This is a genomic window from Streptococcus mitis subsp. hohhotensis, from assembly GCF_020089495.2.
Lineage (GTDB): Bacteria > Bacillota > Bacilli > Lactobacillales > Streptococcaceae > Streptococcus > Streptococcus hohhotensis.
This window is the reverse complement of record NZ_JAIRCA020000002.1, coordinates 1-115343: the sequence shown is the minus strand read 5'-3', so window position 1 is coordinate 115343 and position 115343 is coordinate 1. Positions and strand designations below refer to the sequence as shown.

The window sequence follows — 115343 nt, the reverse complement described above, 5'->3', positions numbered from 1 at the left end:
CTTCGTTTTCAACGATTTCCATGGCACGTCCACCCAAGACATAAGATGGGCGAACGAGGACTGGGAAACCAATCTTGCGAGCTGCAAGAACTGCTTCTTCTTCATTGGTAGCCGTTTGTCCTGGTGGCTGAGGAATATCTAAGTCTTTAAGAGCTTGCTCAAAGAGGTCACGGTCTTCCGCGCGGTCCAAGTCAGCAACCTGTGTACCAAGGATGGTCACACCTGCTTTTGCCAATGGCTCCGCAAGGTTAATGGCTGTCTGACCACCAAACTGAACGATAACACCTTTTGGTTGTTCCAAATCAATGACGTTCATAACATCTTCGAAAGTCAATGGTTCAAAGTAGAGCTTATCTGATACAGAAAAGTCTGTAGAAACTGTCTCTGGATTTGAGTTCATGATGATTGCTTCATAACCAGCAGCTTGAATCGCCTTAACAGAGTGAACAGTGGCGTAGTCAAACTCAACCCCTTGACCGATACGGATTGGACCAGAACCTAGGACCAGTACAGATTCTTTTTCAGATTTGATAGATTCATTTTCCCAACCATAAGTTGAATAGAAATATGGTGTTTCAGAGTCAAATTCTGCCGCACAAGTATCTACCATCTTATAAACTGGAACAATCTTGTTTTCCAAGCGAAGTTGGCGAACGTGATCAGCAGTCGTTTTCCATAGTTCAGCAATCTTACGGTCTGAGAAGCCATTAAGTTTAGCTATTTTCAAAACTTCAATATCTTGTGGATGGGCACCCAACTCCTGCTCAATTTCAAAGATATGTAGGAGTTTATCGAGATAAAAGATATCGATTTTTGTAAGCTCTGCAATTTCTTCTGGTGTGTAGCCACGGCGAATGGCTTCTGACACGTAGAAGAGACGGTCATCTTGGGCTTTGACAACTTTTTCAATCAAGGCATCATCAGAAACTGCTGCAAGTTCAGGCATTTCATTGTGGTGCACCCCAATTTCAAGGGAGCGGCAAGCCTTAAGAAGAGATTCCTCGATGTTACGACCGATGGCCATAACTTCTCCAGTTGCCTTCATCTGGGTACCAAGACGGCGTTCTCCCTTTTCAAACTTGTCAAATGGGAAACGCGGAATCTTGGCAACCACGTAGTCAAGGGCTGGTTCAAACATGGCATAGGTTGAACCTGTAACTGGGTTGATGACCTCATCCAAAGTCAAACCTACTGCAATCTTAGCAGCCAACTTAGCAATCGGATATCCTGTCGCCTTAGAAGCAAGGGCTGACGAACGCGATACACGAGGGTTTACTTCGATGACATAGTACTTGAAGCTGTGTGGATCAAGGGCCAGCTGAACGTTACATCCCCCTTCAATCTTAAGGGCACGAATGATGCTCAAGCTTGCGTCACGAAGCATTTGATTTTCATAGTCTGACATGGTTTGCGCAGGGGCAAATACAATGGAATCTCCTGTGTGAATTCCGACTGGATCAAAGTTTTCCATGTTACAAACAACCAAAGCATTGTCAGCTGAATCACGCATCACTTCGTACTCAATTTCCTTGAAACCTGCAATTGAACGCTCAATCAAACATTGGGTAACAGGTGACAATTTCAAACCATTTTCAGCGATTTCACGCAATTCTTCCTCGTTGGCACACATACCACCACCAGTACCACCAAGAGTAAAGGCTGGACGGACGATGACTGGGTAGCCAATTGTTGCTGCAAAGGCAACAGCTTCTTCGACTGTGTTGACAATTTCAGATTCTGGAATTGGTTGGTTGAGCTCTTCCATCAATTGTTTAAAGAGATCACGGTCCTCCGCTTGGTCAATGGCAGATAATTTAGTTCCCAGAAGCTCAACACCAAGCTCATCAAGGATACCATTTTTAGATAATTCCATGGCCATATTGAGCCCTGTCTGACCACCAAGGGTTGGAAGCAAGGCATCTGGGCGCTCCTTACGAAGAATACGTGTCACAAACTCAAGTGTAATCGGTTCAATGTAAACCTTGTCAGCAATTTCTTTGTCCGTCATGATGGTTGCAGGATTTGAGTTAACCAAGACAACCTCATACCCTTCCTCTTTCAACGACAAGCAAGCCTGGGTCCCAGCGTAGTCAAACTCAGCGGCCTGACCAATAATAATCGGACCAGAACCAATCACCATAATTTTTTGAATATCAGTACGTTTAGGCATAGTTTATGATACAAAGCCCGTAAAGAACACAGTGAAAATAGGAAACTCGGTGCAGACGCCTTCAGCGTCGAGACGATGTTTAGCTTTTTCACACAGTTCTTAGGGCGTGTTCACTTCCGCGAACAATGTATCTTCTCCTTTCTATTCGTCGCCTCTCAGGGCGACATTAAATAAATTCTCCAACGATTTTTTAGCGAAACGATACTTTTCGGTAAAAAATCTAGTGCAGGGAGTTTTTAGTTCGCCTGATAGCGACTAAAAGAAACGACCTGCCTTTCTATTCGTCGCCTCACAGAGCGACATTAAATAAGATACAAAGGACGAATAGAAAGCGATTGAATTTTAGGAAACTAAGGAAGGATTGACAATCCAAGTTGGTTTCTCTAAATTCCGAGCTTTCCGTCCGTGTTCAGTTAAATAAATTCTCCGACGAGCTTTTACTCGTTCTTAGTTTGATTGTTTAAAAGCTTCCATCATCTCGATAAACTCATCAAATAGGTAGCTTGCGTCGTGTGGACCAGGGGCTGCATCTGGATGGTATTGAACAGAGAAAGCAGGTTGGTATCTGTGACGAACTCCTTCAACTGACTTGTCATTGATTTCTTCGTGGGTGATAATCAAATGCTCTGGCAAATCCTCACGGCTGACTGCATAACCATGGTTTTGACTTGTAAAATCCACACGTCCTGTAGCAATTTCACGTACCGCGTGGTTAAATCCACGGTGACCAAACTTCATCTTGTAAGTCTTAGCCCCGTTTGCCATAGCAAAGAGTTGGTGTCCCATACAAATACCAAAGATTGGAATTTTTCCTTGTACACCGCGAATCATATCCAGTGCCTGTGGAACATCTTCGGGGTTACCTGGACCATTTGACAACATAACTCCGTCAGGATTGAGATGGAGAATTTCTTCTGCCGTTGTCGAATAAGGAACAACCGTCACGTTACAATTACGCTTAGAAAGTTCACGTAAGATTGAGTGCTTGAGACCAAAGTCCACTAGCACCACGCTCAAACCAACTCCTGGAGCTGGATAGGATGTTTTAGTAGAAACCTGCTTGATATTGTCTGTCGGCAAAACTGTTGCTTGGAGCTGGTCCGTCACATGATCCATGCTGTCCCCAACATGAGTCAAAGTTGCACGCATGGTACCATGCTTACGGATAATCTTGGTAAGTGCACGCGTATCAATCCCGGAAATACCCGGAATTTTCTTGGCTTTCAAAAATTCATCTAGCGTCATTTGGTTGCGCCAGTTGCTAGCTCTACGTGCTTCTTCAAAAACAACGACTCCCTTACAAGTTGGAATAATGGATTCGTAATCATCACGGTTAATTCCATAATTTCCCACCAAAGGATAAGTAAAGGTCAAGATTTGTCCATTATAAGACTGGTCTGTAATGGATTCTTGGTAGCCGGTCATCCCTGTATTAAAGACGATTTCGCCTGTTACATCAATATCTGCTCCGAAGGCCTTGCCTTCAAAAACTGTGCCATCTTCTAGTACTAGAAGTCTTTTTGTCATATTTTCACCTCTCGTGGACGCTCACTGGCGTCTTTTAACGTCTTGTGTTTTAGTTGGCGTTTCTACTCGCCAGTACGGATTCTAAGATTGCCATTCTAACAAAGACACCATTGGTCATTTGTTGGACAATCCGTGATTTTGGTGCTTCAACCAAGTGATCTGCGATTTCTACATCACGATTGACTGGGGCTGGGTGCATGAGGATTGCTGTTTCTTTCAAACGGTCATAACGTTCTTGAGTCAGGCCATGTTGGGCATGGTAGTCTTCTTTTGAAAAGACAGCTCCACTATCATGACGTTCATGTTGCACACGGAGAAACATCATGACATCCACCTGATCAATGATTTCATCAATGGTTACAAACTGTCCATAGTCTGCAAACTCTTGACTTCTCCATTCCTCAGGTCCAGCAAAGTAAAGTTCAGCTCCCAAGCGTTTCAAAATCTGCATATTGGATTTGGCAACGCGTGAGTGGTCCAAGTCACCTGCAATCGCAACCTTGAGACCCTCAAAGTGACCAAATTCCTCATAAATAGTCATCAAATCCAGCAAGCTTTGGCTAGGGTGTTGTCCCGAACCATCTCCACCATTGATTATGGAAGTCGTAATCGTCGAACTAGCAATTAACTCTCTGTAGTAGTCGACCTCAGGGTGGCGAATCACACAGACATCAACTCCTAAAGCAGACAGAGTCAAAATGGTATCATAAAGTGTCTCACCCTTATTAACCGAACTAGTTTTCACATCAAAGTCAAGTCGTTCCAATCCCAGTTTAATCTCTGCCACTTCAAAGGACTTATGCGTCCGTGTAGAATCCTCAAAGAAAAGATTGGAGACAATCGGATGGTCTTCATAAGGAAGTTGAGCACCGTTTTTAAACTCTATTCCTCGCTTGATCAATTTCATCACTTGATCGACAGTGAGGTCTTCCATGGATACCACATGGTTCAATGCTTGTTGATTTTCTGACATGGCTACTCCTTTAGCTTTCTAAGCTTCTTCAGTAATCAGAACTCTGTCTTGGCCATCAAGTTCTGCCATCTCTACAATGATTTCTTCAGAACGACTGGTTGGGATATTTTTTCCAACGTAATCTGGACGGATTGGCAATTCTCTATGTCCACGATCGACTAGAACTGCTAAACTCACGCGCGCAGGACGACCATGACCTACAATATTATCAATAGCAGCACGGATAGTGCGGCCTGTATAGAGCACATCGTCCACCAAAATAACTTCACGGTCTGTCACATCAACAGAAACCAAAGAAGTATCTTCTCCACTTTTAACATCATCACGGAAAGGTTTGGTATCCAATTCCACAACAGGAACTGAAAGATTTTCTAGCTGCTCCAAACGTTCTTGGATACGGTGGGCGATAAAGACGCCACGAGTTTTAATACCAGCCAAGACGATTTTATTCAAATCTTTGTTGCGTTCGATAATCTCATATGTAATACGCGTAATCGCTCGTTTGACGGTCAATTCGTCTACAACTTCTTTTGTCTTCATGACAAACCTCCAAAAAGAAAAGTCTCCTTAAACAAGGAGACTTGAAATGTATAGCTAAGCAAGCCCTACTGCAAACAGTATAGACTTCACCCTTCTACTTTATCGCGCTCCTTGCCTGCCTCACGGGACAGGTTTAAAGGAATATTTAATTATCAATTACTATAGCACAAAGCATGCTTAAAATCAAGCAAAAACTTTTGAAACCCCATCTTATAAATTGCTAAAATCATATAACTGTGGGTACTGGTCACACTCTGGATTTTTAGGATGACAAATGGCTCTTCCAAAATAAATCATAGCCTGATGGGCTGCTAACCACTGCTCCGGTGGCAAGATATCCATGACCCGCTTTTCCACCTCAAGTGGTGTCGCTGACTTTTTAACGATATCGTGGTGCTTACAAATACGCTCCACATGAGTATCCACTGCAAAAGCTGGAATCCCAAATCCCACACTCATGACAACATTGGCCGTCTTGCGACCAACACCTGCTAAACTTTCTAATTCTTCACGTGTCTGAGGGACTTGACCATCAAAATCGTCTAGTAGTTGTTGAGCACATTTTTTTAGAAATTTAGCCTTATTCCGATACAGTCCCAGGCGAGAAATGTGTGAAGCAATCTCACCCTCTGTCGCAACAGACATGGCTTGTGGCGTTGGAAAGGCAGCAAAGAGACCTGGTGTGGCCTTATTTACCGCTGCATCCGTCGTCTGGGCTGACAACATGACCGCAACCAAGAGTTCAAAATGATTGGTAAAATCAAGACTGGGCTTGGCATCTGGAAAAAGAGCAATGATTTCTTCTAGCACCTTTCGTGCTCGTTTTTTTGACAAGACCATTATTCGTCTCCATCAAATAGTCCTTGCAAGCCAGCAAAAGGACTGTTTTCTTCTTTCTTAACTGCTTGTTGAGCTTGGTATTCTTCTTCTGTCATGATTTGCCAGTCATTTCCTGAAACAAATCCTTGACCAGCCTCTTCTTCAGCCGTCAAGACCTTGATAGGAATGTTTAGTAGGATATTGTCTGACACGCTCTCAGCAAGGTCAAGTTCTCCATTTTCGATAGGCAAGACCAAATCATCGTCTAAAACTTCCTGATCTAGTTGGTTAGTTGCACCTTCCATGAAAACTTCCGTTACTGGATAAGATTCAACTAACTCAACTGGCTCCATACTACGACTTGAAGCAAGGACAATGGTGTAAGACAACTGATAATCTAAGAAATACATACGGTCTTCGTACTGTACTTTCCCAACTGCAAGGATATCTTTTACATCTAAAATTTCTTGATTACGTGCACGTAGGTCTGCGGCTAGGTCTAAGGTTTGTTCAAAATGCAAGCCTTCAGACTGCTTACGAATTTCTTGAATATTTAATTTCATACTTCCTCCATAAAGATTTACTCTCTTGATTATACCATGAAAAGGCTACAAATCAGCCCACCAAACTTTGTAATTAACATTCGATTTTTTAATATATTTATCACTATATTTTTTGGTGCTATACTATAGGCAAGAATACATGATAGCAAGGATGATGCCCCAAAGAACTCATTACAAATGCAACCCAACTCCTATCCGAGTTAAATAAAAGCTACCAAAACTGTAAACAAGGTACGGCAGATGATATTCGACTGCAAGAGCTGCTAAATACTACTCTGCAAGAGCTCAAAAAAGCGGAAAAGTTGAACAACAGTATCTTAATCGACCTTGAGAAATTTTACCAACGCACCAGTCTTCTGATTGGATTAGGTAGCCTAAAACTAAACGATCAAGCACGTACCGCTTGGCGCAACTATGACAAGTTCCATTACGAGCATGTCAAACACGTACTAACTCTCTATGGATTTTAGAGCATAGAATTTCCAGTTTTCTGTTGACAAAATTTCCTTAAAGGTATAGTATAAAGATACTAATACTCGGAGGTAATGGAGACATGAACAACTAAGTCTATCAAATAAAGAACCTTTATTTAGTAGATCTTGTTTTTGTCTCTTTTTGTGTGCTCTTTTATGCTCTTTCTTCTGGCATTTTATACTCAATGAAAATCAAAAAGCAAACTAGGAAGCTAGCCGCAGGTTGCTCAAAGCACTGCTTTGAGGTTGTAGATAAGACTGACGAAGTCAGTTACATATATCTACGGTAAGGCGACGCTGACGTGGTTTGAAGAGATTTTCGAAGAGTATTAATAGAGTTTTTTGACATAAACTTTGGCTCTACTAGGTAAAGTAGAGCTTTTTGTTATGCACTATGAACATTCTAGAAAGGGCAATCATATGATAAAAATCAATCACCTGACCATCACACAAAATAAAGATTTACGAGACCTTGTCTCAGACTTAAACATGACCATCCAAGACGGGGAAAAGCTAGCTATTATTGGCGAAGAAGGAAATGGCAAATCAACCTTGCTTAAAACTCTAATGGGGGAAGCTTTGCCTGATTTCACTATCAGGGGAGACATTCAATCTGATTATCAATCAATATCCTACATTCCTCAAAAAGTCCCTGAGGACCTGAAAAAGAAAACTTTACACGACTACTTCTTTTTAGATACTATTGATTTAGATTACAGTGTCCTCTATCGTTTGGCTGAGGAATTGCATTTTGATAGCAATCGATTTGCTAGCGACCAAAAGATTGGCAGTCTATCAGGGGGCGAAGCTTTGAAAATTCAGCTCATCCATGAGTTAGCTAAACCCTTTGAAATCCTATTTTTAGATGAACCTTCAAATGACCTAGACCTTGAGACGGTTGATTGGCTAAAAAATCAGATTCAAAATATTAGACAAACTGTTATTTTCATTTCCCATGATGAAGACTTTCTTTCTCAAACGGCAGACACTATTGTCCACTTGCGACTGGTCAAGCACCGTAAAGAAGCAGAAACGTTAGTAGAGCATTTAGACTATGATTGCTATAGTGAGCAGAGAAAGGCTAATTTTGTCAGACAAAGCCAGCAAGCTGCTAACGACCAGAGAGCCTATGACAAAACCATGAAAAAGCATCGCCGAGTCAAGCAAAATGTAGAAACTGCCCTTCGAGCTACCAAAGACAGTACTGCCGGTCGCTTATTAGCTAAAAAGATGAAAAATGTTCTCTCTCAAGAAAAACGTATTGAAAAGGCAGCTCAGTCTATGACCCAAAAACCACTTGAAGAGGAAGAAATCAGACTTTTCTTCTCAGATATACAGCCATTACCGGCTTCTAAAGTCTTAATCCAACTGGAAAAAGAAAATTTGTCCATCGGCGAGCGAATTTTGTCTCAGGGACTACAACTAACTGTCCGTGGCCAAGAAAAAATCGGTATCATCGGCCCAAATGGTATTGGGAAATCAACTCTGTTAGCCAAGTTACAGCAACTTCTTAATGATAAAAGAGAGATTTCGCTTGGTTTTATGCCACAAGATTACCACAAAAAACTGCAATTGGATTTATCACCAATAGCCTATCTCAGCAAAACTGGGGAAAAAGAGGAACTGCAGAAAATCCAATCCCACTTAGCTAGTCTCAATTTCAGTTATCCAGAAATGCAGCATCAAATTCGCTCCTTATCTGGCGGACAACAGGGAAAACTCCTGCTTTTGGATTTAGTGCTACGAAAACCAAACTTTCTCCTTCTGGATGAACCCACACGAAACTTTTCTCCCACTTCTCAACCCCAAATCAGAAAACTCTTTGCAACCTATCCAGGCGGTCTCATCACTGTTTCACATGACCGTCGTTTCTTAAAAGAGGTCTGTTCGATCATCTATAGCTTGACAGAACACTGTCTGGAGGTAGTTAATTTAGAAGATTCATACTCATGAGGATAATTCTTTGCTTTGGAGCGCTATTTAAACATTATAATCAGTGAATAAATCTTATATCCACATTCAAGTCAATAATTTCTTGTAATCAACTCTAAATAGACGGATAAAAACTACTTCTAACTATCAAAAAACGAGCACCTCCTCGGTTGGAAATGCTCGTTTTCTTATCTTACCATGGTTTATAATTACAATGAGAAATAGGAAACAGCCTTGAATTGGAAAATCTCCTAGATCTACGACCACAAACTTTTTTATCTACCAACTTTTTTATTATGCTGGTTTTTCTTGATTTCCAGCACTTGTTGTAGATTCTGCTGTTTCCTTTTCTGAAGTTGATTCAGCAGGTTTAGAATCTGTTGCGTTGCTCGGTTTGTTTTCGTCGCTAGCAGTTTCACTGTTAGATTCCGCAGTTGCTGATGTTTCAGTTTCGGGACTTGTCTTATCACCATTTGTTTCTGGACTTGCTTCTTCACTCGCTCTTGATTTTGACTTGATTTCTTGATTCAAGATCAGAATAGCTTTTGTCAATTCAAGTAAAGCAGCCTTATCTTTACTCTTAGCAGAAAGTTGATCTAGTAAAGCATCTACCTTATCAAAGTCCGCGTCAGAACCCTTATTGTTTTCTAAGTAAGCATGAAGTGACATGAGGATATCGTAAAGTTTTTGATAGAGTACAAGTGTCTGAGGATCTTGATCAGCATTTTCCTTCTCTTGTTGAAGGACACTAGCGATACGAGTCAAGACATCTTTTACCTGACTGTTTACTTCATCCAAGTCTGCATCAGCCTTGTTTGTAGCAGCTTTGAGATTTTCTACTTCTTCTCCCAAAGATTGTCTGATTCCTTCTTCTTGGATTTGCTCTAAGAGTTGAGTTGCCTTGCTCAAAAGACTTTCTACTTGTTCCTTGCTGACATGATTCATATGCTCTTCAGGCATAAAGTCTCCGTACAATTCTTTCAAGAAGCCATAAATAGCTGTCTTGGCACTTTGATTATCAACTTTTTCAGTATCTAGAACTGTCTGACTTGATTTCGCAGTAGTTGGCTGAGCTTTCAAAGCTTCTTCCACTTCTTGTTTTGCCTGATAGATACTTGGGAATAATTTGTTCAATTCTGCTGCCTTAAGGAAGGATTGAGATTGATACAAAGTCCAAGTCAACTGAGCTACTTTGTTTCGAAGTTCATCACTCAAACGACCGTCATTTACGTGTTCGTAGAAGTACTTGATGTATTCCACAGTTGTAACACCTGTTCGGTCATTAAAGTCTTGCAAGGCTTGAAGTTGTGATTCAACCGCTGCTAAACCAGCCTCATCTTTAGCCAATTTAGCTTCTTGGAGTCGAACGAGAAGATCTTTCTTTGGAAGTCCATAAGAGTCTGTATCCAGTGTATTGATTTTATCAATCAAGGCCTGATATTTCTTATCTAAATCACTTGTTTCAACAGGTTTGACACTTTCATCAATATGGATATATTGCTTATCAAAGAGATCCAGTGTCGCAAGATAACCTGCTGTAGAATTAGTTGCCAGTTTCTTTATGTTTTCAGTAAACTGACCTAAGGCTAACTCAATCTGACTTTGTTCGATAGGCTTGTCTTTGTAGATGCTTCTGCTATCAGTTAAAAGTTGATCTACTTTTTCCAAGACTGCCTTCTCATCAAAAGCTCCAGGTTGGTAGTTGGATTGTAGAGCTGGAATCTTGTTTTTCAAAGCTACTTCATAGCCCTTAGTTTGCACCTTGATGTAGTGATTGTGGTCGCCATGAGGAATCACAAAACTACCATTTTCTACCTGTAAGCTGTACGGAGACACACCATCTCTCAAAGCAGTGGTATAGAGTTCATTTAGGAAATCAAGTTCTGGATTGCCAGTTTGGAGTGGCAGTCGAACGTGTTCTTTACGAACAGCATAGGGATGGATATGAGTTGGATCGTAGGCTTGGTCTGGATTTCCAAAAACAAAGAATCCGTTTGAAATTCTAATAGCTTCAAGTGGAACGCCATAAGTTTTAGAGATATAAGCAATCTTTTCTTCATCACTAGCATCTCTTGAGAAAGACTCTACTGTTTTAGCAAGAGGTTTTACAGGTTCTACACCATGATGTGTTTTCAGATGATCCTGTGCGGCCTTAATTTGCTCTGCTGTCAAATCTTTCTTAAAGAAGAAATGATTGTGATCTCCGTGTGACATGACAAAGCCTTGTTCATCCTCACTGATGACACGATTGGCATCAAAACCATGATCATGGTCTTCACCATGATGGTGGTCATGCTCATCGCCATCGTGATCATCATTGGCTGGGCTTGGTGTTGCTGGAGTTACACCTTTCAAGTGTTCTTGCGCTGCCTTGATTTGATCAGCAGTCAAATCCTTCTTGAAGAAGTAATGGTTATGATCACCATGACTCATAATAAAGCCTTGCTCATCTTCCGCAATAATACGATTAGCATCAAAGCCGTGCCCATCTTCTTCATGTTCCTCATGTGAAGTTCCTGGATTGATTGGAAGAGAAGGCGAAGGTGTTGTTAGACCATTGTTTGGAAGAGTCGGCTGCCCAATTTGATTCGACTTAGGAATGTAATGGAAATGATCACCATGTCTGACAATATAAGCTGTAGCAGTTTCTTCGACAATATCTTTTGGATTAAAGATATAACCATCAGATGTTGAAGAGATAGCCTTATTTGTAAGCAAGGAAGGATGACTCAAAGTAGATGGACTGCTTGAAAGACTTCCTAGACTAGACGCTACTTCATTAGGTTTTTCATTTGTAGAAATCGTAGAACCAGTACCACCGATAGGCACCATTCTAGCAATCTTTTCTTCTAAAGGAGAGAGCTTACTGTAAGGAATAAAATGATAATGGTCGCCATGCGGAATCGCAACTCCATTTGGTGTACGACTGATAATCTTAGCAGGGTCAAAAACCAAACCATCTGATTCACTGTAACGTTTGTCGCTAGGTGAATCGTAGAGTTCTTTCAATAGACTTTGGAGATTTTCAACTTTGCTTTCTGGCTTGCTAGTTGATTCTTTCTCTATAGCTTGATTAGTATTATCACTAGCTGTTGAAGAATAGCTTAGCTGACTTGGTTGCGTATTTTTGCCAGTTAAATGAGCTTTAGCTGCTGCTAACTCACTAGCAGACAAATCACTTTTTGGAATATAGTGATAGTGACCTCCATGAGGAACGATATAAGCATCACCCGTATCTTCGATAATATCAGCTGGATTAAAGACATAACCATCATCTGTCGTATAGCGTCCCTGAGACCTTGCTACAGCAACATCAGAGCTGACCTTCTCATTATCTTTGACGTGTTCTTGTTTTTGACGGTTGATTTCATCCTTAGTTCGAACATTATCAGCATGAGCTACATCTTTCAAATAGACATAATATTTTCCATCGACCTTGATGATATAGCCACCCTTAACCTCGTTGACAATATCTCCATCCTTAAGTTGGTAGTTTGGATCCTTCATCAGAAGTTCTTCACTAAAGAGGGCGTCATAAGGAACTTTCCCGTTATAGTAATGATAGTGATCACCGTGTGACGTCACATAGCCCTGATCTGTAATTTTGATGACAATTTGCTCAGCCTGAATTCCTTCTTTCTGGCTAACCTGATCTGGTGTCAAGTTTTCACTTTTCTGACTTGACTGGCTGCCATCCACATAAGAAACACGATTATTGTCCTTATTTTCCTGCGTTCGATGCTGGTTCAATGCATAAGCACAAAGACTCAAGGATACGATAACAGCTGATCCAGCTGCTATATATTTTTTACTGAATTTCATAAATCCCTCATTTCAATAAATGATGAAGCTTTTTCTTAACTTCCTTTACTTGATTAAATAGTTTTCTAAATTGGTTATTTAACCAATTAATTAACCAGTAAATAGTTTACATTTTTTAAGCTTATCTGTCAAGATTTTTATATTATTTTAATCATGACCACCCCTAAAACGGGTGGTTTGCATGTCTCACACCTGACTTAGCGAGACGGACTGAAAATCACATAATCCAAAATATCGCCCCGTCTGGAGCGATATTTTTATTTTTTCTTTTTCGATGGTGTGTGGATGGCAATCTTCACTTCAAAGATTGTTCCCTTTGGTTTATTATCTTTGACAGTAATGGTTCCTTTTAGCGCATCTACAATTTGCTTGGCTAAGGATAATCCTAAACCAAAACCACCTTTTTGGCGGGTTCTAGCCTTGTCTACTCGATAAAAACGATCAAAAATTTTCTTCTTATCTTCTGCTGAAATACCGACTCCATTATCAGAAACCAGTAAATACAGATTGCGATCGGTCGCCGAGATAAGAAAATCAATTTCACCATCCTCCTCAGTATACTTGACAGCATTATCAAATAGGATAGTCATCAACTGTTTCAAAAGAAGCTGATCTGTGACAATCGTTCGATGGATGCGATTTTCAAAACGGAAGACACGGTCATTTTCAGAAGCAATCATCTCATAGTTTGTGAAAGTCGTGTTAAAAAAGCTGGTTGGAACTTCTGCAAGTTCTGGCTTAATTCCATCATCTCGTCGAGCTAAGTTCAACAAGTTTGTCGTCAAAAAACGCATATTTCGGACTTCTTCCAAACTCGATGCAATGCTTTCGCTCACATCCATAATGGTAGCTTCTGGCTTACGAAAAAGGGTCTCTAAACGATTTTGCAAAACTGCAAGTGGAGTTCGTAACTCATGGCTGGCATTTTCCACAAAGGATTGCTGCTTCTGCATGCTCTCAAGCAGAGGACGAACACTGACTCGAGCTAGATAGAGACTAGCAATCAAAGACAAAATCCAGAAACTAGCCATCACGACCACAATCAATTGCTCATGCTTTTGACTGGCCTGCTCCAACTGACTGGTATTAATCAAGACAGCTGCATACTTGATATTGGTTGAAACCGAACTGATATTGTTTTCCATCAAGATCATGCGATAGATTTCTTCCTGTCCATAGCTATTAAAAACCTGAATCTGATAGATATGACCTAGTTCTTTCTTCTCTAGCTTAATCTTATCCAAGCCCAAAAATCGATTTCCAGAAAGGAGCTGGGTAAAATTTTTATCAAAAAGAATGACTTCTGTGTTGGAACTGACATTGGGTTTTATCTCAGTCTTACTAGTATCTGTAGCGGCATTCTCTAAATCTTTAATCTCTTCTGTTGCCCTATTTACAGCAAGCTGAATAACTGCCTGAGGATTTTCACTCAGTCCGTGGAGCTTATCATCCACCGAAGTATAGAGACTCGAATGCATGACTTGCAAAATAATCAGAGTCATGGTGGAAAAAATCAGAGTGAAGACACCAAAGTTACGGATAAAATAACTAAAGTCATCCGCATACCATGTTTTTTTTAGTTTACTGAACATCTTTTAAAATATACCCAACACTGCGCAAGGTTTGTAAATTCTCTGCAAAAGTGGTTCCTTTTAATTTCTTACGGACTTTTGAAACGTAAACTTCGACAACTGAAATCGTTGTGTCACTATCAAATCCCCATAGACGATCAAAAATCTGAGTTTTCGGCAAAATAACATTTTGATTTTGAAGGAAATAAACTAATAAATCAAACTCTTTCCCCAGCAATTCGACAGGAGTATCTTCAACCTTAACGGTATTGGTTGACAAATTAACTACAATATTTCCATAAGTCAAGGTGTTTTCATTAAACTTACCCGAACGTTTGAGAAGGGCTTGAATCCGCATTTTGAGTTCTTCTAGGTAGAAAGGTTTAGTCAGATAATCATCCGCTCCCAGTTCAAATCCATGTCCCTTGTCATCCAAACTTTCCTTGGCAGTCATGATCAGAACTGGTGTCGTAATCCCCTTTTCACGCAATTCTTTCAATACTTGGAAGCCATTTTTTTCAGGCAACATCAAATCGAGCAAAATCAAGTCATAGACGCCACTCTCAGCTTCGTAGAGACCTTCTTCCCCATCAAATACCTGCATGACATCCGCAAAATCGTCTAAAAAGTCAAATACTGAATTTGACAGGCCTAGGTCATCCTCAACCAATAAGATTTTTATCATGAGAAACTCCTCCTTATTAAAACCATTATACCAAATTTGCCTTAAAAAAAACTCAACTCTCTTCATTTTATACTCAATGAAAATCAAAGAGCAAACTAGGAAGCTAGCCGCAGGTTGCTCAAAACACAGTTTTGAGGTTGCAGATAAGACTGACGAAGTCAGTAACCATATCTACGGTAAGGCGACGCTGACGTGGTTTGAATTTGATTTTCGAAGAGTATTACATGAGATAGCTGAGTTTTCTTTTTATTTTAGGCTTATTTATGCGTTTCCGTATTGAAGAACGACTGCTTCCACTGCAGCTTTTTCACGGTTAATCAAGTCAACACGCGCTGCAATTTCCTTGATTCCCATACCGATGTTACGGCTAAGAGCAAGATCAGAAAGTTGTGGCTCAAAGAACTCCTTGTACTCTGCCAAGCGTTGCTGAGTCTTAAATACGTGTGCAGGAAGGATAACAAAGCTATCAAAGCTCATATCTCCACCAAGAGCTGCCTTAATCCAAGCCCAGTTTTCACGCGCCCAAGACCAAGCTGTTTCCTGAGTTGCTTGATGAGCTAGGAATTGGTAATACCAAGCAGACAAGTCTTGTGGTTTGACCACAAATTTGTCCTTCCAAGAAGCAATCAAGGTTTGGATATTGTTCGCATCTTTACTATAGGCAAGAGCGGCTGCCAACTGACGTTTAAAGACAGCATCTGTTGCGTGAGTATAAGTATCAAGATAAAGTGCTAACAAGTCTTTAGTCTCATGATGTTTCATCTCATTGATCAGAACTTGTGAGCGAATAGCTGCTGGAAGTCCTGCAAGATTCTCCTTGTGAGCCGCGAAGATTTGGCTAGCGACTTGGCTAGCTTCTGCATCATTTGAGCGAATCATCACAGAAACAGCCAACTGACGAACCAATTCATCCTCATCTGATTCATCATCTTTAGCTTCAAAACCAAGACGGTCATAGTTGTGACGAGCCAATTTAGCAACCAAAGCTTTGAAGGCTCTTTCAGCTTCTGTTCCTTCATCGATAAAGCGCTCAAGGGCAGAAATTACTTGAGAAACAGCTGAAACGACAAGGTAAGATTCTTCCTTAGCAAGTTTATCAAGAACTGGGAGCAAGTCAGCATAAGAAATATGCCCTGCCTCAGCAAGCAAACGACGTTCTTGGACGATTTGCAATTTGCTTGTGTTATCAAGATCAACTAGGTCAGAAAGAACAGCATCTAACAAGTCTCCTTGATAGTCTGTAATGTAGTGGGCTGTATTTTCTGTGTTGAGACGAAGTGCTGTTTTGTTTTCTGCAAGAAGAGCTGCGTAGCCAGGGATTTCGATGCTTTCAGTTTCGAGTGTATCAGGTAAACCTTTCCAGTTGCTGTTTAGTGGCACAACCCAGAGACGGTTCTTATCTTCGTTCTCACCGATGAAGAATTGTTTTTGTGAGATCTTCAAGACATCATTTTCAACTTTGACAGTGAGAACTGGATAACCAGGTTGTTCCAACCAAGAATCCATGAAAGCTGCAACATCACGTCCTGACGCTTGACCAAGAGCATCCCAAAGATCACGACCAATTGTATTGCTGTATTGATGTTTTTCAAAGTAGGCATGCAAACCTTTGGCAAAATCAGCATCACCTAGCCAACGACGAAGCATGTGCATGAGGCGACTTCCTTTGGCATAGACTATAGCTCCGTCAAAGAGCGTATTGATTTCATCTGGATGTTTAACTTCGACGTGGACAGATTGAACACCATCAGTCGCATCGCGTTCAAGAGCGTGAGGCACTCCACCTGTTTGGAAATCTTCAAAGATATTCCAGCTTGGCTCAATGGCATCCACACAGACGTACTCCATCATGTTGGCAAAACTTTCATTGAGCCAAAGGTCATCCCACCATTTCATAGTAACGAGGTTCCCAAACCATTGGTGAGCCAATTCATGGGCCACAACAAGGGCAACTTGTTGACGGCTGGCAAAGGTAGAATTCTCATCCACAACCAAGTAAACTTCACGGTAGGTTACAAGACCCCAGTTTTCCATAGCACCAGCTGAGAAGTCAGGAAGAGCAATATGAAGAGATTGAGGGATTGGATACTTAACTCCGTAGTAATCTTCGTAAAACTCGATAGAGCGAACAGCGATATCTAGTGAGAAGTCAAGATTAGATAGTGGGTGGGCTTTGGTTGAATAAACACCTACGAGGGTACCGTTTTTAGTTTTAGCCGTCACACCTTGCAAATCACCAGCGACAAAAGCTAACAAGTAAGATGACATGCGAGGTGTTGTCTCAAACTTCCAGATACCTGTTTCCTTGCGGTTTTCAACTTCGATCTCTGGCATGTTAGACAAGGCCAATTCACCTTCTGCTTGGTCAAAACGAAGAGAGAGGTCAAATGTTGCTTTGGCTTCTGGCTCATCCACACATGGGAAGGCTTCGCGCGCAAAATGGCTCTCAAACTGAGTAGACAAGACTTCCTTCTTCACTCCATCAACTGTGTAATAAGAAGGGTAAATCCCTGTCATGTTGTCTGTGATTTTTCCTGAAAAGGCAAGAACCACTTCAACTTGACCAGCCTCAGCCAATTCAATATGAAGGGCTTCATTGTCATGGTCTACTGTAAATGGACGAGCTTGACCTGCAACTTCTACAGAAGCGATTTCCAAGTCTTTTTGGTGCAGGGAAATACGGTTACTCTGTGCTTGACCAGTGATGGTTACCTTCCCAGAAAACGTCTTGGTCTCACGACTCAAGTCTAAAAATAAATCATAATGTTCAGGAACAAATTGCTTAATAAAATGTTCAACTGCTTGCATAATTTTCTCCTATCTAAGTTTAAGAGCTAGAGCTCTTCTTCAAACAAACTTATTATATCATGTTTTGCCTAAGAAAAAAGGATTGGAAGGTAATTTCCAAAACTTTCTTCCTTCTGCAGTCTAAAGTGGGTAGACCTTGCGAAATTCTTCTAAAACGACCTTGCTGTCAGGCGTAAAAGTCAGCCCAGCCTCACTCATCCACTCGGTGAAACAGTCCTCATGAACCTGACGCCAATAGGCTAAAGATTTGTCTCCCTCACCTTCTTTGAAGGCATGGTCAGCAGAAACTTGATTGAAAGGCTGAACGGAAACCTTGGTAATTTCGACAATGCAGACAGCCTGATTTTGACTATCTAAAATGACATCGAAGGTCCCTTTTTGTGGAAGAGGTTCGGCTTCTAGTGCGTAGAGGTCGTAGGCAGAAGCAGTTGCTGTCTTTTCTCCTCTTAAAACCAAATCTGCCAAGAGATCAGCATCTACTCCAAAAACCCAAGCATCGATTTCATCTCCGATAGAAGGATTGATTTGCTTGTATTTATTCCACATTTCTTGCGGCGTCATAGGTTGCTCCTTTGTAATTTTTTACTTTCTTCTTTTATGTGTTTGAGATGGTCTGGATGGTCAATTTCTAAATCAAAAATCTCTGGAATAGAGCTGTAATGGATAATGCATTCGATACCCATCTGATTCATTTTTTGTATGAAAGAAGTATTCAGATAACCTGCCACAGCAAGGTCAATCTTTTTCGTCCTTGCTTTATCCTGCATCTGTCTCAGAATATCTAACATAATGGGACTTTCCATATCATGCCATTGACTATTTCTCACAGTCGCAAAAACAAAAGAAGTCAAATCATTCATTCCAACTACAATCTTTGAAATGCCTGTTTCCAATATTCTGTCTAAGTCGAAATACGCTGACGGTAATTCAATCATTGTACCGACTTTCCCAGTAAAACTATACTCACGCAATACTCTAATAGCTTGCTTTAACTGCTCGGCATCATTGACAAAAGGAAAGATAACGGATAGATTGGGATTGTTTTGATAAACTTCTGTAACGACATTTACCTCAGCCTGAAATTCATCCGGACATGCCAGTAAACGCCTAGTTCCTCTATATCCAAACAAGGGATGATTTTCATCAAAATACTCTTTAGTTCCCTCTAAACAATTGGCTTCTGTATTTGTTAATTCAGAAAAACGATACCATACCTCTTCATCTGAGTAGAAGGAGCAGATAGTATCTAGATAATCTTTTACAAATTGCTGACAACTTGGTAACAGGATGTTTTGATTGAGCTCTCTCAACAAGTATTCCCCACGAATCATACCGACGTGGTGAAATAACTTAGGATAAACTTTTTCAACAATTTGTTCTCCACTAAGGGCAAGTTGGTTTCTCATCATTCACCTTCCAATTCATGTAAGAAGTCTTGTCCAGTTCTGGAAATCCTAATAATTCAGACTTAACCTTCAAGACTAATGGCGATGCATTTTCTTCTGTGATTTTTTGAATATCCATCCAAACATATCCCAGTGAATCATTCGCACCGTCAGAGACAGTTTCAGAAATCGTAACTTGAGCTTCCTTCTCGTTTATATCAACATCATACAATGCCATGATATGGTGAACTATAAAATTTGTTAACTCTTCCCTGACGAAAACATCGTAGATTCGAGGATTGGAGTAGCTTCTAACGGTAAATCCCGTCTCTTCCATGACTTCCCTAATCAGCGTTTCCGTCAGTCCTTCACCAAGTTGCTGACTGCCACCGGGAAGGTCTAACCTATTTTTGTAGGGACCTGCTGTTTTTTGAATACAAAGAAGGTAACCATGTTTATAGCAAACACCATAAACTCCAAAGTGATTTTTGATTTCCATCCAACTACTCCTACTTCAAAGACCAGCCACCATCTATTATCAGGATTTGTCCTTGCATGGCACTTGCTTTTCCACTTGCTAAGAAAATGCTAATCTCTGATATTTCCTCTGGCTCAATCCAACGTTTGATTGGGGTTTCACTAGCCACCCAGTCTGCTAAACCACCTGGTTCAAAGTCAGCAGCGGTCATACCCGTCTTGACGGCTCCTGGAGCGATACCAAAGACCTGAATCCCAGCTTCTGCATAGTCTAGAGCCAACTGCTTGGTGAAGCCAGCCAAGGCGTGCTTCGAAGAAGTATAAGCGTGTCCACCGCCACCTGCTAGACTAGAAGCAATAGAGCACATATTGATGATGATTCCCTTTTTATTTTCCAGCATATGTGTCAAATAATACCGAGTCAACTCAACAGGAGTCATGTAGTTAATTTCAAAAATTTCTTGAATTTCCTGCGCTGTTTGTTCCAAAAGTGGTTTATAATCATCCAAAACTCCAGCAGTATTGCACAAAATATCTACCTGAGGACACCAGTCAAAAATAGGCTCTAAGTCCAAGGTCAAATCTCTCTGTAAAAAGTGGAAATCACCCTCTAAGAGTGGATTTTCACCTTGGTCAACTCCATAAACTTGATAGCCCTTCTCTAAAAAGAGGCGAGCTTGAGCCAGACCAATCCCTGAACTAACGCCTGTAATGAGTACACATTTAGTCATGCACTTCTACCCAATCTATCGCCAAAACATCACAAGGTGTCGGACTCCACATGGAAAAACCTTCTCCTTCTCCAGACACGTTGATTAGGAAATAAGGTGTCACTTCAAGTGCAACCCCGTTTTGTTCAATGGTGTCAAAAAGTTGGACATAGTTTTCAGCACCTCCCCAACCAGTACGTACATATTTTTTCTTAGCCTTTAACCCAGGCAGTATTTCTTCGAAAGTCATGTTATTCTCCTTTTATTCTACATTCTTCATTTAATTATAACAAAAAACCGTTGTGCAACGGCTTTTTGACTCATTTTAAATCAAAATCAATAAGCATTTTATAATTATAGTCATTTAGTTTAAAAAAAGCGCCCCAAACATTCAAAAATATTTGGAACTTCCCTTAATAAATCCGTCACTTTCTTTTTCAAGATAGCCCAAGCTTGCTCAATAGGATTCAAATCTGGTGAATAAGGCGGTAGGGGTAAGAAAAAGTGTTTATCTTGAAGGTAAAGTTCATCCAAGATATGCTTGGGATGAAAACTAGCATTGTCCATAACAATGATATGAGGTGTCTTCAAAGCAGGCAGGAGTTGCGTTTTAAATCACTCCACAAAGAAATCGATTGTCATACTTTCCTTGTAAATCATGGGAGCTATAAACTCTCCATCTACTTGTCCTGCAACAATCGAAGTCCACTCAAAACGCCGTTCGCTAATCTTTTCATAGACTTTCTCCCCTCTAGGAGCCCGTGCATAAGGACGATAGAGGTAGCGGTCGATTCCCGTTTCGTCAATATATAGGACTGGTAAATCTTTTAGATTATCCAAAATATCAAGAAACTCAGCGACTTTCTCTGGATTTTGTTCCTTAAAGCTAGTCGTCTTTTTTTAAAGTGACCTTAATCTGCTTTAAAGCTGCCCATACTGAAGGAACAGTACAACCAAAATGTGCCACAATTTTCCGTAAGAAAGCGTCTGGATGAGCCTCTACAAAGGCTTTTAATTCCTCTAAAGGGATCTTCTGCTTTTTGACGACTCGCTTTTTCCGCTATAAGTGTCCTTGTTCACGTCTTTCTTTTCCCACGTGAAGAGAGTTTTGACGCCAACATCAAAAACTTTAGCTGCCTCGACATGGCTGTGTCCCTCTTTAATGTAATCTAATACTCCTTGTTTATATACCATAGATTTATTATAAGATGCTTATTTTAAACTAAACAACTATATCGTGGCTTGAACTGACTATTTTATATATTGTCTTACTTCGTCCTCACAAAAATATATCAAAAATCAAAAGCACTTAGGAAAAAACTCTATTTCATGAGAGAATGCAATAAATCTTCCCACAATAAAACGCATAATATCAAGTTTTTTGGCTCCTGATATCATGCGTTTTCTGTTCTTAAAATATTTTTTCTCAGTCTCTTTTTGTTACAAGTTCATCTTCAAAGTTCTTGACCTTGGGTAAATCTAAAATCAAATTTTACCCAACTGACCCTTCCATTTCATAACTAATCAAGCGGTTCAGCTCAACAGCATACTCCATTGGAAGTTCTTTTGTGAAGGGCTCTACAAATCCCATAACAATCATTTCTGTCGCTTCTGATTCTGACAATCCACGGCTCATGAGATAATAGAGTTGTTCTTCAGAAATCTTAGATACCTTAGCTTCGTGTTCCAAAGCGACTTGTGAGTTGTGAATTTCATTAAACGGAATGGTATCTGATGCTGACAAGTCATCCATGATAATAGTATCACACTCAATGTGAGAGACAGATTTCTTAGAGTTTTTATTAAAGGTTACTTGTCCACGATAGTCAACCTTTCCTCCACCTTTAGCGATGGATTTAGACACGATAGACGAGCTTGTATGTGGAGCGTTGTGGATCATCTTAGCTCCAGTATCCTGGTGTTGCCCTGCATTAGCAAAGGCAATCGAAAGCATGGTTCCACGCGCCCCTTCTCCATCTAGGTAAACAGATGGGTATTTCATAGTTGTTTTGGCACCCAAGTTTCCATCAATCCACTCAACTGTCGCATCTTTCAAGGCTTTAGCACGTTTTGTTACCAAGTTATAGACGTTATCAGACCAGTTTTGGATAGTCGTATAACGCATATAAGCTCCATCCAAGGCAAAGATTTCTACAATGGCAGCATGCAAGCTGTTACTTGAATAAGTTGGCGCTGTACATCCTTCTACATAATGGACACTTGCTCCTTCGTCAACGATAATCAAGGTACGTTCAAACTGACCAGTATTTTCGTTGTTGATACGGAAGTAAGTTTGAAGTGGAATATCTACCTTAACACCTTTTGGTACGTAGATAAAGGTTCCACCAGACCATACTGCTGAGTTAAGAGCAGCCAATTTGTTATCTGTTGGCGGTACCAACTTCGCAAAGTATTGTTTAAACAAGTCTGGGTATTCCTTGAGGGCAGAATCTGTATCTGTAAAGATAATCCCCAATTTTTGGAACTCTTCCTTCATGTTGTGGTAAACCACTTCTGACTCGTACTGGGCAGAGGCACCTGCTAGATAGGCACGCTCAGCTTCAGGAATCCCGATACGTTCAAAGGTTTCTTTGATTTTTTCGGGAACTTCATCCCAAGAACGGGCTGGTTTATCAGATGGTTTTTGGTAGTAGATCAAGTCATCAAAATCAATCTCTGACAAGTCTGCTCCCCAAGTTTGCATAGGCATTTTTTTGAAGATTTCATAAGACTTCAAACGGAATTCTAACATCCACTCAGGTTCTCCCTTAGCAGCTGATAGTTCACGAATGACATCTTCGTTCAATCCTTTTCCTGTCGATAGGACAGGCTCTACATCATCATGGAAACCAAATTTATATTCACCAAGGTCAATTGGTTTTGGTTCTACTCTTTCTTCAGCCATAATATCCTTTCTTTCATTCTTCATTTCTACTGATTCATAAGACAAAAGAAACTTGCCTTACTTGTTTTCTTGATTTTCAATTGTTTTCTTAAGGGCATTCCAAGCTAGAGTTGCACACTTGATTCGTTGAGGGAATTTGGCAACGCCTGATAAGAAAGCTGCATCGCCTAGTTGGTCTTGACGCTCATCTTTTTGCCCTTGAACCATTTCAGAAAAAATAGTTGCAAGTTCTAAAATTTCTTGTTTGCTTTTTCCTAAAACTGCATCTGTCATCATGCTAGCAGAGGCAGTTGAGATGGTACAGCCTGAGTTTAGAAAGGCGATATCTTCCAAGCGGTCATCTGCATCAAACTTGACAGAGAGATTGATAACATCCCCACAAGTCGGATTGTTGAGACTGATTTGCTCAGCGTCTTCCAACTTCCCTTGGTGATGTGGATTTTTCGAATGGTCCGCTACCACTGCCATATAAAGGCTATCTAGTTTAGAAAGTGCCATTGAAAAACTCCTTTGTCTTTTGTAAGGCATCGACTAGCTTGTCGCAATCTGCCTTGGTATTGTAGATATAAAAACTTGCACGAGCTGTAGCTGGAACGTCCAAATACTGGAGCAAGGGTTGAGCGCAATGGTGACCCGCACGAACAGCCACTCCTTCATAATCCAAAGCAGTCGCAAGGTCGTGCGGATGAAGGTCACCTAGGTTAAAGGCAATGACACCCGAACGTTGAGCCAAGTCCTGCGAACCATAAATGGTCAATCCTTCAATCGCCTGCAGTTTTGGAAAGACGTATGCAATCAGTTCCTGTTCATGGGCTTCAATGGCATCCATACCAATCTTTTCAAGATAATCTACTGCCGCAGCAAGTCCAATTGCACCTGCCATATTAGGAGTTCCAGCCTCAAATTTCCAAGGTAATTCCTTCCAACTAGCAGATTGTTCATAAACGAAATCAATCATTTCGCCGCCAAATTCCACTGGTGACATTTGTTCTAAATACTTCTCTTTTCCGTAAAGAACACCGATACCAGTTGGACCCGCCATCTTGTGACCTGAAAAGGCAAAGAAGTCCACATCCAAGTCCTGGACATCGATCTTCATATGAGGAGTAGATTGAGCACCATCCACCACCATGATAGCTCCAACTTGGTGGGCCAATTGAGTGATTTCTTTGATAGGATTGACCACACCAAGAACATTTGAAGCGTGAGCTAGCGAAACAAACTTGACCTTGTCAGACAATTTAACTCGCAAATCCTCCATATTCAAGGCACCGTCCTTAAGATAGACATAGACAAGCTCCGCTCCAGTCTTGCGGCAGGCTTCCTGCCAAGGAATGATATTAGAATGGTGTTCCATGACAGAAATCAAGACCTGGTCTCCCTCAGCCAAGACTTCCTCAGCATAACGCGCTACCCAGTTCAGACTGGTTGTCGTTCCCCTAGTAAAGAGAACTTCCTTTGTAGACCCTGCATTGATAAACTTACGAATGGTTTCACGAGCAGCTTCATAGGAAGCAGTAGCCCGCTCCGCCAAGGTATGAACCCCACGATGAACATTGGCATTGTCCTGCTCATAATAGCGGTTAATCGTTTCCAGAACTGCTAGTGGTTTTTGTGTCGTCGCAGCATTGTCCAAATAGACTAATGGTTCATCATTAACAATCTGATCTAAAATTGGAAAATCCTTACGAATCGCTTCTACATCTAACATCGGCTTCCCCTTAGCGTTTTGACAATTTCTCTTCGATCGTTGCAATCATTTCATCACGAACTTCCTTGACTGGAATCTCCACGATAACAGAGCCAAGGAAACCACGGACAACCAAACGTTCTGCAGTTGCCTTATCCAAGCCACGACTCATGAGGTAGTACATATCTTCTGGATCTACCTGACCAATAGAGGCTGCGTGTCCTGCAGTTACGTCATTTTCATCAATCAAAAGAATTGGATTAGCATCTGAACGCGCTTGGTCTGAAAGCATGAGAACACGACTTTCTTGTTGGGCATCTGCTCCCTTAGCACCCTTGATGATGTGACCGATACCATTGAAGGTCAAAGTTGCTTTTTCGAGAATAACCCCATGTTGAAGGATATTTCCGATTGAGTTACAACCATAGTTAGTCACTCGAGTATCAATCCCTTGTACCTGACGGCCACTTGAAAGAGCTACAACTTTAAGGTCGGCATGGCTACCATTTCCAATCAAGTCGCTATCAAAGTCAGCAACGACATTTCCTTCGTTCATGACACCGATTGCCCAATCAATACTTGCATCGTTGCCTAATTTACCACGACGGCTAATATAGGCAGTAACGTTTTCACCTAGACGGTCGATAGCCGCAAACTTCACTTGCGCACCAGAACGTGCAATCACTTCCACAGTGATGTTGGCAGTTGCTTTGGCATTACCCTCACCGCGTGACTCTAAACGCTCCAGATAACTAATCTTAGAATTTTTACCAGCGATAATCATAATATGCTTGTTAAACGGCACATCGCTATCGCTGTCTTGATAGAAAATACCTTCGATTGGCTCTTTAATTTCCACGTTATCAGGAATGTAGAGAACAGCACCACTGTTGAAATAAGCTGTATGGTAGGCTGCCAACTTATCATCGTCATACTTAACAGATGACATGAAGAATTCTTCGATCAGCTCTGGAATTTCTTCTAAAGCTGAGTGGAAGTCTGTAAAGACGACACCCTGTTCAGCTAACTCAACTGGAATTTGCTCAAAAACAGTCTGAGTTCCTACTTGAACCAATTTCAAGTGATTATCTAGAGCTGTGAAATCTGGAACATTTACTGATGGCTCACTTTCTGTAATCGTTCCATCACCCAGATTCCAACGGTGGAATTTGACACGCTCAATAACTGGTAATTCCAAACTCTCAATCTTATCAAAAGCTTTTTGACGGAGGTCAGCCAACCAGCTTGGTTCAGCGTGCATTTCTGAAAAAAGTTTAATATTTTCTTTAGTCATTTACTTCTCCTAAAAGATACGAGGGAATTACAATTCTTCCTTGTAGTCGTAGCCAAGTTCTTCAGCTAGTTTTGCGTATCCTTCACGTTCCAAACGCGCAGCCAATTCTGGACCACCTGAAAGGACAACACGACCTTCCATCATGACGTGTACCACATCAGGTGTGATGTAGTTCAAAAGACGTTGGTAGTGAGTGATAATCATAGCACCAAAACCTTCACCACGCATAGCATTGACACCTTTAGAAACAACTTTAAGAGCGTCAATATCAAGACCAGAGTCAATCTCATCCAAAAGGGCAAAAGTTGGTTCCAACATCAAAAGTTGAAGAATCTCATTACGTTTTTTCTCACCACCAGAGAAACCTTCGTTGAGGTAACGCTCAGCCATTTCTTCTTTCATGTTGAGCAATTCCATCTTCTCATCCAATTTAGTGATAAACTCACGAACTGAAATTTTTTCATCATCTTCTTTACCAGCATTCATGGCTGCACGAAGAAACTCAGCGTTAGTAATACCAGGAATTTCTGATGGGTATTGCATAGCAAGGAAAAGTCCCATACGCGCACGCTCGTCAACTTCCAACTCAAGGATGTTTACGCCATCAAACAAGACTTCACCTTTGGTAACTTCATAGTTTGGATTTCCCATGATAGCTGCAGAAAGAGTCGATTTACCTGTACCATTTGGTCCCATGATAGCGGCGATTTCTCCTGTTTTCAGGGTCAGGTTAACCCCTTTTAAAATTTCTTTTCCTTCAATCTCGACGTGAAGATCTTTGATCTCTAATACTGACATGATAGTTCCTTTCTTTTTCAAGACCTTTACAGTACTTACTAGAAAAACGTCTGATTTCCCCAGAAATAGAGTAAAAGGTCTATAAATATACTTTTATAGTATAACAAAAAAAAGCCTAAAAGGCTTTGATTTTGTCTAGAAGCTGAGGACTAGTCTTTTCCTTTTAAATGTTGGTCAATGACATCTACTATTTTACCCATCAAGTAACTAACTCGGAAATTTCTAAAGAGTAAAATGGCCCAAAAGGCTGCCATAATATAGCGACCAGTCATCCAGGCTTCATTGAAAAAATAGGTCTCAGCAGCTGTAAACAGCGCGATGATAATAAATTGTTGTCTATTCATAAACTTATTGTATCATGAAATCTTTCTTTAGTCTTCCTCTACCTTCACTTTATCAGCCAAAAATTCAAATCCTTCTGGAATCAGGCTTTCTTCTGCTTCTTTTTCAGTTTGAGAAGATTTGGCTTTGGCTGAAAAGGCTGCGCGAACTTCTTTCCATTCCTCCATGGAAATGGCTAAAATCTCAGGTGAAAAACCTGCTGCCTGACTGAGGATGTTACCAAACATAGTGTTGAGATTGTCCCGTTTCATGGTTTGACCAGCATTGAAGTTAGATTCAAAAGCAAGAATAGCATGGTGTTCATTGGCTGCAACCGGTTGAGAACCAACTAGCAGAGCCTTATCAGGACCTCCAAGACTTTCAATCACTTCTCCCCAGGCATTTTGCAAGCGAATCAGATTTTGACGTGCTAAATCTGGATTTTCAACGGCCTCTTGTAGGATCGATTGAACCTTATTGCGATCCACACGATAGACGGTCTTGCTCGCTGCTGGACGGGTAGGTACTGGACTAGTTGGTTTTGGTACAGTGCCCACATTGGCGAGTTCTTGTTTGAGACGCGCAACTTCCTGTCTCAATGCAGAAATTTCATGTTCAACTGCCCCAGAAAGAGCTGGTTCAGGCTTAATCTCTGCCAAACGGATAGTCATCATCTCAACATAAATCTTAGGCTGCAAACTAGACTTAATATCTGCTAAACTGACTGTCGCCAAGCGAATCATTTCAAACAGATTTTCTTGAGGAAGTGCCAAATTCTCTACAAATACTGGACTATGATGAGTGTTTTCTCCCCCTGTTTGAACAATTAACAAGTCTCTTAAATAGTGCAAAAGATCCGTCACAAAACGAGTCATGCTCTTACCATTGTCAAAAAGAAGATTCAAGCAAGACAAAGCCTTGGGAACATCCTGTTGAGACAAGGCAGCCACATAATCATCCAAGGCTGATAGACTAATGGTGCCAGTAATTTCTTCAGAGATGGCAGTCGTCAACTCGTTTCCCTGTGTCAAACTCAGGGCTTGATCCAAAATAGACAAGGCATCTCGCATTCCACCTTCAGCCCGTCTGGCAATGATTTCCACAGCCTCTGGTTCAGAACTGATATTTTCTTTTTCTAAGATATAGCGGATATGTTCCTTAATATCCTGTGTCTTAATCGATTTAAATTCAAAACGTTGCACACGGGATAGAATAGTGGCAGGAATCTTGTGCAATTCAGTAGTAGCCAAAATAAAGACCACATTCTGTGTTGGCTCTTCCAGAGTCTTTAGGAGGGCATTAAAAGCCCCTGTAGACAGCATGTGAACCTCGTCTATGATATAAACCTTATAACGGGCAAGACTAGGGGCATAGGTAGATTTATCACGAATTTCACGGATTTCATCGACTCCATTATTAGAGGCCGCATCCATTTCGATGACATCTTCTAAACTACCATCCGTCACTGCCTGACAAATATAGCAGTTATTACATGGTTCACCACCCACTTGATTGGGACAGTTCATAGCCTTGGCAAAGATCTTAGCCACACTGGTTTTTCCCGTTCCACGAGGACCAGAAAAAAGATATGCATGACTTATTTTCTCTTGTTCCACCGCTTGTTTAAGAGTCTTAGCTACAACTTCTTGACCAACCAACTGGGAGAAATTTTGACTTCTATATTTTCGATAAAGTGCTTGATACATTAGGCTTTCTCCCCAAACATTGTAAAGTCCCATTCTGTCTTTTCAAGCAAAATAGCGACAAATTGTTCCAAATAATCTCGATCCATAGCATCATAATCATCAATCTCTGAAGAATCCAGATCCAGAACCCCGAGCAATTGACCATTCTTCATCATTGGCACAACAATTTCACTTTTAGCTCGACTATCACAAGAAATATAGTTGGGATAAGTTGTTACATTACCAACCAGAACAGTTTCCTGAAAGTGGGCTGCCTCCCCACAAACACCTTTGCCTAGTGAGATACGGATACAGGAAACACCTCCTTGGAAAGGACCTAAAATCAATTCCTTTCCATCGAACAGATAAAAGCCTGCAAATACGGTATTAGGGAAGCGTGATTTTAGAAGAGCGCTGGCGTTGGAAAGATTAGCCAAAACATTGGTTTCACCATCCAATAAAAAAGAGAGCTCTTCATTTAACATTTGATAACGTGATTGTTTTTCTGATTCTAACATAGAACTATTATATCAAAAAAGGCTTACAGACAAAAGAAAAATCCCTTGTTTAGAAAACAAAGGATTTTATGAATTTTCAATTTGATTAAAGTTCGATATCACCGAACAAGTCAGCCATTGAGAATCCTGTTTGTGTTTCTGGAAGTTCGAAATCACGTTTTTCTTGACGTTTTGGACGACGTGGACGAGCAGCACGTTTTTCTTCTTTTTGTCCTTCTTCTTGAGCTGGACGCTCTTCAAGAGCTTTGATAGAAAGTGATACGCGCTCTGCATCTGCGTTAACTTCAAGAACTTTAACTTTAACTTCTTGACCAACTTTAAGAGCTTCTTTTGGATTTTCAATACGTTTGTGTGAAATTTGTGATACGTGAACAAGTCCATCTATACCTGGCAATACTTCAACAAATGCACCGAAGTCAGTCAAACGTTTAACTGTTCCTTCAACTACATCACCTTTAGCCAATTTTTGCTCAACGCCATCCCATGGTCCAGGTGTTGTTGCTTTAAGTGAAAGCGATACGCGTCCTTCTTCTTCGTTAAGATCAAGGATTTTCACTTCAATTTCTTCACCAACTGTTACAACTGATTTTGGTGATACGTTACGCTCGTGTGACAATTCAGTCAAGTGAACCAATCCGTCAACACCACCAAGGTCGATAAAAGCACCGAAGCTTGTGATACGGGCAACTTTACCAGTTACAACATCACCAACAGCCAATTTACCGAATACTTCAGCGCGAGCTGCTGCTGTAGCTGCTTCAACAACTTCACGACGTGAAAGGATGAAGCGGTTTTCTTTAGCGTCAACTTCTTTGATTTTAGCGTCAAATTCTTGACCTACAAAACGCTCAGTGTTACGTACGAAACGAGTATCCAACATTGAAGCTGGGATAAATCCACGAACACCTTCAAATTCTACTGAAAGTCCACCTTTAACGGCACGAGTTCCTTTAACAGTAACAACTTCTTCTTCGCGACCAACAAGTTTGTCCCATGCTTTGCGAGCTTCAAGGCGTTTTTTAGATACAAGGTATGTAACTGTATCAGTATCTTTACCAACTACTTGACGAAGTACAAGAACATCCAATACTTCTCCTACTTTAACAAAGTCATTGATATCTGCATCGCGATCGTTTGTCAATTCGCGAAGAGTCAAGACACCTTCAACACCAGTTCCAGAGATTGCAACGTTAGCTTGAGTCGCATCAACTGTCAATACTTCAGCACTAACAACATCACCAGTCTCAACTTGGCTAACGCTATTTAGCAAATCTTCAAATTCGTTCATCTAAAAAATCCTCCAACAATCAAGTTTTTCTTAAACTTGACATACTTATAATTTTTTTCCTAAGCACCCGCAAGGACATGTTCATATCGTTCACGTCTTTCAATTATAAAAATAAAATACCCTAAGATATTTTGCTTTTTATCTTGATTATTACCTAAGAACTGGGGTAGCTGGATTCGAACCAACGCATGAGGGAGTCAAAGTCCCTTGCCTTACCGCTTGGCTATACCCCATTGATGAAATGGAGAGAGAGGGATTCGAACCCCCGAACCCGAAGGAGCGGATTTACAGTCCGCCGCGTTTAGCCTCTTCGCTATCTCTCCTACAATCAACATGGACTATTATATCATGAAAATTTCAAAAAAACAAGACTTATTTTGCTAAATTATAATTTTCAATCAAAATTTCCACAGCTTTTTCCAATTTTTTATAAAAACTATCGACATTCCCATTCTTTATGATGGCAAATTGTCCGTCTAATTCGGCAATTTCTCCGATAACTTTTTTACCAATGGTCAAGGTATAACCTTCAAAACTGTCTTTTCCTACATTAACTTTAGCATCTGCTACTTGAATTTCGATTTTTTTATCTTTCTTACTCATTTCATACCTCTCTTCACTTTTTCTATTTTACAAGAAAATCCCAAAACTAGCAAGAAAAAACTCTATATCATTCCAAGTCTGATATAGAGTTTTCTGCTTTATTTAATGTGTTTTTCTAGTTCTTTTTGGTACTTACCGTTTGATTCCAATTTTTCTTTTTGCCATTTTTTCAGTGCTTCTTCATATTCTTTGGTTGTAACGATATCTTTTTGCAATTTCATACCTTTAAAGATATATGGGTCACCCTTAATACCAACTTGTGAGTATGGTTTTGAGAATGGCACAACATTACTTACAACTGGAGAGCCACCAGATGAGGCTGTTGGCATCAATAATGAACTATCTGTCAACCAAGCTTGAGCCTTGGCATATTTTTCATAGCGTTCTTCAAGATTAGTAGTTTCTGAATCCGCATCATCTAATAATTTCTTATACTGATCCAAACCAATCTTAGCTACAACATCCTTATCTTTTCCTTTCGTAATGCCAAGGTGTTTCATAGCAGAACCTGATTTAGGATCCATGATAGTTAAATAAGATGCTGGGTCTTGGTAGCTTGGAGCCCATCCTGTACTGTTCAAATCATAGTCTTTTTGAGAAGGAACACGCGCTTGTGAAGTGATTGTTTCCTTTTCATTATCTGTCATTTGAAGAACATCGATGACAACATTTTCAGCACCAAGAGTTGATTCGATTGACTGTTTGAAAGAGTTGCTTTGTTGAACGGCGATGGTATCTGTCTGTTCAACTGGGACATCCAAATGAATTGGGAAGGTTACCCCTTTAGATTCTAAGTCTTTCTTAGCTTTTTCAAAGGCAGCTTTAGCTTTGTCAGGGTTGTAGATAGAATCCTTACCGTCAACTAGCTCAACGCCTTTCCATTGGTCACCATAGTTCACCAACTCAGCTTGAGCAATTTGACCAAAGTTCTTACCACCTGCTTGTACAAAGTTGTCAGGAACGAGACTGTTACGAATAATCTTGTCCGCACCGTCTTCACCATTTAGCTGGGCAGCATAAGAATGGCGGTTGAAGGCAAAGTTGATAGCCTGACGGAAGTCCTTATTAAGCATAGCTTCTTTTGTAGAATTTTTTTGTTCCTCACTTGTTTTCGCAGTTTTATTGTATGACTGACGATTTACGTTAAAGGTGAAGTAATAGCTACTTGAGTCCTGTGGGCTATATGTAATTTTATCTCCATATTGTTCCAAAGTTGAAGCAAAATTTGAGCTACTTGGGAAGAGACGAGCTGTCGTATAAGCACCAGAAGAGAAGCTACGAATCAAGGATTCCTGGTCTGAACCATCGTAGTAGGTCAATTTAATCTTCTCAATTTTTACCTTTTCTTTATCCCAGTAGTTTGGATTTTTCTCGTATTCAATCAACGATTTAGAAGTCAAGGTCTTCAAGATATAAGGACCATTATAGAGAATCCCTGCTGGAGTAACTGCTCCATAATCTTTGCCTGATGCCTTCAAAAACTCTTCATTTACAGGCAACATCGTCGCTGTTGTAACTTTAGAGTTCCAGAAACTTTCTGGTTTGTTTAGGGTATATTCGACTGTGTAATCATCCAAGGCCTTGACACCAACTGTAGAGAAATCGTTCGTCTCACCAGTCATGTAGGCATCCAAACCCTTGATTGAATTTTGGATGAGAGAGACACCGTCTGACTTACCGTCAGCTACGTGTTTCAATCCTGCTACAAAGTCATGGGCTGTTACTTCTGCATATTCTTCACCTTCAGAAGTGTACCATTTAACTCCTTTACGAAGTTTGTAGGTATAAGTCAAACCATCTTTTGACACAGACCAATCCTCAGCCAAGGAAGGAATAACATTTCCGTACTGGTCGTTTTCCATCAAGCCATCAACCACGTTCCCGATGACATCTGTTGTAGATGTACGAGTCGCTATACTATAGTCCAAAGATGCTGGATCTACTGCATAGACATATGAAAATGTTGTCGGTGCATCTGCTTCTTTATCAGCTTTTCCACAAGCTACTAAAAGAGCTGTTGTGCTCAGGACCACTCCTGCTGTTAAGAGCCACTTTTTAGATTTCATAAAAAATCTCCTTTAGTTAATTTTAATCTACTTTTACAATCCATCCTTCTGGCGCTTCAATATCACCAAACTGAATTCCTGTCAATTCATCGTAGAGTTTACGAGTCACAGGACCTACTTCTGTTTCACTATAGAATACATGGAAATCATCACCGTGTTGAATACCTCCAATTGGAGAAATAACCGCTGCTGTACCACAAGCACCTGCCTCTACAAAACGATCCAGGTTATCAATTGGAACATCCCCCTCAATAGGAGTTAAGCCCAAGCGATGTTCTGCCAAATAAAGCAAAGAATATTTGGTAATAGATGGCAAGATAGATGGACTCAATGGTGTTACAAATTCATTGTCAGCTGTAATTCCAAAGAAGTTAGCTGAACCGACTTCTTCAATCTTTGTATGAGTTGAAGGGTCTAGGTAGATAACATCTGAGAAATGGCGTGATTTAGCCAATTTCCCTGGCAAGAGACTGGCAGCATAGTTCCCACCAACCTTAGCCGCGCCTGTACCATTTGGAGCAGCACGGTCGTATTCATCCTGAATCAAGAAGTTAGTTGGAACCAAACCACCCTTAAAGTAATTACCAACTGGCATAGCAAAGATAGTGAAAATGTATTCCTCCGCTGGTTTTACCCCGATAATATCTCCAACACCAATCAAAAGTGGACGAAGATAAAGGGTTCCACCTGTTCCATATGGTGGTACGTATTCTTCATTGGCACGAACAACTGCTTTACAAGCTTCTACAAACATATCTGTCGGAACTTGTGGCATCAAGAGACGATCACAAGTACGTTGCAGGCGTTTGGCGTTTTCGTCAGGACGGAAAAGTTGAACACTATCATCCTTAGTACGATAAGCTTTCAAACCTTCAAATGCTTGTTGGCCATAGTGAAGACTTGGAGAAGACTCTGAAATATGCAAGGTTGCATCCTCTGTAAGCTCTCCTTGATTCCATTGTCCATTTTTAAAATGAGCAATGTAGCGATAAGGTAATTTCATATAGGAAAAACCGAGATTTTCCCAATCAATCGTTACTGTCATATTCCACTCCTTATTCTAAAAACCTATTTCTTTTATTCTACACTATTTTTCTAAAATAGCAAGTATATTTTGTAATTTTCAGAAAATTTCTTCAATAAAAAAATCTAAGGTATCTGTCGTAATGAATCCTATATGGAGATTGCATAAAAGACTCAAATTATTCTTCTATCTCGTTTAGTAAAATCTATTCAATAACTGAACTTATTTTTGACATACATAGAGCCCGTACATTAATATTAGTAACCTGTTTCGACAGAGATATGATAAAATGAACTAAAGATAGTACACAATGTAGTGTAGTCATCTTATGCCATATTCAACAGATTTACGTAAAAAAGTTCTCGCCTATTGTAAGCGAACAGGTAGTATAACAGAAGTATCACACGTTTTCCAAATCTCACGTAATACCATTATCTAAAAGAGAAAATAGGTGATTTAAACCATCAAGTAAAAGGAATAAAACCAAGAAAAATTGATAGAAATAGACTTAAAAACTATCTTACTGACAATCCAGACGCTTATTTGACTGAAATAGCTTCTGAATTTGGCTGTCATCCAACTATAGCGTATTGAATCTAGAATAGCACATTACAGTTGCTAAAACATTTCTAGAAAAAATTGACTTTCTCAATCACTTTGTTCACATCTTATTTCAATCTACTATACTATCCACTATGCTCTCAAAGCTATAGGCTACACTCGAAAAAAAGAATCACACCTACTATGAATAAGCCCCAGAAAAGTAGCTTTATTTCTTATTCCTCCCCACTCACCTGAGTAAAATCTTAGTGAGAAAAACTGAGCTCATATCAAAAAGCACCTCAAAAATTGTCCTACTCTTGTTTCAATCCGCTGTGTTTCTTATAAAAAACAAAAGGACTAAGGGAGTGAATTTCCTTAATCCGATAGTCTCTCAAGCCTGACGCTGACCAAAGTCCTTAATCATCTGATCCATTTCTTGTCGACTCGGAGTTGTCAACATATACAGGTAATCTCCTTGAAGTTCCGCAAAGGCCGCTGGCATGATTTTTTTAACCTTGAACTGCTGGCTATATTTGTCAATCAAATCCTCTTCTGAATAAACATAGTGAGCATTTGCACGGCGAGAAGTAGCCAAACAATACTGAGGTTCAAATTCTGACGCTGGGAACTCTTCTCCTGCGACAATGGCTGCATAGCCACGATAGAGGTCCAAGGAATGGGCAAAGTTATAAACATCAATGGTAAACCCACCTGCAGGACGGTTATTGTACTCAATGGCAATATAATCATCCCCCTCACGGAAGAACTCAATATGGAAGAACCGTTCTTTCATACCAAATTCCTTGACAATTGCCTCACCATATTTACGTAATTTAGGATCCATATCCTTGAGAACGTAATAAGAATTGTCCATCTTGTAAATCATGAGATCAAGCGGTGTATAGGCGTAGTCAAAGGTTGTTGAAAAGACAATCTTTCCTTCCTTGTCCACTAGACCATCAAAGGTGCAAATTTCGCTAGAGGTGACAAATTTCTCAAAGAAATAAACAGTTGAATGATCCCACTCAGCCTTGAAGTGATTGATATCGTCCTCTGTCTCAAGCTTAAAGGTCGCGGCTGCTCCCACTCCATTGTCAGGTTTGGCAATCATTGGAAGGCCGATTTCGTTCACTGCTTGATCAACATCTGCTTCCGTCTTGATAACAGCTCCAGGGACCACAGGGACACCTGCTTTTTTGAAAAGCTTCTTCATTTCAGACTTAAATTTCGTCTTTTTGAGATCCTCTGGTTTGGCACCAAAAACATTGAATTGTTCTCTGAGTGTTGCATCCAACTCAAGCCAGTATTCATTATGAGACTCGATGCGGTCAATCGGGCCATGTTTATAAAAGAGAAAAGCAACTGCTCTCTTGACTTCATCTATATTTTCAAGATTGTCCACACGGAAATACTCGGTCAGGCTATTGCGTAAAGGTTCATCCAATTGCTCGTAAGGTTCCTGACCAATTCCCAAGACGTTGATTCCTTTATTAGCTAGTTCAATGGTAAACTGTTGAAAGTTTTGTGGATAGTAGGGAGAAATAACAAGGTAATTCATAGGTAACTCCTTTTATAAATAGAGATTGCCGAGGAAATAAGGCATTTGTTTGCGCCACCATTCCCAGTCGTGGGCGACATCGTGTCCCCATTCAGCAAACCAGGCTGGAATTTGTTTCTGGTCAAAGGCTTCTTTAAGCTTGTAGAAGGATGGCAGACCGTCTTGTTCCCAAGCTCCAAGTCCTGTACACAGCACAATCTCTGCCTGACGGTAACGGTCAATAAACCAGCCGTCGTTTTGGTTCCAGATATAATCAACTGGCGAGTTTTGGTAAATAGCATCGTCGTTATAGTAATCGCCGACAAAGAAACGTGCGTCGTAAACACCACTGAGAGCAATCACTTTGGTAAATACATCTGGATGCTGAAGGAAGAAATTGAGTGCATGGTAGGCACCCATTGAGCAACCTGTCGTCATCATGCCATCAAACCAACCTGTCTTATGCTTGATAAAAGGAATGGCCTCCTCAATCACGTAGCGTTCGTAGGCACGGTGCATCTCCGCTTGGTCGTGACCGTTTTTCCAAGTGGCCAACCAACTCTCACTATCCACACTAGATAGGGTAAAGAATTGGACACGGCCTTCCTCAATAAAGGAAGCACAAGCATCAATCATGCCAAAATCATAGTATTCATTGTGACTACCACCTGATGAAGCAAAGACCACAACTGGAATCCCAGCATGACCATAACGGTTAAGGTACATTTCACGGTTAAGATGGCCACTCCAGTGGCTAAGATGTTCAATATGCATATTTTCTCCTTTCTTACTTTACCTTACCAGTTTTCTGCAAAAAATCTCAGACAATCTGGTAAATTCTCCGACCAAGGGATTTCACTATGGATGGCACCAGACTGAACTTTTAAGACAAGATTGCCCAAGTGTACTCCTCCTGCTATCAAATCATGGTAATAGCGAAGCGAAGAGTCGATATAGGCTTGTTTGATATTACCAGCCATCAAGGTCTTGTCTGTATCATCCGCTTCTTCCGTTCCCACATAGATGAAGATACGCTGGTCAGGCGATAGTTGCTGACGCTCGATATAGCGGTTAAAGGCTTCTTGGTGGAGCCAGTTGGCAGATGAAAAGACGCCCAAGCAACCAATTTGGTCTTGGTATTCCAAACCGATAAACTGGGTAATATTGCCTCCTAGTGAGGAACCAATCATGGCTGTATGCTGGCGGTCTGCTTTTGTACGATAAGTTTCATCAATAAAAGGCTTGACCACCTCCATGACAAACTCGGCATACTCCACACCCTTACCGCCAAACTGCTGCCCTGGGATTGGAGATTCTTGGAACTTCCAAGCTGCATACTCATTCATCCGCCCCATTCCATCATTGTCAATGGCTACGACAATCATGCGACTGATATCAGGATTACGCTTAATAGCTGGGATAATCTTCCATGAATGACCAATGAAAGACTCCTTACTATAAAAAACATTTTGCCCGTCATGAAAGTATACAACAGGATAGGAACGATTCGTGTCTTTCTCATAATCTTTAGGTAGAAGAACACGCACACGGCGCTCCTTACCTGTATAAGGAACCTTGAGTTTGTGTTCTTTCATTTTTAAATAAAAGTAGGATTGATTCATTGTCAGAAAACTCTCTATATTCAAAATTTTATTTCATTATATCACAATTATAGAAAAAAAGTTAGTTTTGCTTCCGTTTTTGGAATTAAAAACTAACTTTTTCATTTATTTTTCTAAATTCTTCTGGATTTTCTGATTAGAGCAAATTATCAATCAAGTCATCCACTTCATCTTTTTCAACCTGCGGTGTGATTTCAGTAATCATAATCCCTGCTACTGCTCGTTCAACCAAACCTTCAACATCCATGCGTGCTTCATACTGCTCTGCATTCTTAATCTTAGGATTGGTCTTAGGACGGTCAGGTGCAAAAATCGTACAGCAGTCCTCAAAAGGTTGGATAGAAATTTCAAAGGTATCGATTTCCTGGGCGATGTCAATGATTTCCAATTTGTCCATGGTAACCACAGGGCGGATGATGGGAGTGTTGGTCACAGCGTTAATCGCCTGCATACTTTCAAGAGTTTGGCTGGCTACTTGACCAAGGCTTTCCCCATTGATAATAACTAAACCATTTCGTACCTCACGGATACGATCGGTAATCCTCATCATAAAACGACGGGTCAAGGTCATAAGATAGGCTTCTGGAGCTTTAGCCTTGATTTCCTCTTGAATCTCAGTAAAAGGCACTTCGATAAACTGGATATTGCCACCAAACTTGGTCAATTTACGAGTCAAATCCTGCGCTTTCTTGAGGGCACCAGGACTAGTATAAGGTGGGCTGGCAAAGTGAACGGCCTCAATATCTACCCCACGTTTAAGAGCTAGATAGCCAGCTACAGGTGAGTCAATTCCCCCTGATAACATAAGCATGCCCTTCCCAGAAGTTCCCACTGGCAAGCCACCTGCCCCTCGAATGGTTTCATAGGAAAGATAAGCCGCCTCCTCACGAATCTCCACCTGAAGATTGATGTCAGGATTTTTCATCTGAGCTTGCACATTTGGAATTGCTTCGAAAACAGCCCCTCCAAGCGTTTGGTTGAGTTCACGACTATCAAGTTCAAAGTTGTGGTCGCTACGCTTACTAGAAATCTTAAAGGTCATGCCTTCCTTGTAGATGTCCTGCATAATCTCTTGCACAGAAGACTTCAGAACTTCTACAGATTTTTCAACCTTATACACTGGAGAAAAATTCTGAATTCCAAAGACTTGCTTGAGTGATTCTGCTACTGCTGTGTAATCAGCTCCATTGAGGTAAGCGTGGGCACGGTCGCGATCTGCTGTTACCTTGACTTGGTGATAGATAGACAAAACGTCTGAAATATTATTACGAAGTTTATTGATGAAACGCATACGGTTTTTACCCTTGGTTGACAACTCTCCATAGCGAATCATAATTTCTGAATACTGCATGAATGCTCCTATCTTACTTTTCTAGTTTGATTGTAAATTAATTTTAGCTTGGTCAAGAACTGCTCGACCTGACTCATATCATTTTCAAGGTCTAGGCTAAGACGCACAGCTGACTGGGCCTTATCCTTGTCCACTCCCATGGCAATAAGAGTTCCTGCAGGTTTCCCAGCCTTGGACGAACAAGCAGAGGTCGTTGAGATGAAAATATCATAGTCTTCAAAGGCGTGAACAATGACCTCACCACGAACACCCTTAATTCCAAAAGTCAGGATATGAGGGGCAAAATCTTCCTCATCAGAAAAGACAAATATATCTGGATAGTCCAAAAGGGCTTGACGAATCACTGCCTTCATCTGCCCAGTCTTGCTAGTAAAGATATCTAGCTTTTCCATAGACAAACGGAGAGCCTTGGCTGTCGCAGCAATCCCTGCCACATTTTCAGTTGTCGAACGGTAATCACGCTCCTGACCACCACCAGTCAACAGTGGCGTAATTTTCTTACCAGACTTGATATAGACAAAACCAACACCACGAACTCCGTGGAACTTGTGACTAGAAAAAGTCGCAAAATCCACTCTATCAGTTAGATACTTTTCAGTCGGAATTTTAGCAAGTGCCTGAACTGCATCAACATGAAAGGAAATAGTTGGCTTGTCTGCCAAGAGTTCTGAAATAGCCTCAATAGGTTGAATAGAGCCAATTTCATTGTTAACTGCCATGATGGAAACGAGGGTCGTATCTGGTCTTATCAAATCTGCTAGTGCCTCAACGTCTACAAATCCTTTGTTATCAACTGGAGCAAAATCCACTTCAAAACCTTGAGATTTCAACCAGAGTGCTGACTCTTTGACTGCCGGATGTTCAATAGCTGATACAATGATGTGCTTTCCAAACTGAGCCTTTTCAAAGGCCACACCCTTGATAACCCAGTTATCACCTTCTGTTCCACCAGATGTAAAGAAGATTTCATCACTTTTCTTACCGATTAAATCTGCAATCTGTTGACGTGATGCATCTAAAATTCGTGTTGCCTGGTCTCCCAAACGGTGGAGACTAGATGGATTTCCTAAAATTTTTGAAGCGACCTGCATATAAGTTTCAAGTGCTTCAGGATAGGGCTTGGTCGTCGCCGAATTATCAAAGTAAATCATGTTTTCTCACGCTTTCTAAAATCACTCCTTCTATTGTATCATGAAACGGAGCCTGCGACAAGAAAGGGCAATTCCTCTTTTTTTAAGATTTTTTTAAAGAAATGCGGTATAATAAATTTTAATTAAAGGAGAGAATGCATGTCTAATTATCGTAGAACTTCAAAACCAAAAACAGAACACATCAAAAAAGGCTTTACAGTCTTTCAAAAAATCGTTGCGACTATCGCTAGTATCCTTGGCTTGATTACCGCAAGTATCACGATCATGAACGCCTTGGATAATAACAAAAATACTAAAAAAGAACCTACGACAAGCCAGACGACAACTATTGTCAAAGAAATTCAAAAAGAATCCCCTAAGGAAAATACTAGTCCCAATAAGGAAACTAACACTATCCAAGAAAAAACACAGCAAGAGGAAACACCAAAATCTAGCGTCAAGGAAGAGAAAAAAGAAGAGCAGAAAGCAGCAACTCAGGAATCTACTACTCCTGCTCCAAGTAAGCCTACTACTGAAAATGAAAAACAGTCCAATAATACTCCAACTTCAGAAAATAAAAGCAATCCTCAGTAAGTACATGATCTAAGAAAAAATCAACTCAAAAATAAAACTGCGCAGTAACTTCTGTCTTGACCACAATCAAGCTAAAGAGAGACTGTGTTTTTGTATAATTGATGTTTTAGATGCTAGATTCTTGACCAATTTTTGAGATTCATACTCATAAAGATGAATCCTAGCGATGTTATGACAGCTTATTTATTTCTAACATAAACTCTGCACATGCCAACAATACTTTCTCATCTGCCCTAAAAGGGGAAACATCCATTTTCTGTTTGATATAAATTCGAAAGCCTTCTTCACGCAGAAGTTAGTAACCCTTTTACATCTGACATAAATAACCTAGTTTAACCACTTCATAGGCATTACTTCCTGTTCTATTCTTATTTCATACTCTTCGAAAATCTCTTCAAACCACGTCAGCATCGCCTTACCGTACGTATGTTACTGACTTCGTCAGTTTTATCTGCAACTTCAAAGTTGTACTTTGAGCAACCTGCGGCCAGCTTCCTAGTTTGCTCTTTGATTTTCATTGAGTATCAATTATCAACCATGGCATAAGAAAACGAGCATATCCAACTGATACATCGCTCGTTTTTTTACTATTTTAGAGGTGAATTTTTGATCAACCTCTTTTTGCTTACTAAAAATTAAAGAATTCCATGGCCTGTTTGAAAAGCAATTCAGTATACTCAGGGTCTTCTTGGGCAATGGTAACTTGATCTTGAATCATTTCCAAGTCATCCGTTATCATGCCATCAGCTCCCAAATGAACGGATTTATCAAAGGACTCTGAACTATTGATGGTCCAAACGTACAATTTCTGATCCGTATTCCAAAGCTTGTTGACAAAATTTTCATCCAAGGTTGAATACTCCATAGTATAACCTGTGGCCTTGGTTCTTGGAAAAATACTATTATAGGGTAGGATGAAAAAGACTGGAATTTGAGTATCGTAGGCTAAAACCTGGTCAATCACATGGTAGTCCAAGGATTGCATTTGGTGACCATTCTGCTTAAGAACAGTTCCATATTTTTCCATAAAGCGTTTCATCATATCTGGACTATCTTTTCGACTGGTTTTAATCTCAATAAGAAGTTTTTGATGCAATTCATTGGCTTTATTGAGATAGTCATCAAAACTAGATACCTTGGTATGATAGCCATTTTCTGAAATATCAAGTTTGGTTAATTCCTCCAAGGTTAAATCCTGAGGATTGGCATTAACACCTGTCAAATTTTTGATATTGGCATCATGCATCATGACAAACTGACCATCTTTTGTTTCCTGAACATCTGTCTCAACGAAATCTGGAGATAACTGAGCGGTTTTTTCTAGTGATTGGACGGTATTTTGCACACCATTCTTATTAGATACTCCCCTGTGAGAAATGATTAAAGGTTTATTGGCGACTGGAGCTTCTAAATAAACATAACCATCAAGAGCGAAAAAGATACAAGCACAGCCCATCACTCCCCATCTCATCCAGTGGTCTTTCTTTCTCCTTGGTGTAATTTCTAGTTCTTCTCCCGTTAAGAAGGAAACAAACTTAATAAGAAAGTAAGTCAAGGCTATATAATGAAAATTCTTAATCAAGACGAAGTTGATAATTCCCAGAACAAGAGATTCCTTATGGGTCAGACCATCCATCAGTGCCTGACTTGCTAGTATCGGAATCAATAAAAGAATGAAAAATAGGTAGGTTTTGACGACAATCCAAAGCAAGTTCCAAGTATAAAACCAGGAGTGCTTTCTTGTCTTCTCTAGACTGTATCTGACAGCTTCTTTGACTGTTTTCTTTTCAAATAAAAGCTGAGATAGGGCAAACATGAAACGCACTGAAATGTAAAATAGAAGTAAGGCCAGAATAGTAACCACTATACCTACTAGCCAATACTTGTCTTCCACATAATCAACGATAAAGTCCGGAATAACAATTTTATTTAAGTAGTAAATCTTTAAAATCTTTCGAATCACTGGAAAGAGCATCATGATATAAAAGAAGATAAAGGTTATCTTGGCAAGCGTAACTTGCTTCATAAACAAGAAACTTTGTCGAAAGACCTTGCGACTATACTCCAGCAAGGTCCTCTTTTCATGACATAATAAATGCCGAGCACCAATAAAGAGGAGCCCTATTTGAAAATAGGCGACCAATAAATTAACAATTACCAGAACAAATAAAGCAAGACTAACAAAGGGTGAGCCCGTTATAATAGCAAAAATATTATTGTAGGACAGAAAGAGATAACCTGTCTGTCGGAGCAAAAGTCCAGCAATCCAAGAATTAAGAGGTAACCAGACAAACTCAATCATCATGAAAGCCAAGAAAAATAGAAAAAGTATTTTATCTAGATTAAAGTATATCTGCTTAAAACCTAGATTTTTAGGTTTTTCAGGTTTCATAGGCACTCCTAGTCAAATAATTGAGACAAGTCCAAACCCCCAAAAGGATTGTTCGAGAGGCTACTTTCTGCCCCTAACAATTTTCTAGCTTGATCCGAATCTAGAAAGGACTCGTAAACACGCGCTGTCATACGAGCATCCTCCAAGCTATTATGAGATTGACCTTGAAATCCAAGAAACGAGGCAACGGTTTGCAATTTGAGATTGGCAATACCATGTAAATCCGAACTCCGACGTTCAAAAGCTTCATCATACAGATCTACCTTGTACTGCTGACTGTAGTCTAAACGATGTTCTGCTAGAATAGGCAAATCACTTTTAGCAGCATTGTATCCTACCATCGGTAAAAAACCCACAAACTCTTGGAAATCTTTTATAACTTTCTCCACTGGAGGAGCATCTTTTAAGGTCTCAGCCGTAATCCCAGTCAAACCATTGATAAAGCTTTTTAGAGGTACATTGGTATGAACATAGGAATCATAGGCATCGATTTCCTGTCCATCTCTAAAATGCACTGCCGATACTTGAATCAAGTGTGTTTGTCCTTCGTGCTGATTAAATTCTAAGTCAAAAGCAATGTACTCTTCTAATCGTTCCATTCTATACCTCTCTTCTACTATCTCTCTTCTTATTCTATTTGAGCAACTATACTATTTAGAAACAAAAGAAGCCATCAGGTTAGCATTTAACCTAAACAGCTCCTTGATTATCCTCCAAATAAACGAGCAAAAAAGCCTTTCTTAGTGGATTGGACTTCTTCTTTTGCTTGGTCCAGCTCTAGCTTGAGATTTTCTTGATCCTTCATGGCTTGAAGAGTCAATTGTTGCTGCTGATCTAGTTGTTTGTCTTTCTCAGCAATCTGACGGTCTTTGATGCGCATCTGCTCATCTTTTTCTGATAGCTGACGATCCTTGGCTTTTAATTGTTCATAAAGACGGAGAATTTCTGCATTCTTCTCATCAACCAGAATCTCCATCAGTTCACGTTGCTTGACATCTTCACTGACAGGCTCATCTTCAAAAATCGTTTTTTTATAGATTTCTTCTAGCTTAATCAAGCCACTTCTGGTAACGACTGTTACCCCTTTGTCATTTTTATCTGTGTCTTCTTCTGGTAATTCTTTGACACGGTTATTGATTGCTTGGCGAGATAATCCTAAGACCTCTGCAATCTCACTGACGGTCATTTCAATACTCATAATATCCTCTGAAACGTTTTCTAGCTTTTCTTTACTTAAATCTTATCATAAGCTAGAAAAACTGTCAAATTTTCGCTTAATCTAAAGCCTTCAAAAAGGCTAATAAGACTTGGGCAGAGCGACGTCCAGCTTCGATAATAAACTCATCAAAAGAGATATTTGCTTCATGGTTAGCATTGTCACTCATAGCTCGGATGACTAAGACTGGGAGATTAAGGGCATGCGCTGCCTGAGCAATAGCTGCCCCCTCCATCTCAACAGCCAAAACATCTGGGAAATGGGATTTAATCGCTTTTATCTTATCATTTCCTGCAACAAAACTATCTCCTGTAGCAATCAAACCAAGATGCCCATTTTGATCCAATTGAGATAAACTCTCTTGGATTTTGGCAACAAAGGTTTTATCTGATTCGAAATAAAGCGGTTGTTGCGCCATTTGTCCATAAGCATAGCCAAAAGCTGTGACATCCACGTCATGATAGGCTAATTTGTCAGCAATCACAACATCCCCAACAGCAATACCTTCTGCTACTGCCCCAGCTGATCCTGTGTTAATCAAAGCATCCACTTGAAAATGATCAGCCAAAATCGCTACACTCATAGCAGACATGACCTTACCAATTCCACTTTCTACAAGAACAACTTCATGAGAGGCAATGATGCCTGTATGATAGGTATTCCCCAAAACAACTTGCTCTTGGGCATTTTCTAGATGCTGGACCAGATAAGCCAGTTCTTCTGGCATAGCCGCAATAATTCCTATTTTCATTTCAATTCCTTTTCTATTACAAAAGTTTCATTGCTAAGACAAGCAAAATCAAGAGAAAGATGACTGCAAATAGAATCATATTCAACTTAGAATTGAAGACATTTCTCTTGGTATTTTCAATGCGACGGCTTTTATGAATAGACGGTTCGACCTGAATCTTCAAGGTTTCTTGGCTAAAGCCATGTCCCTTAGGATTGGCATAACCAAAACGGGAAGAAGAAGTTGGTAAAATCTTAGTCTCCTCATCATCTAGCAAAGGGGGACCTGAAATTTTTTCGCCTCTATTAGCCCTTTCAATCATTTCATCCGTTAATAAAGGTTTACCCATATTGACCTCCTCTATTTTTTGTGCAATTCCCAATACTGTACAGCCATAATTGTCTTGGCATCACAGATATGACCTGATTGGATCAATTCCTTAGCTTCTTCTAGGCTCACTTCAAGGACTTCCAAGGTTTCGTCTTCATCCTGCGGACGCGGATTTTCCACCTTCGTCAAATCGCTTGCTCGGTATAGTTTTAACTTTTCATTACAAAAGCCAATGGCTGAGTAAAAATCGTACAAGAGTTCTAATTTCCCTGTATAGGCTGTTTCTTCCTCTAATTCACGAAGTGCTGCTGCCACAGGGTCTGCATTTTCTCCTACTTCCAACTTTCCGGCTGGAATTTCGTAAGAGACAGCCTCGATAGCTTTGCGGTACTGCTTGACCAAGATGAGTTTTTGCTCATCCGTTACTGCTAAAACACAGACAGCCCCATTGTGGAAAATCAAATCACGTTGGGCAGTTCCCTTGCCTTCTGGTAATTCAACCTGATCTTGGACCAGTTTAAAAATTGGTCCTTGATAGATTTCTTTTCGACTAAGCGTTTTTTCTTCAAATTCCATGATAGGCTCCTACTGATTATTAGGATGATGAGGAAGGCGAGTTGCATATTCGTCTTTATTGACCTGACGACCGCGACCAATAGCAATAGCATCCGCTGGAACGTCTTTGGTAATAGTTGAACCCGCACCAACGAGGGAATTATCACCTAACTCAACTGGAGCAATAATGGTTGAATTTGAACCAACAAAAACATTGTTACCGATGACTGTCTTGTATTTGTTTTTGCCATCATAGTTGACTGTAATAGTTCCAGCACCAAAATTAACCTTGCTACCCACTTCACAGTTTCCAATATAAGTCAAATGACCAGCCTTAGTATTCTCACCGATAGAAGAACCTTTAACCTCAACAAAGTTACCAATATGGACTTGGGCACCCAGACTTGAACCTGGACGAATGTGGGCATAAGGACCGACAGTTACGCCGTCTGCAACACTGCTTTCCTCAATCATAGAATTGGTAATGACAGCTCCTGCTCCAATAGTGCTGTCCACTACATATGTACCATTTGTCAAAACAGTCTCAGCACCAATTTGCGTTTGCCCTTTCAAGGTAACATTGGCTTCAATTTGAACTTCAGAAGCAATCTCAACATCAATATCAATATAAGTTGCTTCTGGGTTGACAAAGCTAACACCATTGACCATGTGCTGATGATTGATGCGGCGACGCATCACTGACTCAGCTGTCGCAAGTGCCACACGGTCATTTACCCCAAGACTTTCATCAAAATCTTTCAAAGTATAAGCGCCAACTTTTTCACCAGCTTCACGGAAAATACCAATAACATCTGTAATATAGTATTCTCCTTGAGCGTTATTGGTATTGATATTTTTCAAAGCCTCAAACAAACGCTCGTTGTCAAAAACATATGTTCCAGTGTTGATTTCCTTGATTTGCTTTTCAAAATCTGTAGCATCCTTCTGCTCAACAATGCGAAGAACCTCAGCATTGTCATTACGCACAATACGTCCATAGCCAAAAGGATTATCTGTTTCAGCAGTCAAGATAGTGGCCACATTCTTATGATTGATGTGGAAATCAATCAAGTTTTTCAAGCTTTCACCTGTGATTAAAGGAGTATCTCCTGCGATGACTAAGGTGTGACCTGACAAACCTTCTAAGATTGGCTCTGTCATCATAACCGCATGACCAGTACCCAACTGTTCAGATTGAGTCACAAATTCTGTCTGTCCAGCCAAGACCTGCTCAACCAATTCTGCCTTGTGTCCTACAACTGTTACTGTCTTTTCAGGTTGGATAGCTCCCACACTACGGAAAACATGTTCCAACATAGAAATACCCGCAACCTTGTGCAAAACTTTTGGCAAATCAGATTTCATGCGAGTCCCTTTACCCGCTGCTAAAATAATGGCATAATTTGACATAATCTTCTCTTTTCTCTAGAAATTCCCTTTTATTATACCATATTTCAAATCATTCCGCTCCCTTGAATGAAAAAATGCTCCAAAGTCCTTTCCTTAACCCATTTTTTTGATTTTTTTTGATTTTTAGGGTAAAATTATAAGATATGAGAAAACAAATTCATCCACTTATTTTATTTAGTTTTTTTGGGATTATGATGTTCATTTTAATCATCAATCGCCCACTTAATGACAACCAATCGTTTAAAACAAAATCCAACATAGCGCAGATTGAAGCACAGACTTTGAAACACTTAGACAAACCGATTATTGACCTCTCTGGCTGGCAGCGTCCTGAGGAAATTAATTACGATACTCTGTCCCAAAACATTTCTGGAGCTATTGTTCGCGTGCATAGTGGCGCTCAAACGTCCAAAGAGAACGATGCTTCCTTTATCAATGGAATAGATAAGGCCTTTAAAACCCATATCACGGAGTTTCAAAAACGAAATGTCCCAGTTGGTGTCTATGCTTATTTAGCTGGAAAAAGTGTCCAAGAAATGGAAAAAGCCGCTGAAGTTTTTTATAACGCCTCTTCACCATACAGCCCTAGTTACTATTGGCTAGACGTGGAAGAAAAAACCATGTCCAATATGAACGAGGGTGTTGAAGCCTTTCGAGCAAAGCTAGAATCACTTGGTGCTAAAAACATCGGCATCTACGTTGGGGTCTACTTCATGGAAGAACACAGTATTGATACAGGCAAATTTACGTCTGTTTGGATTCCTTCCTATGGTTCAAATACTGGATTTTTCGAAAGCAAACCTAATACGGACTTAGATTACGACATCCACCAGTACACTTCTAAAGGAAAAATTGCTGGCTTTGACCACGATTTAGATATCAACGTCATCTCTTCCTTAAAAAACAAAGAAGAAACCTTTAGAAAACTCTTTTTAAAACCTTAAAAGCATTTGTTTAGCATTTGCTTTTTCTTTTTGTGTTTGATTGTGATACAATATAGTAAGGATTTTTTGAAATAGAAATAGTTGGAGGAAATATATGCTCTCATGGTTAGCACGCCTTATTAAAGGGATTGTGATTGCTCTTGGATTTATCCTACCGGGAATTTCCGGAGGGGTTCTAGCAGCAATCTTAGGCATTTACGAACGGATGATTGGCTTTCTGGCCCATCCCTTTAAAGACTTTAAAGAAAATGTTTTGTACTTTATTCCAGTTGCCATCGGCATGCTTCTGGGAATCGGCTTATTTTCCTACCCGATTGAATACCTGCTTGAAAATTATCAGGTCTTTGTCTTATGGAGCTTTGCGGGGGCTATCATTGGTACTGTTCCTAGCCTTCTCAAAGAATCAACTCGAGAATCTGACCGAGACAAGATTGATTTAGCTTGGTTCTGGACAACCTTTATCATTTCTGGACTAGGACTCTATGCCTTAAATTTTGTTGTTGGAACCTTAAGTGCCAGCTTTCTTAATTTCGTCCTAGCTGGTGCACTGCTGGCTCTTGGCGTATTAGTTCCTGGCCTCAGTCCATCAAATCTACTTTTGATTTTGGGCCTCTATGCTCCTATGTTGACTGGTTTTAAAACCTTTGACCTCTTGGGAACCTTCTTACCGATTGGAATCGGAGCAGGCGCAACTCTCATTATTTTTTCAAAATTGATGGATTATGCCTTAAACAACTACCACTCACGCGTCTATCATTTCATCATCGGTATCGTCCTATCAAGTACCCTTTTGATCTTGATTCCAAATGCAGGAAACGCTGAAAGCATCCAATACACAGGCCTTTCTCTTGTCGGGTATGTCATCATCGCCTTCTTCTTTGCACTGGGAATCTGGCTTGGTATTTGGATGAGCCAATTGGAGGATAAGTATAAATAATGGCAAAAAAAGTTAAAATCAAAAAAACATTGGTGGAACAAATCCTAGCTAAAGCAGCTATCCCACATCAGGGGATTCAAATCAATGCCCTGGAAGGAGAGCTGCCTCAAGGTTATGAACGAGATCAGATTTTCAAAACCTTGGCTCTTTTAGGAGATAAGACCGGACCGATTATCGGAATTGTGCCTATCACTCAACACTTATCTGAAAAGAAACTAGCCAAAATTTCTGGCAATAAAAAAGTAAGCATGATTCCACAAAAGGACTTGGAAAAAACAACAGGTTATATTCATGGAGCCAATAATCCTGTCGGTATTCGTCAGAAACACAATTATCCCATTTTTATCGATAAAATCGCTCTAGACTTGGATCAAATGATTGTCTCAGCAGGCGAAGTTGGTCACAGTATTATCGTCGCACCACAAGATTTGGCTAGCTTTGTAAAAGCTGACTTTGTAGATATATTGGAGGACAGCCAAGAATGAAACTCTACTTTGTCCGCCACGGTCGTACCGTCTGGAACCAAGAAGGACGCTTTCAAGGTGCTAGTGGTGATTCTCCCCTTCTTCCTGAATCCATTGAAACCCTAAAACAACTTGGCCAATATCTCAAGGAAATTCCTTTTGATCAGATTTATTCAAGTGATTTACCTCGAGCGGTCAGATCGGCTGAAATTATCCAAAGTCAACTCCAGACACCCTGTCCTTTAGAAAGCGTCTCTAATCTCCGTGAATGGCAACTGGGTAAATTAGAAGGTTTGAAAATCGCAACCTTGGAATCTATTTACCCGCAACAAATCAAAGCTTTTCGATCTAATCTTGCGCAATTTGACACTCAAATGTTTGGAGCTGAATCCCTCTTTAGCACAACACAACGGACCATTCAATTTATCAAATCATTAAAAGATAGTCCGGCTGAGCGTATTCTAATTGTCGGTCACGGTGCCAATCTTACTGCTAGTCTTCGTACTCTTCTAGGTTATAAAGAGCCACTTCTTCGTAAAGATGGTGGTCTAGCCAATGCCAGCCTAACCATTCTAGAAACCCATGATTTTGAAACATTCACTCTCGATATTTGGAATGATACTTCCTATCAATAACAGAACTTGATTTTAGCGTCAAGTTCTTTTTAGTTTTGAAAGATTATCCGTGAATTTCTTGCTTATTTATGATAAAATGGGGTATCGCAAAAAATGACTCATCGTATTCAATTTTGAGTAAAACTAGGAGGATACCATGTCAACAGAACATATGGAAGAACTAAATGACCAGCAGATCGTTCGCCGTGAAAAAATGGCTGCGCTCCGTGAACAAGGAATCGATCCCTTCGGAAAACGTTTTGAACGTACTGCAAATTCACAAGAATTAAAAGATAAATTTGCTGACCTCGATAAAGAACAATTACACGATAAAAACGAAACAGCTACTATCGCAGGACGCTTGGTAACCAAACGTGGTAAAGGTAAAGTAGGTTTTGCCCACCTTCAAGACCGCGAAGGTCAAATCCAAATCTACGTTCGTAAGGATGCTGTCGGTGAAGAAAACTACGAAATCTTCAAAAAAGCAGACCTTGGTGATTTTCTTGGTGTCGAAGGTGAAGTGATGCGTACAGATATGGGAGAACTCTCTATCAAGGCTACTCACATCACACACTTGTCTAAAGCACTTCGCCCACTTCCTGAGAAATTCCACGGTTTGACAGATGTTGAAACAATTTACCGTAAACGTTACCTCGACTTGATTTCTAACCGTGAAAGCTTTGAGCGCTTTGTCACTCGTTCAAAAATCATCTCTGAAATCCGTCGTTACCTTGACCAAAAAGGCTTCCTTGAAGTGGAAACACCTGTTCTTCACAACGAAGCTGGAGGTGCTGCTGCCCGTCCATTTATAACACACCACAATGCCCAAAACATTGACATGGTGCTTCGTATCGCGACTGAGCTTCATTTGAAACGCCTTATCGTGGGTGGTATGGAACGCGTCTATGAAATCGGCCGTATCTTCCGTAACGAAGGAATGGATGCTACTCATAACCCTGAGTTTACTTCTATCGAAGTTTACCAAGCTTATGCAGACTTCCAAGACATCATGGACTTGACTGAAGGTATTATCCAACACGCTGCTAAATCAGTCAAAGGCGATGGCCCTGTAAACTACCAAGGTACTGAAATCAAGATCAATGAACCATTTAAACGTGTTCACATGGTGGATGCTATCAAGGAAATAACCGGTGTAGATTTCTGGCAAGACATGACTTTTGAAGAAGCAAAAGCTATCGCTGCTGAGAAGAAAGTTCCCGTTGAGAAACACTACACTGAAGTTGGCCACATTATCAATGCCTTCTTTGAAGAATTTGTTGAAGAAACTTTAATTCAACCAACTTTTGTCTATGGACATCCAGTAGCTGTATCTCCACTGGCTAAGAAGAATCCTGAAGACGAACGCTTTACAGATCGTTTCGAGCTCTTCATCATGACTAAGGAGTACGGAAATGCCTTTACTGAGCTCAACGACCCAATCGACCAACTTAGCCGTTTCGAAGCCCAAGCTAAAGCCAAAGAACTTGGTGATGATGAAGCAACAGGCATCGACTATGACTACATCGAGGCTCTTGAATACGGTATGCCACCAACAGGTGGTTTGGGAATCGGTATCGACCGTCTCTGCATGCTCCTCACTGATACAACTACTATCCGTGACGTATTGCTCTTCCCAACAATGAAATAATACTCTTCGAAAATCTCTTCAAACCACGTCAGCGTTGCCTTGCCGTACTCAAGTACAGCCTGTGGCTAGCTTCCTAGTTTGCTCTTTGATTTTCATTGAGTATAAGCTCTTATCCTCTGGCTCTTGTCAGAGGATTTTTTGATGCAAAAAAAGACTGAGTAAAAACTCAATCTCTACTTTTCACTTCTTTGGTTGCTACATCTTCTCCAAACCATTTTTGGCTGATTTCTTGGAACTTTCCTTCTTGGTATAGTGCGATAAAAGCTTGATTTAAAGCTTGCAGTAATCTTTTGTCAGCTGGTCTAACTCCGACCGCAAAGGATTCACTTTCAAATCCTGCTGAAAAGACATTATAGTCATTTAATATCCCCTCAGACTGGAGATAATAATTAGCATACACTCGGTCAATCAACAAGGCATCAATCCGGTCATTTTTCAAATCAATCAAGGCCTCATTAAAACTCTGGTACTGATTAGCCTTCTGGTCTTTAACACGATTTTTCAGTAAGTCTGGCTGGGCTTCAAAGTCTAGATAACCAGAGGACCCGGCTTGGGCTCCCAAGGTCTTATCCTTCATATCCTCTACTGAACGAATTTGCTGGCTTTTCTTCGCAACCAGAACTTGCTGATTTTCCATATATGGAATGCTAAAGGCAACCTTCTCTCGGCGTTCATCAGTCGCAGAATAGCCATTCCAGATGGCATCTATGGTTCCATTTTGCAGTTCTGTCTCCTTCATATCCCAGTCAATTGGCTGAAATTGCACCTTAAAACCTAATTTTTCAGAGACAGCTTGTGCTAAGTCAATATCAAAGCCCGTATATTGTCCATTCTTTTCTTCAAATCCCATGGGTACAAAGGTATTGTCAAAACCAATAGTAATGGTCCCCTGCTCTTGATATTTATTCCAGTTATCCTGCTTTGGATCACTAACCTTCTGAGTACAAGCTGTTAAAAAGAAAGTCAGGAACGAAACCAATACCAAAGCAATTTTCTTATTAGTCATCGGCACCTCCTACTTGGGCTCAACCTTGAGAATCTGATCCGCGATATTTTCAGCGAACTGCAAATCGTGGGTTACCACAATCTGGGTCATCCCAAGTTCCCTATTTTGCAAGATTAGCTTCTCCACTTCCAAGCGCAATTCTGGATCTAGGGCAGAAGTTGGTTCATCGTAGCCAATGATTTCTGGATCAATCATCATAGCACGCGCCAAGGCCACCCGTTGCTTTTGCCCACCTGATAATGAGAATGGATAGGCATCTGCATGACCAGCAAGTCCTAATTGTTCCAAAAGTCCTCGCGCCTTCTGCTCAGCCTCATCCTGCTTCATTCCCATGGTCTTCACAGGCGATAAGGTCAAATTGTCCAGAACTGATAAATGAGGGAAAAGTTGAAAATCTTGGAATACAAATCCCAGTAAATTCCGCTTCTCTAGTTCATCCAGTTCTAAAAGTTCTCCATTATAAAAGATTTGCCCTGAATCAATAGTTTCAAGACCTGCAAGCATACGTAAGAGAGTTGTCTTACCTCCACCAGAAGGCCCAACGATAGCCAGGATTTGTTTTTCAGGAATGCTTAGACTGAAATTAGATAAAATTTGCTTTTCACCAAATCCCTTATTGATATTTCGTAATTCTAACATTGCAGCCTCCTATCTATAGTAACTGTACTTCTTCTCAACTTTTTTGGCAAGAATGGTCACAATCCCAATCAAAATCAAGTAAATGGCTCCTGCCAAGAACATGGGAACTAGGCTAGCGTCACGGTTGGCAGCTGTTCGACTAGCCAAGATAAGATCTGAAATTCCTAGAGCATAGACCAGAGAAGTATCCTTGACCAAACTCATGACTTCATTAAAGACACTAGGAAGAACAATCTTGGTTACCTGAGGCAAAATAATGTAGCGAACTGTGTCAAAAGAACTAAACTTCAAGACCTTGGCAGCCTCATACTGACCTCTAGGGATGGTATCAATCCCTCCACGGAAGATTTCAGCAAAGTAAGCCGCATAATTCAACACAAAGGCAATGATAGCCGCAGGAAGACGGTCCAAACGAATCCCAATACTTGGCAGCACATAATAGATAAAGATTAATTGCAAGAGCAAGGGTGTACCTCGCATAATCCAAATATAAATATTAATCAGATGATGGAGGGGCTTCCAATGGACTTGCAAGGCAAAGGCAATCAAAACGCCCAAGGGAATAGAAAAAATCAAGACCAGCACAAAAACCTGTAAAGTCATGCTTGCACCGCTCAATAAACTCGGTAATATCTCAAACAAATAAGACATGCTGACACCTCCTAAAAATAATTGCTCCTATTATAGCATAAATAAACTAAATAACCAACTATTTTTGTAAAAAAATTCTTTTTCAATAGAAAAAATACAGTGTCTTGAAGCTAGAATAGGACAACACGACTTATAAAGCCTTGTTAGTCATTTAATTTGAATTTCCTAGTCTATTTGTTTATATTCTATTTCAATATATTATAATTTATAAATAAAAAGAAAGGACGAATTTTGCCCTTTCTCGATCTTAGCTTCTATTTGTTACAGTTAACTTGACTGATAATTGGAGTTTTATCTTCTTTACTGTGATGGATTTTCTTTTTTAGTTCGTGCTAATCTCAAGGCACGATTTGGATTGAGACGATTAAATAGTTCTTCCAATTTCTTTTCATTCCAAACGTCTGCGGCGGAAACAAAATTGCCATCCGCATCTCGGAAAGATATCGGTTTATCTCCCATACCAGTCTCCTAGTCTACAAATTCAAACTCAAATTTACCAATGCGGACCAAGTCACCATCTTTAGCACCACGCGCGCGAAGAGATTCATCAACTCCCATGCCACGTAGCTGGCGAGCAAATTTCATGACTGATTCGTCACGATCAAAGTTGGTCATATTAAAGAGTTTCATCAGTTTTTCACCAGAAAGTACCCATGTCGCATCGTCATCACGACTAATTTCAAAGGCTTTTTCTTCCTCGTCAAATCCATAGTAAGCTTCTTCTTCCATATCTGACTCGTCGTAGAGCAAGAATTCTGGTGTCTTGTCTAGCAATTCAGCTGTAGCATCCAAAAGCGTAGCCAAACCTTGCTTGGTCAAACCAGATATTGGGAAAATAGCTGGTAACTCTTCAAATTCATCGTAATTTGCAGCTAATTTTTTCTTGAATTCTTCAAGATTTTCCTGACTTTCAGGCATGTCCATCTTATTGGCTACAATAATCTGTGGACGCTCCATGAGACGAAGATTGTATGACTCCAACTCCTTGTTAATGGCAAGATAATCCTCATAAGGATCACGGCCTTCGCTAGCTGACATATCAATGATGTGAAGGATGACACGTGTACGCTCGATGTGACGGAGGAACTGAGTTCCCAAACCAACACCTTGACTAGCGCCTTCAATCAAACCTGGTAGATCGGCTACTGCAAAGGATTCACCTGATTGGGTACGAACCATACCTAGATTTGGCACAATGGTCGTAAAGTGGTAGGCACCAATTTTAGGTTTAGCTGAGGTAATAACACTTAAAAGTGTTGATTTCCCTACAGATGGGAAACCTACTAAACCGACATCTGCCAAGATTTTTAGTTCCAATTGTAACTCACGTTCCTGACCTGGTTCTCCATTTTCAGAGATTTCCGGTGCAGGATTTTTTGGTGTCGCAAAGCGGATGTTTCCACGTCCACCACGACCACCGTGAGCAACGATAAATTCTTGACCATGTTCAATCAAATCTGTCAAAACCTTGCCAGTCTCTGCATCACGAACAGTCGTACCTTGTGGTACTCGAACTCTAAGGTCTTCAGCACCACGACCATGCATCCCTTTGGTCATTCCTTTCTCACCAGAATCAGCCTTGAAATGGCGATTGTAGCGGAAATCCATCAAGGTACGCAAGCCTTCGTCTACAACGAAGACCACATTACCTCCACGACCTCCGTCACCACCCCAAGGACCGCCATTAGGGACATATTTTTCACGGCGAAAGGCAACCATGCCATCACCACCATTACCAGCCTTGACCTTGATCTTAGCTGTATCTAAAAACATACTCATTTTTTCTTCTCACTTTAAAAAAGGGCTGGGAAATCCCAGTCACTAAATTTTCTTGAATCTATTTTATAGATTACTGAGGGCACCAATTGCAGTTGCAAAAATTCCCAATAAACTTGCTACTAGCATGATAATCACGATAAACAAGGTTATTTTCTCAAACATAGTTTTTTTACGATTTCCATTATCTCCAAATGCCATTTTTCTCTCCTTCGTTGCATTCTATTTTCTATTATCTTAGCATGAATTTAGCTAGTTTTCAATAGTCAGTTGCTACTGGTGCGATAATCCATAAAATGATATAAGCTACAATTCCAGCTCCGTAACAGCAAGCAAGGACACCCCAAATGACTCGAACGATAGTTGGATCCATATCTAGATAATGGGCGACTCCGGTACAAACACCAGCAATCTTTTTATCACGACCGCTTCTCATTAATTGTTTTTTCATAGCTGTTCCTCTTTCTATTCTTCATGGTCTTTCCAATAATCTCTTATGCTGATTAACTGTGTTTTTGAAGCCTTCAGCATGCGTCTAGAGCCTTTTACGGGCACAGCAACCACCTGTTGCGGAAGATACAAAACTGTCTTAAAGATACGCTGACTGACCGTATCATCTTTTGCTAAATCTTTCTGGAAGTTATTTGAAATAATGGCATCCAGATAAAACTCATGCACTCGTTTCCCAAAGTTCTCAGCTGAAATCTCGTACAATTTCTCTGATAAGGTATGATCATTCATGTCCGGCGTCGCAATCAAAGCTTCTAAAATAGCTCCAGCTAAATCATGTTCCCCATAGTACAAGGTTCCAAACATTTTATCACTGATAAGATTGTCCAGATAAGGATTTCCATGAGCAATGACAGGCGTTCCACTAGCTAAACTTTCCAAGTAGGTCAAACCTTGGGTTTCACTTGTCGATGCTGAAATGAAGAAATCCGCCGCCTTATAGTAAAGAGCCGTCTCACTAGGAGCAATCATCCCTGTAAAGATAACGGAGTCTTGAATCTCTAATTTCTGAGCTTGCTCTTTGAGATCATCCAGATAAGGACCATCCCCAGCTACCACCAGTTTGACCTTGTCTTCTTCTTTCAGAACTTCTGTAAAGGCTGCTAGTACTGCTTGAATATTTTTTTCATAGGAAATTCTGGAGAGACTAAGTAGCATCTTTTCATCATCTTGAATCCCTAATTTACTACGCAGTTCTTTTAGATTTTCTTGCTTGATTTCTGGACGCTCAAACTTGGCTAATTCAATACCAGTAGGAATGACCCGTTTTTCAACCTTGACTTTATAGTCAGATAGCAAGTCACGAACAATCTCACTCGGGCAAATAACCCCATCCACATCATGCAGGAAACCTCTGACCAGATACTTGACCATGCTAGGACGAATCAACATCCCCTTGGCAATATAATGCACATAGTCTTCGTATTGGGTGTGATAGGTATGGATGACTGGGATTTTCAGTTCACGCGCAATCCAAATCCCCAACAAACCAAGAGAAAATTCTGTCTGAGTATGGATAATATCTAGCTGATACTGTTTGGCAATTTCAAGCGCCTTGCTAAAACCTCGGTAGGCAAAGCGACGATCCTTAAAAGCAAAAAAAGGAACACTTGGAATGCGGATAATTTGCCAATCTTCGTAGCGATTGACATCCTTATCCGTCGTTGTAAAGATAAAAACAGCATGTCCTTGCTTTTCAAGTTCTGTTTTCAAGGTTCGAATACTGGTCGCAACACCAGAAACCTGAGGAAAATAGGTATCTGTAAATAAACCAATTCGCATAGATTACCTCACTTTTTACTTTCTCCCTAAAGCAGCTTGTTTCTCATAAAAGTCCAACCAGATTTGTAACAGATGCTCTTCTGAATACTCTCTGGAAATATTCTTAGCTTTTTCTTTGAGGTCTTTCAAGGCAGCAGGATTTGCTTGATATTCTAAAATAGCCTCTTTCATCTCTTCTCTATCTGCTGTCGCCCGATAATTTTCATCCAAAATCACCTTATAGAGATCTAAATCACGCAACATAATAGGAGCCTCACAACTAGCAGCCTCTAAAATCGTCATAGGGAAAAGTTCATTGTAACTTGGCAACAAGAAAAGGTCCGCTAGGGCATACAATTCACGCATTCGCTCTGGGGACACAATACCTGGAAACATCAAATTTTCAGGTGGATTATCCATCATTTTCTTGTAGCGTTCATAACCATCTGTCATACCACCAAAAGAGAAACCACCCGCCCAGATAAAGGTAATCTGAGGCAATTCCTCAGCCAGACGGATAAAATCATCAATCCCTTTTCGTTTCTGGACTTGACCAGCACCTACTACGATAAACCGATTGTCACTAACGCCAAGTTCTGTTCGCAGTCTAGCTACCTCTTCTTGTGGAAGGGGATGCCATTTTTCCTTATTGACAAAGTTAGGAATATAGGTCACTTTTTCACGTGGAATACCAGCTGCCACCAAATCCTCAATAAACATAGGATTAACAACAACCAAGTGCTCCATTCGGTTGTAAAAAGAAAATACATAGCGTTTAACAATTCCCTTTAAGAAAAATGGAATTTTCAAACTCCCCTCAAGTGTATCAGGCAAGAAATGTACATAACCAATTTTCCTCCCTGAGCGTTTCTTTTGGAATGTTGATAAATAATAGGGAAAATCAATTGTATGAAAGTGAGTCACATCTGCCTCGATTGGAAGATTCTCTGTAACAATCAATTGGTCCTTGGCATCACGGTGAAGAAGACGAACCAATTCACGGTAGGCACCTGAAACTCCTTGCCCTGCTACTTTCTCACTTGAACTTAACATATTGATGCGTAATTTCTTTTGTTCCATAACTACTATTATATCATTTTCTTTGAATAAAATCAGCAAAAGAAAGGAGAGACTAGAGGAAAAGAGGGGGAAATTTCCTCGCTTTTCCAATGGTCTCTCACATCCTTTTATTTGTTTACTTAATGCCTAAGGCAATGCGTGCGTAGCGACTCATTTTTTCAACTGTCCAGGCTGGATACCAGACTAATTTGACCTCAGTATCAGTCACTTCTGGCACCTCTGTCATAGCATCATAAATCTGGTCTGTCAAAAGATCAGCTAGGGGACAACCCATAGTTGTCAAAGTCATATCAATCTCAGTTTGCCCTGTTTCGCCGTCAAAACGAATCTCATAAATCAAACCAAGATTGACAATATCGATTCCCAACTCAGGGTCGATAACTTCTTCCAAGGCTGATAAAATTCGTGTTTTGATGTTTTCAATTTGTTCTTCTGTATAAGCCATATTTCCCCTCACTCCTAGTCTTCAATAAAATCACGAAGCGGTTTGCTGCGACTTGGTTGACGTAGTTTTCTCAAAGCCTTGGCTTCAATCTGACGGATACGCTCGCGAGTTACGTTAAAGACTTTACCTACATCTTCAAGGGTACGCATTTTTCCATCATCTAGTCCAAAACGTAGACGCAGAACATTTTCTTCACGGTCTGTAAGAGTATCTAAGACTTCATCCAACTGCTCACGCAAGACGATACGAGTCGTATAGTCCACTGGATTTTCAATCACTTCATCTTCAATAAAGTCCCCAAGGTGGCTATCATCCTCTTCACCGATAGGAGTTTCAAGGGATACTGGTTCTTGGGCAATCTTCAAGATTTCACGAACCTTATCAGGGGTCATATCCATTCGTTCAGCGATTTGTTCTGGTGTCGGATCTTGTCCCAATTCTTGAAGAAGATTACGCTGTTCACGAACCAATTTATTGATAGTTTCAACCATGTGAACTGGGATACGGATGGTACGAGCTTGATCCGCAATAGCACGAGTGATAGCCTGACGAATCCACCAAGTTGCATAAGTTGAGAACTTGAACCCTTTAGAATAGTCAAACTTGTCAACCGCCTTCATCAAGCCCATATTTCCTTCTTGAATCAAGTCAAGAAACTGCATACCACGACCAACATAGCGTTTAGCAATGGAAACAACCAAACGAAGGTTGGCTTCCGCAAGGCGTTGTTTAGCTTCGATATCGCCCGCTTCAACAGCCAGTGCCAACTCTTTTTCCTCTTCATTGGTCAAGAGAGGAACGACCCCGATTTCTTTCAAGTACATACGAACAGGGTCGTTGACCTTAGCCGAAGTTGACCCAATCAAGTCCTCATCGCTGAGTTCTGGTTCTTCTTCAGCACTAAGAACACGCGCACTTGGATTTCCTTCGTTATCTGTGATAGAAATCCCTGCATCCTGAATCCGTTGCAAGAGATCTTCAATCCCATCAGCGTCCAAGGTAAAAGGAATGACTAGACTAGCATTGATTTCATCATCTGTTGCTGTCCCTTTTTGCTTATGATTACGGATAAATTCTGCTACTTGTACGTCAAATGTTGTTACTTCTTTTTGTTTTGTTGCCATTATTACTCCATTCTTCTCTTTTGGGAAATTAAACGTTCTAATTCTTCTAAGGCTGTGTCTGTATCTCCTACATGGCTAGCTTCCTGCACCTTCTTTTTGATTCTCATATTGTCCTGATTCAAGAGAGCCTTGTTTCGAGTCATTTCTACTTCACTTAGTTCCTGCGGTGACATCTCAGCAGGCAAATCCTGAGCTAAGACTTGGTACCAAGCTCTTTCAACTTCCTCTGTCTGTTCTGCTAGAACTTCTGGAGGAAGATTGCCATACTGACCAAGCAAGTCATATAAGACCTGAAATTCAGGTGTATCAAATGCAAAGTCTTCTCGCAAGCGGTAATCGTTCAAAACAATAGGGGATTCCACCATTCGATAAAGTAGATGGGCTTCTGCCCTCATAATAGCCGATAACTGCTTGGTGATAGGCATAGTGATTTGCGTCGGTCTGGAAATTCCTTCCATGCGATTCTGCCTTTGTGCCTGACGGCTTTCATTAACAATCTGCTCAATCTGGGCATAATCAAAGGACGCCAGACTGTCAGCTAAAATATGAATATAGCTGTTTTGAGCAGTGATGGACTTTTCTTGAACAATCAAGGGAGCTATTTTTTCAATAAACTCAATCTGAGCTTGCAGATTTTCACTATTTTCAGGCTTATACTGGTGAATGTAGAACTCAATCGGACTAATACGAGTTTTCGTTAATAGATAGGCCAAATCTTCTGGACCATTTTTTTGTAGATATTCATCTGGGTCCAAGTTATCAGGCATGCTGACGATCTGCACAGGCATATCACCAATTTCGTCCAGCGCTTTCAATGTCGCAGCTTGCCCAGCCTTATCGCCATCGTAAACAAGAACCAACTTCTTGGTTAGCCTTTTCAGATGCTCAACATGCTCACGACTCAAGGCTGTTCCCATAGATGCGACAGCATTTTCGATTCCAACCCGATAGGCTGCAATGACATCCATGAACCCTTCCATGAGGTAAATCTCACTAGTTTTACCAGAAGATTTTTTTGCCCTATCCATATGATATAATTCGTAACTTTTGTTAAAAATTGCAGTCGATCGGCTATTTTTATACTTAGAAGTTTGTGAATCCGTTTTCTGCCAGATACGACCTGAGAAGGCAATGACCTTTCCCTGGTCATTTGTTAGGGGAAACATGATGCGATTGTGAAAGGTGTCTACAAATTGATTTGCATCCGATAGGTAAAATAGCCCTGAATCTAGAAAATCCTCATCACGATACTGACCAGACAAACGTTGATAGAGATAGTTTCGTTCTGGAGGTGCTAAACCAATCCGAAAATGCTTGAACACTTCATCTGTCAAACCACGCTCATAAAGGTAGTTTCTGGCCTCTTCCCCCATGGTCGTTGTCATGAGAATAGCATGATAAAATTTGGCAGCATCTTCATGCATATCATAAAGAGCTTGGTGGGGTGAAGCTGGCTTCTGCTCACTATAAAGCGGTTTTTCAACCTCAATCCCAACACGCTGACCTAAGATTTGGACAGCCTCCATAAAGGGAACCCCTTGGTACTCCTCGATGAACTTAAAGACATCACCTGAGCGCCCACAACCAAAACAGTGGTAAAACTGCTTGTCCTCGACAACGTTGAAAGAAGGTGTTTTTTCACCATGAAAAGGACAGAGCCCTAGATAGTTCCGTCCTGCCTTTTGTAAAGAAATCACATCTCCTATGACTTCCACAATGTTGGCATTGTTTTTGATTTCTTCAATGACTTGTTTGTCAACCATACACAATACCTCCATGTTATCATAGTTTACTTTATATAGTATACTTTATTTCAGAAAAAAAGTAAACCATTTCACTCATTTTCCCTACTTTATTCAAAGAGTTGATAATAATCAGAGATTTTCATTTTTGCTTTATCTTCTTGGTTCAAATCTTGGATAATTCGTCCTTCTTTCATGACAATCAAGCGATTGCCATACTTAAGAGCATCTTCCATGTGATGAGTAATCATAAGCGCTGTCAGCTGGTCATTCTTAACAAATTCATCTGTCAATTCCATCAAAGCAACACTAGTCTTTGGATCAAGGGCCGCAGTATGCTCGTCTAACAAGAGTAATTCAGGTCGTTTCAAGGTTGCCATCAAGAGACTCAAGGCCTGTCTTTGCCCACCTGATAAGAACTCAATCGGTGTATTCAAGTGTTTCTCAAGACCATTTCCTACTTTTTCAATGGTCGCTTGAAATTCATCCTTATAACTAGTCAAGCGTCGTGGTAACAATCCACGCTTTTCACCACGAAATTTGGCAATCAAGAGATTCTCTGCCACTGTCATACGAGGAGCTGTCCCCATCTTTGGATCTTGGAAGACACGAGACAGATACTTAGCGCGCTTCTCTGGTGAAAACTTGGTAACATCCTCACCTAAAATACGGATGGTCCCACTGGTTAATGACAAGGTTCCTGCAATAGTGTTAAAGAGAGTTGATTTGCCAGCACCATTTCCACCTAAAATCGTGATAAAGTCCTGTTCAAAAATTTCTAAGGAAACATCATTTAAAATAATCTTTTCTTCATCAAAGCCATTTTTAACGACTTTGGTTGCATTTTTTAATTCTACAATTGCTGTCATTTGCTTAATTTGGCTCCTTTCAAGATTGTTTGCTTAAATGTTGGAATCATGAGGCAGACTGCTAAAATCACGGCGCTGTACAAACGAAGGTAACTTGTATTAAAGCCAAGCGCAATAACTGCCCACACTAAGAATTGATAAGCGATAGAACCTACAACAATGGTAACCAGACGTTCTGCCAAGCTCAAACTCTTGAAGATAACTTCTCCAATAATCAAACTTGCAAGCCCCACAACGATAACACCGATTCCTCGAGATACATCGGCATAGCCTTCTTGCTGGGCAATAAGAGCTCCTGCAAGGGCAATCACACCATTTGATAAGACCAAGCCCATGAGCTCCATGCGTCCAGTATGAATCCCGAAACTTCTAGCCATATCAGGATTGTCACCTGTAGCAATATAGGCTTGTCCTAGTTTGGTGTCCAAGAAAAAGAGCATGAGAGCAATAACAATACTCACAAAGATGAGACCTGTCAAGAGTTGATTCAAATCCGAATCAAAAGGCAAAACATCCTGAATTTGCTTGGTTCCAAGCAGGCCTAAATTCGCACGCCCCATAATCAAGAGCATGATAGAGTGACAGGAAGTCATCACCAAAATCCCGGAGAGCAAGGTTGGGATCTTCCCTTTTGTATAAAGAAGGCCTGCTGCCATTCCAGCCAAACAACCTGCTCCTACAGCAACAAGTGTCGCTAAAAAAGGATTCACGCCTTTCGTTATCAAAGTGACAGCAACAGCTCCCCCAAGAGGGAAGGAACCTTCTGTCGTCATATCTGGAAAGTTCAAAATCCTAAATGTCATAAAGATTCCCAGACCTAAAATAGCCCAGACAAATCCTTGAGAAATAATAGATAATATCATCTGTTTCTTAACCTTTTCTATATGATTTCTATTGTAAAAAATTGGAGGAGATGTCCCCAACTCCTCCATTGTAGATTATTCAATCACTTGTCCTGCTTCTTTTAGAACAGATTCAGGAATCGTAATACCTAGCTCTTGTGCCAATTTTTTATTGATAACTGATTTACCAGTTGAAAAGACATTGACTGGAGTATCAGCTGGTTTTGCACCTTTCAAGACTTGCGCAATCATTTTACCAGTTGCCACACCAAGGTCATGTTGGTCAACTACAACGGATGCCAAACCACCTGCTTCTACCATGGCAGTTGCACTTGGATAAATTGGTTTCTTAGCCGATTGGTTGCTTGATACAACTGTTGAAAATGCAGATGCGATTGTGTTATCAATTGGAACCCAGATAGCATCAACCTTGCTAGTCATAACATTAACTGTTGAAGCAATTTCATTTGTTGAAGGAACTGCAAATGTTTCCACTGTCAAACCTGCTTTTTCAGCATAAGCCTTAAATTCTTCAACTTGAGTTTTTGAATTGTCTTCGCTACTTGAGTAAAGAGCTCCGATTGTTTTCACATTTGGTGTTAGAGCCTTGATGAGTTCAACTTGTTGTTGAGCTGGATTGTGGTCAGACACCCCTGTAATGTTGCCACCTGGTTTTTTCAAATCTTTAACCAAATTAGCACCAATTGGGTCTGTAATAGCAGCCATGATAACCGGTAAGTCTTTTGTGGCGCTAGCCAAACCTTGAGCAGCTGGTGTTGCAATACCAACCACAAGGTCATTGCCATTTGCAACCAATTGTTTACTCATTGTCGCAACCTTACTTTGGTCACCTTCTGAGTTCATAAAATCGATTTTAACTTGGTCATCTTTATAACCTTCTTCTGAAAGTCCATCTTGAATTCCTTTATAAATCAAGTCAAGAGATGGATGGCTGACAAACTGAAGGACACCAACTTTGGCAACTTTTTTCTCATTCTTAGCTTCTGGTTTATTCATTGAAGAGTAAATCAAACTTCCTGCTACTAAGACTGCTAATGCAACGATAATTCCAATTAAACGTTTATTTTTCATTCTATTTCTCCTTTTTTATTCCTTTAAAATACTTCACTTATCTAATAATCTTCGAAAATCTCTTCAAACCACTTCAGCTTCACTTTGCCGTAGCTATGGTTACTGACTTCGTCAGTTCTATCCACAACCTCAAAGCAGTGCTTTGAGCAACCTGCGGCTAGCTTCCTAGTTTGTACTTTGATTTTCATTGAGTATAAACAAGCGACGCCATCGTTTTCTTTCCATACTAACCTCCATCAAAAAAAGTCCTCACACAAAAAACTTGTGTGAGGACGTCGATGCGCGGTACCACCTCAATTATAGGGAATTTCCCTATCGCTCTGTCTCGCAATAACGAGATGCACTGTAAGGTGTGCTCACCGAATTTTTATGATTTCAAATTCTAAATAACATTCAGCCCAATTTTCATCATCACCACTTATCTGTTTTCAGCTACCACAGACTCTCTAAAAAGTTTATATGATTACTTTTCTGAATGGTTAAATTATATCATTTTTCAACTACTTGTCAAGACTCTTTTAGCATTTTTTTGAACTATTCAAAAACTTCCCCTATAGAAAAGGGGAAGCTTGATAGGTATCAGCCTGAATTACGCAATCCTGTCGCAATTCCGTTGATGGTTGTATGGATTAATTTTTCTTGGTCGCTTGATAATTCTCCTCGGCGTTGACGTTTAATCAACTCCAACTGGATATAGTTAAGGATATTAAAGTAAGGCATACGGTAATCCAAACTTGCTTTTAGATATGGATTTTCAGCCAAGAGTTCATCATAACCTTCGATAGCCAAGATGACTTCCTTGGTAACTTGCCATTCATTTAAAATAGTCTCATAGATTGCTTTTACTTGATCATCTTCACAAAGTTTAGCATATTCAAAAGCAATATTCATATTTGATTTTGACAAGACCATGTCGACATTTGAAAGAAGCGATTGGAAGAAAGGCCAGTTTTGGTACATATCTCGTAAGATAGCGATATTCTCTGGATTTTTATCGATAAATTCCTTGAAGCTTGAACCAACCCCATACCAACCAGGGAACATGACGCGACTTTGCGACCATGAGAATACCCAAGGGATGGCTCTCAAACCACCGATTTCAGTAATCGTCTTACGAGCGGCTGGACGAGAACCAATGTTAAAGCTTGAAATAGCCTTGATTGGACTTGACTCGAAGAAATAATCATAGAAATGGTCATTCCCAAAAACTAAATCACGGTAGATATCGTAACTACGGTCCACTACTTGGTCCATAATAGCTTCATAACGATTTGAAGTATTTGTATCGCTCTTCTTCTGAGTAATCATACGGTTAATGGCTGCAGATACTAGCATTTCAAGGTTATAGTAAGCTGCGTCTTTATTACCGTATTTATTCCCAATTACTTCACCCTGCTCCGTCAAACGGATACGATCCTTGATAGACTTGAGCGGTTGAGATGTGATGGCTTCATAGGTTGGTCCACCACCACGACCGACAGTCCCACCGCGACCATGGAAGAAGGTAACCTTAACGCCAAATTCATCTCCAATAGCAGTCAATTGTTGTTGAGCCTTGTAGAGAGTCCAACATGATGATAAGTAACCACCATCTTTATTACTGTCAGAGTAGCCCAGCATGATTTCTTGATAGTTATTGCGTGAAGCAATCCATTTCTTAGCAAGAGGAAGAGAAAGGTATTCTCTCATGGTTTCTTCTGAGTGGTCCAAGTCCTCGATTGTTTCAAAGAGAGGAACGATTTGGACACGGGCTCTTTCTTTATCAACTAGCCCTACTTCTTTTAGCAAGATAGCCAATTCCAGCATGTCTGATACGCTGGTTGCATGTGAAATGATAGTCTGACGAATAACATCATCTCCCAACTTATCTTTCAACTTACGAGCAGCCTTAAAGATTGCTAATTCTTTTTCAAGTAACTCTGATTTTTCAACGTGAGTGGCAGAAAGAATACGTGGATCTTCTTCTAATTCTTTCAAAAGCAGCTGGCATTTTTCTTCTTCACTTAGTTCACTATAATGCGAATGAATACCTGCTGATTTCAAGAGTTCAGCTACACAGGCCTCATGAACACTAGAATCTTGACGCATGTCAATAGATGCCAAATAGAAACCAAAAATTTCAACTGCCTGGATCAACTCCACAAAATCACCAGAAATCAGTGCTTCACCCTTATTTTCCAAGAGGGAATCACGAATAGTAATCAAATCCTTATAAAAATCATTGGCCGTTTCATAGCGAGCCCCAACTTCCTTATCCTCAATCAGATAGGTTTTTGTTGCTTGGATTTTTGACTGAATATCAAATAAGGCACGGCGGTAAAGCTCTTTTTCACGGTAGATCGAGTTATCCTTGGATTGACGAGCCATTTCTCTGACTTGCTTGCTCACATTGACAATACTGGTTGAGAGAGAGAACTCACGATAAAGTTGGTAAATCTTTTCATCATAGTAGTTCATGATGACTTCACACTGAGTCATAGCAGATTGTTTCAAAGTATCTGCTGTAACAAAAGGATTCCCATCACGGTCTCCACCAATCCACATTCCCATGGTAATTGGTTTAGGATGTTTTAACTCCAAGCCATGTTTTTTAGCCAGACGCTTGTACTCAGCAGTCAAATGAGGAACTGCCTTCAGGAATGAACTATTGTAGTATTCCATAACATTCGTGATTTCATTGGTTACTTTCAATTTCTTTTCACGAATCATGTCTGTCTGCATGATAATCTCAATGTAACGACGGAGATCATTATGCCATTTTTCCTTATTAATCAAGCCTAATTTCACATCACGATACTTACGCAAGAGGGTGTGGATATGGTTGGTCAAATCCAGCATACTCTTACGTTGAACTTGTGTTGGATGGGCTGTCAAAACAGGGACAACATTCAAGTGTTCTAGAATTTCAACCGCATTTTCTTTTTCAGCAACCATTTTGATCGTTGCTGACAACTTACCAAGATAATCTTGATCAATATTATTTTGGTGGTTGATTTCATAAGCCAAATCCACGTCTTCTGAAATATTAATCAAGAGAGGCAAAATTGAGAAATAGCGTGAAATATAAGCCATTTCATCATTTGACAGACTAGTAACCAATTGGTTCAAGCCTTGATAATCTTCTTGAGTTGACAATTCTTTCAACTGCATGATTTTTTCAAAAGTCTCTGGGGCAAGCATATTTTTAGTGATATCTTCTAACAATTCTGTTAAAATCAATACTTCTTCTTGCACGACAGCTTTATTACTATAGTTTTCTAATTTTTGAAGAGACATAGGTAATCCTTTCCACTATCAGCTCTACATATAGTTTGAGGAGTGAGCTTCTAACTCCTCATACAATTGAGCACGCTTTTCACTTGCATCAATATTTAAGACAAAGGCGATGGCTACAGACAAGACTAGGAGACTGTTCCCTCCTTGCGATAAGAAAGGGAAGGTTACTCCTGTCGAAGGAATAATACCAGAAATTCCACCGATATTGACAAAGACCTGGATCAACATCATCCCCCCAACCCCAATCGCCATCATAGAATTAAAGGGATTCTTAGCACGAATTCCTACTAGGATGATTCGTAAAATAAGGAAAAAGACAAGTGATAAAATCAAGCTGGCTCCTACAAATCCAAATTCTTCGATGACAATAGAAAATACAAAATCTGTATGGGCCTCTGGTAAATAGCCACGTTTTTCAATTGAATTTCCTAAACCTAGACCAAACCAACCACCATTTACCATGGCAAAGTAGGAATTTGCAAGTTGGTGGCCTGCTCCTGCCAAATCAGCAAAGGGATTAAAGTAGGCACTGAAACGCTTAGCAACGTAGCCAAATATTGGAATTTTTGAAAACTTATCAACCCCAATAAAAGAAATCAGTGATAAGGATAGGGCAGAAACTCCTACCAAAATTCCCAAAAAGGCAATAAACCATCTATAAGCGATACCACTAATCGTATACATAATCAAGGCAACCAAAGCTAAAATAGAAGCATTCCCCAAATCTGGGAAAATAGCAAGGCTCCCAATCAGTACAAAGAGAACAAAGCGCCAGTCATTAAATGCACGAGGAAGCCACTGATTCTGTGTCAAAACTTGAAAATCATAAATAGCTATATCCTCTTGTTGTTTGGAAAATCTGTTTGCTAAATACCAAATAATAATAATTTTCAAATATTCGGCTGGCTGAATGGTCAAAGGTCCTACAGAAATCCAGCCATAGGCTCCATTGACAGGAATACCAATTATCCGAGCCAAGGCTAATAGAATCAGCTCAACGAACATAACGATAAATAGAAGACGTTCGTTTCTTAAAAAATTCAGTTTCAACTTATATATCAAGGCAATCAGTATCAAACTAAATATCCAAAATAGTCCCTGACTTCGGACCAATTGCAGTGCACTTTGGCCTTCTTGAATTAAAATAGCACTGGTTGTCGAATAAACCACAATCAAGCCCAAAATAGATAAAAGCAAGTAAGGAACTAGAATAGAATAATTTAATAGGTGCCTTTTACTAATCTTCATAGTATCACCAATCTAATGAGAACAACACAATTGCTTCCCAAATTCCGTTTGTTTTCTAGTTTTGATTGCTATTATACCATTTTTTCCGAAAGAAAAAAACTCTTATCCCTCAGATAGACCATTTTTGTCATAAGAAAAAGAGCACTTGGCCCTTTTCTGTTTTATTCTTTTGATGAACTGCTTGAGCTTGAATCTCCACCACCGATATATTGGGTAAAGATATTTTGGAAGGCTTGATCTTTAACCTTGATATTAGCTGCTTGTAATTCTTTTCCGATAATGCTTTGAACAAATGTTGAATCATTTTGTTTTTGAGTCAAGATAACAGTTTTTAATTTTTCTTTGTAGTCATCGATATTAGATGATTTTTCTGTTTTCTTAATGAGTTTTACAATGTAATATTGGCTACTGTAAGCTTGTGTGCCAGCGGCTGTGATCACATCAGAAACACCGTTTACATCTAGAGCAAATGCCGCTTTCTTAACTTGTTCTGGTACTTCTGTTGAAGCAGAATCAAAGGTGATTTCTCCACCATTCGCTTTAGTTTTCTCATCAGTTGAGTTATCTTTAGCTAATTGAGCAAAGTCTGCATCACTAGCTTTGGCTTTTTCAAGAATTTCTTTAGCCTTGTCTTCATTGTCCAAACGGATGATTTGAGCCGTTACATCTGGAGTGTATTCGTCAAATGCTTTCTTATAGGCATCATCTGTCAATTCAGCTTCTGCTGCTTTTTTAACTGCCAACTCAACTAATTTACTTGTACGAATTTGAGCTTTACGTGTTTCAAGAGTCATTCCTGCTTGTGACAAGACACGTTGGTAGTTCTCACCATATTGTTTTTCTTCTTCTGCAATAGTATCGTTGACTTCTTTGTCATCTACTTCTGAGCCATATTGCTTCTCAAATACTTTTTGGATGGTCAAGTTCAACAACACTTGTTGAGCTGAAGGATTGCTTTTCACTTGCTCATAAAATTGATGTTCTGTGATAACATCTCCTTTCATGCTGATAAGGTCTGCCCCTTCTGAACCTTTCGAACAAGCTGCTAAAGTTGCTACTGATAATAGTGTAATGGCTCCTGCCAATAGTTTTTTCTTCATGTCTACTCCTTTGAGATAAGTGTTACTCTATCTATTTTACTATATTTTCTTAAATTTTTCTGAAAATCATTCGCTGTCAGGCAATTGAACATCTGCTAGATTTTTACGAAGCATGAGAATGCCGTCTCCCAGAGGTACTAGTGTTGCGGTGAGTCCTGGATTGTCTAAAGTTGCATCAAATAGTCTTTGAAGGCCTCGATAAATGGTTCGCTGACCTCGACGGACTTCCATAATGTCCTTGGCAACATCTCCACCTTGGAAAATATCATCCAAGACAACCACACCTCCAACGTCCAAATGTTTGAGGATTTCTGGCAGAAAGACGATGTATTTAGACTTGGCTGAATCCATAAAGACGAAATCATAGGACTCTGTCAGGGTAGATAAGACATCTACCGCATCTCCCTCTAGGAGAGTGATTTGCTTGCGACTGTCAAACTGGGCGAAATTTTCCTTGGCAAATCCAATCATCTCTGGATTGCGGTCAATGGTTGTAATCTTGGCCTTTGGCGCATGTTCCGCCATCAAGAGGGCTGAAAAACCGATAGCCGTCCCAATTTCCAGAATGTTTTTAGGTTGTATGGTTTCCATGAGAAAACGGAAATAAGCTACCGTTTCATGGGGAATAATGGGAATATTTTCCTTGCGGGCAAAGTCTTCTAATTCTTTCAAAGATCCTGTGACTTGCTTTTGACGCTGACGCATTAAGTCCACAATTTCTTCCTTGACGACAGGACGACGCATGTTATGGTTGGCATTCTTGCTATATGATTCAACCATCTTATGCCAATCCCAATTTTTCAACAAGGGCTTCAAACTCATTCAAACGACGTTCGAAGACTGCAAAGGCATCGTTGAGGTAGTCTTCCTTCTCCATATCAACTCCAGCTTTTCTCATGACATTAAGTGGATAGTCAGATTTACCTGCCTTGAGGTAGTCGATATAGCGGTCACGGTCTTCTTGACTACCATGGACAATCTTTTCAGCCAAGGCTGAGGCTGCTGCAAAGCCTGTTGAATATTGATATACATAGTAGTTATAGTAGAAGTGTGGAATGCGAGCCCACTCGTATTGGATTTCAGGATTGTCTTCCTTACTCAAACCATAATACTCTTGGTTCAAGTCTGCGTAGAGTTTATTTAAGAAATCGCTTGTCAAGACTTCACCATTTTGATCCGCTTGGTGAATGGCGTGTTCAAACTCAGCAAATTGAGTTTGGCGGAAAACTGTTCCACGGAAACCATCTAAGAAGTTATTGAGAATAGCAAAGCGCGTTGCATCATCTTCTACTTCTTCCAATAATTTCTCCGTCAAGATATTTTCATTAGTGGTTGAAGCAATCTCAGCCAAGAAGATAGAATAATCTCCGTAAACATAAGGCTGAGTTTCACGAGTATAGCTTGAGTGCATACTGTGACCAGTCTCATGGACAAGGGTAAAGAGATTGTCTAGATTGTCCTGCCAGTTAAGAAGCATAAAGGCATTAGTATCGTAAGAACCACCAGAGTAAGCCCCTGAACGCTTGCCTTGATTTTCGTAAACATCAATCCAACGCTCGCTGAAGGCACGTTTGACACGGCTCAAGTAATCCTCACCCAAGACTGCCAAGGCTTCTTCTGCTTTTTTCAAGGCTTCTTGGTAGGTGAAACTATATTCAACAGATGAAAGTGGTGTGTAGACATCGTACATCTTGAGGTCTGAAATTCCCAAGATTTTTGAACGAAGCTCAAGGTAACGATGCAAGAGTGGCAAATGCTTGCGAACTGCTGCCACCAAATTGTCATAAACAATCTCTGGAACAAAATTGGCCGCTAGGGCTGCATGACGCGCACTCTTGTAGTTGCGAACTTTGGCACGGTAGTTTTGAACCTTAACATTGGTTTGCAAGGTTTTGGCATAGGTATGTTGGAATTGTTCATAAGTCACATAAAGAGCTTGATAAGCACCACGACGCACCTCACGGTTTTTAGACTCCATCAAACGCATATAAACGCCATGTGATAATTGTACTTCGTTACCATCTTCATCTTTAACAAATGGAAAGACGATATCTGCATTATCTAAAATAGCAAATGTTTCACTTGCCGAACCAAAGATTTCTCCAGCTCCAGCCAATAGCTCTTCTTCTCGTTGTGAAAGAACGTGTTCCTTGCCTTGCAAAAGCTTGTCAAAATAGTGTTGATAAACCTGCAATTTTGGTTGAGCCTCTAAAAAGTCAGCATACTGCTTTTCACTAATTTCCATAAATTCAGGCTCATAGAATGAAAAGGCTTGGTCCAGCTGGCTATAGAGAGTCATGGCCTTGGCATAGTACTCTTGATACTTGGCTTCACGAGTGTCCTGGTCATTTTTCATATGAGCATAAACGTAAAGCTTCTCCATCTGGCGCTCCATATCAAGAGAAAATTCAGTAATTTCGAGTAGGCTATCCGCACTATCCAAGAGATGGCCTTCATACTGGGCTACTGTCTCCAATTTTTCTGTTAACTCTTTTAAGGCTTCTTCCCAAGCCTGGTCAGTTGGGTAAATCGTTGATAGATCCCATGTATCTTTTTCATTTATTTCATGTCTTTGTAATATCATTAGATTCCTCCATCCTTTCTATTCTACCATATTTTTTAAGAAATATTGCTGATAAAAGGCTGGTGGATAGAGCTTTTGCCAATCATTTTGAGGATTTTGTTGATAATAGGTTTGAAAATACTGATAATAGCGAGTCAAATCTTGATCAATTTGGCAAAAATTACCTACTAGTGGTCTTATTTGTGGATACAATTCTTTTAGTCCATAAGTTAGGAGATTTTCTCCCTTTTGATAGGCTTCTGCTTGTTCTTTCATCCAAAAGGGATTTTGATAGTACAGTTGTTGTCGGATATAGCGACAGATGTCCTTGTCCTGAGAAACTGTAAAATGAGATATTTTTTGTTTCTTATAGGGAAAACGTAATATCTCCAGTAGACTACCGTGAGCATAGGGAAATTCCTTGATTTGATAATAGAGTCTGCCTCTGAGATCCTGGTGGATGAGATATTTAAGCCTTAAAACCTGTTTTTCCTTGTCTACTTCCCAAACATAAAATCCCATGTTTTGACTGAAATAGAGAAAACCTTGTTGCAGACGAGTCAAGCGGTCTTTGAGCCACAGTTTTTGACCCAGCAACCACAGTACTTGGTACCCCTGACTACGGTAACCCTCACTGCGCTCTTTAAGAACTATTTGAGGCAAGGGGCTACACTGAACCTCTAGAGCTAGATTGCCATTTACAAATATATCCGCAATCTGTTTAAGCTCTGGAAGCGGGTGTTCTAATTGTACCTCTGTCTCTTTTTTCAACCACTGATAAAGAACTTCCTTATTTGTCAAGTGTTCTGGGCTTTCATTTTCAAATGAAAAATCACAGTCTTTTAAAGATTTATGGGCAAAATGGGTTCGGACACTTGGTCCTTGCCGCAAACGGAGCTGACCTCCACAAGCCGGGCAGGTGTAGGCTTGCTTCTCAAGCTTATCCTCTAACACATTTACCAATTCTCCCCTAGTATCTCTCGCAACAAACATGATTTCCCTCCTTTTCTATATTATTCGTAAAAAAAGAAAAAAGACCAGGAAATTTCCTAATCTTCATTCATGTTTATTTGATTTTCTTAGCTAGCATGGTCGCAAAGCGTAGTTGAATGCGATTGCCATTCTCATCGCGACGGTGCAAATGGCCTGGATTTTCATTGTACTTAACCAATTCCCAGCCCTTGTAATAGTCTGCCAATTCCCCTTCTTTAAAGGTAAATGGGAAGTTCACAGAGCAAGGGTAATCTTCCGTATCCATAGCACAAACGATAAGATTATAACCACCGACCGTGGTATGCTCCTGCATATTTTTGATAATTTCAGGAATGCGGTCTGCTTGCAAAAACATCAAAACAACTGTCGATACGATGAAATCATACGCTTGCCCAATACTGGCTGAATTGATATCGTAAAGACCAACAGGCATATCTAGGTCTTCCTGCTCAACAATGCTTTGCAAGATTTCAAGGGCCAATTCATTTTGATCTACAGCTGTCACATCAAAACCTTGCTGGGCTAGAAAGAGTGCATTACGACCTTGACCACAGCCCAAATCCAAGGCTTTCCCTGGTTTTACTGTCTGCATGGCCTCTAGAACCTCTGAATGAATAGGATTGGTATTGTATTTCTTAGGAAAATAATCCTCAGGTTTACAATAAAATTCCAAATACCATTCCACATCGTCTGTAGCAGCCTCTACTCGATGCCAAGCTTGAGGTTGTGCCATGGGATTGTCGGCTCCTGCTTCAAAGAGGTGCTCAGCTAAAACCTCACCATCTTCTGTCAATTCAATAAACTTGAGAACTCCTTTTAAAACAGTAATCTTGCCCCAAGTCCCAACCTTGGTATTGTGTTTCTGCTGAACAGCCTCTGGCATAGTTTCTTTAGTCCACAAAGGCATACGTTTATAGGCAACTAGTTTTTCCATCTTCATTCCTCTTTTTATCGCTGATTAACAGCTTTCATAACACGCGCAATATCGCGATTCTGCTCACGACGTTTGATTGACTCCCGTTTATCATAGTCATGCTTCCCTTTAGCTAAACCTAAAAGGAGCTTGGCATAACCATCTTTGATATAGACTTTAAGAGGAACCAGGGTCATTCCTGTTCCTTTGGTCTCTTGTTCCAACTTTTGGATTTGCTTTTTATGAAGTAAGAGTTTTCGACGACGTTCTGGTTCTTGGTTCCAGATATTGCCCTCTTCGTAAGGAGCGATATGAACATTGCTCAACCAGACTTCTCCATTTTTTACTTGGGCAAAGCCATCCTTGAGATTGATTCGAGCTGCTCGTACACTCTTGATTTCAGTTCCAGTCAGGACCATCCCTGCCTCTAGCGTATCTACGATAGTATAGTCGTGGCGCGCCTTTTTATTTTGTGCGACGACCTTTCCCTCGCCCTTTGCCATGCTTGGCTCCTTTCTTAGCTACTTCCTTGTAAAAAGGTTTCTTGCCCTTTTTCTTCTTGTCTTTTTGTGAATGCTTTCGCTTATCATTTGAGCGTCCTGATTTTCTCTTATCTTCCTTCTTATCTGAACGACGATTTGAACCACGCCCTCTGTCTTTGCGACCAGCTTGTTTCAAGCCTTTCTCAATCACATCAAACTCACTTGGAATGTAAGAGAAATCAATCTCGCCCGTCATCTTGTCGGCTCTTTCAACTCGGATACGGATTTGCTGACCTACACGGAAGGTTGTTCCTGATTTCTCCCCACGAAGAGTCAAATCACGTTCGTTGAAATGGTAGAACTCAGGCAAATTGGTGATGTGAATCAAGCCTTCAACTGTATTTGGCAATTCAACAAAGAGACCGAATTTGACGATACTTGATACAACAGCATCGTACTCTTCACCCACGTATTCTTCCATATACTCAGCCTTTTTCATGGCTTCGACTTCACGCTCAGCCTCAATAGCACGACGTTCACGGTTTGAGGACTGGGTCGCAATCTCTGGGATCACTTGCTCAAAATGCTCTGCTATTTCCGTAGAACAGCCGTAATCCCGAATCATACGGTGAACAAGAAGGTCTGGATAACGACGAATAGGACTAGTAAAGTGAGTATAATAGTCAGCAGCTAGTCCATAGTGGCCGTGATTGTGCTCCGAATAGCGAGCCTGCTGCATAGAACGAAGAAGCATCATGGATAATACATCCGCATAAGGCTCTCCCTCAACAGCACGCATGATGTCTTGGAGGGCCTCCTGGCTAATCTTACTGGCAGTCCCATAAATGCACAAGCCAAAGCTCGAAGCATAATCAATAAACTTCTGAACCTTTTCAGCCTTTGGCTCCTCATGGATACGATAAATAAAAGGCAAATCCAGCTTGCTAAAATGCTCGGCAACTGTTTCATTGGCCATCAGCATAAAGGATTCAATCATGCGCTCAGCAACACCACGCTGACGAAGAACGATATCAACAGGCTTACCCTGTTTATCCACTAAAATCTTCGCTTCGGTGGTATCGAAATTGAGGGCTCCACGTTTCACACGCATGTTTTCTAGAGTTTCATGGAGCTTAGCCATAAGTTCAATACTTGGAACAATTTTCTTATATTCTTGTCTCTTTTCCTCGTCGCCAGCTAGGATATCATTAACATCACTATAGGTCATACGAAAACTGGTCTTGATAACTGTTTGTGTAATGGTGTAATTGACCACACGACCATGTTTATCAATCTCCATAATAGCAGACTGGGTCAGGCGGTCAACTTGAGGATTGAGGGAGCAAATTCCATTAGACAGTCGTTCTGGAAGCATTGGAACCACACGGTCTGTCACATAGACAGAAGTCGCACGGTTAAGGGCTTCCTTGTCAAGGGCAGAACCCTCGGTCACATAGTAGGAAACGTCTGCTATGTGAACTCCAAGCTCCAGATTGCCATTTTTCAAAGCCTTAATATGCACCGCATCGTCCAAGTCCTTGGCGTCCGCACCGTCAATGGTAAAGGTAATCTCATCTCTCAAATCCAGACGGCCTTCCATATCCTTTTGAGACGGAGCATCAGGCACACTTTCTGCCTCCTTGACAACAGCCTCTGGAAATTCTGAGACAATGTCCATAGACTCCAAAACCTCAAGGACATCAATTCCGACATCCGTTGAATGCCCCACCACATCGAGGACACTAGCGACAAAGAAATCATGTTTCTTGCTTGGGTATTTATCGATAAAGACCTTGAGAACTTCTGTTCCCTCCAGTTTAAGGGCTGGTTTCTTCACATAGATCGGTTGACTGATTTTCTGATTTTTCGAACGGATGTAGCCAGCATACTTGGGCTTTTCCTGATCTAGAACGATTTGACCGACAACAGTTGTCAAACTGTGTTCTAAGATATCGATAATTTTGGCTTCGGCAGCTGTTCCCTTGTTACGATCAGCAACTTTCTTGATGACGACCTCAACGGTATCACCATCAATAGCATAGTTGACATCGTTTTTCCCTACAAAAAGGTCGTCCTCCTCGCCTTCTAGGCTGACAAAACCAAAGCCATTTTTATGAGCATGAAAAATCCCCTTGAGAGTAATCTCATGTTTTTTCTTGACTTCCAAAGTAAACGTTCCATCTTCTTCAAAGCGAATCTGATGCTTTCTTTCCATTAGGGACAAGGTTTTAATCAACTCACGAAAATCCTTGGACTCGTCTTTTCCCAAAGCCTGAGCCAAGTCATTGACAGTCACCTTTCCCTTATCTTGTAAATATTCTTTTATTCTATCTTTCATATTTTCTTTCTAGATTTTTTCTTTTCTTTTACTGTAAAACCTTCTCAAACATCCTTTAAAAATAAAAAGAGGCAAAGACCTAGTCCTGCCCATTATTTTCTTATCTACTTGATAATACCGTCAATGCTAAGGCAATGGCTAGCCAGAAAAAGACTAAAATCCCTGTCAAACGCTGCATTACAGCTTCAAAACCGCGTGCTTTACTGCGTTCAAACAAATCACCTGAGCTGGCATCAAATACATTGCTGGATTGGTTTTTGGTTGGTTGCATGAAAATCGCAATCACAATCACAACAGATAATACTAATAAAATGGTTAATAATAGGTTATACATATCAAACTCCTTAAAATCCCTATTATTTTACCATAAAATCTACTTAGATTCAAGATGTAGGGTTACTTTTCTTTCCTTGGGACAATACTTTAAAACCTCAATCTTGTCTGGATGGGTTTTAGAATTTTTACTAGTTAGATAATTGATACTACCACAAGAGGAGCATTTTAGATTAATTTTTACTCGCACTAGATTTCCTTTACTTTTAATAATGTTCGAAATTGAAGCAGGTTAAAGAGACAACTAAAGGCAACACAAAGGCTTGTCGCATAAAAGACAGCATGGTAGCCAAATTGACCTGCTACTGCAGAACCTGCCATGGGACCAACGACACCTCCCAGATAAAAGAATACCTGATTGAAGGCAAAGACTCTCGAAATACCAGCTTTGGGCGTCATCTTGCTGAGAAGGGCATTAACTCCGGGAATCAAGGCACCGGTTCCCAAGCCAAAGAGGAAACGATAGAGTCCTAGTTGAAGGGGGCTAGAAGCATTGGCACAGAGAAGATAGATGATAACTGAATAAAACTGGGCGATAACCAAGAGACGATGATTGCCCACCTTGTCACCTAGCTTGCCCATGATTCCTGCACTCATCATACTGGAAAAGCCCATACTGGATACAATCAAACCAGACACAAAGAGAAGATTTTCTGTTTGACCTAAGTCGCGCACATAAAGTGCTAAAATAGGGCCAATTGATTGGGCTGAAAATTGGATGACAAAACTGGTCAGAAAGAGGTTGACCAAGAGATAGGGGTATTTAACTGAGGTAAACAATTCCTTTGTTGGGATGGCCTTTTCCTTGGCTACTGGTTGAAAATCTTCCTTAATAAAGCAAATAGTCAAAATAGCAGCTAAGAATAGAAAACTACCAACCAGTAAGAAAACAGTACGAATGCCAAATAATTCTGCGATAAAGCCACCAATAAAAGGACCAGTTAGAGTACCTGCAACTACCCCTGTAGACAAAGTACCTAAGGCAGAGCCTGATTTTTCCTTGGGAACCTGACTGGCTATCAAGGCCGTTGCATTGGGAACAAAACCCGCAAATACACCGTTTAGTAAACGGAGAAAGATTAACCAATAAATATTTGGGACAAAGGCTAAGCCTCCCATAGTGATAGTCATGGCCAGACCAGCACGAATCATCATGGGTTTTCGACCGTATTTATCAGCAAGGATACCCCAGATAGGAGAAAAGAGCGCCGCGGAAATGGCAGAGACAGAAATAGCTAAACCTGCATAAAAAGCAGCTTGATCACTCCCTACACCCAGATTTTCCACAAAGATAGGCATAAAAGGCACAACTAAGGAAATACTGGCTCCTGTCAGAAAATTACCAAACCAAGCAATGCGCAGATTATCCTTCCAGTTAATCTCTGTCATCTTGGCTACTCCCTTCAAGAAGGATACGAACCTGAGTGAGAAGCTGATCCTGATTTCCATTGTTATCTAGAACATAACTGGCTAAATCTTTCTTTTTCTCTAAAGGCCACTGGGCTGCCAGACGAAACTCAGCTTCATCTTTGGACAACTGGTCCCTTTTCATTAAGCGTTCTACTTGGACATCTCTATCCACATAGACCAACCAAGTCTCATCAAACCAAGCGCTGTAGTCCTGCTCAAAAAGTAGGGGAATATCCATGAAGAAAATCTCTTCTGTCTGAGCCAACTGGTCTCTCAAAGTAGCCAACTCTTCACGAATAATCTCCCCTTGGGTTTGCTTAGACCATTCTCGCTCTTCAGAATTTGAAAAGATGAGACTAGCTAGGAGAGAGCGATTAAGTTCTCCGTTTTCTAGAATGATTTCTTGGCCAAAATGCTGGACTAAAGCCTGATACAGACGACCACCAGGTTTCTGTAGTTGGTGGACGACTGCGTCGGCATCCACTACTTGAAAGCCTTGCTTTCTTAGAAAATTTGTCACGGTTGACTTACCAGAGGCAATTCCCCCAGTGATTCCGATGATTTTTCCCATCAGCCCCTCCTTTGGCACTGAGGACAAAAGTGAGTTCCTCGTCCGCCTAGTTGGATTTTCTCAATGATGGTACCACAGCGTACACATTCTTGACCAGCCTTGTCATAGACCTGATGAAAATCCTGCATGGTTCCGTCTTCCCCAAAGGCATTGGTATAAGTCCGAATGGTGGAGCCACCTTTTTCAACAGCCTGGCCCAATACAGCAATGGTCTGGTCATGAATGGCTGTCGCTTCTTCTGCTGTCAAAGTCTGGGAAGGTCTGGCTGGATGAACCTGAGCTCGCCAGAGAACCTCATCCACATAGATATTGCCAAGTCCAGCTACCAAGGTCTGGTCTAGGAGATGGGATTTGATAGGCTTTTTGGACTTGGCAAGGGCAGCTTGAAAGACCTGCAAATCAAAGTCTTGTTCGCTTGGTTCAGGACCTAATTTCTTAGAAATAAAGTAGGCGTCTAAAAGGTCAGGAGCCAAGAGTTCCATAGTACCAAACTTGCGTACATCCTCATAAACAAGCGTGCCACCATCCTCAAACTGGAAGAAAACATGGGCATGTTTGCGTTCAGGTGCTTGGTCTGGATAGTAAAAATACTTGCCCTCCATCCGCAAATGGGAAATCAAGACCTTGTCTGTCAGATAAAAAAGCAAATATTTTCCACGGCGTCCCATTGACTTAACAACTTGATCAGGCACTTCCTTTTGAAACTCGTCCAAATCCGTTTTAATCATCTTGGGATAGCGAATATCAATGCTAGAAATCTTTTTACCCAAAATCAATTTTTCTAAGCCACGACGAACAGTTTCAACCTCAGGTAATTCAGGCATAAATCCTCCTTCTGTAAAAACAAGAAGCAGGCATGAGCCCACCTCTACTTAGTATTCTTTTTCATTATAGCCAAAGTCAGCTAAATCTAGCTTTTTATCGCGCCAGTTTTTCTTGACCTTGACCCAGGTTTCTAGGAAAACCTTGTCCCCTAGCATAAGTTCGATATCACGACGGGCCATAGTCCCAATTTTCTTGAGCATAGCGCCACCCTTACCGATGATAATCCCTTTCTGACTATCCCGCTCAACCATAATAGTTGCACGAATGTGAACCTTGTCTGTCTCTTCATCTCGTTTCATAGAGTCAACCACTACAGCAACTGAGTGCGGAATCTCTTCACGAGTTAGGTGCAAGACTTTCTCACGAACCATTTCTGAAACCAAGAAACGTTCTGGATGGTCTGTGATTTGATCAGACGGGAAATACTGGAATCCTTCGTCCAGATTTTCACTCAAAATATCCACTAGACGAGAAACGTTATTCCCTTGAAGAGCTGAGATTGGAACGATTTCCTTAAAGTCCATTTGATTACGGAAATCATCAATCTGAGACAAAAGCTGGTCTGGGTGAACCTTATCGATCTTGTTCACAACCAAAATCACAGGAACCTTAGCAGCCTTGAGACGTTCGATAATCATATCGTCCCCTTTGCCACGCGCTTCATCAGCTGGAACCATAAAGAGAACTGTATCTACTTCACGGAGAGTGCTGTAGGCGGATTCGACCATGAAATCTCCAAGTGCCGTTTTAGGCTTATGAATCCCTGGTGTGTCGATAAAGACAATTTGCTCCTTATCAGTCGTGTAAATTCCCATAATTTTGTTGCGCGTTGTCTGCGCCTTGTCACTCATGATAGCAATCTTTTGCCCCATGACATGATTTAAAAAGGTTGACTTCCCAACATTGGGACGTCCTAAAATGGCTACAAAGCCTGATTTAAATGTCATAATTTCCTCTTACTGTTTAAAATAATAGATCCCAGATTCGTGGGAGAAAAATCAATGCGCCTGTTAAGGCTGCGAAAAGAGATACCACTAATACCGCGCCAGCCGCCATATCCTTGGCATTTTTAGCCAGCATGGAAAAGTGATAGTGACTGGCCAAATCCACCACATTTTCAATAGCAGAATTGATAATTTCAAAAGCTACTACCAAGAAAATGCTCAATAGGAGAAAGAGCCATTCGATTCGTGACACCTGAAAAACTAAACCTGCAAGAATGACTACAAGAGCCGTCACTGCATGTTTTCGCATATTGCGTTCTTCCTTGATGGCAGTAAAAATTCCTGTGAGAGCAAATTCTAAACTAGATATCAGGTCACGATTTTTCCATTTTCGTTTATTGTCTTGTGAGTCCATAGGCTGTCAAAATTTCTTCTTGTAAACCGAACATCTCCGCTTCTTCTTCCGGAGTGTAGTGATCATAGCCATTGATATGTAAAAAGCCGTGTACTGCCAAGAAGCCCATCTCACGCTCAAAGCTGTGACCGTATTCCTCGGCCTGCTCATGAGCCTTATCAATAGAGATGAAAAGTTCCCCAATATAGGCATCAAACTCAGACATCATCTCTGACAATTCTGGATTTTCAAGCAAATCCTCTTCATCAAAGGCAATATCCAACTCTGGTTTATACTCAAGGCTGATGACATCTGTCGGACGGTCCGTGTCACGGTACTCCAGATTGAGTTCATGACTACGCTCATTAGTCACAAAAGTGACTGCCATCTCCTTGTCTTCTTTTCCTAATTTTTGGGCTGCAAATTCCAAAATTTCTTGGGTTTGTTGCAACATTTCTTTTGAAACCTGACCAGTTTCATCTACCATTTCAATATACATGTGCTTCTCGTTTCTCTTTACTTGGCTTTATTATACCACATTTCCATGATTTTATTCTACCTTTTTGATATAATACTATGGAATACAATCACAAGGAGAGAACGATGTCATTTGACGGATTTTTTTTACACCACATGGTTGAGGAATTGCGAAGAGAGTTAGTGAATGGTCGCATTCAGAAAATCAATCAACCTTTTGAACAAGAGTTGGTCTTGCAAATCCGCAGCAATCGCCAAAGCCATCGCCTGCTCCTTTCTGCGCATCCAGTTTTTGGTCGCATTCAGCTGACCCAAACAACTTTTGAAAATCCTGCCCAACCTTCTACCTTTATCATGGTTTTGAGAAAGTATTTGCAGGGTGCCCTGATTGAGTCGATTGAGCAGGTGGAAAATGACCGAATTGTAGAAATTACGGTTTCCAATAAAAACGAGATTGGAGACCATATTCAGGCTACCTTGATTATCGAAATCATGGGGAAACACAGTAATATTCTACTGGTTGATAAGAGTAGTCATAAAATTCTCGAAGTCATTAAACACGTCGGCTTTTCACAAAATAGCTACCGCACCTTGCTGCCTGGGTCGACCTATATCGCTCCGCCAAGCACGGAATCACTCAATCCTTTCACCATCAAGGACGAGAAACTCTTTGAAATCCTGCAAACACAGGAAACAACAGCTAAACATCTTCAAAATCTCTTTCAAGGTCTGGGACGTGATACGGTAAATGAATTGGAAAGCATTCTGATTAGTGATAAACTATCTACTTTCCGTAACTTTTTCAATCAAGAAACCAAGCCATGCTTGACTGAGACTTCCTTCAGCCCAATTCCTTTTGCTAATCAGGTGGGAGAGCCTTTTGCCAGTCTTTCTGATTTGTTGGACACCTACTATAAGGACAAGGCTGAGCGCGACCGTGTCAAACAACAAGCCAGCGAACTCATTCGCCGTGTTGAAAATGAACTTCAGAAAAACCGCCACAAACTCAAAAAACAGGAAAAAGAGTTACTGGCGACAGACAACGCTGAAGAATTTCGTCAAAAAGGAGAATTGCTGACAACCTTCCTCCATCAAGTACCTAACGACCAAGACCAGGTTATCCTAGACAACTACTACACCAACCAACCAATCACGATTGCGCTTGATAAGGCTCTAACTCCCAACCAGAATGCTCAACGCTATTTTAAACGTTACCAGAAACTCAAAGAAGCTGTCAAATACTTGACTGATCTGATTGAAGAAACCAAGGCAACCATTCTCTATCTAGAAAGTGTGGAAACCGTCCTCAACCAAGCTGGACTGGAAGAAATCGCTGAAATTCGTGAAGAATTGATCCAAACAGGCTTCATTCGCAGAAGACAGCGGGAGAAAATCCAGAAGCGCAAAAAACCAGAACAATATCTAGCAAGCGATGGCAAGACCATCATCTATGTCGGACGCAATAACCTGCAAAATGAGGAACTTACCTTTAAAATGGCCCGCAAGGAGGAACTTTGGTTCCATGCCAAGGACATTCCTGGAAGCCATGTTGTCATCTCAGGCAATCTTGACCCTTCCGATGAAGTCAAGACAGACGCGGCAGAATTAGCCGCCTACTTCTCTCAAGGTCGCCTGTCAAATCTGGTTCAGGTAGATATGATTGAAGTCAAGAAACTCAACAAACCAACTGGTGGAAAACCAGGCTTTGTTACTTACACAGGACAAAAGACCCTCCGTGTCACACCAGATCCAGAAAAAATCGCATCCATGAAGAAATCCTGATTTTACTTGAAATCAGGATTTTTAACTTATACTCAATGAAAATCAAAGAGCAAACTAGGAAACTAGCCGCAGGCTGCTCAAAACACTGCTTTGAGGTTGGAGATAAGACTGACGAAGTCAGCTCAAAACACTGTTTTGAGGTTGCAGATAGAACTGACAAAGTCAGTAACCATATATAATCCAAGGCGACGTTGACGTGGTTTGAAGAGATTTTCGAAGAGTATTACTACTCACTCAAATCATATCCAATTATAGGACTAATCTTTGCCACCTAGTTTCTCGTTGATTTTCATCATCACACTAGCAATTTTTTCGCCCCAATAAGGATCTGAGGCATATTCCACATTCATACCAGACGCCTTGTTTCCAAGGAAAGTTCTGCCCCTATCGATATAATTTTCCTTAATCCACTTGGTGGCACCTAAAATTCCCTTATCCACATCATCAAATGTCTTGGCAGAAAGGTAAGGGGTCGTATCATAGGCTGTAATTCCAAAGAAATTATTCTTATCTTTGGCAATCTTGCTACGTCCCCAATCACTTTCTAAAGCACTATGGGCAAGGAGATAGAGGGCATTGATATGGTAATGTTCTTCGGCTTCCTTAAAGGTAGCTCCCTTGTTTTCCAAGAGACTATTGTCAATATTTAACAGACTAAATACCTTATCCAAGTCTTCAGCACTATAGTTTGTAGCCTCTGTCAAATCTTTGAAAAGGAAGGGGATTTCAAGGTTAAAACCATCAAAATGCAGCCCATCTGCCGAATAATATTTCTTGCCTACTTCCATATCAGAAAGATGAGAAGCTACTGGGATACTAGCATTCTGAGCCACATAGTGATAAAAACGATGTCCATCACTCTCATAATAAGGGATAAAATCCTTACTAGCATCTAGCGCTTGTAAATCTTCTGTTTTCATGTAGCCTGACAAACCAGAAATAGTAATAGCCAAGCGCTTGTCATCACTTTTTCTATCCCTATCTAGCCAGACGACACTACCTTGCGATATATAGGAGAGCTTTTTACCATCTACATTATAAATATTTGCTGTGACAGGCACTACTTGATAGTAAGCAGCATTTTCGTTTGTAGCTTTTTCTCCAAGCCATTTACCGTCGCTTCCAAGCTGATAACCATCTACAGTCTCATTTTTCGCCATGTAGCCACCAGATTTGAAGTAGTACCAGGCTTGACTTTTAGAATCGTATAACCATTCTTTCTCAGTCATTTTCCCATCAGATTTTATATAAAACCAAGATTCCTTATCCCAAATCCATTCATTCACTGCCAAATAGCCACCGGATTTTAGATAATAATAGTGACCATTTTCGAAAATCCATTCTTTATCAGCATGATTTCCATTTGCTTTGATGTAAAACCAAGATTGGTATTGTTTGTCATAAAGCCAACCTTGCTGTACTTTGGCACCACTAGCATTCACATAAGCCTGCTCAATCCACTGACTTGTTAGTAAATAACCGCCAGATTTAAAATAATAGTCCTTGCCCTTAATTTGGAGCCATTCTTTCTCTGCGTGTTGTCCATCTGCTTTTATATAAAACCAAGCGTCGTATTGAGAATCATAGACCCAGTCTTCGATTACTTTGGCACCTGTTGCACCAACATAGGAAGTTCCTACCCAAGCATTTCTTTTCATCTTTCCATTTTGGTCAAGATAATAGAGGACTCCCTTGTCTTCTACCCATTCTGACTTGGCCATATAGCCACCAGATTTTAGGTAAAAATAGTCGTCACCTTGTTTCAGCCATTCATTTTCAGCGTAGTTTGCATCTTCTTTTATATAAAACCAAGATTGATAGTGAGCATCAAAAACCCACTCATTGGCTGCTTGACTCCCATCTGCTTTCAGGTATTGTTTTCCTTGCCAAGTACCATCACTTACCATTACACCCTCTGGACTAGCTAAGAAAAATAGCAGAGCTAAAAAAACAAATCTCAATTTCTTCATAAACTTTCTTCCTCTGTTCTTTCTACTTTATTGTATCAAAATTCTCTATAATCAACATTACAAACTAATAAAAAATCAAGAACAGATTGATTGCAGTTTACCTCAGAGACTCTTTTACTTCCTTGCGTAGATCTTCCAGACTGCTAATGCCGTATTTGTCCATGACTTTTGGCAGATTTTCAATAATATCAGGACAGGCATATGGATTGGTAAAGTTGGCTGTTCCAACTCCGATGGCAGAGGCTCCAGCCAGATACATTTCTAGGGCAGCTTCTGCCGAATCCACTCCCCCCATTCCAATGATGGGCAGGTCTGTAGTTTGGGCGACTTGGCGGATGAGTTTGAGGGCTACTGGAAAGACTGCTGGACCAGACATTCCACCTGTTCCATTGGCCAAGATTGGTTTTCTGGTTTTGAGGTCAAAGCGCATTCCAACTAGAGTATTAATCATGGTTAAACCACTTGCTCCCGCATCTTCTGCAGCTTTTGCGACAGTAACGATATCGGTCACACTAGGAGTTAGTTTAACATAAACTGGTACATCAGAGGCTTCCACAGCTGCTTTCACCACATCATAAGCCAGATCAGGATCTTGACCAATCAAGAGTCCATGATTACAGTGATCTACGTTGGGACAAGAAATATTGAGCTCAATAGCCTTCACATTAGTTGCCTTGGAAATACCATGAGAAACAGCCGCATACTCTTGTTTTGAAAAACCAGCTACATTGGCAATGATGGGAAGATTTGGATATTCTCTTTCCAACCACGGTAGCTTTTCAGCCAAAACAACTTCCAAACCAGGATTTTGTAAGCCAATTGCATTGAGCATACCAGCGGGTGTCTCTGCCACCCTTGGAGTTGGATTGCCAAAGCGTGGTTCAAGGGTCGTTGCCTTAATCATAATGGAACCTAAAAGATCTAAATCATAGTATTTGGCATACTCCTGGCCAAAACCAAAACAGCCTGATGCTGGAATGATCGGATTTTTCAAATCCAAGCCTGCTAGAGAAACTTGTAAACGATTTCTAGTCATGATTTTCTCCTTATAATACAACTGTTCCTGTTCGGAAAACAGGCCCATCTTCACAGACGCGTTGACTGACCGTCTCGCTTTCTGGTACTTTTAGGACGCAGGCATAGCAAGCTCCCATCCCACAAGCCATACGAGATTCCAGAGACAGATAGGCCCTTGGGTGGTCATAAAAGGTTTGATTGATATACTTCATCATTCCAGGCGCCCCACATGAGTAAACAGCATCAAATTGATTGTCTAAATCCTTGATAACAACGGAAACATTTCCCTTGATACCATAAGAACCATCATCTGTCGTTACAAAGACTTGACCATATTGAGCTAATTCCGTCTCTAAAATAACAGCATCCTTATTAGCAAAACCGAGCACAGTTACTACTTTCACTCCACGCGCATGCAATTCCTTGGCCACCTCAAGCAAGGGTGGAACACCAATCCCACCACCAACGAGGAGTATCTGGCTCTGCTCATCTAGGTCAGACAAATCAAAACCATTCCCCTGAGGCCCCATCACATCAAGAGTGTCTCCCTGACTTAAGGTTGAGAAAATAGCTGTCCCAGCCCCTTCAATCCGATAAATGAGATGACACTGCTTGTTTACCTTATCAATAGACGAAATTGAAATAGGACGACGCAAAAGATGGGCGTCATCAGGCACACGTAGATGTAGAAATTGGCCTGCTCGCATACCTTCAACCATTTCCCCTTCTAGGACTAATTCAAAGATTTTTGGTGCGATTTCCTCCTGTGCTACCACCTTCATGGTTTCCAATCGAATTGCACCCAAACGTTTCTTACATGTGGGATTCATGACTTTTCCTCCTTAAATTTTAAGGGAACCAGACAAAGAAAAGACCTTGCTAGTGCAAGGCCTCAGTTAAAATCGTACAACACAAGAGAGCACACTCAAAAAGTCTCCTCTAGAAAATTGCACTATTCTTTTATCTGACACCTTGTGAGTCTCTCTGGACTCCCCTTAAAGGTTAAATTTTTATTAGTATACTCTTTCAGCTAAAAAAAGTCAAGTAGAAAACGAACATTCTACTTGACCACACGAGATTATTTTTCACGAATGACTTCGACCTTGTAGCCATCAGGGTCTTTGACAAAGTAATAGTTAGGTGCAGTTCCTGGTAGACCATTTGGCTCAGTCACTTCATATCCTTTGGCACTGTGCTCTTGATGAAGCGCTTCAAGATCAGGTGTGCTGAGGGCGATATGGGCAAACCCATCTCCAACCACATAAGGACCATGATCGTAGTTATAAGTCAACTCCAACTCATAGTCGTCACCCTCAAGTCCTAGATAGACAATTGTGAAGGCATGGTCTGGAAAATCTCTGCGACGCAATTCTTTAAAACCAAAAGCATCTTGATAAAATGCGATTGATTTTTCAAGATTTTCTACTCGCAAGCAAGTGTGTAGCATTTTTGAAGCCATTTTTTCTCCTTTATTTTTAAAAAGACTGGGACAATCCTGTTCCAGTCTTATCTGTTATTATTTACCAAGTTTTGCTTTAGCTGCATCTGCAAGAGCTGTGAAAGCTGCTGCATCGTTAACAGCCAAGTCCGCAAGCATTTTACGGTTAACTTCGATCTCAGCCAATTTCAAACCATGCATCAATTGTGAGTATGAAAGCCCGTTCATACGAGCTGCCGCGTTGATACGAGTGATCCACAATTTGCGGAAGTCACGTTTTTTCTGACGACGGTCACGGTATGCATAGTAGTAAGAGTTCATTACTTGTTCTTTTGCAGTACGGAACAAGATGTGTTTAGCTCCATAGTAACCTTTTGCTAATTTAAGAATACGTTTACGACGTTTGCGTGATACAACGCCACCTTTAACACGTGCCATGTTTTATTTCCTCCAAATATTTCCTAGAATTGTTTACTTACAGTCAAGCTATTATTTCAAGCGAGTAAGCATTGCTTTGATACGTTTGTAATCTCCTGAATGCACCATAGATGCTTTACGAAGATGACGACGTTGTTTCTTAGTTTTTCCGTGGAAACGGTGAGAAGTGTAAGCACGGAAACGTTTAAGTCCACCAGAACCTGTACGTTTGAAACGTTTAGCTGATGCGCGGTGTGTTTTTTGTTTTGGCATGATTTTTTCTCCTTTATTTAACTTTCTGACAATTATTTTTTGTCAGTCGCTGGCGCCAATTGCATGAACATTTGACGTCCATCCATTTTAGCACGTTGTTCGATGATGGCAATATCTTGAGTTGCTTCAGCAAACTCGGCTAAAACTTTTGCACCAATCTCTTTATGGGTAATCATACGACCCTTAAAGCGAATAGATACCTTAACTTTATTTCCTTTTTCAAGGAATTTGCGTGCATTGCGAAGTTTTGTATCAAAGTCACCCTTGTCAATAGTTGGACTTAGACGAACTTCTTTCACGGTAACAACACTTTGTTTTTTACGTTGTTCTTTTTGCTTCTTCTGGTACTCAAATTTGAACTTACCGTAGTCCATAATTTTTGCAACAGGCGGTTTGGCTTGGGGTTGAATCAATACTAGGTCAACATTAGCGTTATCAGCCAAAGCTTGCGCTTCACTGAGTGGCTTGATGCCTAGCTGTTCTCCTTCAAGACCAATCAAGCGAACTTCACGTACACGAATCTCATCATTGATGAATAAGTCTTGCTTTGCTATGGTTTTCACCTCTTTTGTTTTATTAGAGAAAAACAATAGCGGACTCGTAAATATACAAGCCCGCACGTTATGATAGCGTTTCTTAGAAACTTTTCATCCGTAGGGCCAGGCAACTTAATGTCACAAGGCGAGAAGCTCTCACTTCTGCTTTTCTCAACTTTTATATGATACCAAGTTTTCTAGACCTTGTCAAGATAAAAAGTTATTTTTTTTGAAAATTTTCTGCTCATTAACCAACCGTTTCGATTTTCCAACTCCTCCACCCTTTAAACCGTATAGCTCCTTGCTGGTCAGTTCGATAAACTTTACTATTGATACCTTCCAGTCGTGTCAAGGTTTCCTGATGGGGGAATTTCGTTCGATTGCTCTTTCCAACTGAAATGAGAGTAAACTCTGGTTTGAGTGTTTCTAGAAAGGCTAAACTTGATGAGTGTTTAGAACCATGTTGGCCAGCTTTCAAAACATCCACTTCTAGGTCAGGATATTGCTTCAGCAATTCCTTCTCTCCTTTTTCCTCCAAATTTCCTGTAAAAAGAAAGTGCTTATCCAAAAGTTTCCCATACAGAACCAAGGAATCTTCATGACCTCCATCTCCATTTTTCCTTGGAGATAGGACTTCTAAGTAACTGCCAAAAATTGGCAAGTTCTCTCCTACTGTCACACTACGCACCTTGGTTTGGCTTGCTTCTAGTTCTGCCACAAATTCCTTCTGTTTCAGACTGCCTTTTGATACTAAAATCTCCCCTACATGGAAGGCCTTGGTCACCTCTAACAAATCTCCAACATGCTCCTTGTCCGTATTTGTCAAAACTAGCTGGTCAATCTTGGCTACTCCTCGACTTTTGAGATAGGGAATCAAGGTTCGTTGAGCATTGCTGGTCGTCGTCTTTTCTTGCCATTTCTCGATTTTCTTATCAGACTCTGCCTTGCCACCTACATCTATGAGAATGGTTTTCCCAGTTACATCCCGTAAGAAAATAGTTTCCCCTTGCCCCACATCCAGCATAGTGATTTCATTTTCCAGTGGATACTTGGTCAAGAAAAAGAGACCTGTAATCAATAAGCTCAACACTGCTAGCCTTTTAATGTTTTTCCTCAAATCATAGACCAAAGCTAAGGAAATTAACAACAAGATTAAAAGCCATGCATTAGGTTGTCCAAAGACAAGCGGTCTACTTGCCCCCTGTGATACCAAGCGAATCATTCCCTCCAACCATTCAAAGATAAAATTCAGCTGAATGACTGGATAGAGAAAGGAAAGGGCAAATAAGATAGACAAGAGCGGTAAGAAGACCAAGTCAAAAAGAAAGGAAAATACAAAGGTCAAAAGGATGGACCAAGGCTGAAATTCCGCAAAATAGAAGGATAGAATGGGTAATATTCCCAAAGAAATAACCAGACTTTCTCTGGCAACAGCCTTGAGTCCCTCCTCTTCTTTGCTGGTCATGGTCAAGATAAAAGCATAAGTGCAGGACAAGACACCTCCTGCTGTCAGGAAAAAGTTGGGCATGATGATAAAGAGGACAAGGACTGTCAAGGCAAAATTGTCCAAGCCCTTAACACCATGTTGAGCCAGTAACTTTTGCAAGAGACTGCGAATAACTGATGCTGAAAATCCTGTCAGACCTGCATAAATAAGGGAAAAGGGATAGGTCAGCCATTTCACCTTTTCTTGGGTCAAGCCCAATCGCAAGAGAAGTTTCTTAAATCCATCCATGAAAAATCCTACCTGCATGCCCGACAAGGCAAAAAGGTGGATAATCCCGAGACTGGAATATAGTTCATTCATCTCCTCAAAGTCGGTGTCCAGATATCCTAATAGAAGCCCCGTCATGTAATTGCGCATAGGGTCTGGAAAATGTGTCTTAATCCAAACCACAGCTTTTCGGCGTAAACTGGACAGGTTTTCACCTGCATCCCAACTGCCAACCTTTTGAAGTGACTGGATTCTTTTAATATTGAGAGTCTGGTAAATTCCCTGAGTCTTCAGATAAGCTTGGTAGTCAAAGCCACCAAAATTTCTCTGCCCTTCTGGCTCTAAAAGTTTTCCTTCTAGTTTCAAATCATGAAGGTCGGTTAAATTTTGAAAGGTTTCTTTCTCCTCCTCGGACTGGAGTTTATAATAGACTTGAAAAATGCGTCCATCAGACTTGCCACGAAAAGATAGACTGTCACCATTGACCTTAATAGTGTCGGGCAGAATCCGTACCCTTTCAACAGAATACGCCAAATTTTGACTCGCTTGACTCTGTTGCCAATTTTGAAAGAGAAACCAGAAACCAAAGACTCCACAAATCACTAGAACTCTGCTTGCTGATTTCCAAGGAAATTGGATAAAGAGACAGACTAGCAGAAAAACAAAGCCCAACAAAGCAAGATAGGATGCTGAGAAAATAGCGTAGTAAAGCCAAAGCAATAGAAAACTCAGGTAAATTAGGGGAATAGGGAGTTTCTTAATCCACTGTAACATAGTCTTTTAGCTTTTCTATGGTCTTGGCACCAATGCCAGAGACCTTCTTAAGTTCATCAACCGACTTGAATTTGCCATTCGTCTCACGATGATCGATAATATCCTGGGCTCGTTTTCCTCCCAGACCCTTGACCTGCTTGAGTTCTTCCAGACTGGCTTTGTTAATATTGACCTTCTTTTCCTTGCTAGTCGAAGAAGCTGTCCCAGAACCAGTCTTTTCACTAGCTGCTTCTTCTCCCTTAGTTGGAACGTAAACCAGAGCCTCATCACTAACTTTCTGAGCTAGATTGAGCGACTTGCTGTCTGCTTGCTCTGTCAAGCCACCTGCCTTCTGAACAGCGTCATTGACTCGACTACCTACAGGCAAATCATAAATCCCTGGCGATTTAACAGCCCCCTTCACATCTACTGTGATTAGGTCTTGTTCAAGAGGTTCTTCCTTTTCTTCCTTCTTCACTTCCTTTTCGGATACCGAATCCTTGGAAACAGCTGCAACTTCTGCCTGCAAATTCGTTTCCTTGACAGGTGTTTGTGGAGCTGGCTTTAGCAGGAAAAATCCTCCTACAAGTAAGCCCAGACCAGTACAGATAACAATGATTTTATACTCTTTAATTTTCTCGATAATTGCTTCCATATTTTCTCCTCTCTTAGATTATTCGTAAGAGAAAGAAAAAACAGTCGAAAATTTCTTTTCAACTGCTTATTTATTTGCAAAATAGTCTTCCTTGGTCAATACATAGTGAACTCTTGTCACGATTCGGCCTTCTTCATGCTGGTCCATACAAGCATAAGGTTCTTCGTGAGAAAAATGCATTCCTGATTTCTCCATGACCTTTCCAGATGCAGGATTATCCTTATCGTGAAGGGCGGTCAACTTGTTCATTTCAATCTTCTCAAAAGCCAGCTCAATCACGGCACGATTGGCTTCTGTCGTTAATCCTTGATTCCAATACTTTTTATTGATAATGTAGCCAATAGCTGCCTTCTTAAGAGCAGGATTAATCTTGTGCAAGTCAATGGTTCCAATAAACTGACCATTGCTTTTTAGTTCTATTCCCCAACGCCCCAAGGGGTTAGCCAAGTAGAACTGACCAATGTTATTCTTGGTTTCTTCTAAATTTTGATTGGTTGGAAAAGTGTAACGTGTATTATCCTTGTCCGAGGCATAGTCAAACATTGCTTCCGCATCATCCAAGGTTACAGGTCTAAGCAATAAACGCTCCGTTTCTATAGACGGATACTGAGCTAGTTTTACAAAAATTGATTCCATACGTTTCCTCCACTTGAAAAGTTTCTAACTAAGATAAAGATATTGAATGAAATATTTAAAAAGCAAATTTATAGTAGATTGAAATAAAATATGAACAAATCGATTAGGAAAGTCAAATTAATTTCTAGAAATGTTTTAGCAGTCACGACGTACTATTCTAACTTCAATCAACTATAGATTTAGCATTGAGATAACTTTAAGTACAAAAGAACTACCCTTCAGATAGAGGTTGAGGATCTAATTCTTCACTCTCTTCTTTTTTAACTGGAGCTGGTTCATAAGCTCGGATAATCTGAGCAACAACTGGATGGCGAACCACATCCTTGGCTGAAAAATGAACAAAGTCAATCTGGTGGATGTTCTTGAGCTTTTCTTGGGCATCAATCAGACCGGACTTGACATTACGCGGAAGGTCAATCTGACTGATATCTCCATTGACAATCATCTTAGAATTAAATCCTAAACGAGTCAAAAACATCTTCATCTGCATGATAGTCGTATTTTGCGCCTCATCGAGAATGACAAAGGCATCATCCAAGGTCCGTCCACGCATATAGGCAAGGGGCGCAATCTCGATAATTTCACGCTCCATGAGACGAGTCGTTTGGTCTTTCCCCAGAATCTGATACAAGGCATCGTAAACAGGTCGAAGGTAAGGATCTACCTTCTCCTTAAGATCACCCGGAAGAAAACCTAGACTCTCGCCAGCTTCCACTGCCGGGCGTGTTAGGATAATCCGCTTAACCTGACCACGTTTAAGGGCAGTCACTGCCAAGGTCACTGCAAGGAAGGTCTTCCCTGTCCCTGCTGGCCCAATTCCAAAGGTCACATCGTGCTGTTTAACACTATCTACATAAAGTTTTTGACCCAAGGTTTTGACACGAATAGGCTTCCCTGTATTGTCCTTGATAATTTCTTCTTCGTAAAGGGCGACAAACTTGTCAATTTCATCGTTTTTGACCATACTAATTGCAGTCACCACATCTGGTGTACCAACGGTCATCCCACGATTTACCAAGACCATCAAAGCCTGAATAACCTGACGGGCTTCCTCACAGGCAGTCTCTTCTCCCAAAACCTGGACAATCTCCGTACGAGCATGAATCACCACATCAAGCTCTTCTTCCATCAAACGAAGATGGCGTTCATTGGAACCAAAAAGATGAAACAAGTCATCTGGATGACTCAGTTGAATGTCTATTGAATGTTCCTTCAAATAAAGAACCTCTCTAATCCTTTTATTTCTTTTTATTATAGCAGAGGGATGGAGAAATTACTAGCCCAAACCTAGTGACTAAATGCTAGTGTTCTAAGTATTCTTGCCAGATAGCGTCAAAATCTCCTAGATTAAAAGAGAAGCTGGCATGTTCTTCCAAAAAGCAACTCACCTCATCAAAATCATCTGTGTGTTTTGGGAAGGAAGACTCTTCAAAAGCTAGATCTGCCAAGATAGCTTTAGGACTATTACTTTTAGGGTTGCGCTCGGTCATGAGCCAAGTGTAAAATGATTTTCTCATAAGTCACCCTAGATCAACTCTGTCCCAAACTGGTCTTGCTTGATTTTATCAGCCTTCATCAAGCCGCCAAGTGCTTTCTTGAACTGACCTTTAGAGATGCCAAAGGTCGCCTTGATATCATCAGGAGATGACTTATCATTTAAGGTCATGAAACCGCCATTGCTTTCCAAGTAGGTCAAAATCATCTGAGCATCATTTTCCAACATCTCAAAAGAACGTGGTTTGAGAGAAAGGTTCAACGTGCGGTCCACTTCACGGAAACCAATGACACGCGCATCTAGAACTTGACCCAATCGTGGCTCTGCGTAACGTTCGCTAGGATGGATAAAGCCAAGCATGTTATTCTCTGGTAGGTAGACAAAGGTTCCTGACAGCTTGAGGCGGTATACAATGGCTGGCCAGTTTTGATTCTGCATGTTGTTGTAAGCAGGACGAGCCAGACGTTGGAAATCTTCTTGATAAGCCAAGAGTCCCCAGATTCGGTCTTTCTTGTCCACTTCAAGACGGATGTAGAGCTGGTCGCCCTTCTTAGGCCAGAGTTCCTTGAGCTCAGGGAGAATATCAAGTGACACTACGATTTCCTTGTCAGGAAGGCCTGTATCCACAAAGACACCCAAGTCCTTACGAACCTCTGTTACAGTTCCCCAACCAAATTGGTCCTGAGTGGCAGTCACTTCTATGGTTGTCAGGCGGAGTTTTTGCTTCATATCCGTGTAGGCAAAACCTTTGACCGTATCTCCTACTGTATGTTGACCTTCTTCCTTGGCAAGAGCATAGGTTTGGCCATCCTTTTGCACAAAGTAAAAACGGTCATTTTCATCGATGATGAGTCCAACGATAAAACTTGCAAGATTTGTATTCATATTTCCTTCTTTCGAATAAAACTCAGCCAGCAATGCCAACTGAGTTTTTCTGTTTATTTTTAGACTTCCAAGAGTTCTTTTTCTTTGTTGGCAGTCATGTCGTCGATGTGTTTAACAGCATCGTCTGTTACTTTTTGAATATCTTTTTCAAGAGTCTTCAATTCGTCTTCAGTGATTTCTTTTGCTTTTTCTTGTTTCTTAGCTTCGTCCATAGCATCGCGACGGATATTGCGGACAGCCACTTTAGCATTTTCGCCGACCTTCTTCACTTCTTTAGCAAGGTCACGACGAGTTTCTTCCGTAAGAGCTGGGATAACCAAGCGAATCACAGAACCATCGTTAGCTGGTGTGATACCAAGATCAGAGGCATTCAAGGCACGTTCGATGTCTTTCAATGAAGACTTGTCAAATGGTGTTACCAACAAAACACGCGCTTCTGGAATCGTAATTGAAGCGATTTGGTTAAGAGGAGTTTCGACTCCATAGTATTCTACATGTACACGGTCGAGCAAGCTTGCATTGGCACGGCCAGCACGGATACCACCAAATTCACGAGCAAGTGATTGGTGAGACTGGGTCATTCTCTCTTTAGCTTTTTCAATAATTGCGTTAGCCATAATCTTTCTTATTCCTTTTCTTCGATATTATTTGAAACTGTTGTTCCGATATTTTCACCAAATACGACACGTTTGATGTTGCCTGGTTGGTTCATGTTGAAGACAACCAAGTCAATGTCATTATCCATTGAGAGGGTTGAAGCTGTTGAGTCCATGATACGCAGACCTTTATTGATAACGTCACGGTGGGTCAATTCTTCAAACTTAACGGCTGTCTTGTCTTTCTTAGGATCGGCATTGTAAACACCATCGACACCGTTTTTAGCCATAAGAATAGCATCTGCTTCGATTTCAGCTGCACGAAGGGCCGCTGTTGTATCTGTTGAGAAGTAAGGTGAACCAATTCCGGCACCAAAGATAACGATACGGCCTTTTTCAAGGTGACGAAGGGCACGTCCACGGACATAAGGCTCTGCCACTTGTTGCATGGCAATAGCTGTTTGCACACGTGTATCAACCCCAACTTGTTGCAATGAATCTGCCATCACAAGAGCATTCATAACAGTCCCAAGCATTCCTGTGTAATCTGCCTGAACGCGGTCCATACCTGCTTCTGCAGCTGGTTCTCCACGCCAGAGATTTCCTCCACCAATAACAAGGGCAATTTCGATACCTAAGCTATGAACTTCCTGAATCTCTTTTGCGATTGTTTGAACTGTTTGGATATCAATCCCTACGCCACGTTCACCGGCAAGGGCTTCACCTGATAACTTGATTAAAATACGTTTATACTTGGGATTCGCCATTTTCACTCTCCTTTTTTTATCCTACCTATTTTATCACAATTTCTAAGATTTTTATAGTACCATGAGCAATTCTTTCAAAAAAATTAGACAGTTAAAAATTCCTCTAAGTCGCTAAGAGCACGCTCTGCAATTTTTTCATAACGAGCCTTCTTATCACGGATACGCTCGCCTTCCAACTCCTTGATAATTCCGAAATTGACATTCATAGGTTGGAAATGTTTGCTGTCCGCATGGGTGATGTAATGAGCCAGACTTCCAATCGCTGTTGTTTCTGGGAAAATAGCCTCGCTTTCTCCCTTGAAGAGACGAGCCGCGTTAATTCCCGCAACTAATCCTGACGCTGCGGACTCTACATAGCCTTCCACACCCGTCATCTGACCAGCAAAGAAGAGATTTGGTTGTTTCTTAGAACGGTAGGTCTGTTCCAGAAGATTTGGTGAATCCATATAAGAATTGCGGTGCATGACACCATAACGTACAAACTCAGCATTTTCAAGACCTGGAATCATTTGGAAGACACGCTTTTGTTCTCCCCATTTGAGGTGGGTCTGGAAACCAACGATATTATAGAGCCTACCAGCTGCATTGTCCTGACGAAGCTGAACCACCGCATAAGGTGTTTTAAATTCTCCATCACGAGGTCCTGTGTAGTCATCTGGATACTCCAAACCGACTGGTTTCATAGGACCATAAAGCATAGTTTTAATGCCACGTTTGGCCATAACTTCGATAGGCATACAACCTTCAAAGTACTTTTCTTTTTCGAAAGAATTGAGCGGTGCTTCTTCCGCATTGACCAAGGCTTCATGGAAATCCATAAACTCTTGCTTAGTCATGGGAGCGTTGAGGTAGGCAGCTTCTCCCTTATCGTATCGAGACTTGAGGTAGACCTTGCTCATATCAATGGTGTTGACGTCGATAATAGGCGCTGCCGCATCGTAGAAATAGAAACCATCGCCGTCATTAAGAGCATGAATCTTTTCAGCCAGAGTATCGCTGGTCAAAGGACCAGTAGCGACAACCGTAATAACATCTGTCGGCAATTCTGTAATTTCATCACGCACCACCTCAATCAAGGGATGGTTGACCACTTTTTCGGTCACCATTTGGGAGAAACCATCACGGTCCACCGCAAGGGCTCCTCCAGCAGGAACACGTGTAGCCTCAGCAGATTCCAAAATAACAGAACCCAAGCGACGCATTTCTTCCTTGAGAAGACCCACTGCATTTGTCAAAGCATCCCCACGAAGGGAATTAGAACAAACTAACTCTGCAAAATTGTCTGTTTTGTGTTGAGGTGTTGACTTGACACCACGCATTTCATAAAGTTTAACTGGAATACCACGTTCTGCAATTTGGTAGGCTGCTTCAGAACCTGCCAAACCAGCACCGATAACATTGATATAAGATTGAGACACGACACTAATACCTCTTTGGGTGGGACGTAAGTCCATATCAAAACACCCCACTGGACTGTTTGACACCCACAAATCTTTCTAATTTTTTCTTCTACTAGTATAACAAAAAAAGGGAAGAAGGCAAACTTCCCTGTTTAGTCATTTTCTTGATTTTCTTCCCAATCGTGGTAGGCAGCGTAGAGCTGACTTTTATTCCACTGGTAAATCTTAGCGACTTCCTTAATGGCTTGATTTTTCTTCATACCATGTTGGATGCGGACTTGGATTTCTAAGAACAAGTCCTCCTCGTCTTTTTCCTCCACATCCTGACTGGCACCTTCGACGATGAGAAGGCATTCGCCCTTGAGCGGTGTTTCAGCGATGTTTTCTAGCAATTCAGAGATCTTTCCTCGCTGGTATTCTTCATAAATTTTGGTCAATTCTCTGACCAAGACGACCGAGCGGTCACCGTAGACTTCTAGCATATTTTCCAATGTATCTGCCACACGGTGAGGCGATTCATAGAAAATCTGAGTTTCAGGATAGTCTTTTTTTGAGTCGAAAAATTGTTTTTGCTGGCCTGATTTTCTTGGTAAGAAACCGTAAAAGATATGTGGCTGCGGTGCTAAACCACTGGCAATCAAGGCAGAAATACCTGCAGAGGCTCCTGGAACTGTGACAAGCGCAATTTCTTCCTCAATAGCTGCCTTAACCAAATCATGACCAGGGTCTGAGATACTAGGCAAACCTGCATCGGAGACCTGAGCAATACTTTGCCCTGCTTTCAAGAAACCAATCAAATCAGGAATTTTTTCCTTGGCATTATGCTCATGAAAACTGATTTGCTTGGTCGAAATGTCAAAATGCTTGAGCAAAAGACCAGTATTGCGCGTGTCCTCAGCTGCAATCCAATCCACTTCTTTCAAGGTCTGGATGGCACGAAAGGTCATATCATCTAGATTGCCAATCGGCGTTGCCACTAGATACAGCTTGCCATAGGGAGACTGCCCCTTAAAACTTTTTTGAATCTGCATGCTTACTCCCTGTATAACAACTCGTCACAGAACATACATTCCTCGTCCTGTTCTCGACGTTGCCCATAAAAATCATTACAAACGTGAAATCCGTCTTTATAAATCCGACGGACACTTTCACGAACATGCTTGGCCTTGACAGGAGCATCTGCTTCCACCTCACCCAAGCGTTCGCGCAACTTACTATTTTCCAAGCGAAGAGCTGTATTTTCCTCTACCAGGCTCTTGAGATTTTTCTTGATGGCTTCCACATCAGCCAAGGTCACCAATAATTGTTGGGAAAAATCATCCAGCGCGTCAAATAATTCTTTTTTGTCCATAAACCAGCCCTTTCCTTTCTTTATCGTTCATTTTTGAGTTTACATTTCTTTCAAGACCAGATATTCCATGGCATTTTGAAAGCTGACATTAGCTTGCCACATTTTTCTAGCTTCTAACAAATCTTGTAGAATCACCCTTACTCTTGCTTGCAGAAGGTCCTGCCCACAGAGGACTTCAAGGATTCGCAAGACCTGATCCTGTTTTTCCTTGTCATCTGCCAAGTTGGCTAATTTAGCAACTTGCAGATAACTTTCTTTTTTCTTAGCTAATAACCAGGTCAGCAGGCGTTCACTTTCATCGATCAAGGTCCAAAAACTTGCATGATTGGCCAACTTTTCTGCTTCAGCTCGCGATTGACTAAACTGAGCTAAAAGAGTTGCTTTTTTCTTAACCAGTCCCATTTGTTCTAAGAGCAAGATGAGTTTTTCTTCCTGCTTTTTAAAGTGGAAAATCTGGGTCCGACTACGGATGGTCGGTAACATCTTTTCCTCATCGCTAGTCAAGAAGAAAATATAAACCTCACTCTGGGGTTCTTCGATGACCTTGAGCAGAGAATTAGCTGCGTTGGGATGCATTTTCTCAGCTTGCTCGATAATAAAAATCTGTTGTTGGCTTTCAATCCCTGCTTGAGAAAACTGCCCCACCAATTCCCGAATGCGTTCTGTCTTGATGACCTGATTGACTGGCTTAATCAAGGTAACATCTGGAAACTCTTCCTGTTCAATCAGCTTGCAATTTCGGCATTTCTCACATGGTAAAACGCCTACTTTATCCGTACAAAAGAGGCTCTTAGCCAAAAACTGCGCCATTTCTAAGCTTCCAAAGAAACCTGAAAAAAGATAGGCGTGATTGAGCTGGTCTTGTTCTAGGATACGGACAAAGCGGTCAAACTGGTCTGGTTGCCAAGCCTTTAATTCTTCTTGTTTCATTTAGCCAAGCCCATTCTATCAAACAAGATATCCTTGGTAGTTTCCACAACTTGTTCCAAAGAAAGACTGGCATCAATCTTGACAATGCGATTTCCTTCTTTGTCCAGAAGAGAAAGATAGCCTTGACGAACTTTTTTATGCAAGTCCAAACCTTCCAAGTCCAAACGATTGACCTCGCGGTCACTATTAGCAGCAATGCGAGCCAGTCCCTCTTCCACCTCGATGTCAAAATAGAGGGTCAAATCGGGTTTAAGGCCATCTGTGGCAAATTTATTGAGCCAATCAATGGCGTCAATATCCAAGCCACGACCAAATCCCTGATAGGCAACAGAACTATCAATGAAACGATCCATAATAACCAACTTGCCAGCTTCAAGGGCTGGAAGAACTTTTTCCACCAAGTGCTGTCTGCGACTGGCGATATAGAGAAGGAGTTCTGTCTTAGCATCCATCTGAGTATGACTTGGATCTAAAATCACTTCCCGAATCTTCTCCCCTATCAAGACTCCGCCAGGTTCACGGGTCGTCAACACTTCTACTCCTTTTTCCTGTAAAATTGGGAGCAGAGCCTCTAAAACACTGGTCTTTCCTGCTCCCTCTGGTCCCTCAAGAGAGACTAAAAATCCTTTTGACATGTCTAACTCATTTCTTTTTTACTACTTCTATTCTATCAAAAAAATAGGGGTTTGTGACAATCTTTTTATCTTCTCATTTCATACTCAATGAAAATCAAAGAGCAAACTAGGAAGCTAGCCGCAGGCTGTACTTGAGTACGGCAAGGTGAAGCTGACGCAGTTTGAAGAGATTTTCGAAGAGTATCAACCACCATAAAAGAGGCAGACAAATCCACCTCTTATTTACCTAGTTCTTGTGTTCGTTTGTAGGCTTGACCAACTGCATCCATGACTGTTCCTCGAAAAGCATGCGCTTCTAAGCTTGCTACACCAGCGATAGTCGAACCACCTGGGCTACAAACTTGGTCTTTCAAGACCCCAGGATGCTCTTGGCTTTCTAGGACCAATTGACCAGCTCCAACCACAGTTTGAGCCGCCATTTTCAAGGCCGTTTCTCGTGGCAATCCAGTCTGAACACCTGCATCTGCCAAGGCCTCAATAAAGAGATAGACAAAGGCTGGCCCACAACCTGCAAGACCTGTCGCTGCATCGATTAATCCTTCTCCTAGTTCAACCAAGAGGCCAGCATTTGCTAAAAGCTGACAAAAGAGCTCACTGTCCTCAGCACTACAATTAGAAGACAAGGCATAACTAATCACTCCTTGCCCAATAGAAGCAGGGGTATTTGGCATCATACGAATAATTCTGTGTTGACTTGGGATAAGACTTGCTAGTTTTTCTAAAGTCAATCCAGCTGCCATGGAAATCAAAAGAAGACTCTCTCGTTTTTCAAGGATGGTTTGGTATTGAGAAAGCAGTTCAGAAAACTGAGCAGGCTTAACTCCTAGAAAAATCACATCTGCTTCTGCAAAGATTTCGTCATTGGTGGAAGCCTGACCACCAAAGTCTGCAATGAAAGCATCTACCTTAGCTTGACTACGATTGGCAAGGAGAATCTGAGCACCCGTCTTGGCCTGCAAAACAGCCTTGGCCAAACTAGCTCCCATATTCCCCAAACCGATAAATCCAATCTTCATCTCTTACTCCCTTATCTGCCCATCACCAGCAACCACATACTTGTAGCTGGTCAACTCTTTCAAGCCCATTGGACCACGCGCGTGCAATTTCTGAGTAGAAATCCCCATTTCACAACCAAGACCAAATTGGCCACCATCTGTGAAACGAGTTGAGGCATTGACATAAACCGCTGCAGAGTCCACTTGATCTGTAAAGTATGCTGCAGTTTCAGCATTTTCCGTCACAATGGCATCCGAATGATGAGTACTGTGGGTTTCAATATGGCTAACCGCTTCTTCTAAACTACTCACAACCTTAACAGCTAGGACATAGTCTAAAAACTCGGTGTCAAAGTCTTGTGCTTCAGCTGCTTGGCCTGAAACAAACTGACTTGCTTTACTATCCAAGCGGAATTGAATTGGCTCCAGTCCAGCTTCCTTACGCTCTGCAACTAGAACTTGCTCCAAGCGAGGAAGGAAACTTGCTGCTTTGTCTTCATGAACAAGTAGAACCTCCATGGCATTACAGACAGAAGGACGACTGGTTTTGGCATTGTTGATGATAGACAGCGCCTTGTCTTCGTCTGCATCCTTGTCCACATAAACATGGACAATCCCAGTTCCTGTCTCAATAACAGGTACGATAGCATTTTCAACCACCGCATTAATCAAGCCAGCTCCTCCACGAGGAATGAGAAGGTCTAGATAGCCCTTGGCTTTCATCATGGCATAGCTACTTTCACGGCTGGTATCTTCCACCAGTTGAATCACATTTGGGTGAATAGTAGTCGTCTCCAAGCCCTTTTTCAAGGCTGTGACAATGGCATGGGCCGTTTGATAGGCATCCTTACCACTACGAAGAACAACTGCATTTCCACTCTTGAGAGCCAGAGCAGCCGCGTCTGACGTCACGTTTGGACGGCTTTCATAGATAATACCGATGACCCCCATAGCCACACGTTTCTTGGTGATAACCAAACCATTTTCAAGCTGATTGGTTTCTAAAACTTCACCGATTGGATCTGGTAAAGCAACCACTTCACGAATCCCAGTTGCCATTGCTTCTATACGTCCTGCATCCAAATAAAGACGATCCAGCATCACATCTGAGATTTTACCTTTGGCCGCTTCCATATCAAGGGCATTGGCTACTAAAATTTCCTCAGTAGCTGCTAATAAGTAATCAGCCATGGCTAGCAAGGCTTGGTTTTTCACCTCTTCACTAGCTGTATTGATCGATTTTTTAACAGCCTGTACCTGTTCAAATTGTTCTTGTGTACTTACCATAGTTTACCTCTAAAATTCTGTAAAGAGTAGTTGGATTTCAGGAGTAATGGAAATCCAGTCATCACGGTGAATCAAGACACCCTTGGCTTTTTGAGAACGCAACATATCCTCCAAAGCAGATGCACCAAATTGCACACGTCCTTTTCCAAGTGATTTTCCACTTTCCTTGTCAAATACTGTCACGATATCACCATAAGAAAAGGCTCCCTCTGCTTCAACAATACCAGATAAGAGAAGACTCTTTCCATGTTGAGAGAGAGCTTCTGCAGCCCCTTTATCAACCCAAATAGAACCTTGGCTCTGAGCATAAAAGGCCAGCCATTGTTTCTGGGTACGAAGTCCCTTCTCTTGAGCAACGAAGTAGGAACCATCCTTGGTCTCCTCAGATGCCTCAATCATGGCATCTGCTTTCAAGGATGAGCAGATATAAACAGGAACTCCTGATTCCGTCGCGATAGTTGCAGCTTTGATTTTAGTTAACATGCCACCTGTACCATTAGACGAACCTGCTCCACCGGCCATATCAATAATCTCACGATTAATGGTCTCGATTCGCTCCAAGCGTTTGGCTCTTGGATCTGAATTAGGATTTCCAGTATAAAGACCGTCGACGTCTGTCAAGAGAACCAAAAGGTCTGCTTGGACCATGGCCGCTACCTGGGCACTTAGAGTGTCATTGTCCCCGACCTTGAGCTCATCAATGACGACACTGTCATTCTCGTTGATGATAGGAATCGCTCCACGGCTAAGTAGAACTGACAAAGCCTGATGGGCATTTTTATAACGGCGCTTATCCACAAAATCATCCTGGGTCAGCAAGATTTGTGCAGAAACGATTTGGCGCAAGAGAAGATTGGTCGTGTATTCTTCTAACAACAGCCCTTGCCCTACCGCTGCTGAAGCCTGCTTATCAGCAATCTTAGTCGGACGCTTTTTAAATCCTAAGGCCCCAAAACCAGCCGCAATGGCACCCGACGACACCAAAATCAATTCATGACCCGCCTCGTGCAACATAGCCAACTGCTGGGTAATAGCCTTTACCTTACTACGTGATAAACTTCCATCCTCATTTGTCAAAGAAGAAGTCCCCACCTTAAAGACAATCCGTTTGTATTTCATAGTCTCACTCCGATTCTTCATATTTATCCATTATAACATGAATAGCAGGAAATAGAAAAGGGGTGATAGGAAAAAGAAGGCCCTAAAACCTTCTTTTTTACTACTGTTCTGATCCAGATTTGTTTGCACTCGTTTCAGAGCTTTGTGAAGTTGAGGATGTCACATCTTGACTAGTTGAAGAATTTGTAACACTTTCATGTTGACTCGTTTCTTTATTTTCAAGATCCTTTTTCACTACTTCACTAGATTCTTTAATTTCTGAATGACTTGTGACTTTAGTTGTAACAGATTTCTCTACCGGAACATCCACTAACCAGGCACCACTTGAATCAACAGTATAGCCTTCTGGTGTCTTACTGTTCACAAGCAATTGACCATTTTCTTTCAAGAAGTACCATTTACCCTTGTCTTTAATCCAACCAACAGCTCGTGAACCATCTTCCTTGTAGAAATACCAAGCATTTGCCTTTTTAAGCCAACCTTGCTTCATAGCTCCTGAATCTTCTAGATAGTAATGATGACCAGCAACTTCTATCTCGCCTGTCTTCATGATACCAGTAGAATCCATATAGTACCAGGTTTCTTTATCTTTTACCCAACCCGTTTTCATTTCCCCTGATGGAGCAAAGTAATACCATTGCCCCTTATATTGAAGCCAACCTGTCTTCATAGAGCCATCGTTTGATAAATAATAGTTCTGACTTCCAGTATTTACCCAGCCAATTTCCATCTGATTTTCTTTGTTGAAATAATACCAGATTCCATCAATTTTCTTCCAATTTTTAGCAGAAGCACCAGAGTCTGTTAAATAGAACCAATGATTGTTCCATTTTTTCCATTGATTCTGTAACAAGATACCCGTTTGGTTAAAGTAATACCAGTCACCCTTAATTTCATTCCAACCGACAGCATACTCTCCTGTAGAATCAGGTGCTTGATACCACCAGTTTCCATAAGCACTCTTATGCCAACCAGCTTGAAAACTTGGAATCTTCTTGTAGGAAGTTGAAATGTTTACTAAACCGTCTTGTCGAATATCAAAAACTGTCGCATCACAGTCTTTGCTGGCTGCGTTAATTCTCTCAATTCCTCGTTCTTTAAGCCAATTGACATACTCACTATCAACACCGTTTTTCCAAGGTAGACTATCTGAGGTTTGAACAATCAAACTCGGACTCAAATTTTTAATGAAATCCTTGGTGTTTGATTTATTAGTATCATAGTGATGATTAAACTTCATCAAATCAACTTTTCCAATAAGAGGACCATACTTGTCTTCCGCTCCATGAACATTATCTAAGTCGCCCCCAAGGTAAATTTTCTTGCCATTGACTTTCACTACACTAATCAAGGAATTGGAATTGTCATCCCAAATTTTCTTTAATTCACCTGATGAATCTGTTTCATTTTCATAATTATAGAGTTGAATATCCATGTCCCCAAACTGAAAATGAGCATCTCCTTGTGTGATGTTTTGAATCACTGAAACACCTTTTTCAGCGGCAGTCTGTAAAACCTTATCATAGTCATACAGATTATCCCATAGACGTTCAGAATTAGTAATACGATTATCACTATATTTTTTTAAGATAGACTCGGTCAACTGGATAGGTAGACAGTAATTCATCAACATTTCCAATATGGTCACTGTGAGTATGGGTCACCAAAATAAAATCAAGTTTTTGGACACCCAATTCCTTCAAACGACGAAAGACACGGTCTGTCAGAACGTGCTTATAAGACGTTTCAATTCCTTCTCTCCATGGATAGCGAGAATCACTTCCATCTGGGAAATCATAATCTTCTCCTGTATCCACCATGGCAAAATGTCCGTTGCTTTCAAGAATAATCGCATCACTGCCACCTTCTTGAACATTTATAAAGTGGATTTTATTTCCTGAACTTTCTTGAGCTTGAACATTCCCATGCAATGACAAACCTAAAAAAGCGCCTGCAAGTGCTAAACTAATCAATTTCTTTTTCATTCTTACTTCCTCAATTTCTCCAAAGTTTCCTTAAAAATCTCTGGGATATCTGCTGTAAATTCTAAGGTCTCACCTGTTCTCGGATGAGTAAAACCTAAAGTCTTGGCATGAAGAAATTGTCCATGCCCCTTAAGTGTCTTACGAGGACCATAGACTTCATCACCAGCGACTGGATGGCCAATATAAGCCATGTGAACACGGATTTGATGAGTGCGACCTGTCTCTAGCTGCAACTCCACTAAGCTATAATCGCCAAAGCGTTCCAAGACGTGGAAACGAGTCACTGCAGTCTTCCCTTTAGCAGTCACAGCCTGTTTCTTACGGTCTTTTTCACTACGACCAATCGGAGCTTCAATCACACCACGATCATTAGGCAGATTTCCATGAACAATCGCCCAATATTTGCGGAGAGACTTTTTATCCTTGAGTTCTTGAGCAAGCGCTAGATGCGCCTCATCGTTTTTAGCAATCATAAGAAGACCTGACGTATCCTTATCAATACGATGAACAATTCCTGGACGCAAAACCCCATTGATACCAGACAAGTCCTTAATATGGTACATAAGGGCATTTACTAGGGTCCCACTAGTATGACCAGCACTCGGATGCACCACCATCCCCTGAGGCTTGTTGATGACAGCCACATCCTCATCTTGGTAGATGATTTCTAACGGAAGATTCTCAGCTACATACTCTAAGACCTCTGGCTCTGGTACATGGTAAGTGACAACATCGCCCTCTTGGACAGTGTATTTAGCTTTCTTGATTTGACCATTGACCAAGACCTGGCCTGATTTGATTTGTTCATTCGCGAGACTGCGTGATAATTCTGTCAAATCCGACAAAGCCTTATCCAAACGCAGACCACCAGTTTCAATTTTAATTTCCATTTATTTCCTCTTTTAACATTGCAATCAATAAAATAATCACTCCAACCGTCAGATAGCTATCTGCCACATTGAAAATTGCAAAATTGATAAAGTCAAGGTGAAACATATCCACAACAAAGCCCTGACTGATCCTGTCAATAAAGTTTCCAAGTCCACCTGCGATAATCAAGGTCAAACCCAAAACCATCCAGAGTGAGTCCTCCATGTGTTTATGTAAATACCAAATGGCACCTACCACGACAACCAGAGTAATGACAGCGAATAACAACTGCTGATCTTGTAAGATAGAAAAGGCTGCCCCTCTATTTTGCAGATAGGTCAAGCTAACGAAATTAGGAATCCAAGAGCGTACTTCACCCAGTGGAATCTGCTGGACGATATAGGATTTAACTAACTGATCCAACGCAATCAAAAGCAATACAATGACTGCCACTATTCCTCTTTTTTTCATGATTTCCTCTTCTGATTAAAATATTCTTGCATGACTTCTACGAAAAGAGTTCCAGCCTGACTAAGCTCCACTTCCTCACGTTTAACATAGACCATGCGATTATCCAAATTATCCTTGAGACGAATAACTGTGATGCCATTGACACTGTCACTATCTAAAAATCCAGAACCTGTCGCATAGGCGTCCGTCCGCTCCAAAATACCATTCAAAGTAGCACGGTCTGTCACATTGAACATCTGCGAGCTAGCGCTGGTATCAACAAAGTTCTCCGAATAATAAAGGTACTCATCCTTTTCCTGGGTAAAACGAACTGTAGGTAGATCCGCTAAATCCTCCATGACTAATTCCTCTTTCTGGGCTAAAGGATGCCCCTCACGGAGATAAATGTGGGTATGGAAGGGAATCAATTCAATTACCTCAAGGCCCAGCTTTTCAACCCGTTGCATAATCCCCTTTTTATTTTGATTGTTGAGGTAAATAATCCCAATCTCACTATGCCCTTGCGCTACTTCGTCTAAGATTTGAACAGTAGTTGATTCAAAAATACGGAAGTTCTTATAATCAGGATAACGCTCTGAAAATGCTGTAATGGTTGGTGGCAAGAAGTCATAGTGCTGGCTAGCAATGGAAAATTCATCTTTTTCTTCTTCAGGATTGGCATACTGATTTTGAAAAATATCAAATCCTTTGACCAATTCTTGCGCTTTTTCATAAAATTCCATACCACGACGGGTCAAGAAAGTCCCTGAGCTGGTCCGACGGAAAATCTTAAAGCCCAATTCTTTTTCCAAATCACGAACAGAAATAGACAGACTCGGCTGGCTTACATACATCTTTTCAGCAGCTTCACGGAAAGTACCACTATTGGCAATGGCAACAACATAGCGTAATTGTTGAATGTTCATCTTCTACCCCCAACTTCTTTATCTTTTCATTATACCATATTTTAGAAGTTTTCCAAAAAGGAAAAAAGTCTAGAAATTTTCAAGTCTCAATAAATACTCTAACATCCCAATACAAGAATTTGAACCATTCTTTTTTCAGTCTTTATATGATTTCAAGCAAATAAAAAACAGCAAATCTTTTTGATTTACCGTTTATAATATGATGCGAATTCAATTCCCATAATATGGGGACCAAAACAAAAAAACAGGCTCTCCGAAAACTCGGAAAGCCTTAGTTTATGCTACTTCTAGCTTCCTCGCCTTTACATTTCAAGGCTCGGGATAAAAAGGTTCACTGGACCTTTTTATTTAGCGATTGGGTAAACAGAAACTTGTTTTTTATCGCGTCCTTTACGTTCAAAGCGTACTACGCCTTCAACTTTAGCGAACAAAGTATCGTCTCCACCACGTCCAACGTTTACACCTGGGTAGATGTGTGTACCACGTTGACGGTAAAGGATTGATCCACCTGTTACAGTTTGTCCGTCAGCTGCTTTAGCTCCAAGACGTTTCGCTTGTGAATCACGTCCGTTTGATGTAGAACCTCCACCCTTTTTGTGGGCGAAAAGTTGCAAGTTGTTAAGAGTCATTTTTAACATAATGTTTTCCTCCGTGTTAGTTTTCTGTGATAACTCTGGTTTGGACGAACTCTGAAGAGTTCTCCGATAAGTTTGCCATACCTAAGAAAAATGATTCAAAGAATAACTGGGTCATTTCTCTCTGGTGTGAAGGAAGATCCTTTGGAATTTCAACCATCAGATAGCCACCTTCATCTTCGTTTAATTCTAGGATTGGTTCATAGCCTGCAAATTTTTCAATGGAATTGATAAAGTTAATGGCAAGCGTAGAAACCGATGCACACACGACATCTAAGCCGTATTCGCCACTCTCGGCGTGTCCAGTAATTTCCGCACTCCTCAGCTCGCCATCTTCGGCTCTCTCAAAGACTGCTTGTATCATGTGTTCTCCTTAAAATTAAGCGTTGATTGCGTTGATGACAACTTTAGTATATGGTTGACGGTGACCTTGTTTACGGTGGCTACCTTTTTTAGGTTTGTACTTGTAAGTAACAACTTTCTTTTGTTTTCCTTGTTTTTCAACAGTTCCAACTACAGTAGCTCCAGCAACAAGTGGAGTTCCGACAACAGTGTTTTCACCACCAACAAGAACAACTTCGTTAAAAGTAACTTCTTGACCAGCTTCAACGTTCAATTTTTCAACGTAAACTGCTTGACCAACTTCAACTTTGACTTGTTTTCCGCCAGTTTTGATAATTGCGTATGTGCTCATTATGCACCTCCTATGATTTTTATGGGTTTCCCCGAATTTTTTGTGAAGACTCGCCTAGCATCGTGGGACGAACCACTTAAACTTGAATAATCAAGCAACGATGTTCGTGCGGTTGCACAGGAACGTGCATAGTCAACTCTTAAAGTATAGCATATCTCCTGTTTTCTTACAAGTAATAACACCTAAAATGAAGCTTTTTCTTTTACTTTTTTCTGCCATGAAGCAAAAAGCATACTGAGGTAAAAAATACTCATCATAATAGGAACACCAAGAATGGTCTTTTCCTGATAAAAAATCGTCAAATAGGCTGAAAAGACAACGCCAAGGACAAAACTGCTAAGCAGGCTAACAAATATGAAACCTTCACGCAAAAAAGGTGTGTGCTTGGTCCTAAAATAATCCCCAAAAGCCAGCATGGTCCGTTTGATGTTCCCTGTCATAAATGCATTGTTATAAGCAATCCCAGATACTTCTCCAAAAGCGGTTGTCACCAATCCCATACAAAAGGCTAAGGGCGGTACTAGATAGATATTATCTACAGTTTGTGGCACAAAACCAATAATGATTGATAAGATTGCCAAAGGAATCAATGACAGAATGGGCTTTTTCACAATTCTCAATTTTTCCTTATAAATCGTTAGTAAAAAGACTCCCATCATAAAAGCTAGTAAGGTCATTACTTTGGCACTAGCATCTGACACATTGTGTTGAATCAGACCTACTGAAAGAAAGACGACATTCCCAGTTTGTCCAGCCACAAGAGTGTTCCCTCGCACAATAAACGTATAGGCATCTACATAACCTGCACAAAAAGTCAAAAAAAGCGCTAGCCTCTTAGACTGACGTGATATTTTTCTTATAGGTAATAACCTCATTTTCCCTCCCATTTCATTTACTCATCTTATTATTGTACCACTTTCTTTGGAAAAGACCTAGTAGCTTATTTGAAAATTTTTACCCTCTGTTGGATAGTCTCGTCTATCTATGTTATAATGAAAGAAGGATTTGAAATCGGAAAAGGAGCAACTATGCTTAAATTAGGCGTCATAGGAACAGGGGCTATCAGCCACCACTTCATAGAAGCAGCCCACGCTAGTGGAAAATACCAGCTGGTCGCAGTCTATTCTAGGAAACTTGAGACCGCAGCAACCTTTGCTTCTCACTATGAGAATATCCAACTATTCGATCAATTAGAAGTCTTCTTCAAATCTTCCTTTGATGTAGTCTATATTGCCAGTCCAAACTCCTTGCATTTTGCTCAGGCAAAGGCTGCCTTGTCTGCTGGTAAACATGTCATTCTTGAAAAGCCAGCTGTCACTCAACCACAAGAATGGCTGGATTTGATTCACACAGCTGAGAAAAATAATTGTTTTATCTTCGAAGCAGCTCGCAATTACCATGAAAAAGCTTTCACTATCATCAAAAACTTTTTAGCAGACAAACATGTGTTGGGAGCAGATCTCAACTATGCCAAGTATTCTTCCAAAATGCCTAACTTGTTGACTGGGGAGACACCAAATGTCTTTTCAGACCGTTTTTCTGGTGGAGCGCTTATGGATTTGGGGATTTATCCTCTCTACGCTGCCGTTCGTCTCTTTGGAAAAGCTAAGGATGCAACCTATCAGGCTCAACAGCTTGACAATAGCATTGACCTAAATGGAGATGGTATCCTCTTATACCCAGACTATCAAGTTCATATTAAGGCTGGGAAAAACATTACTTCCAATCTTCCTTGCGAGATTTATACGACAGATGGAACCCTGACGCTCAACACTATCGAACATGTCAGCTCGGCTATTTTTACCGACCACCAAGGAAATCAAGTCCAGCTCCCTATCCAACAAGCTCCCCATACGATGACTGAGGAAGTCTCTGCATTTGCACAGATGATTCAGCAACCAGAACAGACACTCTACCAGAATTGGCTGGACGATGCAAGCTCTGTTCATGAGCTACTATATATTATGCGCCAGACTGCTGGCATTAGATTTGAGGCAGAAAATGAAAACTAAACTACCGACCGAGTGGCAAGAACTGAGCGACCAACTCGGTTTCCAAGAATTCACCCCCATTCAAACTCAACTATTTGAGCCCCTTCTTGCTGGGGAAAACCTCCTAGGAGTGAGCCCAACAGGAACTGGTAAGACCCTAGCTTACCTTCTACCAAGTCTTCTCAGACTACAAAAGAAAAAAGCCCAACAACTCTTGATTCTAGCACCAAATACAGAGCTTGCTGGACAGATTTTTGATGTATGCAAAACGTGGGCAGAAGCTATCGGCTTGACTGCCCAACTCTTCTTATCAGGTTCGAGTCAGAAACGCCAGATTGAACGCCTAAAGAAAGGACCAGAAATTCTGATTGGAACCCCTGGCCGTATCTTTGAACTCATTAAACTGAAAAAAATCAAAATGATGAATGTAGAAACCATCATTCTAGATGAATTTGACCAATTGCTAGATGATTCTCAGATACACTTTGTTGAGAAGATTACCCACTACGCACCTCGTGACCACCAACTTATCTACATGAGTGCCACGACCAAGTTTGACCAAGAAAAGATTGCGCCTAACACGCGCACCATTGATCTTTCTGACCAAAAATTGGACAACATCCAACATTTCTATATGCTGGTAGATCAACGTCACCGAGTGGATATGCTACGAAAACTAGCTCATGTTGAAGATTTCCGCGGTCTGGTCTTCTTTAACAGCCTATCAGACCTTGGAAGTGCAGAAGAAAAACTACAGTATCGGGATATCTTGGCTGTTTCCCTCGCTAGTGATGTCAATGTCAAATTTAGAAAAGTCATCTTAGAAAAGTTTAAAGACAAGCAACTAACCCTGCTTCTTGCAACTGACCTTCTGGCTCGTGGAATTGATATCGATAGCCTAGAATGTGTCGTAAACTTTGATGTCCCAAGAGATATCGAAACCTACACTCACCGTGCTGGCCGTACAGGTCGCATGGGTAAAGAAGGCTATGTTATCACTCTCGTCACTCATCCTGAAGAAATCAAAAAACTTAAGAAGTTTGCAAGTGTACGAGAAATTGTCCTAAAAAATCAAGAACTCTATGTAAAATAAATCCCTCATTGAGGCTGGGCAAAAAGTCTTTAAAATCAAAAACGCATAATATCATGTGTGCAAAAAACTTGATATTATGCATTTTATTGTGAGAAGATTTACTTCATTTTCTCCTAAAATTGAGTTTTTATCTAGCTTCTTTTTTTGTAAAACTACATAATATTTGTAGTAAAAAGTGAACTGCATCCCAAAAATCAGACAGAAAAAATCTAAGTTTTGGGATGCAGTTTATTTTTCCATTGCTCTTATTTGAACGAGAGATTTTTATTTTGTAAAATATGAGGTGTTTCATATCAGCATTTTAAAACTATAGAAAAACTCTCCAACTATTCTATTATACCATATAAATTAATAAATAAATAAATAGACCAATGTCATTAAGTTAGTGATCTAACTACTTGAATAGGAGGTGTGATTGAGATCATCAAAGTGATTCTCTATCCTATCTTCTATTTTTTTGCATAACAAATAAAGGTTTTTT

The 115343-nt window shown here is 40.8% G+C and carries 112 protein-coding genes, 2 tRNA genes, 4 pseudogenes and 3 other annotated features (1 of these 121 running past the window's edge); of the genes and pseudogenes, 13 read left to right on the top strand and 105 right to left on the bottom strand.

Annotated elements, in window-relative coordinates; translation table 11 throughout:
• The 6 genes from carB to K4Z77_RS01570 all read right to left on the bottom strand — a co-directional run.
• Positions 1-2170: the 5' portion of a carbamoyl-phosphate synthase large subunit gene (gene carB, locus K4Z77_RS01595; protein WP_224218232.1), read on the bottom strand. Its footprint begins 1007 nt before the window's first position; the window shows 2170 of its 3177 coding nt (coding positions 1-2170); the start codon lies at positions 2168-2170; its stop codon lies off the left edge, out of view.
• A 447-nt stretch (positions 2171-2617) separates the two neighbouring features.
• On the bottom strand, positions 2618-3697 hold the full coding sequence (locus tag K4Z77_RS01590) for a carbamoyl phosphate synthase small subunit (RefSeq protein ID WP_000166853.1): 1080 nt from the start codon (positions 3695-3697) through the stop codon (positions 2618-2620).
• 49 nt (positions 3698-3746) lie between these two features.
• Positions 3747-4670, bottom strand: coding sequence for an aspartate carbamoyltransferase catalytic subunit (locus K4Z77_RS01585; protein ID WP_033681981.1), 924 nt, complete (start codon positions 4668-4670; stop codon positions 3747-3749).
• Between the two features lie 18 nt (positions 4671-4688).
• Positions 4689-5210: a bifunctional pyr operon transcriptional regulator/uracil phosphoribosyltransferase PyrR gene (gene pyrR, locus K4Z77_RS01580; RefSeq protein WP_000850023.1), complete on the bottom strand. Its 522-nt coding sequence runs from the start codon at positions 5208-5210 to the stop codon at positions 4689-4691.
• Positions 5211-5420: 210 nt separating this feature from the next.
• Complete coding sequence (nth, locus tag K4Z77_RS01575; RefSeq protein ID WP_033681985.1) at positions 5421-6050, bottom strand: endonuclease III; 630 nt, start codon at positions 6048-6050, stop codon at positions 5421-5423.
• Complete coding sequence (locus tag K4Z77_RS01570; protein WP_000773212.1) at positions 6050-6592, bottom strand: YceD family protein; 543 nt, start codon at positions 6590-6592, stop codon at positions 6050-6052. The genes nth and K4Z77_RS01570 overlap by 1 nt, the downstream gene beginning before the upstream one ends.
• A 170-nt stretch (positions 6593-6762) precedes the next feature.
• On the opposite strand from K4Z77_RS01570, the gene K4Z77_RS01565 reads away from it, so the two are divergent.
• Positions 6763-7062, top strand: coding sequence for a helicase BlpT (locus K4Z77_RS01565; RefSeq protein WP_224218265.1), 300 nt, complete (start codon positions 6763-6765; stop codon positions 7060-7062).
• A gap of 390 nt (positions 7063-7452) precedes the next feature.
• The gene (locus tag K4Z77_RS01560) at positions 7453-9018 is read left to right on the top strand and encodes an ATP-binding cassette domain-containing protein (protein ID WP_224218231.1); all 1566 of its coding nucleotides are present in this window, start codon (positions 7453-7455) and stop codon (positions 9016-9018) included.
• Positions 9019-9291: 273 nt separating this feature from the next.
• Here the strand turns inward: K4Z77_RS01560 and K4Z77_RS01555 are convergent, their stop codons facing one another.
• The 24 genes and pseudogenes from K4Z77_RS01555 to K4Z77_RS01440 all read right to left on the bottom strand — a co-directional run bounded on the left by K4Z77_RS01555 (position 9292) and on the right by K4Z77_RS01440 (position 34668).
• A complete protein-coding gene (locus K4Z77_RS01555; RefSeq protein ID WP_224218230.1) occupies positions 9292-12819 on the bottom strand; it encodes a pneumococcal-type histidine triad protein in 3528 nt (1175 codons plus the stop codon).
• Between the two features lie 257 nt (positions 12820-13076).
• Entirely contained in the window at positions 13077-14411 is a 1335-nt protein-coding gene (gene ciaH, locus K4Z77_RS01550; RefSeq protein ID WP_224218229.1) for a two-component system sensor histidine kinase CiaH, read from the bottom strand.
• On the bottom strand, positions 14401-15075 hold the full coding sequence (ciaR, locus tag K4Z77_RS01545; protein ID WP_000590639.1) for a two-component system response regulator CiaR: 675 nt from the start codon (positions 15073-15075) through the stop codon (positions 14401-14403). The genes ciaH and ciaR overlap by 11 nt, the downstream gene beginning before the upstream one ends.
• Positions 15076-15336: 261 nt before the next feature.
• Entirely contained in the window at positions 15337-17883 is a 2547-nt protein-coding gene (locus K4Z77_RS01540; RefSeq protein WP_224218228.1) for a M1 family metallopeptidase, read from the bottom strand.
• Positions 17884-18003: 120 nt separating this feature from the next.
• A complete protein-coding gene (locus K4Z77_RS01535) occupies positions 18004-18444 on the bottom strand; it encodes an ASCH domain-containing protein (RefSeq protein ID WP_224218227.1) in 441 nt (146 codons plus the stop codon).
• Positions 18441-19289, bottom strand: coding sequence for a putative PEP-binding protein (locus K4Z77_RS01530; protein ID WP_224218226.1), 849 nt, complete (start codon positions 19287-19289; stop codon positions 18441-18443). Before K4Z77_RS01530 ends, K4Z77_RS01535 begins: the two co-directional genes overlap by 4 nt.
• Positions 19267-19767 carry an NUDIX domain-containing protein gene (locus K4Z77_RS01525; RefSeq protein ID WP_153225909.1) on the bottom strand — a complete coding sequence of 167 codons (501 nt, stop codon included), beginning with the start codon at positions 19765-19767 and terminating at the stop codon, positions 19267-19269. The genes K4Z77_RS01530 and K4Z77_RS01525 overlap by 23 nt, the downstream gene beginning before the upstream one ends.
• A 10-nt stretch (positions 19768-19777) precedes the next feature.
• A complete protein-coding gene (locus K4Z77_RS01520; RefSeq protein WP_224218225.1) occupies positions 19778-20476 on the bottom strand; it encodes a 3-oxoacyl-ACP reductase in 699 nt (232 codons plus the stop codon).
• Entirely contained in the window at positions 20469-20705 is a 237-nt protein-coding gene (locus K4Z77_RS01515; RefSeq protein WP_033676940.1) for a DUF2829 domain-containing protein, read from the bottom strand. The genes K4Z77_RS01520 and K4Z77_RS01515 overlap by 8 nt, the downstream gene beginning before the upstream one ends.
• 119 nt (positions 20706-20824) lie before the next feature.
• Positions 20825-21649, bottom strand: a pseudogene (locus tag K4Z77_RS01510) (IS630 family transposase).
• A gap of 298 nt (positions 21650-21947) precedes the next feature.
• Positions 21948-23360: a Fe-S cluster assembly protein SufB gene (gene sufB / locus K4Z77_RS01505; RefSeq protein WP_224218224.1), complete on the bottom strand. Its 1413-nt coding sequence runs from the start codon at positions 23358-23360 to the stop codon at positions 21948-21950.
• A 57-nt stretch (positions 23361-23417) separates the two neighbouring features.
• Positions 23418-23858 carry a Fe-S cluster assembly sulfur transfer protein SufU gene (sufU, locus tag K4Z77_RS01500; RefSeq protein WP_224218223.1) on the bottom strand — a complete coding sequence of 147 codons (441 nt, stop codon included), beginning with the start codon at positions 23856-23858 and terminating at the stop codon, positions 23418-23420.
• Positions 23845-25071: a cysteine desulfurase gene (locus K4Z77_RS01495; RefSeq protein ID WP_224218222.1), complete on the bottom strand. Its 1227-nt coding sequence runs from the start codon at positions 25069-25071 to the stop codon at positions 23845-23847. Before K4Z77_RS01495 ends, sufU begins: the two co-directional genes overlap by 14 nt.
• A 10-nt stretch (positions 25072-25081) precedes the next feature.
• The gene (gene sufD / locus K4Z77_RS01490; RefSeq protein ID WP_049521505.1) at positions 25082-26344 is read right to left on the bottom strand and encodes a Fe-S cluster assembly protein SufD; all 1263 of its coding nucleotides are present in this window, start codon (positions 26342-26344) and stop codon (positions 25082-25084) included.
• Positions 26345-26371: 27 nt separating this feature from the next.
• On the bottom strand, positions 26372-27142 hold the full coding sequence (gene sufC, locus K4Z77_RS01485; RefSeq protein WP_000114489.1) for a Fe-S cluster assembly ATPase SufC: 771 nt from the start codon (positions 27140-27142) through the stop codon (positions 26372-26374).
• A gap of 149 nt (positions 27143-27291) precedes the next feature.
• Positions 27292-27486: a DUF3272 domain-containing protein gene (locus K4Z77_RS01480; RefSeq protein WP_001081602.1), complete on the bottom strand. Its 195-nt coding sequence runs from the start codon at positions 27484-27486 to the stop codon at positions 27292-27294.
• Positions 27487-27513: 27 nt separating this feature from the next.
• A complete protein-coding gene (gene dnaX / locus K4Z77_RS01475) occupies positions 27514-29169 on the bottom strand; it encodes a DNA polymerase III subunit gamma/tau (protein WP_060805698.1) in 1656 nt (551 codons plus the stop codon).
• Positions 29169-29666, bottom strand: coding sequence for a GAF domain-containing protein (locus K4Z77_RS01470; RefSeq protein WP_060805697.1), 498 nt, complete (start codon positions 29664-29666; stop codon positions 29169-29171). Before K4Z77_RS01470 ends, dnaX begins: the two co-directional genes overlap by 1 nt.
• Positions 29667-29751: 85 nt before the next feature.
• On the bottom strand, positions 29752-30954 hold the full coding sequence (rpsA, locus tag K4Z77_RS01465; RefSeq protein ID WP_001001630.1) for a 30S ribosomal protein S1: 1203 nt from the start codon (positions 30952-30954) through the stop codon (positions 29752-29754).
• 161 nt (positions 30955-31115) lie between these two features.
• Positions 31116-31187 (bottom strand) — tRNA-Gln (locus K4Z77_RS01460).
• 9 nt (positions 31188-31196) lie between these two features.
• Positions 31197-31277, bottom strand: a tRNA-Tyr gene (locus tag K4Z77_RS01455).
• A 49-nt stretch (positions 31278-31326) separates the two neighbouring features.
• Positions 31327-31557 carry a DUF2969 domain-containing protein gene (locus K4Z77_RS01450; protein WP_000037113.1) on the bottom strand — a complete coding sequence of 77 codons (231 nt, stop codon included), beginning with the start codon at positions 31555-31557 and terminating at the stop codon, positions 31327-31329.
• A gap of 98 nt (positions 31558-31655) precedes the next feature.
• On the bottom strand, positions 31656-33623 hold the full coding sequence (locus K4Z77_RS01445; RefSeq protein ID WP_224218221.1) for a peptide ABC transporter substrate-binding protein: 1968 nt from the start codon (positions 33621-33623) through the stop codon (positions 31656-31658).
• A gap of 22 nt (positions 33624-33645) precedes the next feature.
• A complete protein-coding gene (locus K4Z77_RS01440) occupies positions 33646-34668 on the bottom strand; it encodes a branched-chain amino acid aminotransferase (RefSeq protein ID WP_049539163.1) in 1023 nt (340 codons plus the stop codon).
• 307 nt (positions 34669-34975) lie between these two features.
• Between K4Z77_RS01440 and K4Z77_RS01435 the strand changes: the two are divergent.
• Positions 34976-35229: pseudogene (locus tag K4Z77_RS01435) on the top strand (IS630 transposase-related protein); the annotation flags it as partial.
• A 352-nt stretch (positions 35230-35581) separates the two neighbouring features.
• Here K4Z77_RS01435 and K4Z77_RS01430 read toward each other — a convergent pair.
• From K4Z77_RS01430 to K4Z77_RS01410, 5 genes are all read right to left on the bottom strand, one after another.
• A complete protein-coding gene (locus tag K4Z77_RS01430; RefSeq protein WP_153193317.1) occupies positions 35582-36748 on the bottom strand; it encodes an ATP-grasp domain-containing protein in 1167 nt (388 codons plus the stop codon).
• Between the two features lie 12 nt (positions 36749-36760).
• Positions 36761-37501, bottom strand: a complete 741-nt coding sequence (locus tag K4Z77_RS01425) for an esterase family protein (protein ID WP_000546753.1) — start codon at positions 37499-37501, stop codon at positions 36761-36763.
• A 23-nt stretch (positions 37502-37524) separates the two neighbouring features.
• Positions 37525-38349, bottom strand: coding sequence for an alpha/beta hydrolase (locus K4Z77_RS01420; protein WP_203175468.1), 825 nt, complete (start codon positions 38347-38349; stop codon positions 37525-37527).
• Positions 38350-38485: 136 nt separating this feature from the next.
• Positions 38486-39700 (bottom strand): tRNA uracil 4-sulfurtransferase ThiI, encoded by a 1215-nt coding sequence (thiI, locus tag K4Z77_RS01415; RefSeq protein WP_153193314.1) that lies wholly within the window; start codon positions 39698-39700, stop codon positions 38486-38488.
• Positions 39701-39708: 8 nt separating this feature from the next.
• Positions 39709-40851: a cysteine desulfurase family protein gene (locus K4Z77_RS01410; protein ID WP_224218220.1), complete on the bottom strand. Its 1143-nt coding sequence runs from the start codon at positions 40849-40851 to the stop codon at positions 39709-39711.
• A gap of 138 nt (positions 40852-40989) precedes the next feature.
• Between K4Z77_RS01410 and K4Z77_RS01405 the strand changes: the two genes are divergently transcribed.
• Complete coding sequence (locus K4Z77_RS01405) at positions 40990-41424, top strand: DUF6556 family protein (RefSeq protein ID WP_224218219.1); 435 nt, start codon at positions 40990-40992, stop codon at positions 41422-41424.
• A gap of 628 nt (positions 41425-42052) precedes the next feature.
• On the opposite strand, the gene K4Z77_RS01400 is transcribed toward K4Z77_RS01405, so the two are convergent.
• The 7 genes from K4Z77_RS01400 to glmU all read right to left on the bottom strand — a co-directional run bounded on the left by K4Z77_RS01400 (position 42053) and on the right by glmU (position 48057).
• Positions 42053-43816: a glycerophosphoryl diester phosphodiesterase membrane domain-containing protein gene (locus tag K4Z77_RS01400; RefSeq protein WP_224218218.1), complete on the bottom strand. Its 1764-nt coding sequence runs from the start codon at positions 43814-43816 to the stop codon at positions 42053-42055.
• A gap of 8 nt (positions 43817-43824) precedes the next feature.
• A complete protein-coding gene (locus K4Z77_RS01395; protein WP_224218217.1) occupies positions 43825-44415 on the bottom strand; it encodes a 3'-5' exonuclease in 591 nt (196 codons plus the stop codon).
• A 107-nt stretch (positions 44416-44522) separates the two neighbouring features.
• Positions 44523-45014: a chromosome segregation protein RocS gene (gene rocS / locus K4Z77_RS01390; RefSeq protein ID WP_000021242.1), complete on the bottom strand. Its 492-nt coding sequence runs from the start codon at positions 45012-45014 to the stop codon at positions 44523-44525.
• A gap of 76 nt (positions 45015-45090) precedes the next feature.
• Positions 45091-45783, bottom strand: a complete 693-nt coding sequence (locus tag K4Z77_RS01385) for a 5'-methylthioadenosine/adenosylhomocysteine nucleosidase (RefSeq protein ID WP_224218216.1) — start codon at positions 45781-45783, stop codon at positions 45091-45093.
• Between the two features lie 16 nt (positions 45784-45799).
• Positions 45800-46111: a cell wall synthase accessory phosphoprotein MacP gene (gene macP / locus K4Z77_RS01380; RefSeq protein WP_224218215.1), complete on the bottom strand. Its 312-nt coding sequence runs from the start codon at positions 46109-46111 to the stop codon at positions 45800-45802.
• A gap of 11 nt (positions 46112-46122) precedes the next feature.
• Positions 46123-46668, bottom strand: a complete 546-nt coding sequence (locus K4Z77_RS01375) for an NUDIX hydrolase (protein ID WP_224218214.1) — start codon at positions 46666-46668, stop codon at positions 46123-46125.
• Between the two features lie 9 nt (positions 46669-46677).
• Positions 46678-48057, bottom strand: coding sequence for a bifunctional UDP-N-acetylglucosamine diphosphorylase/glucosamine-1-phosphate N-acetyltransferase GlmU (gene glmU / locus K4Z77_RS01370; RefSeq protein ID WP_224218213.1), 1380 nt, complete (start codon positions 48055-48057; stop codon positions 46678-46680).
• 143 nt (positions 48058-48200) lie between these two features.
• On the opposite strand from glmU, the gene K4Z77_RS01365 reads away from it, so the two are divergent.
• From K4Z77_RS01365 to lysS, 5 genes are all read left to right on the top strand, one after another.
• Positions 48201-49001 (top strand): GH25 family lysozyme, encoded by an 801-nt coding sequence (locus tag K4Z77_RS01365; RefSeq protein ID WP_224218212.1) that lies wholly within the window; start codon positions 48201-48203, stop codon positions 48999-49001.
• Positions 49002-49095: 94 nt separating this feature from the next.
• Positions 49096-49938, top strand: coding sequence for a DUF368 domain-containing protein (locus K4Z77_RS01360; RefSeq protein WP_224218211.1), 843 nt, complete (start codon positions 49096-49098; stop codon positions 49936-49938).
• A complete protein-coding gene (locus K4Z77_RS01355; protein WP_224218210.1) occupies positions 49938-50423 on the top strand; it encodes an aminoacyl-tRNA deacylase in 486 nt (161 codons plus the stop codon). Before K4Z77_RS01360 ends, K4Z77_RS01355 begins: the two co-directional genes overlap by 1 nt.
• Positions 50420-51037 carry a histidine phosphatase family protein gene (locus K4Z77_RS01350; protein ID WP_224218209.1) on the top strand — a complete coding sequence of 206 codons (618 nt, stop codon included), beginning with the start codon at positions 50420-50422 and terminating at the stop codon, positions 51035-51037. Before K4Z77_RS01355 ends, K4Z77_RS01350 begins: the two co-directional genes overlap by 4 nt.
• 136 nt (positions 51038-51173) lie before the next feature.
• Positions 51174-52664 (top strand): lysine--tRNA ligase, encoded by a 1491-nt coding sequence (lysS, locus tag K4Z77_RS01345; protein ID WP_020901741.1) that lies wholly within the window; start codon positions 51174-51176, stop codon positions 52662-52664.
• A 166-nt stretch (positions 52665-52830) separates the two neighbouring features.
• On the opposite strand, the gene K4Z77_RS01340 is transcribed toward lysS, so the two are convergent.
• The 32 genes from K4Z77_RS01340 to ybeY form a co-directional block, all read right to left on the bottom strand.
• The gene (locus K4Z77_RS01340; protein WP_224218208.1) at positions 52831-53670 is read right to left on the bottom strand and encodes an amino acid ABC transporter substrate-binding protein; all 840 of its coding nucleotides are present in this window, start codon (positions 53668-53670) and stop codon (positions 52831-52833) included.
• A 9-nt stretch (positions 53671-53679) separates the two neighbouring features.
• Positions 53680-54309 (bottom strand): amino acid ABC transporter ATP-binding protein, encoded by a 630-nt coding sequence (locus tag K4Z77_RS01335; RefSeq protein WP_224218207.1) that lies wholly within the window; start codon positions 54307-54309, stop codon positions 53680-53682.
• A 9-nt stretch (positions 54310-54318) separates the two neighbouring features.
• Entirely contained in the window at positions 54319-54960 is a 642-nt protein-coding gene (locus K4Z77_RS01330; RefSeq protein ID WP_224218206.1) for an amino acid ABC transporter permease, read from the bottom strand.
• Positions 54961-55260: 300 nt separating this feature from the next.
• On the bottom strand, positions 55261-55419 hold the full coding sequence (locus K4Z77_RS01325; RefSeq protein WP_001808548.1) for a hypothetical protein: 159 nt from the start codon (positions 55417-55419) through the stop codon (positions 55261-55263).
• 9 nt (positions 55420-55428) lie between these two features.
• Positions 55429-56739: a GTPase ObgE gene (gene obgE / locus K4Z77_RS01320; protein ID WP_224218205.1), complete on the bottom strand. Its 1311-nt coding sequence runs from the start codon at positions 56737-56739 to the stop codon at positions 55429-55431.
• Positions 56740-56802: 63 nt separating this feature from the next.
• Complete coding sequence (locus tag K4Z77_RS01315; protein WP_000863859.1) at positions 56803-56937, bottom strand: DUF4044 domain-containing protein; 135 nt, start codon at positions 56935-56937, stop codon at positions 56803-56805.
• 58 nt (positions 56938-56995) lie between these two features.
• On the bottom strand, positions 56996-57172 hold the full coding sequence (locus K4Z77_RS01310; RefSeq protein WP_049539206.1) for a PspC domain-containing protein: 177 nt from the start codon (positions 57170-57172) through the stop codon (positions 56996-56998).
• Positions 57173-57201: 29 nt separating this feature from the next.
• Positions 57202-58527, bottom strand: coding sequence for a glycosyltransferase family 4 protein (locus K4Z77_RS01305; RefSeq protein ID WP_224218204.1), 1326 nt, complete (start codon positions 58525-58527; stop codon positions 57202-57204).
• A 15-nt stretch (positions 58528-58542) separates the two neighbouring features.
• A complete protein-coding gene (gene cpoA, locus K4Z77_RS01300; protein WP_224218203.1) occupies positions 58543-59586 on the bottom strand; it encodes an alpha-galactosylglucosyldiacylglycerol synthase in 1044 nt (347 codons plus the stop codon).
• A 115-nt stretch (positions 59587-59701) separates the two neighbouring features.
• A complete protein-coding gene (locus K4Z77_RS01295; RefSeq protein ID WP_224218202.1) occupies positions 59702-60031 on the bottom strand; it encodes a metal-sulfur cluster assembly factor in 330 nt (109 codons plus the stop codon).
• A gap of 14 nt (positions 60032-60045) precedes the next feature.
• Positions 60046-61155 carry an RNA polymerase sigma factor RpoD gene (rpoD, locus tag K4Z77_RS01290; RefSeq protein WP_004259586.1) on the bottom strand — a complete coding sequence of 370 codons (1110 nt, stop codon included), beginning with the start codon at positions 61153-61155 and terminating at the stop codon, positions 60046-60048.
• 2 nt (positions 61156-61157) lie between these two features.
• On the bottom strand, positions 61158-62918 hold the full coding sequence (dnaG, locus tag K4Z77_RS01285) for a DNA primase (RefSeq protein WP_049532868.1): 1761 nt from the start codon (positions 62916-62918) through the stop codon (positions 61158-61160).
• A gap of 89 nt (positions 62919-63007) precedes the next feature.
• Positions 63008-63766 (bottom strand): ABC transporter ATP-binding protein, encoded by a 759-nt coding sequence (locus K4Z77_RS01280; RefSeq protein ID WP_045611494.1) that lies wholly within the window; start codon positions 63764-63766, stop codon positions 63008-63010.
• Positions 63763-64629 (bottom strand): ABC transporter permease, encoded by an 867-nt coding sequence (locus K4Z77_RS01275; RefSeq protein ID WP_045612545.1) that lies wholly within the window; start codon positions 64627-64629, stop codon positions 63763-63765. The genes K4Z77_RS01280 and K4Z77_RS01275 overlap by 4 nt, the downstream gene beginning before the upstream one ends.
• A 75-nt stretch (positions 64630-64704) precedes the next feature.
• On the bottom strand, positions 64705-65700 hold the full coding sequence (gene trpX / locus K4Z77_RS01270) for a tryptophan ABC transporter substrate-binding protein (protein ID WP_224218201.1): 996 nt from the start codon (positions 65698-65700) through the stop codon (positions 64705-64707).
• A gap of 265 nt (positions 65701-65965) precedes the next feature.
• Positions 65966-66183 (bottom strand) — a binding site (T-box leader).
• 96 nt (positions 66184-66279) lie between these two features.
• Positions 66280-68976 carry a phosphoenolpyruvate carboxylase gene (ppc, locus tag K4Z77_RS01265; RefSeq protein ID WP_000058173.1) on the bottom strand — a complete coding sequence of 899 codons (2697 nt, stop codon included), beginning with the start codon at positions 68974-68976 and terminating at the stop codon, positions 66280-66282.
• A 24-nt stretch (positions 68977-69000) separates the two neighbouring features.
• On the bottom strand, positions 69001-70224 hold the full coding sequence (gene ftsW / locus K4Z77_RS01260) for a cell division peptidoglycan polymerase FtsW (protein ID WP_224218200.1): 1224 nt from the start codon (positions 70222-70224) through the stop codon (positions 69001-69003).
• 161 nt (positions 70225-70385) lie between these two features.
• A complete protein-coding gene (prsA, locus tag K4Z77_RS01255; protein ID WP_101782210.1) occupies positions 70386-71324 on the bottom strand; it encodes a peptidylprolyl isomerase PrsA in 939 nt (312 codons plus the stop codon).
• Between the two features lie 66 nt (positions 71325-71390).
• On the bottom strand, positions 71391-72104 hold the full coding sequence (locus tag K4Z77_RS01250) for an O-methyltransferase (RefSeq protein WP_101782222.1): 714 nt from the start codon (positions 72102-72104) through the stop codon (positions 71391-71393).
• Position 72105: 1 nt separating this feature from the next.
• Entirely contained in the window at positions 72106-73908 is a 1803-nt protein-coding gene (gene pepF, locus K4Z77_RS01245) for an oligoendopeptidase F (protein ID WP_224218199.1), read from the bottom strand.
• 18 nt (positions 73909-73926) lie between these two features.
• Positions 73927-74880: a competence protein CoiA gene (locus tag K4Z77_RS01240; protein ID WP_153193290.1), complete on the bottom strand. Its 954-nt coding sequence runs from the start codon at positions 74878-74880 to the stop codon at positions 73927-73929.
• Positions 74881-74953: 73 nt separating this feature from the next.
• On the bottom strand, positions 74954-75814 hold the full coding sequence (gene tehB / locus K4Z77_RS01235) for an SAM-dependent methyltransferase TehB (protein ID WP_224218198.1): 861 nt from the start codon (positions 75812-75814) through the stop codon (positions 74954-74956).
• Positions 75815-75828: 14 nt separating this feature from the next.
• A complete protein-coding gene (gene smpB, locus K4Z77_RS01230) occupies positions 75829-76296 on the bottom strand; it encodes an SsrA-binding protein SmpB (protein WP_001051750.1) in 468 nt (155 codons plus the stop codon).
• Positions 76259-78613 carry a ribonuclease R gene (rnr, locus tag K4Z77_RS01225; protein ID WP_224218197.1) on the bottom strand — a complete coding sequence of 785 codons (2355 nt, stop codon included), beginning with the start codon at positions 78611-78613 and terminating at the stop codon, positions 76259-76261. Before rnr ends, smpB begins: the two co-directional genes overlap by 38 nt.
• Positions 78614-78713: 100 nt before the next feature.
• Entirely contained in the window at positions 78714-78947 is a 234-nt protein-coding gene (gene secG, locus K4Z77_RS01220) for a preprotein translocase subunit SecG (RefSeq protein WP_000282517.1), read from the bottom strand.
• A gap of 39 nt (positions 78948-78986) precedes the next feature.
• Positions 78987-79136, bottom strand: coding sequence for a 50S ribosomal protein L33 (rpmG, locus tag K4Z77_RS01215; protein ID WP_001809104.1), 150 nt, complete (start codon positions 79134-79136; stop codon positions 78987-78989).
• Entirely contained in the window at positions 79136-80335 is a 1200-nt protein-coding gene (gene pmrA / locus K4Z77_RS01210; protein ID WP_224218196.1) for a multidrug efflux MFS transporter PmrA, read from the bottom strand. The genes rpmG and pmrA overlap by 1 nt, the downstream gene beginning before the upstream one ends.
• The gene (gene coaE / locus K4Z77_RS01205; protein WP_224218195.1) at positions 80322-80927 is read right to left on the bottom strand and encodes a dephospho-CoA kinase; all 606 of its coding nucleotides are present in this window, start codon (positions 80925-80927) and stop codon (positions 80322-80324) included. The genes pmrA and coaE overlap by 14 nt, the downstream gene beginning before the upstream one ends.
• Positions 80927-81751, bottom strand: a complete 825-nt coding sequence (gene mutM, locus K4Z77_RS01200; protein WP_224218194.1) for a DNA-formamidopyrimidine glycosylase — start codon at positions 81749-81751, stop codon at positions 80927-80929. The genes coaE and mutM overlap by 1 nt, the downstream gene beginning before the upstream one ends.
• Positions 81752-81799: 48 nt before the next feature.
• Complete coding sequence (gene era / locus K4Z77_RS01195; protein ID WP_216731191.1) at positions 81800-82699, bottom strand: GTPase Era; 900 nt, start codon at positions 82697-82699, stop codon at positions 81800-81802.
• Positions 82700-82715: 16 nt separating this feature from the next.
• Entirely contained in the window at positions 82716-83111 is a 396-nt protein-coding gene (locus tag K4Z77_RS01190; RefSeq protein ID WP_000378170.1) for a diacylglycerol kinase family protein, read from the bottom strand.
• On the bottom strand, positions 83092-83589 hold the full coding sequence (ybeY, locus tag K4Z77_RS01185; RefSeq protein ID WP_224218193.1) for an rRNA maturation RNase YbeY: 498 nt from the start codon (positions 83587-83589) through the stop codon (positions 83092-83094). The genes K4Z77_RS01190 and ybeY overlap by 20 nt, the downstream gene beginning before the upstream one ends.
• A gap of 104 nt (positions 83590-83693) precedes the next feature.
• Between ybeY and pavA the strand changes: the two genes are divergently transcribed.
• Positions 83694-85349 (top strand): Rqc2 family fibronectin-binding protein PavA, encoded by a 1656-nt coding sequence (pavA, locus tag K4Z77_RS01180; RefSeq protein ID WP_224218192.1) that lies wholly within the window; start codon positions 83694-83696, stop codon positions 85347-85349.
• 257 nt (positions 85350-85606) lie between these two features.
• On the opposite strand, the gene K4Z77_RS01175 is transcribed toward pavA, so the two are convergent.
• The 27 genes and pseudogenes from K4Z77_RS01175 to K4Z77_RS01045 all read right to left on the bottom strand — a co-directional run bounded on the left by K4Z77_RS01175 (position 85607) and on the right by K4Z77_RS01045 (position 110449).
• Positions 85607-87319: a glucosaminidase domain-containing protein gene (locus tag K4Z77_RS01175; protein WP_224218191.1), complete on the bottom strand. Its 1713-nt coding sequence runs from the start codon at positions 87317-87319 to the stop codon at positions 85607-85609.
• A 97-nt stretch (positions 87320-87416) separates the two neighbouring features.
• Entirely contained in the window at positions 87417-88403 is a 987-nt protein-coding gene (locus tag K4Z77_RS01170; RefSeq protein ID WP_224218190.1) for a dihydroorotate dehydrogenase, read from the bottom strand.
• Positions 88366-89166, bottom strand: a complete 801-nt coding sequence (locus K4Z77_RS01165) for a dihydroorotate dehydrogenase electron transfer subunit (protein ID WP_224218189.1) — start codon at positions 89164-89166, stop codon at positions 88366-88368. Before K4Z77_RS01165 ends, K4Z77_RS01170 begins: the two co-directional genes overlap by 38 nt.
• A gap of 248 nt (positions 89167-89414) precedes the next feature.
• Positions 89415-89795: a lactoylglutathione lyase gene (gene gloA, locus K4Z77_RS01160; RefSeq protein ID WP_000157153.1), complete on the bottom strand. Its 381-nt coding sequence runs from the start codon at positions 89793-89795 to the stop codon at positions 89415-89417.
• Positions 89796-89852: 57 nt separating this feature from the next.
• A complete protein-coding gene (rplT, locus tag K4Z77_RS01155; protein ID WP_000124834.1) occupies positions 89853-90212 on the bottom strand; it encodes a 50S ribosomal protein L20 in 360 nt (119 codons plus the stop codon).
• 51 nt (positions 90213-90263) lie between these two features.
• A complete protein-coding gene (gene rpmI / locus K4Z77_RS01150) occupies positions 90264-90464 on the bottom strand; it encodes a 50S ribosomal protein L35 (RefSeq protein ID WP_001125943.1) in 201 nt (66 codons plus the stop codon).
• A 32-nt stretch (positions 90465-90496) separates the two neighbouring features.
• Positions 90497-91027, bottom strand: coding sequence for a translation initiation factor IF-3 (gene infC, locus K4Z77_RS01145; RefSeq protein ID WP_000848180.1), 531 nt, complete (start codon positions 91025-91027; stop codon positions 90497-90499).
• Positions 91028-91042: 15 nt separating this feature from the next.
• Positions 91043-91174 (bottom strand) — a sequence feature (ribosomal protein L20 leader region).
• 73 nt (positions 91175-91247) lie between these two features.
• The gene (locus tag K4Z77_RS01140; protein WP_224218188.1) at positions 91248-93488 is read right to left on the bottom strand and encodes a DNA internalization-related competence protein ComEC/Rec2; all 2241 of its coding nucleotides are present in this window, start codon (positions 93486-93488) and stop codon (positions 91248-91250) included.
• Complete coding sequence (locus tag K4Z77_RS01135) at positions 93472-94122, bottom strand: helix-hairpin-helix domain-containing protein (RefSeq protein ID WP_224218187.1); 651 nt, start codon at positions 94120-94122, stop codon at positions 93472-93474. The genes K4Z77_RS01140 and K4Z77_RS01135 overlap by 17 nt, the downstream gene beginning before the upstream one ends.
• Positions 94123-94188: 66 nt before the next feature.
• Entirely contained in the window at positions 94189-94758 is a 570-nt protein-coding gene (locus tag K4Z77_RS01130; protein WP_224218186.1) for a GNAT family N-acetyltransferase, read from the bottom strand.
• A 211-nt stretch (positions 94759-94969) separates the two neighbouring features.
• The gene (locus K4Z77_RS01125; protein ID WP_050252902.1) at positions 94970-95974 is read right to left on the bottom strand and encodes a PhoH family protein; all 1005 of its coding nucleotides are present in this window, start codon (positions 95972-95974) and stop codon (positions 94970-94972) included.
• An 85-nt stretch (positions 95975-96059) separates the two neighbouring features.
• Entirely contained in the window at positions 96060-96275 is a 216-nt protein-coding gene (locus K4Z77_RS01120; protein ID WP_033680502.1) for a YozE family protein, read from the bottom strand.
• 8 nt (positions 96276-96283) lie between these two features.
• On the bottom strand, positions 96284-97138 hold the full coding sequence (cvfB, locus tag K4Z77_RS01115) for an RNA-binding virulence regulatory protein CvfB (RefSeq protein WP_033680503.1): 855 nt from the start codon (positions 97136-97138) through the stop codon (positions 96284-96286).
• Positions 97139-97197: 59 nt separating this feature from the next.
• Positions 97198-97755: a ribosome recycling factor gene (gene frr, locus K4Z77_RS01110; RefSeq protein WP_001262225.1), complete on the bottom strand. Its 558-nt coding sequence runs from the start codon at positions 97753-97755 to the stop codon at positions 97198-97200.
• An 8-nt stretch (positions 97756-97763) separates the two neighbouring features.
• On the bottom strand, positions 97764-98501 hold the full coding sequence (pyrH, locus tag K4Z77_RS01105; RefSeq protein ID WP_000002996.1) for a UMP kinase: 738 nt from the start codon (positions 98499-98501) through the stop codon (positions 97764-97766).
• Positions 98502-98584: 83 nt separating this feature from the next.
• On the bottom strand, positions 98585-99919 hold the full coding sequence (gene trmFO / locus K4Z77_RS01100) for a methylenetetrahydrofolate--tRNA-(uracil(54)-C(5))-methyltransferase (FADH(2)-oxidizing) TrmFO (protein ID WP_224218264.1): 1335 nt from the start codon (positions 99917-99919) through the stop codon (positions 98585-98587).
• Positions 99920-100053: 134 nt separating this feature from the next.
• A complete protein-coding gene (gene rsmI, locus K4Z77_RS01095; RefSeq protein WP_224218185.1) occupies positions 100054-100932 on the bottom strand; it encodes a 16S rRNA (cytidine(1402)-2'-O)-methyltransferase in 879 nt (292 codons plus the stop codon).
• A 2-nt stretch (positions 100933-100934) separates the two neighbouring features.
• Positions 100935-101252, bottom strand: coding sequence for a DNA replication initiation control protein YabA (gene yabA / locus K4Z77_RS01090; RefSeq protein WP_000358227.1), 318 nt, complete (start codon positions 101250-101252; stop codon positions 100935-100937).
• A 39-nt stretch (positions 101253-101291) separates the two neighbouring features.
• Positions 101292-102182 carry a DNA polymerase III subunit delta' gene (locus tag K4Z77_RS01085; RefSeq protein WP_224218184.1) on the bottom strand — a complete coding sequence of 297 codons (891 nt, stop codon included), beginning with the start codon at positions 102180-102182 and terminating at the stop codon, positions 101292-101294.
• On the bottom strand, positions 102179-102817 hold the full coding sequence (tmk, locus tag K4Z77_RS01080; RefSeq protein WP_224218183.1) for a dTMP kinase: 639 nt from the start codon (positions 102815-102817) through the stop codon (positions 102179-102181). Before tmk ends, K4Z77_RS01085 begins: the two co-directional genes overlap by 4 nt.
• A 218-nt stretch (positions 102818-103035) precedes the next feature.
• On the bottom strand, positions 103036-103833 hold the full coding sequence (gene proC, locus K4Z77_RS01075; RefSeq protein WP_224218182.1) for a pyrroline-5-carboxylate reductase: 798 nt from the start codon (positions 103831-103833) through the stop codon (positions 103036-103038).
• A 3-nt stretch (positions 103834-103836) separates the two neighbouring features.
• Entirely contained in the window at positions 103837-105099 is a 1263-nt protein-coding gene (locus tag K4Z77_RS01070) for a glutamate-5-semialdehyde dehydrogenase (RefSeq protein WP_224218181.1), read from the bottom strand.
• 9 nt (positions 105100-105108) lie between these two features.
• The gene (proB, locus tag K4Z77_RS01065) at positions 105109-106218 is read right to left on the bottom strand and encodes a glutamate 5-kinase (RefSeq protein ID WP_224218180.1); all 1110 of its coding nucleotides are present in this window, start codon (positions 106216-106218) and stop codon (positions 105109-105111) included.
• Between the two features lie 100 nt (positions 106219-106318).
• Positions 106319-108203, bottom strand: a pseudogene (gene cbpE, locus K4Z77_RS01060) (phosphorylcholine esterase CbpE).
• Between the two features lie 2 nt (positions 108204-108205).
• Positions 108206-109093, bottom strand: coding sequence for an RluA family pseudouridine synthase (locus K4Z77_RS01055; protein WP_224218179.1), 888 nt, complete (start codon positions 109091-109093; stop codon positions 108206-108208).
• Positions 109083-109544, bottom strand: a complete 462-nt coding sequence (lspA, locus tag K4Z77_RS01050; RefSeq protein WP_033688702.1) for a signal peptidase II — start codon at positions 109542-109544, stop codon at positions 109083-109085. The genes K4Z77_RS01055 and lspA overlap by 11 nt, the downstream gene beginning before the upstream one ends.
• A complete protein-coding gene (locus tag K4Z77_RS01045; protein WP_001025694.1) occupies positions 109541-110449 on the bottom strand; it encodes a LysR family transcriptional regulator in 909 nt (302 codons plus the stop codon). The genes lspA and K4Z77_RS01045 overlap by 4 nt, the downstream gene beginning before the upstream one ends.
• Here K4Z77_RS01045 and K4Z77_RS01040 point away from each other — a divergent pair.
• Positions 110442-110516, top strand: a pseudogene (locus tag K4Z77_RS01040) (AraC family transcriptional regulator); the annotation flags it as partial. The gene K4Z77_RS01045 and the pseudogene K4Z77_RS01040 overlap by 8 nt on opposite strands.
• 277 nt (positions 110517-110793) lie before the next feature.
• Here the strand turns inward: K4Z77_RS01040 and rpmA are convergent.
• The 4 genes from rpmA to K4Z77_RS01020 all read right to left on the bottom strand — a co-directional run bounded on the left by rpmA (position 110794) and on the right by K4Z77_RS01020 (position 112665).
• Positions 110794-111087 carry a 50S ribosomal protein L27 gene (gene rpmA / locus K4Z77_RS01035; protein ID WP_000916509.1) on the bottom strand — a complete coding sequence of 98 codons (294 nt, stop codon included), beginning with the start codon at positions 111085-111087 and terminating at the stop codon, positions 110794-110796.
• Between the two features lie 16 nt (positions 111088-111103).
• The gene (locus K4Z77_RS01030; protein WP_000613699.1) at positions 111104-111448 is read right to left on the bottom strand and encodes a ribosomal-processing cysteine protease Prp; all 345 of its coding nucleotides are present in this window, start codon (positions 111446-111448) and stop codon (positions 111104-111106) included.
• A 15-nt stretch (positions 111449-111463) separates the two neighbouring features.
• On the bottom strand, positions 111464-111778 hold the full coding sequence (gene rplU, locus K4Z77_RS01025; RefSeq protein WP_000109141.1) for a 50S ribosomal protein L21: 315 nt from the start codon (positions 111776-111778) through the stop codon (positions 111464-111466).
• Positions 111779-111814: 36 nt separating this feature from the next.
• Positions 111815-111902 (bottom strand) — a sequence feature (ribosomal protein L21 leader region).
• A 58-nt stretch (positions 111903-111960) separates the two neighbouring features.
• Positions 111961-112665 carry a YoaK family protein gene (locus K4Z77_RS01020; RefSeq protein ID WP_224218178.1) on the bottom strand — a complete coding sequence of 235 codons (705 nt, stop codon included), beginning with the start codon at positions 112663-112665 and terminating at the stop codon, positions 111961-111963.
• A 141-nt stretch (positions 112666-112806) separates the two neighbouring features.
• On the opposite strand from K4Z77_RS01020, the gene K4Z77_RS01015 reads away from it, so the two are divergent.
• Positions 112807-113790, top strand: coding sequence for a Gfo/Idh/MocA family protein (locus tag K4Z77_RS01015; protein WP_224218177.1), 984 nt, complete (start codon positions 112807-112809; stop codon positions 113788-113790).
• Positions 113780-114862, top strand: a complete 1083-nt coding sequence (locus tag K4Z77_RS01010) for a DEAD/DEAH box helicase (RefSeq protein ID WP_224218176.1) — start codon at positions 113780-113782, stop codon at positions 114860-114862. Before K4Z77_RS01015 ends, K4Z77_RS01010 begins: the two co-directional genes overlap by 11 nt.
• Positions 114863-115343 lie beyond the last annotated feature (481 nt).

Excerpts from the sequence above, each read along its gene's own strand:
- K4Z77_RS01315 (WP_000863859.1), bottom strand. The coding sequence starts at position 56,937 with ATGGCATTTGGAGATAATGGAAATCGTAAAAAAACTATGTTTGAGAAA.
- K4Z77_RS01445 (WP_224218221.1), bottom strand. The coding sequence starts at position 33,623 with ATGAAATCTAAAAAGTGGCTCTTAACAGCAGGAGTGGTCCTGAGCACA.
- pmrA (WP_224218196.1), bottom strand. The coding sequence starts at position 80,335 with ATGACAGAGATTAACTGGAAGGATAATCTGCGCATTGCTTGGTTTGGT.
- K4Z77_RS01010 (WP_224218176.1), top strand. The coding sequence starts at position 113,780 with ATGAAAACTAAACTACCGACCGAGTGGCAAGAACTGAGCGACCAACTC.
- prsA (WP_101782210.1), bottom strand. The coding sequence starts at position 71,324 with ATGAAGAAAAAACTATTGGCAGGAGCCATTACACTATTATCAGTAGCA.
- K4Z77_RS01535 (WP_224218227.1), bottom strand. The coding sequence starts at position 18,444 with ATGACGCCGCAAGAAATGTGGAATAAATACAAGCAAATCAATCCTTCT.
- rpoD (WP_004259586.1), bottom strand. The coding sequence starts at position 61,155 with ATGGCAACAAAACAAAAAGAAGTAACAACATTTGACGTACAAGTAGCA.
- K4Z77_RS01310 (WP_049539206.1), bottom strand. The coding sequence starts at position 57,172 with ATGAGAAGCGGTCGTGATAAAAAGATTGCTGGTGTTTGTACCGGAGTC.
- pepF (WP_224218199.1), bottom strand. The coding sequence starts at position 73,908 with ATGATATTACAAAGACATGAAATAAATGAAAAAGATACATGGGATCTA.
- pavA (WP_224218192.1), top strand. The coding sequence starts at position 83,694 with ATGTCATTTGACGGATTTTTTTTACACCACATGGTTGAGGAATTGCGA.
- K4Z77_RS01530 (WP_224218226.1), bottom strand. The coding sequence starts at position 19,289 with ATGAGAAACCAACTTGCCCTTAGTGGAGAACAAATTGTTGAAAAAGTT.
- K4Z77_RS01555 (WP_224218230.1), bottom strand. The coding sequence starts at position 12,819 with ATGAAATTCAGTAAAAAATATATAGCAGCTGGATCAGCTGTTATCGTA.
- K4Z77_RS01405 (WP_224218219.1), top strand. The coding sequence starts at position 40,990 with ATGTCTAATTATCGTAGAACTTCAAAACCAAAAACAGAACACATCAAA.
- tmk (WP_224218183.1), bottom strand. The coding sequence starts at position 102,817 with ATGTCAAAAGGATTTTTAGTCTCTCTTGAGGGACCAGAGGGAGCAGGA.
- K4Z77_RS01015 (WP_224218177.1), top strand. The coding sequence starts at position 112,807 with ATGCTTAAATTAGGCGTCATAGGAACAGGGGCTATCAGCCACCACTTC.
- K4Z77_RS01130 (WP_224218186.1), bottom strand. The coding sequence starts at position 94,758 with ATGGAATCAATTTTTGTAAAACTAGCTCAGTATCCGTCTATAGAAACG.
- K4Z77_RS01170 (WP_224218190.1), bottom strand. The coding sequence starts at position 88,403 with ATGGGCCTGTTTTCCGAACAGGAACAGTTGTATTATAAGGAGAAAATC.
- sufU (WP_224218223.1), bottom strand. The coding sequence starts at position 23,858 with ATGGCACTTTCTAAACTAGATAGCCTTTATATGGCAGTGGTAGCGGAC.
- K4Z77_RS01030 (WP_000613699.1), bottom strand. The coding sequence starts at position 111,448 with ATGATACAAGCAGTCTTTGAGAGAGCCGAAGATGGCGAGCTGAGGAGT.
- smpB (WP_001051750.1), bottom strand. The coding sequence starts at position 76,296 with ATGGCAAAGGGCGAGGGAAAGGTCGTCGCACAAAATAAAAAGGCGCGC.
- lysS (WP_020901741.1), top strand. The coding sequence starts at position 51,174 with ATGTCAACAGAACATATGGAAGAACTAAATGACCAGCAGATCGTTCGC.
- K4Z77_RS01325 (WP_001808548.1), bottom strand. The coding sequence starts at position 55,419 with ATGGGAGATAAACCGATATCTTTCCGAGATGCGGATGGCAATTTTGTT.
- K4Z77_RS01365 (WP_224218212.1), top strand. The coding sequence starts at position 48,201 with ATGAGAAAACAAATTCATCCACTTATTTTATTTAGTTTTTTTGGGATT.
- K4Z77_RS01520 (WP_224218225.1), bottom strand. The coding sequence starts at position 20,476 with ATGACTAAATGTGTACTCATTACAGGCGTTAGTTCAGGGATTGGTCTG.
- nth (WP_033681985.1), bottom strand. The coding sequence starts at position 6,050 with ATGGTCTTGTCAAAAAAACGAGCACGAAAGGTGCTAGAAGAAATCATT.
- pyrR (WP_000850023.1), bottom strand. The coding sequence starts at position 5,210 with ATGAAGACAAAAGAAGTTGTAGACGAATTGACCGTCAAACGAGCGATT.
- K4Z77_RS01250 (WP_101782222.1), bottom strand. The coding sequence starts at position 72,104 with ATGGTTGAATCATATAGCAAGAATGCCAACCATAACATGCGTCGTCCT.
- rpmA (WP_000916509.1), bottom strand. The coding sequence starts at position 111,087 with ATGTTAAAAATGACTCTTAACAACTTGCAACTTTTCGCCCACAAAAAG.
- rocS (WP_000021242.1), bottom strand. The coding sequence starts at position 45,014 with ATGAGTATTGAAATGACCGTCAGTGAGATTGCAGAGGTCTTAGGATTA.
- K4Z77_RS01495 (WP_224218222.1), bottom strand. The coding sequence starts at position 25,071 with ATGTTAGATGTAGAAGCGATTCGTAAGGATTTTCCAATTTTAGATCAG.
- obgE (WP_224218205.1), bottom strand. The coding sequence starts at position 56,739 with ATGAGTATGTTTTTAGATACAGCTAAGATCAAGGTCAAGGCTGGTAAT.
- K4Z77_RS01560 (WP_224218231.1), top strand. The coding sequence starts at position 7,453 with ATGCACTATGAACATTCTAGAAAGGGCAATCATATGATAAAAATCAAT.
- rsmI (WP_224218185.1), bottom strand. The coding sequence starts at position 100,932 with ATGCAGATTCAAAAAAGTTTTAAGGGGCAGTCTCCCTATGGCAAGCTG.
- K4Z77_RS01280 (WP_045611494.1), bottom strand. The coding sequence starts at position 63,766 with ATGACAGCAATTGTAGAATTAAAAAATGCAACCAAAGTCGTTAAAAAT.
- ftsW (WP_224218200.1), bottom strand. The coding sequence starts at position 70,224 with ATGAAGATTAGTAAAAGGCACCTATTAAATTATTCTATTCTAGTTCCT.
- glmU (WP_224218213.1), bottom strand. The coding sequence starts at position 48,057 with ATGTCAAATTATGCCATTATTTTAGCAGCGGGTAAAGGGACTCGCATG.
- K4Z77_RS01070 (WP_224218181.1), bottom strand. The coding sequence starts at position 105,099 with ATGGTAAGTACACAAGAACAATTTGAACAGGTACAGGCTGTTAAAAAA.
- K4Z77_RS01585 (WP_033681981.1), bottom strand. The coding sequence starts at position 4,670 with ATGTCAGAAAATCAACAAGCATTGAACCATGTGGTATCCATGGAAGAC.
- K4Z77_RS01240 (WP_153193290.1), bottom strand. The coding sequence starts at position 74,880 with ATGTTTGTTGCGAGAGATACTAGGGGAGAATTGGTAAATGTGTTAGAG.
- ybeY (WP_224218193.1), bottom strand. The coding sequence starts at position 83,589 with ATGTATATTGAAATGGTAGATGAAACTGGTCAGGTTTCAAAAGAAATG.
- K4Z77_RS01120 (WP_033680502.1), bottom strand. The coding sequence starts at position 96,275 with ATGAGAAAATCATTTTACACTTGGCTCATGACCGAGCGCAACCCTAAA.
- yabA (WP_000358227.1), bottom strand. The coding sequence starts at position 101,252 with ATGGACAAAAAAGAATTATTTGACGCGCTGGATGATTTTTCCCAACAA.
- trpX (WP_224218201.1), bottom strand. The coding sequence starts at position 65,700 with ATGAAAAATAAACGTTTAATTGGAATTATCGTTGCATTAGCAGTCTTA.
- K4Z77_RS01085 (WP_224218184.1), bottom strand. The coding sequence starts at position 102,182 with ATGAAACAAGAAGAATTAAAGGCTTGGCAACCAGACCAGTTTGACCGC.
- K4Z77_RS01330 (WP_224218206.1), bottom strand. The coding sequence starts at position 54,960 with ATGTCTTATTTGTTTGAGATATTACCGAGTTTATTGAGCGGTGCAAGC.
- ciaR (WP_000590639.1), bottom strand. The coding sequence starts at position 15,075 with ATGATAAAAATCTTATTGGTTGAGGATGACCTAGGCCTGTCAAATTCA.
- K4Z77_RS01355 (WP_224218210.1), top strand. The coding sequence starts at position 49,938 with ATGGCAAAAAAAGTTAAAATCAAAAAAACATTGGTGGAACAAATCCTA.
- K4Z77_RS01190 (WP_000378170.1), bottom strand. The coding sequence starts at position 83,111 with ATGGACTCACAAGACAATAAACGAAAATGGAAAAATCGTGACCTGATA.
- K4Z77_RS01430 (WP_153193317.1), bottom strand. The coding sequence starts at position 36,748 with ATGAATTACCTTGTTATTTCTCCCTACTATCCACAAAACTTTCAACAG.
- K4Z77_RS01425 (WP_000546753.1), bottom strand. The coding sequence starts at position 37,501 with ATGCATATTGAACATCTTAGCCACTGGAGTGGCCATCTTAACCGTGAA.
- lspA (WP_033688702.1), bottom strand. The coding sequence starts at position 109,544 with ATGAAAAAAAGAGGAATAGTGGCAGTCATTGTATTGCTTTTGATTGCG.
- dnaX (WP_060805698.1), bottom strand. The coding sequence starts at position 29,169 with ATGTATCAAGCACTTTATCGAAAATATAGAAGTCAAAATTTCTCCCAG.
- K4Z77_RS01480 (WP_001081602.1), bottom strand. The coding sequence starts at position 27,486 with ATGAATAGACAACAATTTATTATCATCGCGCTGTTTACAGCTGCTGAG.
- K4Z77_RS01410 (WP_224218220.1), bottom strand. The coding sequence starts at position 40,851 with ATGATTTACTTTGATAATTCGGCGACGACCAAGCCCTATCCTGAAGCA.
- K4Z77_RS01395 (WP_224218217.1), bottom strand. The coding sequence starts at position 44,415 with ATGGAACGATTAGAAGAGTACATTGCTTTTGACTTAGAATTTAATCAG.
- rpmI (WP_001125943.1), bottom strand. The coding sequence starts at position 90,464 with ATGCCAAAACAAAAAACACACCGCGCATCAGCTAAACGTTTCAAACGT.
- sufC (WP_000114489.1), bottom strand. The coding sequence starts at position 27,142 with ATGTCAGTATTAGAGATCAAAGATCTTCACGTCGAGATTGAAGGAAAA.
- cvfB (WP_033680503.1), bottom strand. The coding sequence starts at position 97,138 with ATGAATACAAATCTTGCAAGTTTTATCGTTGGACTCATCATCGATGAA.
- tehB (WP_224218198.1), bottom strand. The coding sequence starts at position 75,814 with ATGGAAAAACTAGTTGCCTATAAACGTATGCCTTTGTGGACTAAAGAA.
- ppc (WP_000058173.1), bottom strand. The coding sequence starts at position 68,976 with ATGTCTCTTCAAAAATTAGAAAACTATAGTAATAAAGCTGTCGTGCAA.
- rnr (WP_224218197.1), bottom strand. The coding sequence starts at position 78,613 with ATGAAAGATAGAATAAAAGAATATTTACAAGATAAGGGAAAGGTGACT.
- K4Z77_RS01515 (WP_033676940.1), bottom strand. The coding sequence starts at position 20,705 with ATGACTTTCGAAGAAATACTGCCTGGGTTAAAGGCTAAGAAAAAATAT.
- K4Z77_RS01400 (WP_224218218.1), bottom strand. The coding sequence starts at position 43,816 with ATGAAACCTGAAAAACCTAAAAATCTAGGTTTTAAGCAGATATACTTT.
- K4Z77_RS01590 (WP_000166853.1), bottom strand. The coding sequence starts at position 3,697 with ATGACAAAAAGACTTCTAGTACTAGAAGATGGCACAGTTTTTGAAGGC.
- frr (WP_001262225.1), bottom strand. The coding sequence starts at position 97,755 with ATGGCTAACGCAATTATTGAAAAAGCTAAAGAGAGAATGACCCAGTCT.
- K4Z77_RS01540 (WP_224218228.1), bottom strand. The coding sequence starts at position 17,883 with ATGCAAGCAGTTGAACATTTTATTAAGCAATTTGTTCCTGAACATTAT.
- K4Z77_RS01360 (WP_224218211.1), top strand. The coding sequence starts at position 49,096 with ATGCTCTCATGGTTAGCACGCCTTATTAAAGGGATTGTGATTGCTCTT.
- K4Z77_RS01340 (WP_224218208.1), bottom strand. The coding sequence starts at position 53,670 with ATGACTAATAAGAAAATTGCTTTGGTATTGGTTTCGTTCCTGACTTTC.
- K4Z77_RS01305 (WP_224218204.1), bottom strand. The coding sequence starts at position 58,527 with ATGCGAATTGGTTTATTTACAGATACCTATTTTCCTCAGGTTTCTGGT.
- proB (WP_224218180.1), bottom strand. The coding sequence starts at position 106,218 with ATGAAATACAAACGGATTGTCTTTAAGGTGGGGACTTCTTCTTTGACA.
- K4Z77_RS01165 (WP_224218189.1), bottom strand. The coding sequence starts at position 89,166 with ATGAATCCCACATGTAAGAAACGTTTGGGTGCAATTCGATTGGAAACC.
- K4Z77_RS01350 (WP_224218209.1), top strand. The coding sequence starts at position 50,420 with ATGAAACTCTACTTTGTCCGCCACGGTCGTACCGTCTGGAACCAAGAA.
- K4Z77_RS01175 (WP_224218191.1), bottom strand. The coding sequence starts at position 87,319 with ATGAAGAAATTGAGATTTGTTTTTTTAGCTCTGCTATTTTTCTTAGCT.
- rplU (WP_000109141.1), bottom strand. The coding sequence starts at position 111,778 with ATGAGCACATACGCAATTATCAAAACTGGCGGAAAACAAGTCAAAGTT.
- rpsA (WP_001001630.1), bottom strand. The coding sequence starts at position 30,954 with ATGAACGAATTTGAAGATTTGCTAAATAGCGTTAGCCAAGTTGAGACT.
- K4Z77_RS01020 (WP_224218178.1), bottom strand. The coding sequence starts at position 112,665 with ATGGGAGGGAAAATGAGGTTATTACCTATAAGAAAAATATCACGTCAG.
- proC (WP_224218182.1), bottom strand. The coding sequence starts at position 103,833 with ATGAAGATTGGATTTATCGGTTTGGGGAATATGGGAGCTAGTTTGGCC.
- mutM (WP_224218194.1), bottom strand. The coding sequence starts at position 81,751 with ATGCCTGAATTACCTGAGGTTGAAACTGTTCGTCGTGGCTTAGAAAAA.
- K4Z77_RS01135 (WP_224218187.1), bottom strand. The coding sequence starts at position 94,122 with ATGGAAGCAATTATCGAGAAAATTAAAGAGTATAAAATCATTGTTATC.
- K4Z77_RS01295 (WP_224218202.1), bottom strand. The coding sequence starts at position 60,031 with ATGGCTTATACAGAAGAACAAATTGAAAACATCAAAACACGAATTTTA.
- K4Z77_RS01140 (WP_224218188.1), bottom strand. The coding sequence starts at position 93,488 with ATGTTACAGTGGATTAAGAAACTCCCTATTCCCCTAATTTACCTGAGT.
- K4Z77_RS01525 (WP_153225909.1), bottom strand. The coding sequence starts at position 19,767 with ATGGAAATCAAAAATCACTTTGGAGTTTATGGTGTTTGCTATAAACAT.
- macP (WP_224218215.1), bottom strand. The coding sequence starts at position 46,111 with ATGGGTAAACCTTTATTAACGGATGAAATGATTGAAAGGGCTAATAGA.
- sufD (WP_049521505.1), bottom strand. The coding sequence starts at position 26,344 with ATGACTAAAGAAAATATTAAACTTTTTTCAGAAATGCACGCTGAACCA.
- sufB (WP_224218224.1), bottom strand. The coding sequence starts at position 23,360 with ATGGCTGAAGAAAGAGTAGAACCAAAACCAATTGACCTTGGTGAATAT.
- coaE (WP_224218195.1), bottom strand. The coding sequence starts at position 80,927 with ATGGGAAAAATCATCGGAATCACTGGGGGAATTGCCTCTGGTAAGTCA.
- ciaH (WP_224218229.1), bottom strand. The coding sequence starts at position 14,411 with ATGTTCAGTAAACTAAAAAAAACATGGTATGCGGATGACTTTAGTTAT.
- dnaG (WP_049532868.1), bottom strand. The coding sequence starts at position 62,918 with ATGGTTGACAAACAAGTCATTGAAGAAATCAAAAACAATGCCAACATT.
- K4Z77_RS01385 (WP_224218216.1), bottom strand. The coding sequence starts at position 45,783 with ATGAAAATAGGAATTATTGCGGCTATGCCAGAAGAACTGGCTTATCTG.
- K4Z77_RS01275 (WP_045612545.1), bottom strand. The coding sequence starts at position 64,629 with ATGATATTATCTATTATTTCTCAAGGATTTGTCTGGGCTATTTTAGGT.
- K4Z77_RS01450 (WP_000037113.1), bottom strand. The coding sequence starts at position 31,557 with ATGAGTAAGAAAGATAAAAAAATCGAAATTCAAGTAGCAGATGCTAAA.
- K4Z77_RS01440 (WP_049539163.1), bottom strand. The coding sequence starts at position 34,668 with ATGACAGTAACGATTGATTGGGAAAATCTCGGTTTTTCCTATATGAAA.
- K4Z77_RS01470 (WP_060805697.1), bottom strand. The coding sequence starts at position 29,666 with ATGTTAGAATCAGAAAAACAATCACGTTATCAAATGTTAAATGAAGAG.
- gloA (WP_000157153.1), bottom strand. The coding sequence starts at position 89,795 with ATGGCTTCAAAAATGCTACACACTTGCTTGCGAGTAGAAAATCTTGAA.
- K4Z77_RS01045 (WP_001025694.1), bottom strand. The coding sequence starts at position 110,449 with ATGAACATTCAACAATTACGCTATGTTGTTGCCATTGCCAATAGTGGT.
- K4Z77_RS01570 (WP_000773212.1), bottom strand. The coding sequence starts at position 6,592 with ATGAAATTAAATATTCAAGAAATTCGTAAGCAGTCTGAAGGCTTGCAT.
- K4Z77_RS01420 (WP_203175468.1), bottom strand. The coding sequence starts at position 38,349 with ATGAATCAATCCTACTTTTATTTAAAAATGAAAGAACACAAACTCAAG.
- K4Z77_RS01335 (WP_224218207.1), bottom strand. The coding sequence starts at position 54,309 with ATGTTAGAATTACGAAATATCAATAAGGGATTTGGTGAAAAGCAAATT.
- K4Z77_RS01375 (WP_224218214.1), bottom strand. The coding sequence starts at position 46,668 with ATGGAATTTGAAGAAAAAACGCTTAGTCGAAAAGAAATCTATCAAGGA.
- K4Z77_RS01055 (WP_224218179.1), bottom strand. The coding sequence starts at position 109,093 with ATGGAAATTAAAATTGAAACTGGTGGTCTGCGTTTGGATAAGGCTTTG.
- rplT (WP_000124834.1), bottom strand. The coding sequence starts at position 90,212 with ATGGCACGTGTTAAAGGTGGCGTTGTATCACGCAAACGTCGTAAACGT.
- thiI (WP_153193314.1), bottom strand. The coding sequence starts at position 39,700 with ATGCAGTATTCAGAAATTATGATTCGCTATGGAGAGTTGTCAACCAAG.
- era (WP_216731191.1), bottom strand. The coding sequence starts at position 82,699 with ATGACATTTAAATCAGGCTTTGTAGCCATTTTAGGACGTCCCAATGTT.
- secG (WP_000282517.1), bottom strand. The coding sequence starts at position 78,947 with ATGTATAACCTATTATTAACCATTTTATTAGTATTATCTGTTGTGATT.
- cpoA (WP_224218203.1), bottom strand. The coding sequence starts at position 59,586 with ATGGAACAAAAGAAATTACGCATCAATATGTTAAGTTCAAGTGAGAAA.
- pyrH (WP_000002996.1), bottom strand. The coding sequence starts at position 98,501 with ATGGCGAATCCCAAGTATAAACGTATTTTAATCAAGTTATCAGGTGAA.